The 101,740-nt window shown below is 70.6% G+C and carries 96 protein-coding genes, 13 tRNA genes, 1 other RNA gene and 3 pseudogenes; 56 read left to right on the top strand and 57 right to left on the bottom strand.

Features of this window, described 5'->3' with window-relative positions; translation table 11 throughout:
* Window positions 1–252: 252 nt before the first annotated feature.
* The 3 genes from ACZ7L7_RS32835 to ACZ7L7_RS32825 all read right to left on the bottom strand — a co-directional run bounded on the left by ACZ7L7_RS32835 (window position 253) and on the right by ACZ7L7_RS32825 (window position 2,107).
* Window positions 253–1,095 (bottom strand): protein kinase family protein, encoded by an 843-nt coding sequence (locus ACZ7L7_RS32835; protein WP_471432768.1) that lies wholly within the window; start codon window positions 1,093–1,095, stop codon window positions 253–255.
* Window positions 1,096–1,165: 70 nt separating this feature from the next.
* Window positions 1,166–1,609 carry a glycine-rich domain-containing protein gene (locus ACZ7L7_RS32830; protein WP_471432770.1) on the bottom strand — a complete coding sequence of 148 codons (444 nt, stop codon included), beginning with the start codon at window positions 1,607–1,609 and terminating at the stop codon, window positions 1,166–1,168.
* Between the two features lie 255 nt (window positions 1,610–1,864).
* Complete coding sequence (locus ACZ7L7_RS32825; protein ID WP_471432772.1) at window positions 1,865–2,107, bottom strand: hypothetical protein; 243 nt, start codon at window positions 2,105–2,107, stop codon at window positions 1,865–1,867.
* A 112-nt stretch (window positions 2,108–2,219) separates the two neighbouring features.
* Between ACZ7L7_RS32825 and ACZ7L7_RS32820 the strand changes: the two genes are divergently transcribed.
* A complete protein-coding gene (locus ACZ7L7_RS32820; RefSeq protein ID WP_471432774.1) occupies window positions 2,220–3,548 on the top strand; it encodes a hypothetical protein in 1,329 nt (442 codons plus the stop codon).
* Here the strand turns inward: ACZ7L7_RS32820 and ACZ7L7_RS32815 are convergent.
* Complete coding sequence (locus ACZ7L7_RS32815) at window positions 3,538–4,071, bottom strand: NUDIX hydrolase (protein WP_471432776.1); 534 nt, start codon at window positions 4,069–4,071, stop codon at window positions 3,538–3,540. The genes ACZ7L7_RS32820 and ACZ7L7_RS32815 overlap by 11 nt on opposite strands.
* A gap of 291 nt (window positions 4,072–4,362) precedes the next feature.
* On the opposite strand from ACZ7L7_RS32815, the gene ACZ7L7_RS32810 reads away from it, so the two are divergent.
* Window positions 4,363–4,451 (top strand) — tRNA-Ser (locus ACZ7L7_RS32810).
* Between the two features lie 150 nt (window positions 4,452–4,601).
* Here the strand turns inward: ACZ7L7_RS32810 and ACZ7L7_RS32805 are convergent.
* Both ACZ7L7_RS32805 and ACZ7L7_RS32800 read right to left on the bottom strand, forming a co-directional pair.
* Window positions 4,602–5,111, bottom strand: a complete 510-nt coding sequence (locus ACZ7L7_RS32805) for a hypothetical protein (RefSeq protein WP_472077804.1) — start codon at window positions 5,109–5,111, stop codon at window positions 4,602–4,604.
* A 383-nt stretch (window positions 5,112–5,494) separates the two neighbouring features.
* Complete coding sequence (locus ACZ7L7_RS32800; protein WP_472077803.1) at window positions 5,495–5,767, bottom strand: hypothetical protein; 273 nt, start codon at window positions 5,765–5,767, stop codon at window positions 5,495–5,497.
* Between the two features lie 296 nt (window positions 5,768–6,063).
* Here ACZ7L7_RS32800 and ACZ7L7_RS32795 point away from each other — a divergent pair, with 296 nt between their 5' ends.
* On the top strand, window positions 6,064–7,359 hold the full coding sequence (locus ACZ7L7_RS32795; protein ID WP_472077802.1) for a hypothetical protein: 1,296 nt from the start codon (window positions 6,064–6,066) through the stop codon (window positions 7,357–7,359).
* On the opposite strand, the gene ACZ7L7_RS32790 is transcribed toward ACZ7L7_RS32795, so the two are convergent.
* From ACZ7L7_RS32790 to ACZ7L7_RS32780, 3 genes are all read right to left on the bottom strand, one after another.
* Window positions 7,337–7,873: a DinB family protein gene (locus ACZ7L7_RS32790; protein ID WP_472077801.1), complete on the bottom strand. Its 537-nt coding sequence runs from the start codon at window positions 7,871–7,873 to the stop codon at window positions 7,337–7,339. The two genes, ACZ7L7_RS32795 and ACZ7L7_RS32790, sit on opposite strands and share 23 nt — an antisense overlap.
* Before the next feature lie 11 nt (window positions 7,874–7,884).
* The gene (locus tag ACZ7L7_RS32785) at window positions 7,885–8,322 is read right to left on the bottom strand and encodes a hypothetical protein (RefSeq protein ID WP_261718861.1); all 438 of its coding nucleotides are present in this window, start codon (window positions 8,320–8,322) and stop codon (window positions 7,885–7,887) included.
* 148 nt (window positions 8,323–8,470) lie between these two features.
* Window positions 8,471–9,340 (bottom strand): bifunctional DNA primase/polymerase, encoded by an 870-nt coding sequence (locus ACZ7L7_RS32780; RefSeq protein ID WP_472077800.1) that lies wholly within the window; start codon window positions 9,338–9,340, stop codon window positions 8,471–8,473.
* A gap of 359 nt (window positions 9,341–9,699) precedes the next feature.
* Between ACZ7L7_RS32780 and ACZ7L7_RS32775 the strand changes: the two genes are divergently transcribed.
* The 6 genes from ACZ7L7_RS32775 to ACZ7L7_RS32750 all read left to right on the top strand — a co-directional run bounded on the left by ACZ7L7_RS32775 (window position 9,700) and on the right by ACZ7L7_RS32750 (window position 15,197).
* Window positions 9,700–10,026, top strand: coding sequence for a hypothetical protein (locus ACZ7L7_RS32775; protein WP_285516460.1), 327 nt, complete (start codon window positions 9,700–9,702; stop codon window positions 10,024–10,026).
* Between the two features lie 188 nt (window positions 10,027–10,214).
* The gene (locus ACZ7L7_RS32770) at window positions 10,215–11,189 is read left to right on the top strand and encodes a bifunctional MaoC family dehydratase N-terminal/OB-fold nucleic acid binding domain-containing protein (protein WP_472077799.1); all 975 of its coding nucleotides are present in this window, start codon (window positions 10,215–10,217) and stop codon (window positions 11,187–11,189) included.
* Window positions 11,186–11,575, top strand: coding sequence for a MaoC family dehydratase (locus ACZ7L7_RS32765; protein ID WP_285516462.1), 390 nt, complete (start codon window positions 11,186–11,188; stop codon window positions 11,573–11,575). The genes ACZ7L7_RS32770 and ACZ7L7_RS32765 overlap by 4 nt, the downstream gene beginning before the upstream one ends.
* A complete protein-coding gene (locus tag ACZ7L7_RS32760; protein ID WP_285516463.1) occupies window positions 11,572–12,717 on the top strand; it encodes a lipid-transfer protein in 1,146 nt (381 codons plus the stop codon). Before ACZ7L7_RS32765 ends, ACZ7L7_RS32760 begins: the two co-directional genes overlap by 4 nt.
* A 146-nt stretch (window positions 12,718–12,863) precedes the next feature.
* Entirely contained in the window at window positions 12,864–13,424 is a 561-nt protein-coding gene (locus ACZ7L7_RS32755; protein WP_285516464.1) for a SigE family RNA polymerase sigma factor, read from the top strand.
* A 120-nt stretch (window positions 13,425–13,544) separates the two neighbouring features.
* Complete coding sequence (locus ACZ7L7_RS32750; protein WP_472077798.1) at window positions 13,545–15,197, top strand: long-chain fatty acid--CoA ligase; 1,653 nt, start codon at window positions 13,545–13,547, stop codon at window positions 15,195–15,197.
* Window positions 15,198–15,246: 49 nt separating this feature from the next.
* Here the strand turns inward: ACZ7L7_RS32750 and ACZ7L7_RS32745 are convergent, their stop codons facing one another.
* Both ACZ7L7_RS32745 and ACZ7L7_RS32740 read right to left on the bottom strand, forming a co-directional pair.
* A complete protein-coding gene (locus ACZ7L7_RS32745) occupies window positions 15,247–19,428 on the bottom strand; it encodes a hybrid sensor histidine kinase/response regulator (RefSeq protein WP_472077797.1) in 4,182 nt (1,393 codons plus the stop codon).
* 195 nt (window positions 19,429–19,623) lie between these two features.
* Entirely contained in the window at window positions 19,624–20,148 is a 525-nt protein-coding gene (locus ACZ7L7_RS32740; protein ID WP_472077796.1) for an SSI family serine proteinase inhibitor, read from the bottom strand.
* A 172-nt stretch (window positions 20,149–20,320) separates the two neighbouring features.
* Here ACZ7L7_RS32740 and ACZ7L7_RS32735 point away from each other — a divergent pair.
* From ACZ7L7_RS32735 to ACZ7L7_RS32725, 3 genes are all read left to right on the top strand, one after another.
* Window positions 20,321–20,411 (top strand) — tRNA-Ser (locus ACZ7L7_RS32735).
* Between the two features lie 217 nt (window positions 20,412–20,628).
* Window positions 20,629–21,798 (top strand): RCC1 domain-containing protein, encoded by a 1,170-nt coding sequence (locus ACZ7L7_RS32730; protein WP_472077795.1) that lies wholly within the window; start codon window positions 20,629–20,631, stop codon window positions 21,796–21,798.
* 133 nt (window positions 21,799–21,931) lie between these two features.
* A tRNA-Arg gene (locus ACZ7L7_RS32725) sits at window positions 21,932–22,004 on the top strand.
* Between the two features lie 77 nt (window positions 22,005–22,081).
* On the opposite strand, the pseudogene ACZ7L7_RS32720 reads toward ACZ7L7_RS32725, so the two are convergent.
* Window positions 22,082–22,867 (bottom strand): annotated as a pseudogene (locus ACZ7L7_RS32720) (site-specific integrase); the annotation flags it as partial.
* Window positions 22,868–23,303: 436 nt separating this feature from the next.
* On the opposite strand from ACZ7L7_RS32720, the gene ACZ7L7_RS32715 reads away from it, so the two are divergent.
* A complete protein-coding gene (locus ACZ7L7_RS32715) occupies window positions 23,304–23,846 on the top strand; it encodes a hypothetical protein (protein WP_285516467.1) in 543 nt (180 codons plus the stop codon).
* 19 nt (window positions 23,847–23,865) lie between these two features.
* A complete protein-coding gene (locus tag ACZ7L7_RS32710; protein ID WP_285516468.1) occupies window positions 23,866–24,246 on the top strand; it encodes a hypothetical protein in 381 nt (126 codons plus the stop codon).
* 294 nt (window positions 24,247–24,540) lie between these two features.
* Here the strand turns inward: ACZ7L7_RS32710 and ACZ7L7_RS32705 are convergent, their stop codons facing one another.
* From ACZ7L7_RS32705 to ACZ7L7_RS32695, 3 genes are all read right to left on the bottom strand, one after another.
* Window positions 24,541–25,038, bottom strand: coding sequence for a hypothetical protein (locus tag ACZ7L7_RS32705; protein ID WP_285516469.1), 498 nt, complete (start codon window positions 25,036–25,038; stop codon window positions 24,541–24,543).
* A 407-nt stretch (window positions 25,039–25,445) separates the two neighbouring features.
* Window positions 25,446–26,000 carry a GtrA domain-containing protein gene (locus tag ACZ7L7_RS32700; RefSeq protein WP_285516470.1) on the bottom strand — a complete coding sequence of 185 codons (555 nt, stop codon included), beginning with the start codon at window positions 25,998–26,000 and terminating at the stop codon, window positions 25,446–25,448.
* A gap of 157 nt (window positions 26,001–26,157) precedes the next feature.
* Window positions 26,158–26,988: an NAD(P)H-binding protein gene (locus ACZ7L7_RS32695; protein WP_093721061.1), complete on the bottom strand. Its 831-nt coding sequence runs from the start codon at window positions 26,986–26,988 to the stop codon at window positions 26,158–26,160.
* A gap of 84 nt (window positions 26,989–27,072) precedes the next feature.
* On the opposite strand from ACZ7L7_RS32695, the gene ACZ7L7_RS32690 reads away from it, so the two are divergent.
* On the top strand, window positions 27,073–27,483 hold the full coding sequence (locus ACZ7L7_RS32690) for a winged helix-turn-helix transcriptional regulator (protein ID WP_285516472.1): 411 nt from the start codon (window positions 27,073–27,075) through the stop codon (window positions 27,481–27,483).
* Between the two features lie 7 nt (window positions 27,484–27,490).
* Here the strand turns inward: ACZ7L7_RS32690 and ACZ7L7_RS32685 are convergent, their stop codons facing one another.
* Complete coding sequence (locus ACZ7L7_RS32685; RefSeq protein ID WP_453608393.1) at window positions 27,491–27,973, bottom strand: MarR family winged helix-turn-helix transcriptional regulator; 483 nt, start codon at window positions 27,971–27,973, stop codon at window positions 27,491–27,493.
* A gap of 89 nt (window positions 27,974–28,062) precedes the next feature.
* On the opposite strand from ACZ7L7_RS32685, the gene ACZ7L7_RS32680 reads away from it, so the two are divergent.
* The 8 genes and pseudogenes from ACZ7L7_RS32680 to ACZ7L7_RS32645 all read left to right on the top strand — a co-directional run bounded on the left by ACZ7L7_RS32680 (window position 28,063) and on the right by ACZ7L7_RS32645 (window position 37,842).
* On the top strand, window positions 28,063–28,437 hold the full coding sequence (locus tag ACZ7L7_RS32680; RefSeq protein WP_471432349.1) for an HGxxPAAW family protein: 375 nt from the start codon (window positions 28,063–28,065) through the stop codon (window positions 28,435–28,437).
* 90 nt (window positions 28,438–28,527) lie between these two features.
* The gene (locus ACZ7L7_RS32675) at window positions 28,528–29,466 is read left to right on the top strand and encodes a DUF2797 domain-containing protein (protein WP_472077794.1); all 939 of its coding nucleotides are present in this window, start codon (window positions 28,528–28,530) and stop codon (window positions 29,464–29,466) included.
* Window positions 29,467–29,581: 115 nt separating this feature from the next.
* Entirely contained in the window at window positions 29,582–30,322 is a 741-nt protein-coding gene (locus ACZ7L7_RS32670; RefSeq protein WP_250749107.1) for a response regulator transcription factor, read from the top strand.
* Window positions 30,319–31,905 (top strand): ATP-binding protein, encoded by a 1,587-nt coding sequence (locus ACZ7L7_RS32665; RefSeq protein ID WP_471432351.1) that lies wholly within the window; start codon window positions 30,319–30,321, stop codon window positions 31,903–31,905. The genes ACZ7L7_RS32670 and ACZ7L7_RS32665 overlap by 4 nt, the downstream gene beginning before the upstream one ends.
* A gap of 14 nt (window positions 31,906–31,919) precedes the next feature.
* Window positions 31,920–33,218 carry a bifunctional glycosyltransferase family 2/GtrA family protein gene (locus ACZ7L7_RS32660; RefSeq protein WP_472077793.1) on the top strand — a complete coding sequence of 433 codons (1,299 nt, stop codon included), beginning with the start codon at window positions 31,920–31,922 and terminating at the stop codon, window positions 33,216–33,218.
* On the top strand, window positions 33,215–35,377 hold the full coding sequence (locus ACZ7L7_RS32655; protein ID WP_472077792.1) for an ArnT family glycosyltransferase: 2,163 nt from the start codon (window positions 33,215–33,217) through the stop codon (window positions 35,375–35,377). The genes ACZ7L7_RS32660 and ACZ7L7_RS32655 overlap by 4 nt, the downstream gene beginning before the upstream one ends.
* Before the next feature lie 42 nt (window positions 35,378–35,419).
* Window positions 35,420–36,962, top strand: a pseudogene (locus ACZ7L7_RS32650) (MFS transporter).
* Window positions 36,963–37,080: 118 nt separating this feature from the next.
* Window positions 37,081–37,842, top strand: a complete 762-nt coding sequence (locus tag ACZ7L7_RS32645) for a TetR/AcrR family transcriptional regulator (protein WP_471432353.1) — start codon at window positions 37,081–37,083, stop codon at window positions 37,840–37,842.
* 33 nt (window positions 37,843–37,875) lie between these two features.
* Here ACZ7L7_RS32645 and ACZ7L7_RS32640 read toward each other — a convergent pair whose 3' ends face one another.
* From ACZ7L7_RS32640 to ACZ7L7_RS32630, 3 genes and pseudogenes are all read right to left on the bottom strand, one after another.
* The gene (locus ACZ7L7_RS32640; RefSeq protein WP_285516480.1) at window positions 37,876–38,346 is read right to left on the bottom strand and encodes a PPOX class F420-dependent oxidoreductase; all 471 of its coding nucleotides are present in this window, start codon (window positions 38,344–38,346) and stop codon (window positions 37,876–37,878) included.
* A 33-nt stretch (window positions 38,347–38,379) separates the two neighbouring features.
* Window positions 38,380–39,904 (bottom strand): annotated as a pseudogene (locus tag ACZ7L7_RS32635) (MDR family MFS transporter); the annotation flags it as partial.
* A 121-nt stretch (window positions 39,905–40,025) separates the two neighbouring features.
* On the bottom strand, window positions 40,026–40,505 hold the full coding sequence (locus tag ACZ7L7_RS32630) for a MarR family winged helix-turn-helix transcriptional regulator (protein ID WP_471432355.1): 480 nt from the start codon (window positions 40,503–40,505) through the stop codon (window positions 40,026–40,028).
* Window positions 40,506–40,720: 215 nt separating this feature from the next.
* On the opposite strand from ACZ7L7_RS32630, the gene ACZ7L7_RS32625 reads away from it, so the two are divergent.
* From ACZ7L7_RS32625 to ACZ7L7_RS32605, 5 genes are all read left to right on the top strand, one after another.
* Window positions 40,721–40,915 carry a hypothetical protein gene (locus tag ACZ7L7_RS32625; protein WP_285516483.1) on the top strand — a complete coding sequence of 65 codons (195 nt, stop codon included), beginning with the start codon at window positions 40,721–40,723 and terminating at the stop codon, window positions 40,913–40,915.
* A 1,054-nt stretch (window positions 40,916–41,969) separates the two neighbouring features.
* Window positions 41,970–43,223, top strand: coding sequence for a helix-turn-helix domain-containing protein (locus tag ACZ7L7_RS32620; protein ID WP_285516484.1), 1,254 nt, complete (start codon window positions 41,970–41,972; stop codon window positions 43,221–43,223).
* Window positions 43,224–43,348: 125 nt separating this feature from the next.
* Window positions 43,349–43,624 (top strand): hypothetical protein, encoded by a 276-nt coding sequence (locus tag ACZ7L7_RS32615; RefSeq protein WP_352230237.1) that lies wholly within the window; start codon window positions 43,349–43,351, stop codon window positions 43,622–43,624.
* Window positions 43,621–43,803, top strand: coding sequence for a hypothetical protein (locus ACZ7L7_RS32610; protein WP_472077791.1), 183 nt, complete (start codon window positions 43,621–43,623; stop codon window positions 43,801–43,803). The genes ACZ7L7_RS32615 and ACZ7L7_RS32610 overlap by 4 nt, the downstream gene beginning before the upstream one ends.
* 257 nt (window positions 43,804–44,060) lie before the next feature.
* A complete protein-coding gene (locus ACZ7L7_RS32605; protein ID WP_472077790.1) occupies window positions 44,061–44,519 on the top strand; it encodes a hypothetical protein in 459 nt (152 codons plus the stop codon).
* On the opposite strand, the gene ACZ7L7_RS32600 is transcribed toward ACZ7L7_RS32605, so the two are convergent.
* The 10 genes from ACZ7L7_RS32600 to ACZ7L7_RS32555 form a co-directional block, all read right to left on the bottom strand.
* Window positions 44,498–44,890 carry a hypothetical protein gene (locus ACZ7L7_RS32600; protein ID WP_472077789.1) on the bottom strand — a complete coding sequence of 131 codons (393 nt, stop codon included), beginning with the start codon at window positions 44,888–44,890 and terminating at the stop codon, window positions 44,498–44,500. The genes ACZ7L7_RS32605 and ACZ7L7_RS32600 overlap by 22 nt on opposite strands.
* A 104-nt stretch (window positions 44,891–44,994) precedes the next feature.
* Entirely contained in the window at window positions 44,995–45,468 is a 474-nt protein-coding gene (locus tag ACZ7L7_RS32595; RefSeq protein WP_472077788.1) for a hypothetical protein, read from the bottom strand.
* Window positions 45,469–45,804: 336 nt separating this feature from the next.
* Window positions 45,805–46,698: an RNA polymerase sigma factor SigF gene (locus tag ACZ7L7_RS32590; RefSeq protein WP_285516489.1), complete on the bottom strand. Its 894-nt coding sequence runs from the start codon at window positions 46,696–46,698 to the stop codon at window positions 45,805–45,807.
* A gap of 311 nt (window positions 46,699–47,009) precedes the next feature.
* Window positions 47,010–47,924, bottom strand: coding sequence for an RNA polymerase sigma factor SigF (locus tag ACZ7L7_RS32585; RefSeq protein ID WP_471593310.1), 915 nt, complete (start codon window positions 47,922–47,924; stop codon window positions 47,010–47,012).
* Window positions 47,925–48,091: 167 nt separating this feature from the next.
* Complete coding sequence (locus ACZ7L7_RS32580; RefSeq protein WP_285516491.1) at window positions 48,092–48,385, bottom strand: Dabb family protein; 294 nt, start codon at window positions 48,383–48,385, stop codon at window positions 48,092–48,094.
* Window positions 48,382–48,561 (bottom strand): hypothetical protein, encoded by a 180-nt coding sequence (locus ACZ7L7_RS32575; protein ID WP_093721081.1) that lies wholly within the window; start codon window positions 48,559–48,561, stop codon window positions 48,382–48,384. Before ACZ7L7_RS32575 ends, ACZ7L7_RS32580 begins: the two co-directional genes overlap by 4 nt.
* A gap of 133 nt (window positions 48,562–48,694) precedes the next feature.
* Window positions 48,695–48,779 (bottom strand) — tRNA-Ser (locus tag ACZ7L7_RS32570).
* 45 nt (window positions 48,780–48,824) lie between these two features.
* A complete protein-coding gene (gene tadA / locus ACZ7L7_RS32565) occupies window positions 48,825–49,256 on the bottom strand; it encodes a tRNA adenosine(34) deaminase TadA (protein ID WP_472077787.1) in 432 nt (143 codons plus the stop codon).
* A 56-nt stretch (window positions 49,257–49,312) separates the two neighbouring features.
* Window positions 49,313–49,840, bottom strand: coding sequence for a tRNA adenosine deaminase-associated protein (locus ACZ7L7_RS32560; RefSeq protein WP_285516512.1), 528 nt, complete (start codon window positions 49,838–49,840; stop codon window positions 49,313–49,315).
* Between the two features lie 242 nt (window positions 49,841–50,082).
* Window positions 50,083–50,268, bottom strand: coding sequence for a hypothetical protein (locus ACZ7L7_RS32555; RefSeq protein WP_285516506.1), 186 nt, complete (start codon window positions 50,266–50,268; stop codon window positions 50,083–50,085).
* Window positions 50,269–50,361: 93 nt separating this feature from the next.
* Here ACZ7L7_RS32555 and upp point away from each other — a divergent pair, with 93 nt between their 5' ends.
* Window positions 50,362–50,997, top strand: a complete 636-nt coding sequence (upp, locus tag ACZ7L7_RS32550; protein ID WP_186282696.1) for a uracil phosphoribosyltransferase — start codon at window positions 50,362–50,364, stop codon at window positions 50,995–50,997.
* Between the two features lie 125 nt (window positions 50,998–51,122).
* Here the strand turns inward: upp and ACZ7L7_RS32545 are convergent, their stop codons facing one another.
* Both ACZ7L7_RS32545 and ACZ7L7_RS32540 read right to left on the bottom strand, forming a co-directional pair.
* Window positions 51,123–51,743: a LytR C-terminal domain-containing protein gene (locus ACZ7L7_RS32545; protein WP_471432371.1), complete on the bottom strand. Its 621-nt coding sequence runs from the start codon at window positions 51,741–51,743 to the stop codon at window positions 51,123–51,125.
* Between the two features lie 137 nt (window positions 51,744–51,880).
* The gene (locus ACZ7L7_RS32540) at window positions 51,881–52,177 is read right to left on the bottom strand and encodes a type II toxin-antitoxin system VapB family antitoxin (protein ID WP_003999914.1); all 297 of its coding nucleotides are present in this window, start codon (window positions 52,175–52,177) and stop codon (window positions 51,881–51,883) included.
* A 104-nt stretch (window positions 52,178–52,281) separates the two neighbouring features.
* Between ACZ7L7_RS32540 and ACZ7L7_RS32535 the strand changes: the two genes are divergently transcribed.
* Window positions 52,282–53,880, top strand: coding sequence for a helicase HerA-like domain-containing protein (locus ACZ7L7_RS32535; RefSeq protein WP_471432369.1), 1,599 nt, complete (start codon window positions 52,282–52,284; stop codon window positions 53,878–53,880).
* Between the two features lie 33 nt (window positions 53,881–53,913).
* Here the strand turns inward: ACZ7L7_RS32535 and ACZ7L7_RS32530 are convergent, their stop codons facing one another.
* From ACZ7L7_RS32530 to ACZ7L7_RS32520, 3 genes are all read right to left on the bottom strand, one after another.
* Complete coding sequence (locus tag ACZ7L7_RS32530) at window positions 53,914–54,210, bottom strand: hypothetical protein (RefSeq protein ID WP_472077786.1); 297 nt, start codon at window positions 54,208–54,210, stop codon at window positions 53,914–53,916.
* Between the two features lie 175 nt (window positions 54,211–54,385).
* Entirely contained in the window at window positions 54,386–54,964 is a 579-nt protein-coding gene (locus ACZ7L7_RS32525; RefSeq protein WP_285516170.1) for an HhH-GPD-type base excision DNA repair protein, read from the bottom strand.
* 144 nt (window positions 54,965–55,108) lie between these two features.
* A complete protein-coding gene (locus ACZ7L7_RS32520) occupies window positions 55,109–55,819 on the bottom strand; it encodes a siderophore-interacting protein (RefSeq protein ID WP_285516171.1) in 711 nt (236 codons plus the stop codon).
* 86 nt (window positions 55,820–55,905) lie between these two features.
* On the opposite strand from ACZ7L7_RS32520, the gene ACZ7L7_RS32515 reads away from it, so the two are divergent.
* The 5 genes from ACZ7L7_RS32515 to ACZ7L7_RS32495 all read left to right on the top strand — a co-directional run bounded on the left by ACZ7L7_RS32515 (window position 55,906) and on the right by ACZ7L7_RS32495 (window position 61,598).
* Window positions 55,906–57,966, top strand: coding sequence for a penicillin acylase family protein (locus tag ACZ7L7_RS32515; RefSeq protein ID WP_285516172.1), 2,061 nt, complete (start codon window positions 55,906–55,908; stop codon window positions 57,964–57,966).
* A complete protein-coding gene (locus ACZ7L7_RS32510) occupies window positions 57,959–58,570 on the top strand; it encodes a GNAT family N-acetyltransferase (RefSeq protein ID WP_285516173.1) in 612 nt (203 codons plus the stop codon). The genes ACZ7L7_RS32515 and ACZ7L7_RS32510 overlap by 8 nt, the downstream gene beginning before the upstream one ends.
* A complete protein-coding gene (locus ACZ7L7_RS32505; protein ID WP_472077785.1) occupies window positions 58,567–59,046 on the top strand; it encodes a cupin domain-containing protein in 480 nt (159 codons plus the stop codon). Before ACZ7L7_RS32510 ends, ACZ7L7_RS32505 begins: the two co-directional genes overlap by 4 nt.
* Window positions 59,043–59,792 (top strand): SDR family NAD(P)-dependent oxidoreductase, encoded by a 750-nt coding sequence (locus ACZ7L7_RS32500; RefSeq protein WP_472077784.1) that lies wholly within the window; start codon window positions 59,043–59,045, stop codon window positions 59,790–59,792. The genes ACZ7L7_RS32505 and ACZ7L7_RS32500 overlap by 4 nt, the downstream gene beginning before the upstream one ends.
* 102 nt (window positions 59,793–59,894) lie before the next feature.
* On the top strand, window positions 59,895–61,598 hold the full coding sequence (locus ACZ7L7_RS32495; protein ID WP_472077783.1) for a copper resistance CopC/CopD family protein: 1,704 nt from the start codon (window positions 59,895–59,897) through the stop codon (window positions 61,596–61,598).
* Window positions 61,599–61,615: 17 nt separating this feature from the next.
* Here the strand turns inward: ACZ7L7_RS32495 and ACZ7L7_RS32490 are convergent, their stop codons facing one another.
* Complete coding sequence (locus ACZ7L7_RS32490; protein ID WP_453608953.1) at window positions 61,616–62,104, bottom strand: DUF4396 domain-containing protein; 489 nt, start codon at window positions 62,102–62,104, stop codon at window positions 61,616–61,618.
* Between the two features lie 154 nt (window positions 62,105–62,258).
* On the opposite strand from ACZ7L7_RS32490, the gene ACZ7L7_RS32485 reads away from it, so the two are divergent.
* Window positions 62,259–62,693 carry a VOC family protein gene (locus tag ACZ7L7_RS32485; protein WP_472077806.1) on the top strand — a complete coding sequence of 145 codons (435 nt, stop codon included), beginning with the start codon at window positions 62,259–62,261 and terminating at the stop codon, window positions 62,691–62,693.
* A 384-nt stretch (window positions 62,694–63,077) separates the two neighbouring features.
* Here ACZ7L7_RS32485 and ACZ7L7_RS32480 read toward each other — a convergent pair.
* Window positions 63,078–63,165: transfer RNA gene (locus ACZ7L7_RS32480), tRNA-Ser, on the bottom strand.
* Window positions 63,166–63,237: 72 nt separating this feature from the next.
* Between ACZ7L7_RS32480 and ffs the strand changes: the two genes are divergently transcribed.
* The 6 genes from ffs (at window position 63,238) to ACZ7L7_RS32450 (ending at window position 71,688) form a co-directional block, all read left to right on the top strand.
* Window positions 63,238–63,336: signal recognition particle sRNA small type (ffs, locus tag ACZ7L7_RS32475), an RNA gene on the top strand.
* Window positions 63,337–63,397: 61 nt separating this feature from the next.
* The gene (locus tag ACZ7L7_RS32470; RefSeq protein WP_472077782.1) at window positions 63,398–65,557 is read left to right on the top strand and encodes a DNA polymerase III subunit gamma and tau; all 2,160 of its coding nucleotides are present in this window, start codon (window positions 63,398–63,400) and stop codon (window positions 65,555–65,557) included.
* A gap of 127 nt (window positions 65,558–65,684) precedes the next feature.
* Entirely contained in the window at window positions 65,685–66,935 is a 1,251-nt protein-coding gene (purD, locus tag ACZ7L7_RS32465; RefSeq protein WP_472077781.1) for a phosphoribosylamine--glycine ligase, read from the top strand.
* A 335-nt stretch (window positions 66,936–67,270) separates the two neighbouring features.
* Window positions 67,271–68,980: a M48 family metalloprotease gene (locus ACZ7L7_RS32460; protein WP_285516230.1), complete on the top strand. Its 1,710-nt coding sequence runs from the start codon at window positions 67,271–67,273 to the stop codon at window positions 68,978–68,980.
* Between the two features lie 220 nt (window positions 68,981–69,200).
* A complete protein-coding gene (locus ACZ7L7_RS32455) occupies window positions 69,201–70,706 on the top strand; it encodes a N,N-dimethylformamidase beta subunit family domain-containing protein (protein WP_471432378.1) in 1,506 nt (501 codons plus the stop codon).
* 82 nt (window positions 70,707–70,788) lie between these two features.
* Window positions 70,789–71,688 carry a phosphoribosylaminoimidazolesuccinocarboxamide synthase gene (locus ACZ7L7_RS32450; protein ID WP_285516182.1) on the top strand — a complete coding sequence of 300 codons (900 nt, stop codon included), beginning with the start codon at window positions 70,789–70,791 and terminating at the stop codon, window positions 71,686–71,688.
* Between the two features lie 41 nt (window positions 71,689–71,729).
* Here the strand turns inward: ACZ7L7_RS32450 and ACZ7L7_RS32445 are convergent.
* The 8 genes from ACZ7L7_RS32445 to ACZ7L7_RS32410 all read right to left on the bottom strand — a co-directional run bounded on the left by ACZ7L7_RS32445 (window position 71,730) and on the right by ACZ7L7_RS32410 (window position 76,330).
* Window positions 71,730–71,802, bottom strand: a tRNA-Gly gene (locus tag ACZ7L7_RS32445).
* A gap of 22 nt (window positions 71,803–71,824) precedes the next feature.
* Window positions 71,825–72,439: a response regulator transcription factor gene (locus ACZ7L7_RS32440; RefSeq protein WP_285516183.1), complete on the bottom strand. Its 615-nt coding sequence runs from the start codon at window positions 72,437–72,439 to the stop codon at window positions 71,825–71,827.
* 112 nt (window positions 72,440–72,551) lie between these two features.
* Window positions 72,552–73,757 (bottom strand): sensor histidine kinase, encoded by a 1,206-nt coding sequence (locus ACZ7L7_RS32435; RefSeq protein WP_453606546.1) that lies wholly within the window; start codon window positions 73,755–73,757, stop codon window positions 72,552–72,554.
* Window positions 73,758–73,774: 17 nt separating this feature from the next.
* Window positions 73,775–74,551: an ABC transporter permease gene (locus ACZ7L7_RS32430; protein WP_471432384.1), complete on the bottom strand. Its 777-nt coding sequence runs from the start codon at window positions 74,549–74,551 to the stop codon at window positions 73,775–73,777.
* Window positions 74,548–75,519: an ABC transporter ATP-binding protein gene (locus tag ACZ7L7_RS32425; protein ID WP_285516186.1), complete on the bottom strand. Its 972-nt coding sequence runs from the start codon at window positions 75,517–75,519 to the stop codon at window positions 74,548–74,550. Before ACZ7L7_RS32425 ends, ACZ7L7_RS32430 begins: the two co-directional genes overlap by 4 nt.
* A 137-nt stretch (window positions 75,520–75,656) precedes the next feature.
* A tRNA-Gly gene (locus tag ACZ7L7_RS32420) sits at window positions 75,657–75,729 on the bottom strand.
* 80 nt (window positions 75,730–75,809) lie between these two features.
* A tRNA-Gly gene (locus ACZ7L7_RS32415) sits at window positions 75,810–75,881 on the bottom strand.
* A 131-nt stretch (window positions 75,882–76,012) separates the two neighbouring features.
* Window positions 76,013–76,330 carry a histone-like nucleoid-structuring protein Lsr2 gene (locus tag ACZ7L7_RS32410; protein ID WP_472077780.1) on the bottom strand — a complete coding sequence of 106 codons (318 nt, stop codon included), beginning with the start codon at window positions 76,328–76,330 and terminating at the stop codon, window positions 76,013–76,015.
* 279 nt (window positions 76,331–76,609) lie between these two features.
* Here ACZ7L7_RS32410 and purS point away from each other — a divergent pair, with 279 nt between their 5' ends.
* The 3 genes from purS to purL are packed head-to-tail and all read left to right on the top strand — an operon-like array spanning window position 76,610 to window position 79,805.
* Window positions 76,610–76,873, top strand: a complete 264-nt coding sequence (purS, locus tag ACZ7L7_RS32405) for a phosphoribosylformylglycinamidine synthase subunit PurS (RefSeq protein WP_015659417.1) — start codon at window positions 76,610–76,612, stop codon at window positions 76,871–76,873.
* Window positions 76,870–77,550 (top strand): phosphoribosylformylglycinamidine synthase subunit PurQ, encoded by a 681-nt coding sequence (gene purQ, locus ACZ7L7_RS32400; protein ID WP_285516187.1) that lies wholly within the window; start codon window positions 76,870–76,872, stop codon window positions 77,548–77,550. The genes purS and purQ overlap by 4 nt, the downstream gene beginning before the upstream one ends.
* Entirely contained in the window at window positions 77,547–79,805 is a 2,259-nt protein-coding gene (gene purL, locus ACZ7L7_RS32395; RefSeq protein WP_285516188.1) for a phosphoribosylformylglycinamidine synthase subunit PurL, read from the top strand. Before purQ ends, purL begins: the two co-directional genes overlap by 4 nt.
* Before the next feature lie 55 nt (window positions 79,806–79,860).
* Here purL and ACZ7L7_RS32390 read toward each other — a convergent pair whose 3' ends face one another.
* Window positions 79,861–80,031: a hypothetical protein gene (locus ACZ7L7_RS32390; RefSeq protein WP_453606558.1), complete on the bottom strand. Its 171-nt coding sequence runs from the start codon at window positions 80,029–80,031 to the stop codon at window positions 79,861–79,863.
* Window positions 80,032–80,059: 28 nt separating this feature from the next.
* Here ACZ7L7_RS32390 and ACZ7L7_RS32385 point away from each other — a divergent pair, with 28 nt between their 5' ends.
* The 5 genes from ACZ7L7_RS32385 to purM all read left to right on the top strand — a co-directional run bounded on the left by ACZ7L7_RS32385 (window position 80,060) and on the right by purM (window position 85,391).
* On the top strand, window positions 80,060–80,893 hold the full coding sequence (locus ACZ7L7_RS32385) for a M23 family metallopeptidase (protein ID WP_285516189.1): 834 nt from the start codon (window positions 80,060–80,062) through the stop codon (window positions 80,891–80,893).
* Between the two features lie 10 nt (window positions 80,894–80,903).
* On the top strand, window positions 80,904–81,701 hold the full coding sequence (locus tag ACZ7L7_RS32380) for a maleylpyruvate isomerase family mycothiol-dependent enzyme (RefSeq protein ID WP_472077779.1): 798 nt from the start codon (window positions 80,904–80,906) through the stop codon (window positions 81,699–81,701).
* Window positions 81,702–81,793: 92 nt separating this feature from the next.
* Window positions 81,794–82,702 (top strand): META domain-containing protein, encoded by a 909-nt coding sequence (locus ACZ7L7_RS32375; RefSeq protein ID WP_453606564.1) that lies wholly within the window; start codon window positions 81,794–81,796, stop codon window positions 82,700–82,702.
* Between the two features lie 57 nt (window positions 82,703–82,759).
* Window positions 82,760–84,286: an amidophosphoribosyltransferase gene (gene purF, locus ACZ7L7_RS32370; RefSeq protein ID WP_285516192.1), complete on the top strand. Its 1,527-nt coding sequence runs from the start codon at window positions 82,760–82,762 to the stop codon at window positions 84,284–84,286.
* 34 nt (window positions 84,287–84,320) lie between these two features.
* The gene (purM, locus tag ACZ7L7_RS32365; RefSeq protein ID WP_472077778.1) at window positions 84,321–85,391 is read left to right on the top strand and encodes a phosphoribosylformylglycinamidine cyclo-ligase; all 1,071 of its coding nucleotides are present in this window, start codon (window positions 84,321–84,323) and stop codon (window positions 85,389–85,391) included.
* A 75-nt stretch (window positions 85,392–85,466) separates the two neighbouring features.
* On the opposite strand, the gene ACZ7L7_RS32360 is transcribed toward purM, so the two are convergent.
* Together ACZ7L7_RS32360 and ACZ7L7_RS32355 are read right to left on the bottom strand one after the other, a co-directional pair.
* Window positions 85,467–85,715 carry a DUF3073 domain-containing protein gene (locus ACZ7L7_RS32360; RefSeq protein WP_285516194.1) on the bottom strand — a complete coding sequence of 83 codons (249 nt, stop codon included), beginning with the start codon at window positions 85,713–85,715 and terminating at the stop codon, window positions 85,467–85,469.
* A gap of 295 nt (window positions 85,716–86,010) precedes the next feature.
* Window positions 86,011–87,096 (bottom strand): Leu/Phe/Val dehydrogenase, encoded by a 1,086-nt coding sequence (locus ACZ7L7_RS32355; protein ID WP_453606575.1) that lies wholly within the window; start codon window positions 87,094–87,096, stop codon window positions 86,011–86,013.
* Between the two features lie 222 nt (window positions 87,097–87,318).
* Here ACZ7L7_RS32355 and ACZ7L7_RS32350 point away from each other — a divergent pair, with 222 nt between their 5' ends.
* A complete protein-coding gene (locus ACZ7L7_RS32350; protein ID WP_285516196.1) occupies window positions 87,319–88,161 on the top strand; it encodes a DUF8083 family protein in 843 nt (280 codons plus the stop codon).
* Window positions 88,162–88,739: 578 nt separating this feature from the next.
* Window positions 88,740–88,946 carry a developmental transcriptional regulator BldC gene (gene bldC, locus ACZ7L7_RS32345; RefSeq protein WP_020869672.1) on the top strand — a complete coding sequence of 69 codons (207 nt, stop codon included), beginning with the start codon at window positions 88,740–88,742 and terminating at the stop codon, window positions 88,944–88,946.
* A gap of 490 nt (window positions 88,947–89,436) precedes the next feature.
* On the opposite strand, the gene ACZ7L7_RS32340 is transcribed toward bldC, so the two are convergent.
* The 7 genes from ACZ7L7_RS32340 to ACZ7L7_RS32310 all read right to left on the bottom strand — a co-directional run bounded on the left by ACZ7L7_RS32340 (window position 89,437) and on the right by ACZ7L7_RS32310 (window position 96,015).
* Complete coding sequence (locus ACZ7L7_RS32340; RefSeq protein WP_093724233.1) at window positions 89,437–89,634, bottom strand: DUF6274 family protein; 198 nt, start codon at window positions 89,632–89,634, stop codon at window positions 89,437–89,439.
* Window positions 89,635–89,835: 201 nt separating this feature from the next.
* A tRNA-Asp gene (locus ACZ7L7_RS32335) sits at window positions 89,836–89,910 on the bottom strand.
* A gap of 95 nt (window positions 89,911–90,005) precedes the next feature.
* Entirely contained in the window at window positions 90,006–93,950 is a 3,945-nt protein-coding gene (gene hrpA / locus ACZ7L7_RS32330; protein ID WP_472077777.1) for an ATP-dependent RNA helicase HrpA, read from the bottom strand.
* A 146-nt stretch (window positions 93,951–94,096) separates the two neighbouring features.
* Window positions 94,097–94,170 (bottom strand) — tRNA-Phe (locus tag ACZ7L7_RS32325).
* 25 nt (window positions 94,171–94,195) lie between these two features.
* Window positions 94,196–94,270 (bottom strand) — tRNA-Asp (locus tag ACZ7L7_RS32320).
* A 41-nt stretch (window positions 94,271–94,311) separates the two neighbouring features.
* A tRNA-Glu gene (locus ACZ7L7_RS32315) sits at window positions 94,312–94,384 on the bottom strand.
* Window positions 94,385–94,464: 80 nt separating this feature from the next.
* Window positions 94,465–96,015, bottom strand: coding sequence for a metallophosphoesterase family protein (locus ACZ7L7_RS32310; RefSeq protein ID WP_472077805.1), 1,551 nt, complete (start codon window positions 96,013–96,015; stop codon window positions 94,465–94,467).
* Window positions 96,016–96,099: 84 nt separating this feature from the next.
* On the opposite strand from ACZ7L7_RS32310, the gene ACZ7L7_RS32305 reads away from it, so the two are divergent.
* From ACZ7L7_RS32305 to ACZ7L7_RS32290, 4 genes are all read left to right on the top strand, one after another.
* On the top strand, window positions 96,100–96,450 hold the full coding sequence (locus ACZ7L7_RS32305) for a metallopeptidase family protein (protein WP_472077776.1): 351 nt from the start codon (window positions 96,100–96,102) through the stop codon (window positions 96,448–96,450).
* A 109-nt stretch (window positions 96,451–96,559) separates the two neighbouring features.
* A complete protein-coding gene (locus tag ACZ7L7_RS32300; RefSeq protein ID WP_285516199.1) occupies window positions 96,560–97,108 on the top strand; it encodes a hypothetical protein in 549 nt (182 codons plus the stop codon).
* Between the two features lie 209 nt (window positions 97,109–97,317).
* Entirely contained in the window at window positions 97,318–99,405 is a 2,088-nt protein-coding gene (locus tag ACZ7L7_RS32295) for a DEAD/DEAH box helicase (protein ID WP_472077775.1), read from the top strand.
* A 206-nt stretch (window positions 99,406–99,611) separates the two neighbouring features.
* Window positions 99,612–99,684, top strand: a tRNA-Lys gene (locus ACZ7L7_RS32290).
* Between the two features lie 129 nt (window positions 99,685–99,813).
* On the opposite strand, the gene ACZ7L7_RS32285 is transcribed toward ACZ7L7_RS32290, so the two are convergent.
* From ACZ7L7_RS32285 to ACZ7L7_RS32275, 3 genes are all read right to left on the bottom strand, one after another.
* Entirely contained in the window at window positions 99,814–100,263 is a 450-nt protein-coding gene (locus ACZ7L7_RS32285) for a DUF6907 domain-containing protein (RefSeq protein ID WP_453606588.1), read from the bottom strand.
* A 61-nt stretch (window positions 100,264–100,324) separates the two neighbouring features.
* Complete coding sequence (locus ACZ7L7_RS32280; protein ID WP_453606591.1) at window positions 100,325–101,038, bottom strand: hypothetical protein; 714 nt, start codon at window positions 101,036–101,038, stop codon at window positions 100,325–100,327.
* A 45-nt stretch (window positions 101,039–101,083) separates the two neighbouring features.
* Window positions 101,084–101,380 (bottom strand): hypothetical protein, encoded by a 297-nt coding sequence (locus ACZ7L7_RS32275; RefSeq protein WP_453606594.1) that lies wholly within the window; start codon window positions 101,378–101,380, stop codon window positions 101,084–101,086.
* Window positions 101,381–101,740: the final 360 nt, after the last annotated feature.

The following is a 101,740-nucleotide window of genomic DNA, read 5'->3' as shown; positions in this document are numbered from 1 at the left end:
GGTACTTACGTGGTGCTGGCACTGCTCGTGGTTCTCCTTCGGGCCAGGATCATAAGCCTGGCTTCAGGGACTCCACGAATCCGGGGTCAGCTCACCCTCATTCGAGCACGCCGACCACCCCGGTACCATCGGCACCGGGGTCCTGATCAGGGATCCTGCGACCGGACCACCCGGAATGCTGTCCAGGCTGAGGGGTGGTCCGGTCTTTGGTTTTCGGCCTGCGCCACGCGAGCCAGACCAGATGAACGAGCGTCAGAGAGCGCTCAGGACCTTGCCCACTTCATAGATGGTGGGTCGGTCCTCCGGGACATGGCTGAGCATCTGGTCGATCAGCTCGCCCATCGGCCCCGGTACTCTCACCGGACGTCGCCTGCCATCCGCCACGGCTGCTCTCTGAACCGGGCGGGGAGCGTCATCCGGGTACTCGACGGCACGCCACCCAGTGGCGGAGATGAACAGGGAGGCGCCGAGGGCGTAGACGTCGGCTTCCGGCGTCGGCTCAGCCTTTCCGGTGTCGAGCACGCTGCGCGCGATCTCGGGAGCCTCGTAGTGGACGAGGCAGCCGCGGAACGGGAAGTCGTACCCCTCGGGAATGTGCCCGCCCTGGGCGAGCGCCAGGTCGATGAGGTGGGTCCGTTCCGGCCCGATGATGAAGTGGGCGGGCTGTACGTCACCGTGGGCCCAGCCCTTGCCGTGGAGTTCGGCCAGGGCCTCCACACACCCCAGAGCCACGCTCACATGGGGTTCCAGGGCCGACTCCGGCCGGCGGCAGGGCGCCCACAGGGCGTACAGGTCCGGCCCCTCGTGCCACGGCTGGAAGTTCCACGTTCCGTGCTCCCACTCGCCGTACGCGAAGTCGTCGAAGCCGAGGCGGTACAGCACGGCACCCTCCCGGGCTGGGGCGAGGGCCGTCCAAGGCTGGGCGGACCACTCAGGGGTGGCCTCGATCGGGTAGCCGACCTTCACGGCGTAGCGGCCACGGTCGCTTTCGACCTCCCAGACCATGGAGCCGCGACGGTTCACGACCAGGCGCTGAGTCGTGGGCATCAGCGCGTCGAGCACCACGATCGGCAATTCAGTGGAGGACCCGGACAACGTCTCTTCTCCTTCCGGGCGAGCGCGGCCGGCCCTGAGACGAGGCCGGCCGCGTCGCTGCTGTCGTGTGCTACGCCTGACCGTACGGGCGGCCGCAGTCCGAGTCGCACTGCGCGAGGTTCGTGCCGTCCACGGTCCACAGGTCGTCGAAGACCATGAACCCAGCCGCCTTCATGGCGCGCGCCGAGGCCGCGACCATCTCCGGGTCACGGGCGCCGCCGCCCGGCGCGGGGTTGTGGTGCAGGAAGCGGCCCGCGTGCCGCTCGCACAGGGCGGCGTACTCCTTCGTGTGCAGGATGAGCGCGTGCAGGCCGAGGTCCACGTCGTCCGACGGGACCATGGGGACGGTGGCGGTCGCAGCGGTGACCAGGAAGGCGACTGCCTGGTCCGCGATCCGCTCGGCCCGCTCGCGCGACTGCCCGTTGTGGACGACCACGAAGTGGGCGAGGCTATCGAACAGCTCCTCACCAGCCACCGCGCGTCCGGTCTTCTGGTCGTTTGCCGTTGCCGTCATGCGACTACTCCTTGTGTGTGGCGGTGCCAGGCACTTGCCGCCCGCGTCGGTCGCCGAGGTTGTGGCGCCAGAGCGATTAGAAGCGGGCTTGGGAGGCCACCCCAGGCGGGGAAGGGGGGGGGAGCGGGGAAACGGGCACCCGCCCGGGGCGGCCGGTCTACTGGCTGATACCGAGGGCCATGCCGATCACCAGGCCACAGGACCCGCTGATCATGATGATGAAGAGAACCCCCGCGTACCGGCCGATGGCGCGCATCACAGCCGTTCCCGACTGTTGCCGTTCCTGATGGCCAGGCGGGCGCTCAGTTCCTCCCGCGCGCTCAGGGGCCGCACCTTGTCCGGCACGGCGTCCCACTCCCGGCCACCACCGATCGGCCGTATCTGCACACGACCGCCGACAGCACCCATCACGACGCCGATTCGTCCACTGGCGGTGTCCTTTGCCAGGGCACCGATGTCCGGTCTGGTCTGCTGGTTGCTCGCCATGCAGAGGAGCATCGCGATCCGGGCACCCTCGCCAAAAGGTCAGGCTGATTACCCAACTTGGGTAATATCGCGGCAAGTAGAGACCCAGCGACGTTGCGTAGCCCTCGCAGTGGGGAGCCACCCAATGCCCGACGCCGAACAGCCGCAGGAACTGCCTGGAAGGCTGCTCACCGATCCGGAGATGATCGATGCGTGCCGGGTCCGCGACTTCTCCAAGGTCTTCCAGCTCGTGAAGACCAAGGCGGGCATCTACCCGTCGATGATCGCCCGGCGCTGCGACCTGACACCGAGCCGAGTCGGCGAAGTGATCGCCGGGCAGCGCAAGTTGCAGCACATGGACGTCATCGAGCGCATCGCGGACGGGTTGCGCATCCCGGGCCACATGCTGGGGCTCGCCCGCCGGTCGTGGGAGACGCCGCAGGCCCTGGCCGTCGTCGAACGAGAGACGCCCCAAGTGCCGCGAACGGAGCCGCAGGAGCCCGCGTCTCTGCCGGGGCCGGATGTCGACAGCATCCTTGCCCTGGCCACCCGCACGAGCCTGAGCGCGGCGACGCTCGAAGCGTTCCGCTCCTCGATCGAGGACTACTGGCGGCGGGACGATCAGCACGGCGGGGAAGCGCTACGGCCGGCCATCGTCGGGCAGCTCCGGTACGTCGTCGGTCTGCTGAAGGAAAACCGGCCGCCGTCGATTCAGAAGGGCCTGTACGGCATCGCGGCAGAGCTGGCGCGGCTCACCGGGTGGACCTACTTCGACGCCCGCCAGTACAACCAGGCCCGCGCGTACTTCACCGAGGCGCTTCAGCTGGCCAAGGAGATCGACGACCGGCAGTTCATGGCCAACGTCCTGGCGTGCATGAGCTTGCAGGCCACCTACCAGGACAAGCCCGCGGACTCACTGGCGCTGGTGACCGCCGCCCAGGATCAGGCCCGCTCGGCTGCCGGTACCACGCCGCGCGTGCTGTCGATGCTGTCCATGCGCGAGGCGTTCGCCCACGCGACCATCGGGAACCAGGCGGACACGCATCGGGCGATCGGGGAGGCCCACCGCCACTTCGAGCAGATCAAGTCGAGTGACCCCGATCCGTCATGGGTGACGTACTTCGACGAGCCGAAGCTCATCGTGGACACGGGTATCGCCCATGGCCGACTGGGCGAGGCAAAGACCGCTGAGCCCTTGATCGCGGACGCGCTACGGCGGGAGGACCGTACCAACCAGCGGGGGCGCGCCTTCCACTCGTTCTGGCTGGCGCGGACGCAGTTGGACCAGGGCAAGCTCGACCAGGCATGCCACACAGCCACACAAGCGCTCGAACCCGCGTCGGCGGTGGCGTCAGAGCGCGTGACGGGCCACCTGAGGGAGTTCTACGGCCAGTTGGCCCCTCATAGGCAGGAGCCCGTAGCCCTGGCCTTCGAGGCACGGCTACGGGAACTCCTCCCGCCGGTCAGCGGATAGCTTCATCCATGAGCAGGTAGAGCAGGCCCACCAGTGATCCACTGCTCACGATCTCGCGACGGTCGATCATGCCCCGGATCTCCGAGAGCGGTATCCACTCGATGCGGTCGGATTCGTTCTCCTCCGTGGGCGGCCCCGCGTACGTGGCGCCGTCCACCCGGAAGACGTGGTGCTGGGAGTCGGTGATCCCGTTGGCCGGCTCGGCGTAGATCAGGGGCTTGATGGGTCCGGGGCGCCAGCCGGTCTCCTCCAGGACTTCGCGGGCCGCCGCCTCCTCCGGGGTCTCGCCCTCTTCGACCAGGCCCATGGGCAGCTCCCAGGCCCACGAGTCCGTGATGAAGCGGTGTCGCCACATCATCAGGACCTCCCGCCGGTCATTGACCACGGCGGCCACTGCCAGATGCCGGAGGCGAACGACGTGGTACTCCCACCTCCGCCCGTCAGGCTGCTGGACGTCGACCAGACACAGATTCACCCACTTGTTGGTGTAGATCTGTCGCTCACCGTGGGTCTTCCACTCCATACCTGCGGCCCCTCTCGATCGGACTCCAGGATCTCAGACGACCGACGGACGCAAGGTAGGTTTCGCGTCATTGTGACGAGATGGTGCATGGATACGCACTACGACGCTCGCTGGGGGGTAGTAGCGCGCGAGGCTAGGTTCTGGAGCTTCAGCGCAGGGGTCGGCTGGCTCCAGAGGTTCGACACGGCAGTGGGTAGAAGCCGAGTCAGTGGACCCCGTGTGGACCAAGAGCCCCGCCCGAGGCTGGAGGCCGGTAGGCTGTAGCCGCTCCGCCCCAGGTGGGACGGGGCCGAGGTGGGTTGCCCGAGCGGCCTAAGGGAACGGTCTTGAAAACCGTCGTCGTGGCAACACGACCGTGGGTTCAAATCCCACCGCCTCCGCGCTGAGAACACTGAGGACGGCCCCTGACCTGGATCAAAGGTCGGGGGCCGCTCGCTTGCCCGGGCTCCGGGACTTCCCGCCAGGTCGCGTCCACTGAGGTCCGGCACCGAGGAGCTCTTCTACCTGGTCAGACACGCCAGGGGCAGGACTCATCCCGAGGACGGCAACGCGTGTGGAAGATCGCAAGCGTCCCCCTTTAGATGCAGACGGCGAAGCTCTCCCAGCTCCTTGCGGGGAAAGGGGTGCTGCATCCACTTTTTCCGGTACCCGTCCTCACCATGCAGTCGTAGGACGCCTTGCGCGGCTTCCACGACCACGTGCCCGAAAGCGCTGCGCGACTGAACCGAACTCCACAAGAGCTTGCCGTCGTCGTCCGGCAGATCGAAGCTCTTGAACATGTCAGGGAACCGGTAGATGCGGATCTCGACATCTGCCCCACGGCTGTTGAGAACCCACCTCACTTCAGCGGGCTCCAGGTCGAAGGAGAACCGCCGCGCAGCGTCAGGCCCGTACAGGCCTGCAACGCCAATGAGCAGGTCAGCGAGGGCATTGGTGCAGTAACTCGGACTGCACGTCTGCTCCGACTCACCATCCGCGACACGGTACGTAGCCCAACCTGCACCGGTCAGACTCCAACTGAACTGGAGATCACCCGACATTGACCCCTCCCCTGTGATCGTCTGCGGCGACGCTACAAGAGACGAGAGTGTGCGCCCCTGATACGCACTTACGCGCCCTTACATGGGCGCGTCGGCCAGTGCTGCAGTGGAGGCGGTACATCGCTCACCAGGCGCCAGGAGACTGCGATCATGCGCGATACGTTGCCCGGGAAGAGCGCGAAATGGCGGGTGATCGGCGTGATCCGGCGCTGATCCTCTGGGACTGCCATCTGAATCCCGATCAGCGGTGGAGGCTGGATGCCCGGCCGTATGTCTACGGCTTGACCGAAGTCGGGAACATCTGACGCGGGGCCGCCCCCGCCGACGCAGGCGACGGCTCCCACATGGCGTCCCTCTCAACGGGAGGGGCGTCCCTTTCCGCGTCAGAGCGCGTCGATCTCCCACGCGATCACGCCGGTTGACCCCTCGGCACCGTTCACGTCGATCCGGAGCGGGCCGTCCCCGTTGAGACGTTGCTGGACGACCGACTCGTCGCACGGGACCGAGGTCGGGGTGCCGGCCTTCTGCGGGACGAACTCCACGCGTGCGGTGCCGGTGCCTGCGCAGGCGAGGTTCAGGCGGTAGGTCTGGCCCTTGCGCAGTGTGGGTTCGGTGTGGATGCCGTCGCTCAGACGCTCCGCACCGGCTTCGTTCAATGTTCCGTTGCTGACGGCGGTGAGAGCCGCTTGTGCCCGCTCGGTGAGAGCCTTCTCCGACGGTCCGCTCGGTGTCGGTGATGCCGGGTGGGAGGCGTCGCTGTCGGACGGCGTGCAGGACGTGAGCAGGAGCGCCGACAGCACAGCGGCGAATCCTGCGAGTCTCCGGCGTGGATGGGTCATGGCGTGGTTCCCCCGTACTTCCAACTGGTCCGTTGCTTGATCAAGCCTCGCACCCCGCGTGCCGATCAAGAAGTATGGCCACTCAACGCCAAGCTGTCGTGATCGTGCACGGCATGGGCGAGCAGCGTCCGTTGGACGCGTTGACGAAGCTCATCCGGGCCGCCCTGCCGCCGCAGGAGGACGGGACCTGGAAGTTCCACTCGCTGCGGGACAACGCCTCCGAGTCCTTCGAGTCGCGGCGGTTTCTGGCACCGGCGGAGGGGGACCGGCCGCAGACGGAGTTCTTCGAGTACCACTGGGCCCATCTGATGCAGGGGAACCGGCTGTCGGACATGGTGCCGACGTTTCTGAAGCTGATGCGGCGGCTTCCGCCCAAGGGGCTCGGGTTCGCGTGGCTCGCCTGCTGGGTGCTGCTCGTCCTGGCGGGGTGGGGGATCTTTGCCCTCGGGCTGTCCTCCGAGGAACTGCTCAACGTGGTGTTCACCGTGGTCGGGTCGGGCGCCGTGGGCGTGTTTCTGCTCTTCGTCGCCACGCGGTTCGGACCCTCGTTCATCACCAACAGCTTTGTTGATGTGGTGCGTTATCTCGATACCTCGCCGCGGTCCTATGCGGTGCGGCGCGAGATTCGGAAAGGGATGGTGGATCTTCTTCGGGAACTGCATCAGGCCGAGATCTCCGGGGTGCCGCGGTACCAGCGGATCGTCGTCGTCGCGCACAGCCTCGGCGCATACATCGCCTACGACGGGATCAGCACCCTCTGGGGCACCATGCGCAGTCGCCTCGACCTCGACTCGGCGGCGTTGGCGGAGTTCGAGGAGGTGGCGGGCGCCATGCCCGGGAGGCGGGCGGGGGCGGCGCCCACAGGCGAGCAGACCGACGACTTTCGCGCGGCCCAGTGGGCGCTGTGGGCCGAGCTGCGCGCGGAAGGGAATCCGTGGCGGATCACCGACTTCGTCAGATGCGGCACACCCATGTGTTTCGCCGACCGGCTCTACACGAAGAACCCGGCGGATTTCGACCAGCGTGTCGACCGGCACGAGATCGTCACCTGCCCGCCCGTTCCGCAAGCCGATCTCGGCCCCGGGGATGGGCCCTACTCGTACCGCTGGTCCGGAAAAGCCGTACTCAACGACTGGTCGCCCTTTGCCGTCGTGCGGTGGACCAATCTCTGGTTCCCCTACATTCCGTCCTTCTTCGGGATTCTCGGGGACTGGTTCGGCGGCCCGCTGCGCCCACTGTTCGGCAGCGGAGTCCGTGACGTCCCCGTGCTGGGCAACAAGCCCTGGCGCTTCCTCCCCGCCTGGCCGCACGCCGCCTACTTCAGCTACCCCCGCGACCGGGAGGACGCGGACTCGGTCACCAAGCACCTCGCCGACGCCCTCGACCTCAGCGCGAAGCTGCCGGACTGACCCTCCCCGCCACTCGCAACAGCCTCAACTGCCCGATCTCCGCCACGTTCTTCATCAGCTCGGCGTTCACCCAGGCGATCATCTGCGCGAGGGAGTACGCCGGGTCGGGGAAGGCGGCAGGGGTGTCCAGATCCGCGTCCGACAGGGCGGACACCGCCGTCAGCCACTCCTCGCGGAGCGAGCGGAGCCAGGTCAGGGCGGGCTCGCCCGGACCCGGCCAGGTGATCTCCGTGCGGTCCCGCGGTGGAACGCCCCGTACATGTGACGTGGCCGTCTCCCACCACCAGCCGATGTGCCAGGTCAGCCAGGCGATCGTCGGCATCGGGACCGGGTCCGGCTCGGTGTCCGCCCAGTCCGGGACCCACCGCCCGTGCGCGTCCTCGCGGACCGTCCAGCAGTGGGCCACCGGTTCCCACCGGAAGTCGGCCTCCTCCAGGCGCTCCAGGTGGTACTCGAACAGCGCCCAGGTCAGGTCGAACTGTCCACGCAGCAGGCCGAGTCGGTCCGTGGTCATGGAGGGCCTCCTCAGAGTTCGTAGTCCTCTGCCAGTTCCTCCCACGCCAGTTCGCGCAGCGGATGGTCGTCGATCTCGCCCGACGGGGTCTGTGGTGTCGGCTGGTACCAGGCCACCGTCAGGTGGGACCGGTGCAGGACCGGGTCCCGCGCAGGGTCGATCACGGTCGAGCGGAAGACGCCCACGCACGCCACCGACGGAATCAGCTCCACCGGGCCGAACCCGCCCCCGCCCTCGCGCCCGTCGGGATACTCGCGCTCCGGCTCGATCAGGTGCACCGGTCCCGACGGCGAGACGCGCTCCGCGGCCTTCAGCAGGCGGGCGATCTCCATCCTGTTCACCAGGGAGCACGGGTAGCCCTCCAGCATCCCGCCGTACGTCGAGGACAGGTGGAGGTCCATCAGGTCCACCGGGCGGCCGGAGGGGAGCACTACGCGCGTCAGAGGCATGATCGGCACCCTAGGGAACAAACCCCGGTCGGGCTCCTGATTTTCAAGACCCCGGACAGGCCCTTGATTTCAGGACCCCGGACAGGACCTTGATTTCAGGACCCCGGACAGGACCTTGATTTCAAGACCCCGGACAGGTGCCAGAATCTCAGCCCCGGTGCCCCGTCAGCCGCGCCGCCGACGAAATCGTCGCCCGCGCCTCCCGCTCGGTCAGCCCCGTGTTCAGCGCCGCCTCCACCAGCGGCTCGATCAGCGCGGGGCCGATGCCGTCCTCGTAGGCCCGGCAGGCGGCCCAGAACAGGCGGGTGTTGCGCTGCCCCTCGTGCGCGGCGAGGACGAACTGCACCAGGCCCTTCCCGTGGTCCCCCGCCGACGGCGGCACCGGCGACTGCGGCACCCGGGGCGGTGGCAGCAGCAGCCGGAGCAGCGCGGGCGGGCAGGCCGCGGGGGCGAGGTGCGCGGTGCCCGGGACCGTGCTGTACACCCCGTGGTCGGTGCGGGAGCCGGGGCCGACGAGGTAGCCGCCGGCGCCGCGGATGTCGATGCCGGGGGCCAGGCGGCCGGCCGAGTTGGGGACGACCACGTCCGGCGGGCCGCTGAGCCAGAGGTGGCGTCCGCCGCTCGGGGTCAGCACGACCACCGTGTCGGGGATCGTGAACAGGTGCCGCAGGGCCAGTTCGCGCAGGGCGGCCGAGGCGTCCGTACCGGTCTTGGTGTCGAGGTCGACGCCGATCAGGTAGTGCGGCGGGAGTCCGCACGCGATGCCGTACCCGGTCGCCCAGGGCGCCGCGGCGAAGAGTGAGCGGATGCGGTCGGGGTCGGTGGAGGCGTCGTACACGCCATGGCCGTAGCGGCCGCATGCGCCGTGGCAGGGGACGGGGTCGGGGGAGTCGCGGTGGGGGGAGCGCAGGGCCGGGAGCTTCGTCCGGGACAGGGGGATGACGGCCAGTCCGCGTTCGGCGGCTGACAGGGCGTGTGCGAGGGCCAGCGTCGTGGCCTGCCGGTCGGTGGTGGCCATACCTCTATGTTCGTACGTGTGTTCGAGAAAGGGAAGGGGAGTTCGGGTGCGGCACGCCGGGTGGGGCGGAATGGCCGGAAACGTGCCGGAACCATTCACCTCTTGTCCTGCTTGGGGCGAGCCGCCCCACCTGTTCCGAGTCGTGGCCTCTGTGCGTGCAAAGGGGTTTATCGACTTGTCATCACGCTTGAGGGCGAATCGTCGCTTCCGAGGTGGTTCGCCGGGGATTCGGTGGGCAACTCTGGTCTCGCGACGTCGTGATCATCACCCGGGTGGTCGGCCAACTGCCCAGGTCAAAGCCGTAGTTCAGGCACTCGGAAGCGCCTGACGGGCCTAGCGAACCTTTCTGGAGGAACAACATGGCAAGCATCCGTACCGCCCGCGTCATCGCCGCCGTCTCCGCCCTCCCGCTCGCCGCCGCCCTGTTCAGCGGTGTCGCGTCGGCGGACAACGGCGCCATCGCGGACGACGGATCGAGCGCGGCCGTCACCAACGCCTGGCAGGGCATCATCGGCAGCGGCGTGGGCGGCAACAACAACGGCAACTCGTCCACGACCCAGCAGCAGGCCATCGGCTCCGGTGCCTCGAACCAGAGCAATACCGCCCAGGTCGACGGGTCCGCGTTCACCGCCATCAACCAGGGCAACGACAACGTGGCGGTCAGCTTCACCCCGCTGTGGTGGTGAGCTGACCGCGGCCGGTGACCGGCACCGGCCGACGGTCCTTCGTGTGGTGTGCTCTTGGGGGTCAACACGTCTGCGCGGCGGTGCCACAGCGGCATCGCCGCGCAGACGTTTTCCGGGCCGGGCGCACCCGCTCTTGACTCCCCGCAGTATCTGACACACAGTCAGAAACCTTGAGAGGGGAGGGAGTCGTGAACCGCGAGGAGCAACTCGACGAGCAACTCACCGCGCAGCTCAAGGCCTTCGAGGGCCGCCCCGCCGCCACCCGCGCCACCGGCAAGGACCCCGTCAACCTGCCCATGATCCGCCACTGGTGCGAGGCCATGGGCGACACCAACCCCGCCTACACCGGCCCCGACGCCGTCGCCCCGCCCACCATGCTCCAGGTGTGGACGATGGCCGGCCTCTCCGGCCACCAGGGACTCTCCGGCCAGGGCCGCTCCCCCCACCAGGGCCGCTCCCCCCACCAGGGCCCCTCCCGCCACCAGGTCCGCTCCGCCGCCTACGACGAACTGCTCGCCCTGCTCGACGCGGCGGGCTGCACCTCCGTCGTCGCCACCGACTGCGAGCAGGAGTATCTGCGCCCCCTGCGCCCCGGCGACGAGGTCACCTTCGACACGGTCATCGAGTCGGTCTCCGCCCGCAAGACCACCAAGCTCGGCACCGGCCACTTCGTCACCACCCGCACCGACCTCCGCGTCGGCCCCGACCTCGTCGGCACCCACCGCTTCCGCATCCTCAAGTACGCCCCCGCGCGCAAGAAGCACACCCCGCCCCGCCCCCGCCCCGTCGTCAACCGCGACAACGCCGGTTTCTGGGAGGGCGTGAGCCGCCACGAACTGCTCCTCCAGCGCTGCACCGGCTGCGCGGCCCTCCGCCACCCCTGGCTCCCCGGCTGCAACACCTGCGGCTGCCTCGACTGGGACACCGTGCGGGCGAGCGGCGAGGGCACGGTGTACTCGTACGTCGTCATGCACCACCCGCCCTTCCCGGCCTTCGACCCGCCCTACGCGGTCGCCCTGGTCGAGCTGGCGGAGGGCGTGCGCATGCTCGGGAACGTGGTCGGGGTGCCGTACGACAAGGTGCGGATCGGGCTTTTGGTGCGCGCCGAGTTCCGGGCGTACGACGACGAACTGACCCTCCCCGTCTGGCGGGTGGCCGGATGAGGCCCGGAGACGAACTGCCCCCGCTGACGGTGCCGGTCACCCGCACCCTGATCGTGGCCGGCGCCCTCGCCTCCCGCGACTACCAGGACGTGCACCACGACCCCGAACTCGCCCGCGAGAAGGGCTCACCGGACATCTTCATGAACATCCTCACCACCAACGGCCTGGTCGGCCGCTACCTGACCGACCACTTCGGCCCGACCGCCGTCCTCCGCTCCCTCTCCATCCGCCTGGGTGCCCCCAACTACCCAGGCGACACCATGGTGCTGACCGGCCGCATCGAGGCCCTCGACGGCGCCACGGCGACCGTCCGCGTCACCGGCACCAACCGCCTCGGCGCCCATGTCACCGGCACCGCGAGGATCACCCTGGGAGGCGCCTCGTGAACCGCCGTACGGCGATCGTCGGCATCGGGGCCACCGAGTTCTCCAAGGACTCCGGGCGCAGCGAGCTGCGGCTGGCCGTGGAGGCGGTCCGGGCCGCCCTCGACGACGCGGGCCTGGCGCCCGCCGACGTGGACGGCATGGTCACCTTCACCATGGACACCAGCCCGGAGATCACCGTCGCCCAGGCGGCCGGGATCGGCGAGCTGTCCTTCTTCTCCCGCGTCCACTACGGCGGCGGCGCGGCCTGCGCGACCGTCCAGCAGGCGGCGCTCGCGGTGGCGTCGGGGGCGGCGGAGGCCGTGGTCTGCTACCGCGCGTTCAACGAGCGTTCGGGCCGCCGCTTCGGCTCCGGCGTGCAGCACCGCGAGCCGTCCGCGGAGGGCGCCGCGCTCGGCTGGGTACTGCCGTTCGGGCTGCTCACCCCGGCGTCCTGGGTGGCGATGGCCGCCCAGCGCTACCTGCACACCTACGGGCTGACCCCGGAGGAGGCGTTCGGCCCGGTCGCGGTCACGGCCCGCCGGTACGCGGCCACCAACCCCGCCGCCTACTTCCACGGCCGCCCCATCACCCTCGCCGACCACGCCGCCTCCCGCTGGATCGCCGAGCCGCTCAGGCTGCTGGACTGCTGCCAGGAGACCGACGGCGGCCAGGCGCTCGTCGTCACCTCCCTGGACCGCGCCCGCGACCTCCCCCGGCCCCCGGCGGTGATCGCGGCCGCCGCGCAGGGCGCCGGACGCGGCCAGGAGCAGATGACCGGCTTCCACACCGGCGACCTCACCGGCCTGCCGGAGTCGGCGGTGGTGGCCCGGCAGCTGTGGCGCACGACGGGACTGACGCCGGCCGACATCGACGTGGGCATCGTCTACGACCACTTCACCCCCTTCGTGCTGATGCAACTGGAGGAGTACGGCTTCTGCGACAGGGGCGAGGCCGCCGGCTTCGTGGCCGCGGACGAGCTGCCTCTGAACACCCACGGCGGACAGCTCGGCGAGGCGTACCTCCATGGGATGAACGGCATCGCGGAGGGCGTACGCCAGATCAGGGGGACGGCGGTCAACCAGGTGCCGGGGGCGGGGCGAGTCCTGGTCACGGCAGGGACAGGAGTGCCGACCTCGGGTCTCGTCCTGACTGCGGACGGATGACCCGCAGGGGTAAACCCGCAGTAGCCCGCAGCTCCTCGTCCACCCTCAGGAGGTGGAGCCAACCCCACCCCTACAACCTGAGGCGGACGCGGCTTCGGGACCTCCGGGCGATGAGCGGGGAGGGTGTCCGCTCCTAGCGTTGAGCCATGACCACACCCGTCTGCACCAGCGCTTCGCAGCCCGCCGCACCGAGGGCGCGCACGCTGCCGTACCCGTCGTTCTCGTCGTACGTCCGGGCCCGCCAGCCGGTGCTGCTGCGTACCGCCAGATCACTGACCTCGAACCCGTGCGACGCGGAGGACCTGCTGCAGACCGCGCTGGCCAAGACGTATGTCGCCTGGGAGCGGATCGAGGACCACCGCGCGCTGGACGGCTATGTGCGCCGGGCGCTGGTGAACACCCGCACCTCGCAGTGGCGCAAGCGCCGGGTCGACGAGTTCACCACCGACGAACTGCCCGAGCCCTCGGTGACCTGCTCGACCGGCGCCGACCCGGCCGAGCAGCAGGCGCTGCGCGACGCGATGTGGCGGGCGATCATGAAACTCCCGGCGCGGCAGCGGGCGATGGTCGTCCTCAGGTACTACGAGGACCTCAGCGAGGCCCAGACCGCCGAGGTGCTCGGCGTCTCGGTCGGCACGGTGAAGTCCGCGGTGTCCAGGGCGCTCGGCAAGCTCCGCGAGGACCCGGAACTGATGACCGGACGCTGACCCCCCCCGTCAACGTGATGTGATCGATCGCACTTCCCTAGTGACATACCGCGCGGTATGCGCGCAGAATCTGCGCAACCCTTACCACCGCGTAGGCAATGTCGCCCCGGGAGGACCGCCGTGCTGAGCACCATGCAGGACGTACCGCTGCTGATCTCCAGGATCCTGGCCCACGGGTCCACGATCCACGGCACATCACAGGTGACCACCTGGACCGGTGACGCACCGCACCGCCGCTCCTACGCCGAGATCGGCGCCCGCGCCGCCCAGCTCGCGCACGCCCTCCACGACGACCTGGGCGTGACCGGCGACGAGCGGGTCGCGACCCTGATGTGGAACAACGCCGAGCACGTCGAGGCCTACTTCGCGATCCCCTCCATGGGCGCGGTCCTGCACACCCTCAACCTCCGGCTGCCCCCCGAGCAGCTCGCCTGGATCATCAACCACGCCGCCGACCGCGTCGTCATCGTCAACGGCTCCCTGCTGCCGCTGCTGGTCCCGCTGCTCCCGCACCTGAAGACGGTCGAGCACGTCGTCGTCTCCGGCCCCGGCGACCGCGCCGCGCTCGCCGAGACGTCCGTGAGCGTGCACGAGTACGAGGACCTGATCGCGGGCAAGCCGACCGGCTACGACTGGCCCGAGCTGGACGAGCGCTCCGCCGCCGCCATGTGCTACACCTCCGGCACCACCGGAGACCCCAAGGGCGTGGTCTACAGCCACCGTTCCATCTACCTGCACTCCATGCAGGTCAACATGACCCAGTCGATGGGCCTGACCGACCAGGACACCTCCCTGGTCGTGGTGCCGCAGTTCCACGTCAACGCCTGGGGCCTGCCGCACGCCACCTTCATGACCGGCGTCAACATGCTGATGCCGGACCGCTTCCTGCAGCCCGCCCCGCTCGCCGAGATGATCGAGAGCGAGAAGCCGACGCACGCGGCGGCCGTCCCGACCATCTGGCAGGGCCTGCTCGGCGAGCTGACCGCCAAGCCCCGCGACGTCTCCTCCCTCACCCAGGTCACCATCGGCGGCTCGGCCTGTCCGCCCTCGCTGATGAAGGCCTTCGACGAGCTGGGCATGCGGGTCTGCCACGCCTGGGGCATGACGGAGACCTCGCCGCTCGGCACCATCGCCCGTCCCCCGGCCCACGCGGTCGGCACCGACGAGGAGTTCGGCTACCGCCTCACCCAGGGCCGCTTCCCCGCCTCCGTCGAGGCCCGCCTGACTGGCCCCGGCGGCGAGCGCCTGCCCTGGGACGGCGAGTCGGCGGGCGAGCTGGAGGTACGCGGCTCGTGGATCGCGGGCGCCTACTACAACGGCCCCGACGCCGAACCCCTGCGCCCCGCCGACAAGTTCAGCGAGGACGGCTGGCTGAAGACCGGCGACGTCGGCACCATCAGCCCGGACGGCTTCCTCACCCTCACCGACCGCGCCAAGGACGTCATCAAGTCCGGCGGCGAGTGGATCTCCTCGGTGGAGCTGGAGAACGCGCTGATGTCCCACCCCGAGGTCGCCGAGGCCGCCGTCGTCGCCGTCCCCGACGACAAGTGGGGCGAGCGCCCGCTGGCCACGGTGGTCCTCAAGGAGGGCGCCACCGCCGACTTCGCCGCCCTGCGCATCTTCCTCGCCGACCAGGCCGGCATCGCCAAGTGGCAGCTCCCGGAGCGCTGGACGGTCATCGAGGCGGTGCCGAAGACCAGCGTCGGCAAGTTCGACAAGAAGGTGCTGCGCAGGCAGTACGCGGAAGGCACGCTGGACGTGACGAAGATCTGACGCGCCGCGCGCAGAAGAGCCCCCGGCACCGGCCGGGGGCTCTTGGTGTTCAGTTGGTCCCGATCCGCGCCAGCAGATCCACGATCCGGGTCTGTACCTCGGGGCTCGTCGAGCGCTCCGCGAGGAACAGTACGGTCTCCCCCGACGCCAGCCGCGGCAGATCCGCCTGGTCGACGGCGGCCGTGTAGACCACCAGCGGGGTGCGGTTGAGCTGCCCGTTGGCGCGCAGCCAGTCCACGATCCCGGCCTGCCGGCGGTGCACCTGCAGCAGGTCCATCACCACCAGGTTCGGCCGGAACTGCCCGGCGAGGGTCACCGCGTCCGTGTCGCTCGCGGCCCGCGCCACCTGCATACCGCGCCGCTCCAGCGTCGCCGTCAGCGCCAGCGCGATCTCCGCGTGCTCCTCGATCAGCAGCACCCGCGGAGGATGCTGCTCGCTGTCCCGGGGTGCCAGCGCCTTCAGCAGTACGGCGGGGTCGGCACCGTACGCCGCCTCCCGCGACGCCTGTCCGAGCCCCGCCGTCACCATCACCGGCACCTCGGCGGCCACCGCGGCCTGCCGCAGCGACTGCAGCGCGGTCCGGGTGATCGGCCCGGTCAGCGGGTCCACGAACAGCGCGGCCGGGAAGGCGGCGATCTGCGCGTCGACCTCCTCGCGGGAGTTGACGATGACGGGCCGGTAGCCGCGGTCGCTCAGCGCCTGCTGCGTGGTGACGTCCGGCGCGGGCCACACCAGCAGCCTGCGCGGGTTGTCCAGCGGCTCCGGCGGCAGCTCGTCGTCCATCGGCTGCGGCCGCGGCGGGTCCGCGACCTCGACCGCACCGCCCGGACCGTCCAGCGGCTCCGGGCCCTCGGCGGCGTTCTCGTCCGGCGCGCCTATGGCGTACGAGCGTCCCGTGCCCTCGGTGGCCTGCGCGGCCGGCCGGGGCTGTCCGGCCAGCGACGGCTGCGGCTGCGGCTGGGCCTGCGGCTGGGGCTTCGGCGGTTCGGGCTGAGGGTGCGGGCGCGCCGACTGCTCCGGCTGCGCGGCCGTCGGCTCCGGCTCCTGGCGCGTGCCGAGCTTACGGCGCCGGCCGCCGCCGTTGGTCTGGTGCGGGGGAGGCGTCGGCGTCGGCTGCTGCACCTGCGCGGCCTGCCGGGTGAACGGCACGCCCTGCCCCAGGGTCCGCACACTGATCGCCCGCCCCTGCGTGGAGTTCGGGTCCACGGGCGCGGCGGCCTCGGCGGGCAACGGCTGCGCGGCGCGCGGCGTGCCCGCCTCCGGGGGGAGGGGGGTGCCGGGGGCGGGGGTGCCCTGCGCGGCCGGGACACCCTGCGCCGGGGTGGTGGCCACGGCGGGGGGTGCTTCGGCGGGGAGGGGGGCGGCGGCAGCGGCGGGCGGCTGCGGGGCCGGGGCCGGTGCTTGTGCCGGTGCCTGCGCGACCGGGGCCTGCCGGGCCGGGATCTGCTGGGCCTGGGCCTCGACGGGCTGCGGTTGCGGCTGGGGCTGCGGTTCCGACTGGGCGGGCCGGTCGGTCGGGGGCACGACCCGGCGCCTGCGCCCGGTCGGCGCGCTGGTCGGATGCGGCTGCGGCGGCGTGTGGTCCTCGGCCTGGTCGTGGGGTACGGCGTCATGCCGGCCCTCGTCGGCGACGGGGACCTCAACGGGGGGAACCTCAGCGGGGGGAGCCGGGACCTGGGCGGGCACCTGGGCCTGGGCGGGCTGCATCTGCGCGGGCTGCATCGCGGCGGGTTGCATCTGCGCGGGCTGCATGGTGGAGGGCTGCGCCGGAACGGGCTGGGGCTGCACGGGCGGTACGGGAGCCGTCGGCACCGGTGCGGCCTGGGCCTGCCCGGTCTGCTCCGCCCGGTCGGCGTCGGCCGGCGGCAGGGCGAACACCGTACGCGGACCCGCCTCCTGCGCCGCCGCCCGCTCGTTGGCCGCCGCCAGCGCCCGCCGACGGCGCCCCGTGGGCTGCGGGTTCTCGTCCGTGCCCGCCTGGGCCGGAACCGGCCCCGAGGCGACCGCGGGCAGCGCGGGAGCCAGCGCGGGCTGCTGCTCGTTGGTGTCCCGCCGGGCACGCCGTCCGCCCGACGCCGGGACGCCCTGCGGCGGCACGGTGCCGCCCAGCCCGTTGCCCGCCGCGGCAGTGCCCGCCGCGTGCTCGGCGGCCGTGACGACGGCACCCTCGGCGACCTGGTCACCGCCACCGGCCAGGGCGAGCTCGGCCCCGGGGCCCGCGACGGCGACCTCGGCGCCCGCGACGGCGACCTCGGCGCCCTCGGCCGGACGCCCGCGCCGCCGCCCGGTACCGCTGGGCAGCTCGGCCGGGGCAGGTGCCGGAGCCTGTGCCTGGGCCGGAACCGGCGCCGGTGCCTCCGCCTGCTCGGCCGCGCGCCGCCTGCGCCGCCCGGTGGGCGTGGCGGGGGCCGCCTCGTCGGCGCCGGACGGCTGCCCGGGCACCTCGCTCTCCAGGAAGGCGTCCACGGAGGACCGCCGCGCCCGGCGCCGCCCACCGGCGGAGGTCTGCTCGGCGGGAGCCGGCGCCTCCTCCGCTGGAGCGGGCGTCTCGGGGGCCGCGACCGCTCCGGCCCCGGCGCCGATCGGCACCTCCAGCACGAAGGCGCTGCCACTCATGCCGGGCACCTCGTGGGTCTGCAGCACACCGCCGTGGGCGCGCACGATGCCGCGCACGATCGGCTCGTGCACCGGGTCGCCCCCGGCGTACGGGCCGCGCACCTCGATGCGTACGACCTCACCGCGCTGCGCCGCCGCCACGACGACCGTGTTGTCCATGTAGCCGCCCGCCGAGACGGGCGAGTTGCCGGTGGCGTCGACGCCCGCGACATCGGCGACCAGATGTGCCAGAGCGGTCGACAGCAGCCTGCTGTCGACCTCGGCCTCGATCGGCGGCGCGTGCACCGCGAACTGCACCCGCCCCGGGCCGATCAGCTCGACGGCGCCGTCCACACCGGCCGCGACGACCGCGTCGAGCATCACCTTCGTACGGGCGATGCCCTCGCCGCCCGCGTCCAGCCGCTGGTAGCCGAGGACGTTGTCGATGAGGGTGGTGATCCGGGAGTACCCGGCGGAGAGGTGGTGCAGCACCTGGTTGGCCTCGGGCCACAGCTGCCCGGCGTCGTCCGCGGCCAGCGCGGCGAGTTCCCGGCGCAGTTCGTCCAGGGGCCCGCGCAGCGAGGTCCCGAGCAGGGTGAGGAGCTGCTCGTGCCGCCCGGCGAGCGCCTCGTACCGGTCCTTCTCCCGCTCCCCGAGCGCCGCGTACCGCTCCTCGCCCGCGGCCAGTTCCTCCGCGTGCCGCTCCTGGAGCTCCTCGACCTCGGTGACGTGCTTCTGGCGCAGCGCGGTCAGCTCGGAGGCGTGCTCCTCGGCGAGCCGCTCCAGCTCCTCCTCGTGCGCCTTCTCGGCGTCGGCCTTCTCCTCGGCGAGGGCGTCGTAGGGCCGCCGGTCGGTGAAGGTCATCACGGCGCCGACGAGCTGGTCGCCGTCGCGCACCGGCGCGGTGGTCAGGTCGACCGGCACCCGCTCGCCGCTCTTGGCGAACAGCACCTGCCCGCGCACCCGGTGCTTGCGCCCGGAGCGCAGGGTGTCGGCGAGCGGGGACTCCTCGTACGGGAAGGGCGAGCCGTCGGGGCGGGAGTGCAGGACGAGGGTGTGCAGCTCGCGTCCGCCGAGGTCGCTGGCGCGGTAGCCGAGTATCTGGGCGGCGGCCGGGTTGACGAGCACGATCCGCCCGTCGGTGTCGGTGCCGACGACACCTTCGGAGGCCGCCCGCAGGATCATCTCGGTCTGCCGCTGCGAACGGGCCAGCTCGGCCTCGGTGTCGATGGTCCCGGACAGGTCCCGCACGACCAGCATCAGCAGCTCGTCGCTGGCGTAGCCGTAACCGTCGTAGGCCTGCTGGCCGTTCTCCAGGTTCGCGGATGTGACCTCGACCGGGAACTCGCTGCCGTCGGTGCGCCGGGCCATCATCCGGGTCGGCTTGGTCCGCCCGGCCGGGTCCATGTGGTCGGGGCGGCGCATGGAACCGGGGATCAGCTTGGAGTCGAACTGCGGCAGCAGATCGAGCAGCCCCCGCCCCACCAGCGCCGTGCCGGGCGCCTCGAAGGTCTCCAGGGCGATGGTGTTGGCGTTGACGACCGTCCCATTGGCGTTGACCAGCACCAACGCGTCGGGAAGCGCGTCGAGTATGGCTGCGAGGCGAGCAGCGCCTCGGGATGGCCTGCTGCTCACGAGACGCTTCCCTTCTGTTACCGCACCTTGCCGACCGCTCGGGCCATCTTGCCAACCGGCCCGCGACGTGTCACGCGAGGGAGTCTAAGGGCTGGGGCTGTGCCGGAGGCGCCGGATGAGAGGGAGGTCGCACGACGAAGTGACCCAGAACGTATGACCGTGTCCGATGACCTCGACGAGACCTCCCCAGCCCCTTCACCCGCCCGCGCCCCGCCACTGCCTCACTCCGGGCAGCAGGGGTACGAGCCGGTCCCACCGAGCGATCTCGCACCCGTTCCCCCGTCCGAACCGCGCGTCCACGGGCCGCCCGGCCCAGGTTCCGGTGACATGCGCGGTGGTGGGCCCGCCGTACTGCATGGTGCACAGACTCCCGTCGGGAACGGGCGCGAAGAGGTCCCGCCCGTAGACGGTCTCCCGGTCCAGAAGCTCACAGGCCTCGGAGACCCGGGGATGGTTCCCCCCGTCGGGATGGCAACTGAGCACATACCGCCCGTCGACCCCACCCCCGGCCTTCTCCACGACAACCGTGAGGTGATCACCAAAGCGAACGGGAGTGGGCTGAGCGGAGGCCGGGGCAGTGGAGCCGACGAGAACCACCCCGGCCGCGAGGACGAGCACCCGTCCGATCTGCCGCTGCCGGCCGGCACGGTCACGGAAGGGACGACGGGACGAACGACGGGGCGCACGATGACTGCCCGAAGGGCGCGAGACCTGCAACATGACCTGACTAACGCCCCGCGCGCCGGGACGTTGCGACCACGGCCCCTCACCAGCGCCAAGGCCTTTGCCCCACACCCCGCCTGCCTAGTACCGTAGGGGGCGATTGGTGACACCCCGCTCGTCTGTGTCATCATCGGCACGCACCACTCGCGCTCGCGCGAGCGGCTGTGCTGGAGGCGTCGCCTAGTCCGGTCTATGGCGCCGCACTGCTAATGCGGTTTGGGCCTTAAAGCCCATCGAGGGTTCAAATCCCTCCGCCTCCGCCGTCAGGACTGAGGGAGTCCGGCCGATCTCGGCCGGACTCCCTCAGTCATTTCCGGAACACCTGAGCCCACGTACTCAGACGCACTGCGCACAAGACCCCCGGATCCTGAGCAGTCGCGCGCTACTTGGGCCGGGGCGGAGCCGTGAGAGTGAGGGGCGGGCGGATGACCGCCCACCCTGTCGCACGACGGGGCATCGGCTGACGGGGGTGTCACGGTGAAGACGAAATCCTGGCTCCGTTTTCTGCTCGCGGGCGCCGCTGTACTCACGCTCGCCGGGTGCAGCAAGGCGGACCGCGCGGTGATGTTCGCGCCGGGGTGCCCCGATGGCCCCGCGGCCCGACCGACGCAGCGGGAGCTGCCGGCGGGCACGGTCTGGGCATGGAAGACGCCCTACGGAGTCCAGGAGGGCACCTTCCGCCCGGGCCCGGTGCCGGGCCTGACGGACGTGGTCTCGCTCGCCGACAGCGGCCACACCACGGTGGCGGTACGGGCGGACGGCACGGTGTGGTCGTGGGGCACGAATGTCAGCGGCTCCCTCGGCCACGGCTCCCACGAGCGGATCCACGAGTCCCGGCCGCGCCAGGTCAAGGGCATAACCCGGGCCCACGCGGTGTACAGCAGCGGGCCCACCTTCTACGTCGTCCTGCGGGACGGCACCGTGACGGCCTGGGGCTCGGACCGCTTCCTGGTCAAGGGGGGCAAGCGGGAGGGCTACGACGGGGTGGCCGTCCCCGAGCGGGTGTCCGGCGTCGAGCACGTGGCCGCGATGGGCCCGGGCGCCCTGAACGCCTTCGCACTCCGCACGGACGGCAAGGTCGTCGGCTGGGGCATCAACCTCACCGACGTCCTGGGCGACCGCGACGACACCACCATCGCCACGATCCCCGACGTAAAGGGGGTGGTGGACGTGTCGTCCGCGGACGAGGCGGTGGTCGCGGTCAAGGCCGACGGAACGGTGTGCGCGTGGGGGAACAACGCACACGGCCTGCTGGGCGTGGAACCGACCGGCGGCCAGACGGCGAACCCGGTCCGGGTGGGCGGCCTGAAGAACATCGTCCAGGTGGCCGGCGGCAAGGAGGTGGCGTACGCCCTGGACCGCGACGGCACGGTGTGGGCATGGGGCAGGGGCGCGGGCGGCGCCCTGGGCGACGGCGACATCTCGGACCACGTGGTGGCGAAGCCGGTACGGGTGACGGGCCTGCCCAAGATCCGCCGCGTGTCCGCCTTCGGCCTCATGGGCCACGCCATCGACACCGAGGGCCGCTTGTGGGCCTGGGGCTCAGGCGCCCCCGCCGACGGGACCCCCGGCCACCCGGTCCGCATCCCCCTCCCGGCCCCCGCGCTGGACGTCTCGGGCCACCACGCCCTGCTCCTCCCGAACTAGCGCCTCACACCCGTTTCCGCAGGTCACAAGGGGTACGCCTAATGGATTTCACATGGCGGCGGCAGTCATGTAATGTTCTTCCTGTCGCCGCGAGCGGGCCGAAAGGGCCGAGAGCGGCGAAACAACAGAACAAGCACTCGTAGCTTAACGGATAGAGCATCTGACTACGGATCAGAAGGTTGCAGGTTCGAATCCTGCCGAGTGCACACAGGTGAGAGGCCCCGGAGAGATCCGGGGCCTCTTGCGTTGCAGTGCCGTACAGCAGCGAAGTACAGCAACCGCCTCAGCCGCTACCGCCCATGGCGTCGGACAGCCTGGCGATCGCGGTGCGCACCTCTTCCTCGCTCGCTTCGGCGTAGACCTCCATCGTCATGGTGATCTGCGAGTGCCTAAGGATGCGCTGCGCCACCTTCGGATGCACCTTCAGGGCCACCAGGAGCGAACTGCACGTGTGCCGCGTGTTCCGCAGCGGGATCACCCGGAGTCCGGCACGACGAGCCCGCAGGGCGAACATGCGCGTGAGGTTGCCCGGCTCGATCGGGGTTCCGTACTTCGTGGTGAAGACCAGGTCGTGACTGTTCTGCCAGAGTTCCCCGGCAGCCTTCCGATCCCCGATCTGCTGAGCACGGCGCATCCGTAGAGCCTTGAGGCAGAGTGCCGGCAGAGGAAGGAAGTCGTCGGACTCCTCGGTCTTGGTCTCCCGGTGCAGGATCTGACGCCCGGCCCGCTGGATCTGGTGGTCGACGTACAGCTCGCCCCGCTCGAAGTCGACGGACTTCCACGTCAATCCCAGGACCTCACCGCGCCGCAGGCCGAGGCAGAGCACCAGGACCCAGGCGGCGAAGAGGTGATCGTCGCGTGCGGCGGCGTCGGTCAGGAACTGACTTGTCTCCGCGACAGACCAGGGCTTGATTCGGCGACGCCGAGGCTTGGGCACCTTCACCAGCGAAGCGACGTTCTTGGCGATCAGCTCCTCGGAGACCGCGTGCGTCAGAGCCGCCCGCAGGGCATCACGGGCAGCCTGAACCACGCGGCGGGACGCGTAGGACTCGCAGCACGCCCCGATCGCACGGGTGTCGGAGGGCGGGCAGGGCGGCGGGCCCGACGATGGGACGGAGTGATCTAGTAACTGCGCGGCGGGCCGGGGCGTTTCATAGACCGGCGCCGGAGGTCGCTGCCGAAGGCAGACCGGACCGTTGCTGTACAGCAGCGAAGTACAGCAACCACAGCGACCGGCCCCGGCAAGCAAGGTTCGCTGGGAACCGTTGGGTTCGAATCCTGCCGAGTGCACAGCAGATCAGAGGCCCCGTGGAGCAATCCACGGGGCCCCTGGCTTTGGTGGAGGGTTGTACGTGCCGTCCCTCAGTTGTTCCTCAAATGTCTTGCTCCGCCCCAATCGGGCGCTTGATGATCACATGCGTGCCGCAGCCCCCCAATGACCAGGGGAGGTGCTGCGGCACGTCCAGTGGTGACCAGCTGGACGTAAGACCAAAGAGGGGAACACCTTGAAGTTCAAGAGACTGACTGCTGCCACCGCTGCGATAACCGCAGCCGCGATCCTGGGCACGGGTCTCAGCCAGGCTGCTGTGGCTGCCGACCAAGGCACCACGGCCGGTTCGGCGGTTGTCGCTGCCGACAAGCCCATGACTGCCGCGGAGGAGTTGGCGTCGCCCGAAGGGCAGAAGCTTCTCGCCATGCTGAAGGTAATCGACGAGATGCCTGCCAGCGTGGAGCAGCAAGGAGAGGCTGCGGTCCAGGCTTATCTGGACGAGCACCTTGCCGGAACGAATCGGGGGGTTCGTGGTTGGTGGCAGACTACGAAGTGCGTGGGCTCCATCACGGCTGCCATTGCCGGCGGCGCGGTCCCCGTGGCGAAGATCCTCAAGTTGAAGGCGTTCATCAAGAAGGTCGGTTCCGTGAAGGAAGCCGCCTACCTCCTGATCCGCGTCGCCAAGGGTGAGGAGAAGATCAGCGAACTGGGTGCCACGCTCGGTGGCCTTGCCTCGGTGGTCCTCGGTATCGACGGGATCAAGAGGAACTGCAAGTGATGGGGAGTGCTGGAGCGTAATGACGAGCACCAAGGCACGTACGACGGCACTGATCACGCCCATCGAGCAGGAAGCGCAGAACGAGGCGAAAGCGCTGGCTGGTGAAGGGCGCACCGCCAAAGCCATCCGGCGGCTGCGCAAGGAGTCGGGCCTCGGTCTGGCCACTGCCCCAGTGGCACTGGACCTGCTCACTCAGGGCCACACATTGCCCACCACCTACGGCGAGGCGCTTGATGCCCTACGGCAACTCGATGCCGCACTGGTCGCCGAGATGACTGATCTGCTCAACGGCGGGCACCGTGACTCCGCGATCAAGCTGCTCAGGGAGCGGACCGACATGGATCTTGCCGGGGGCTACCACCTTGTCACGGAGCTGAGCGCTCGGCTGGATACGCAGTAGTCGTTTGCGGCAGGCCGCCGCCGCGCACAGTGAGAGGCCCCGGCGAGACCCGGGGCCTCTTGCGCTGTGGGCGGGTCCCCGGCGGCCTCCTCCGGCCTGTTCCAGCGTGCACGTTGGGTGTGGGGCGTGACAGAGAGCTGCGACGCCGATCGTCACCGGCATAAGCACGATCTGTGTCTTCCAGACCAGTTGCTTTCCCCGATAGGCGCCCCACAACGCGACCACGGCGAATGCGCCGACGGTCATGAACGCGATGGGGGTGAGGTGGTTCGCGGAGGCGTGTTGCCCGTTCCCTCAGCTGTACGTCCACCGCCACGCGTTCGAGCTGTACACGCACTTGATCGCCGCGCCGCTGGCCGTCGTAGTCGTGGCGCCGTGGTCGCTGTTGCGGCAGAACTGGCCCGCTGAGTAGCAGTTTCCGGCGTTGGAGCGGATGGAGCAGGTGCCGGTCGAGTCCTGGGCGGAACTGCTGCCGCTGCCGGTGTCGGCGGCCCTGGCGGTGGTCGTCTTGGTGACGGTGACCGTGGGGGCGGGCTTCGCCTTGGGCTTGACGGTCTCCGTGACCGTGGGGCCGGGTTCCGGGGTGGCCGTGACGGTCGCCGTGATCGTCGTCGTGGGTCTGGGCTTGGCCTCCACCGGCTGCTGCCCGTCGTCCCCGTTCGCGGAGCCGATCAGCGTGCCCGTCAGGAGCAGGGCCGTGCCGCCGACCCATACGAGGACGCGCTTGTGCAGTGGACGTGAGTCGGGCCCGCGTGGTGCCGGAGGTATGGGTGTGTTGTACGGGTTGGTCATACGGCCCCCAGGATGCTCGGGTGGGGTGACCGTATTCCTGAGACGGGGCATGTGTGGAGAGTGTGCGGGAGTAGTGGCCGTTCTGTGATTCGAGCCAAGTCGCGTTCCTCGGTCAGATGTTCCTGCCCCTACGGCAAGCCGAGCCCGGCACTCACGCCGCGTGACGGCGAAGTCCGGTGCTCAGCGGCACCGACCGTGGGTGCCCCCGACAGCGTCCTGACCTAGGGTGGTGCTCGCTTACGAGGGGGCAAGGTGAACGGCAATCCGATCTATCACTTGATCGCGCTGGGCGTGGCGACAGTACTGATGGTGCCGTTGCCCGTGGCGATGCTGGCCGGGTGGACTCCGCCGTGGTTGCGCGGGCAGCGGGGCGGGGTGCGGCTTCAGGCCTGCGGGGTGCTGGCCATCTACGCCATGGTGCTTGCCAACAGCCTGCCCCGCATCGCCGACGCCTCGTTCGAGACGGTCATGCTCTTCACGAGCATTGGGCTCGGCTTCAGCGTCGTGGCCGGAGTGCTGCTCCTGCTGTCCGCGCTCAGGAACGCGCGGCGCGCAGGGCGCTGATCGCCCCCGGCGGTCCCGAACACGCACAGGCGCAGGACCAGGAAGCGGCCCACCCCCGCGGCCCCCGACGCCGTCAAGTACACCGTCTGTTCCCAGAGCAGGGACGGGGACGGGTGCAGTGTGTGCAGGAGCAGGATCGCCGCTGACGTCACTCCGTACGCCACCGCCGCCGAGCCCCCGGACTGGAGGTGCCGGCGCAGCCCCGGGCGGTTGCCCGTCGTGAAGGTGAACAGGGCGTGCAGCTCCGTGCAGAGGAGCGTGGACGCCACCGTGATCAGGGCGTTGGCCAGCGCCCACGGCATCGTCGTCGCCAGCAGGGGCACCGTCGCTCCGGAGGCCAGGCCCACCCCGCCGCCGCACACCACGAACCGGGCGAAGGACGCGAGCGGCGAGGTCATGGGAGTTCCTTCCGGGAAGGAGCGGGGAGTTGTGCGGACGTGGCTTTGATCAGCCGCGTCCAACGATCCCGTTCTCCGCCGTCCCGTACGAGGTGGCACGCTCCCCGATCGGGGGTGGTGCCAGCCCCACCATGCGAGGGGGGCCGGCCAACCGCCCCTACTTGAACGCCCCCACGTACCGCGCCGCCCACTCTCCGTACGCCCGCGGCCGACGCCCCAGCAGCGCCTCCGTGTCCGGGCTCACCCGGCGCAGTGCCTCCGGCGGCGTGCCCAGCATGTCCAGCGTCGTCTCCACCACCGGCTCCGGCATGAAACGCACCATCCCGTCCCGCGCCTCAGACCGGGAAAGTTCCACGAAGCGCACCGGCTCCCCCAATACCTCCTGCAGCGCCGCCACTTGCTCGCGCGGGGTGATGGGCGCCGGGCCCGTCAGGTCGTACACCTTCCCCTCGTGGCCCCGCTCGCGCAGCACCCTCGCCGCCGCCTCCGCTATGTCCGCCGGGTCCACCGTCGGCAGGGCCACGTCGCCGAAGGGCGCCGCCGCTTCGCGGCGAGCACGGACCGACTCCGCCCACTGGAAGGTGTTGGAGTGGAAGCCCGCGGGGCGCAGCAGCGTCCAGTGCATGCCCGCTCCCTTGACCGCGTCCTCCAGCGTCGGCGGCAGGTGGCCCGTGCCCACGCCCTGCGAGGAGAGCAGCACCACCCGGTTCACGCCGGCCGTCCGCGCGGCCGTCAGCACCGGTCCCAGGTCACCGCCCGCGCCCAGGAACTCCCCCGAGGTCAGGAGGAAGAGGGCCTTGGCCCCGGTCAGGGCCGGTTCCAGGGTTTCGGGCGCCGCCAGGTCCGCCTGGTGGTGGCGGACCGTAGCCGGCAGGGCGCCGTCGGCCGGGGGGCGCCTCGACACCGCCGTCACCGACTCCCCCGCCTCCACCAGTGCCCGCACCAGCGGCTGTCCCACATTGCCCGTCGCTCCGGTCACCACGATCATCGTCGTACTCCGTTCTGAGATCTCGTCAACTTCCTGCTCAGGAACGGTACTTTTGAGAGGCAAGTAGGTACCTAGAGGAAAGTAATGGGAGAAGGAGCAGATGTGATCGAGGCCACAGTCAGCAGGAGTGAAGTCGCACCCGAGAATGCCTGTCCCATCGCACCCGTCGTCGACATCGTCTTCAGCCGCTGGACCACGCCGATCCTCTGGGCCCTGCACGAATACGGCACCCAGCGTTTCGTCGAGCTGGAGCGGCGGATCTCCACGATCACGCCGAAGGTGCTGACGCAGCGGCTGCGGCAGTTGGAGCGGGACGGGCTGGTCGTACGGACGTACTACCCCGAGGTGCCCCCGCGTGTGGAGTACGAGATCAGCGAGCTGGGGCGGAGTCTCGCCCCCCTCTTCGCCGCCCTGTCCGAGTGGTCGGTCAACCTGCCGCGCGTCGAGCAGGCCCGGATCGCCTACGACGCCCAGGACGGCAAGCAGCGGCGGTGAGAGTCGCTCAGGCGTCGCCCTCGCGGAGTTCGTCGATGTACCCCTGCGCCAGTCCCGTCGTCCGTGTGAACCAGTCCGTCAGTACCGCGATCTCGTCCGGCGAGTAGTCGGCGAACAGTTCCATCAGGCGGCCGTAGTACGGGCCGTACAGCGCCTCCACGCGCGTGACCGCGCCCGGTACCGCCGCCACGCGCACCCGGCGGCGGTCGGTCGGGTCGGCGACGCGGGTGATGTAGCCGGCGCGCTCCAGGCGGTTGAGGATGCCGGTCATCGCGCCGGTGGTGACGTGGGCGTGCTCGGCGAGGTCGCCCGCGCTGAGCAGGTTCTCGCCCGCCTTCAGGACGCAGCCGAAACAGAGCAGGTCGGTGATGTTCAGGCCCAGCCGCTGGGCCATCTCCTGCTGGCCGAGCAGATGGGCCGCGATGAGGGAGTCCATCGCCTCCAGTGCCTGGGCGGGGGTGGCGGCGGGGCGGCGCGGCTTGGCGTGCATGTGGTGCAGTTACCTCACTTCGTGAGAGGTTTCGGTGATAAATTCCTTAGGAAGTGAGAGACATTCTCGTTCCTGAGGGGGCATGGCCTGTGAGCGCACAGTACGACGAGGGGCACACGGTCGCGGGGTGGACCGGCACCGCGATCGCGACGGTGGGCGGTTCGGTGGCCGGGGCGGGGGTGTGTCTGGTGTCCCCGCTCGTCATCGGCGGCGGCCTCGGCATCTGCCTGCTGGCCCTGCTCGTCACCTGGGCTCTGCATCTGGCGGGGTGGGGGAAGGGGTCCGGGCCTCGGGCCCGGGAGCAGTGGCCCATGGGGGTCCGTGATCCGCAGGCCCGCTCGGGGCACCCGGAGTGCCTCGGTTGCCGACTGGCAGGGCGGGGGCGGGGGCGACGGAGGTCGGAAGCGCTTGCCGTCACCGACGTCTCCGACGAAGAAGCCGTACAGCTCGCCGCCGCCGAGTGAGTCGTACAACACGCCGTCGCCGAATGAGCCACGACCACCGGAACCTGAGTATCGGCATCGATGTCAGTGGCGGCGCCTACGCTCGACCTGATGGCACAGACATGGAAGTGCTCGGGGCTGCGCTGGGCGGCGGGCGGTCCCGAGCTGGGCTGGGAAGGCGGGCGGCGCACCGCGCTGACCTGGGGGAAGCGGGTGGCCTTCGCGGTCGAAGAGGAAATGTCCCGGACCTGCGTGGGGGCTCGGGGGCACGCCTGCCCGGTGCGCGCGGTCGTCTCGGGGCGTAGTACGGGCGCGCGCTGCGAGGAGTGCGCCCGCCTGGACCGCGCGCACTCCGTCGCCGCGGACACGCTCGCCGACGATCCGCGACCGTACCGCGTCTATCTGGCCTGGTTCGGGCCCGGCATGGTCAAGGTCGGCATCACCGCCGAGGAGCGGGGCCCCGCCCGCCTGCTGGAACAGGGCGCCGTCTGTTTCACCTGGCTCGGCACCGGGCCCCTGATGGCCGCCCGGCGCACCGAGGAACTGCTCCGCGCCGCACTCCGCGTCCCGGACCGCATCCCGTACGCCGACAAGCGAGCCGCACGCTCCGCGCTGCCCGCCACCGCGTCCGAGCGGGCCCGCGAGGTCGAGGAACTGCACGCCCGCGCCCGGGCCCTGCCCGGCTGGCCCGAGTCGCTGACCCCCGCCCCCTGCGCCCCCGTCGACCACGTGCCCGCCTTCGGCCTCGCCCAACTCCCGCCCGCTGTCGGTGAGGTGACCGAGCTGGTCGCGGGCGGCGCCCTCACCGGGACGCTGGTCGCCGCGGCCGGTCCGGATCTGCATCTGCGTACCGCCACCGGTGTCGTCGTACTCGACACCCGGCTGATGAGAGGGTGGGGGCTGGTCCCCGTCGGCGATGGCCACCACGGCGGCCACCCCGGCCACCCCGGCCACCCCGGCGGCCACCCCGGCGGCCACCCCGGCCACCGCGCCCTGCCCCTACGGCCGTTCAGGACCGCCACCCCGGCCGCCCAGGACGGACTGTTCTGACACGCGCGGCCGTTGAGGGCCCCACGGCCAGTTCCTAAGAGTCCCTGTGAATTTCTCAGGAAAATCACAGGTTGTAGAAAGCGTGTTCTCAGAGGGCCCCGACACAGTGGCCGCCATGACCACGACCTCGCCCCAGGGGCGCACCGAACTGCTGAGGCCGGACGGGAGCCCCGTCCGAGTGCTTGTGGTGGACGACGAGCAGTCGATCACCGAGTTGCTGTCCATGGCCCTGCGCTACGAGGGCTGGCAGATCCGCAGCGCCGGCGACGGCTCGGGTGCCGTACGGACCGCGCGCGAGTTCCGGCCCGACGCCGTCGTCCTCGACATGATGCTGCCCGACATGGACGGACTGGCCGTCCTCGGCCGGCTGCGGCGCGAACTGCCCGACGTGCCCGTCCTCTTCCTCACCGCCAAAGACGCGGTCGAGGACCGTATCGCCGGGCTCACCGCGGGCGGCGACGACTACGTGACCAAGCCGTTCAGCCTGGAGGAGGTCGTCGCGCGGCTGCGCGGGCTGATCCGCCGCTCCGGCGCCGCCGACCGCCGCTCCGACTCGGTGCTCGTCGTCGGTGACCTCACCCTCGACGAGGACAGCCACGAGGTCACCCGGGGCGGCGACTCCATCCACCTCACCGCCACCGAGTTCGAGCTGCTGCGCTTCCTGATGCGCAACCCGCGGCGCGTGCTCAGCAAGGCGCAGATCCTCGACCGGGTCTGGTCCTACGACTTCGGCGGCCAGGCCAACGTGGTCGAGCTGTACATCTCCTACCTGCGCCGCAAGATCGACGCCGGGCGCGAGCCCATGATCCACACCCGGCGCGGCGCCGGTTACCTGATCAAGCCCGCCGCGTCATGAGCGGACGGCGACGGACGCGTCCGCGGCGGAGGCGAGCGACCCTGCGGACGCGGCTCGTCGTCGCCTCCGTGGTGCTGATCGCCGTGGTCTGCGCGGTGATCGGCACGGTCACCACCCTGGCGCTGCGCTCGCACCTGTACGAGCAGCTCGACGACCGGCTCAGCGAGGTCGCCGGACGCGCGGCCGGTTTCGGCGCGCCCCCGGGCGGCGACCCCGGCCGGGAGAACGCGGTCACCAAGAGCGACCCCTTCACCCTCGCCGACTTCGTCACCCGCGGCCCCCAGCCCGAGGGCACGGTCGTCGCCGAGGTGGAGGGCGGCGCCATCACCGCGGCCAAGGTCGGCAAGAAGGACGACTCCAGCACCGACTTCAGCGGCATGGTCGCCGATGACCTGGACGACAGCCAGAAACTGGCCCTCGCCGCCGTGCCCCGCGACCTCGGCAAGCACACCGTCGACCTCGGCAGCCTCGGCGAGTACCGGGTCACGTACAAGACGGGCGCCAACGGCAGTTACTACGTCGCCGTGCCCACCGAGGAAGTCACCAGCACCCTCAACACGCTGATCCTCATCGAGATCAGCGTCACCGCGGCCGGCCTCATCGCCGCCTCCCTCGCCGGGACGGTCATCGTCGGCGTCGCCACCCGCCCGCTGCGCAAGGTCGCCGCCACCGCCACCCGGGTCTCCGAACTCCCGCTGCACAGCGGCGAGGTGAACCTCAACGAGCGGGTCCCGGAGTCCGAGTGCGACCCGCACACCGAGGTCGGCCGGGTCGGCGCCGCCCTGAACCGCATGCTGGACCACGTCCACGGCGCCCTGCACGCCCGCCAGCAGAGCGAGACCCGGGTACGGCAGTTCGTGGCCGACGCCAGCCACGAGCTGCGCACCCCGCTCGCCTCCATCCGCGGCTACGCCGAACTCACCAGACGCGGCAGGGAACAGATCGGCCCCGACACCCGGCACGCCCTCGGCCGTATCGAGTCCGAGGCCGGCCGGATGACCCTGCTCGTGGAGGACATGCTGCTGCTCGCCCGGCTCGACGCGGGACGGCCGCTGCAGTTCGAGCAGACCGACCTCGTCCCGCTGGTCGTGGACACCGTCAGCGACTCCCGCGCGGCCGGCATGGACCACAACTGGCGGCTCGACCTGCCCGACGAACCGGCCCTGGTGACGGCGGACGCGGCCCGTATCCAGCAGGTGCTGGTCAACCTGCTGGGCAACGCCCGCAAGCACACCCCGCCGGGCACGACCGTCACCGCGCGGGTGCGGCGGCAGGGCACATGGATGTGCGTGGACGTGGAGGACAACGGCCCCGGCATCCCGCCGGATCTGCTGCCGCACGTCTTCGAACGGTTCGCGCGCGGCGACACCTCGCGCTCGCGCGCCTCCGGCTCCACCGGTCTGGGCCTGGCCATCGTGCAGGCCGTGGCGGCCGCGCACGGCGGCGCCGTGACCGTGGACAGCGTGCCCGGGCGGACCGTGTTCACGGTCCATCTGCCCGCGCCCACGCGCCCCGACATGAACTGGCAACCGTACTCACAGGCACAGCACAGCTTGACCACACGGGTGGAACAGGGCGCCTGACCAGAGTCGTTCCCATGCGAACCGACTCTTCTCCCGGCACCCTGCCGGCGCGGGAGCACCTCCCGGCCGGAGACGCCGGTACGCCTGTTCTGGACGTAGTGATCCCCGTCTACAACGAGGAGAAGGACCTCCAACGGTGCGTGCTGAGACTGCACGAACACCTCAGCCGCACCTTCCCCTACGCCTTCCGCATCACCATCGCGGACAACGCCTCCACGGACACCACCCCGTACCTGTCCCGGCAGCTGGAGCAGTGGCTCCCCGAGGTACGGGCCGTGCGGCTGGAGCAGAAGGGCCGCGGACGCGCCCTGCGCACCGTCTGGTCCACGTCCAACGCCCCCGTCCTGGCCTACATGGACGTGGACCTGTCCACCGACCTCAACGCGCTGCTGCCGCTGGTGGCCCCGCTGATCTCGGGCCACTCCGACCTGGCGATCGGCTCCCGGCTGGCCCGCTCCTCGCGCGTGGTGCGCGGCCCGAAGCGGGAGTTCGTCAGCCGCACCTACAACCTCATCCTGCGCGGCTCGCTCCAGGCCCGGTTCTCCGACGCCCAGTGCGGGTTCAAGGCGATACGGCGTGACGTGGCCCAGGTGCTGCTGCCGCTGGTGGAGGACACCGGCTGGTTCTTCGACACCGAGATGCTGGTGCTCGCCGAGCGGGCCGGGCTGCGCATCCACGAGGTGCCGGTCGACTGGGTCGACGACCCCGACTCCACCGTGCACATCGTGCGGACGGCCACCGAGGACCTCAAGGGCGTCTGGCGGGTCGGCAGGGCCCTGGCCACCGGATCGCTGCCGCTGGACCGGCTCGCCCGCCCCTTCGGCGACGACCCCCGCGACCGCGGCATCAAGGACGTACCCAAGGGACTGGCCCGCCAGCTCCTCGGCTTCTGCGCGGTCGGCGCCCTGTCGACCCTGTTCTACCTGCTGCTCTACACCGGCTTCCGGCAGTTCACCGGCTCGCAGGTGGCCAACGCCCTCGCCCTGCTGGTCTCGGCCGTCGCCAACACGGCCGCCAACCGACGCCTGACCTTCGGCGTGCGGGGCGGCGCCGGCGCCGTCCGCCACCAGGCCCAGGGGCTGGTGGTGTTCGCCATCGGCCTGGCCCTGACCAGCGGCTCGCTGGCCGCCCTGAACGTGGCCAGCGCCGAGCCCGCGCACTCCACCGAACTGGCGGTCCTGATCGCCGCCAACCTCGCCGCGACCGTGCTGCGCTTCCTGCTGTTCCGGGTGTGGGTCTTCCCGGACCGTCGCGAGGAGCCGGCCGCCACGGCACCACTGCCCACCTACTCGCACCTGGGGGACCACCGATGACCGTCATTCCTACGAGTACGGCGGTACCCGAGCCGCCGACGGCCCCTCCGGTGGCCCCGGACACCACCGCCCCACCCGGCCGCCCCGCCGACCCGCGCTGGGTCCGCCCCGCCTTCCTCGGCCTGCTGCTCGCCACGGCCGTCCTCTACCTCTACAACCTCAGCGCCTCCGGCTACGCCAACTCCTTCTACTCCGCGGCCGTCCAGGCGGGCAGCGAGTCCTGGAAGGCGTTCTTCTTCGGCTCGCTGGACGCGGCCAACGCCATCACCGTCGACAAGCCCCCGGCCTCACTGTGGCCGATGGCCCTGTCGGTGCGGCTCTTCGGCCTGAACTCCTGGGCGATCATGGTCCCCGAGGTCCTGATGGGCGTCGGCACGGTCGCCGTCGTGTACGCGGCCGTCCGCCGCCGGTTCAGCCCCGCCGCCGGTCTGATCTCGGGCGCGGTGCTCGCGCTCACCCCGGTCGCGGCGCTGATGTTCCGGTTCAACAACCCGGACACGATGCTGGCCCTGCTGATGGCGGTGGCCTGCTACTTCGTCATCCGCGCCCTGGAGGACGGCCGCACCAAGTGGCTGCTGTGGGCCGGAGCGGCCATCGGCTTCGCCTTCCTCGCCAAGACCCTCCAGGCCTTCCTGATCCTGCCCCCGCTCGCGCTCGTCCACGGCGTCTGCGCGCCGGTCTCCGTGAAGAAGCGGATCGGACAGCTGGCCGCGGGCCTCGCCGCGATCGTGGTCAGCGGCGGCTGGTGGGTCGCCATCGTCGAACTGTGGCCCGCCTCCTCGCGCCCCTACATCGGCGGCTCCCAGAACAACTCCTTCCTGGAACTGACCTTCGGCTACAACGGCCTGGGCCGCCTCAACGGCGAGGAGACCGGCAGCGTCGGCGGCGGTGGCGGAAACGGCGGCGGCAACTGGGGCGAGACCGGCTGGGACCGGCTGTTCGCCTCGAACATCGGCGGCCAGATCTCCTGGCTGATCCCGGCCGCGCTGATCCTGCTGGTCGCGGCCCTGGTGGCGACCCGCAAGGCGAAGCGGACCTCGGTGACGCGCGGCTCGTTCCTCGTCTGGGGCGGCTCGCTGATCGTCACCATGCTGGTCTTCAGCTACATGCAGGGCATCTTCCACGAGTACTACACCGTCGCCCTCGCGCCCTACGTCGCCCCGCTCGTCGGCATGGGCTCGGTGCTGCTGTGGGAGCGGCGGGAGAAGGCCTGGGCCTCGCTCACCCTGGCAGGCGCCATGACGGCCACGGCGGGCTGGGGGTACGTGCTGCTCAACCGGTCCTCGGACTACCTGCCCTGGCTGAAGTGGCTGGTCCTGGTGGGCGGCCTGGCGGCGGCCCTCGGGCTGGTCTTCGTGAGCCGACTCGGGCGTCAGCTCGCCCTCGGCGTCGCGGGCCTGGGGCTCGTGGCGGCACTGGCCGGGCCGACGGCGTACACCCTCACGACGGTGAACGAGGGCCACTCCGGCTCGATCGTCACCGCGGGTCCGACGGTGCAGGGCGGACGGGGCGGCGGCCCCGGGGGCGGGGGCCCCGGCGGGGGTGGTCCCGGTGGGGGCTTCCCCGGGCAGCAGGGGAATCAGGGCCAGGGGCAGCAGGGCCAGGGCCAGGGTCAGCAGGGCGGTGGCATGGGCCAGCCGCCGACCGGTGGCAATGGCGGCAACGGCGGCAACGGCGGCTTCCCGGGCGGCGGGACCATGCCGGGCCAGCAAGGGAACCAGCCGGGCAACCAGCAGGGGAACCGGCAGAACGGCGACGGCGGAATGCCCGGCGGCGGTGGCGGTGGCGGCATGGGCGGCCTGCTCAACGGCGCCTCGGTCTCCGACGAGGCGCAGGCTCTCCTGGAGAAGGACGCCGGGGACTACACCTGGGCGGCCGCCGCGATCGGCGCCCAGAACGCCGCGAGCTACCAGCTCTCCACCGGCGAGCCCGTGATGGCGATCGGCGGCTTCAACGGCACCGACCCGTCCCCGACGCTGGCCGAGTTCAAGGAGTACGTGGCCGACGGCAAGATCCACTACTTCATCGCGAGCGGCTCAGGCGGCGGCATGGGCGGCGCCGCCAACGGTACATCCTCGCAGATCAGCGCGTGGGTCGAGGAGAACTTCGAGGCGGTGACGGTCGACGGCACCACCTTCTACGACCTGACGTCGGGGTAATCATCTTGTACGCCGTACAGGAACCGCTCTACGGTGTACAACATGTCGACGTCCTCACCGGAACACCCCCAGGCCGCCCCGCCGCAGCCCCAGCCGCCGCGGGGCGGCCACCCGCAACGCTGGCTGATCCTCGGCGTCCTGTGCCTCGCGGTGCTGACCGTGGTGCTGGACAACACCGTCCTGAACGTGGCCATCCCCTCGCTCACCCGGGAGCTGGGCGCGAGCACCTCCGACATCCAGTGGATGATCAACGCCTACTCACTCGTCCAGTCGGGCCTGCTGCTCACCGCGGGCAGCGCCGCCGACCTCCCCCACGCCTGAAGGGCGCGGGGGGACCCCCATCGGCCGCAAGAAGATGCTGGCCATCGGCCTCGCCCTGTTCGGCACCGGTTCGCTGGTGGCCGGACTGGCGGACACCACGGGCCAGTTGATTGCCGCCCGCGCCGGGATGGGCGTCGGCGGCGCGCTGCTGATGACGACCGTGCTGGCGGTGGCGATCCAGATCTTCACGCCCGAGGAGCAGCCGAGGGCGATCGGCATCTGGGCCGCCGTGAACTCCCTCGGCTTCGCCGCCGGCCCCCTCCTGGGCGGCTTCATGCTGGACCACTTCTGGTGGGGCGCGATCTTCCTGATCAACATCCCGGTCGCCGCGCTCGCCCTGGTCGCGGTCGTCCTGCTCGTCCCGGAGTCCAAGAACCCCCAGGGCGACCGCCCCGACCTGCTCGGCGCCGTCCTCTCCACGATCGGCATGGCCTCCCTGGTCTACGCGATCATCTCCGGCCCGGAGCACGGCTGGCTGTCGGCCCGGGTCCTGGCCACGGCGGCCGTCGCGCTCACGGTGCTGGCCGCCTTCGCGTACTGGGAGAGCCGTATCCCGTACCCGATGATCGACATGCACTTCTTCCGCGACCGCCGCTTCACCGGCGCGGTCTCGGGCGGTGTGCTGATCACCTTCGGCATGGGCGGCTCGCTCTTCCTGCTCACCCAGCACATGCAGTTCGTGCTCGGCTACGAGCCCCTGGAGGCCGGTCTGCGGACCGCACCGCTGGCCCTGATGATCGTGGCGCTGAACTTCAGCGGTGTGGCGGCCAAGTGCGCGGCCCGGCTGGGCACCCCGCTCGCCATCGGGCTCGGCATGGCGGTGATGGCGGCCGGGCTCGCCTCCATCGCGGTGGTCGACTCCGGCGGCTACGGCGGTACGTTCCTGGGCCTGGTCCTCATCGGCACCGGCGCGGCCGTGGCGAGCCCCGCGATGTCGCACGCCATCATGAGCGCGATCCCGCCCGAGAAGGCGGGCGTCGGCGGCGGCATCAACGGCACCGTGGCCGAGTTCGGCACCGGTCTCGGGGTCGCCGTGCTCGGCGCGCTGCTCAACTCGCGGTTCGCGGCGCTGGTTCCGGTGGCCGCGGCCTCCCTGCCGGCGGCGCTGGCGGCCGCCGGGCCGGCCGAGGAGCGGCAGCGGGTGACGGACGCGTTCTCCTCCGGGCTGCAGACGAGCCTGCTGGTGGGCTCGTTGGGCGTCCTGCTCGGCGGACTGGTCGCCGGGGCGTTGCTGCGGCGGGCGGAGAGGGCAGAGAAGGCCTGACAGGGCGGCGTACGGTGGGCGGGCGACTGCGGGCACCATGGTGCTGGTCACGCAGTTCCCCGCGCCCTCTTCGGGGCGTCCAGCGTGACCCGCGTGGTTGAGTCGAGGAAGGTGCGCCATGGGTAAGGCAGCCGAACGGCGGGCCAGTGTCTGGCTGGAGGACAGGACGCGCCGGGGCGGCAAGGGGAGCGGTCAGCCGTCCGGGCTGGACCGCGCGCGGATCACCGAGGCGACCGTACGCCTGCTGGACGCGGAGGGCCTCGCCAAGTTCTCCATGCGCCGTCTGGCCGCCGAGCTGAACGTCACCGCGATGTCCGTCTACTGGTACGTCGACACCAAGGACGACCTCCTCGAACTCGCCCTGGACTCCGTCCACGGCGAACTGCGGCTGCCCGACCCGGAGGCGGACGAGGACTGGCGCGACCAACTGCGCACGCTGGCCGGCGAGTACCGCGCGACGCTGGTCCGCCACCCCTGGATGTCCCCACTCGCCGGGACCTACCTCAACATCGGCCCCAACTCGCTGGCCTTCTCCCGGGTCGTGCAGCGCGTCATGGGCAGGACGGGGCTGCCCGCCGAGGGCATGACCGGCGCGATCTCCGCCGTCTTCCAGTTCGTCTACGGCTTCGGCACCGTCGAGGGGCACTTCTACACCCGCGCCCGCAGCACGGGCATGACCCCCGACGCCTACTACGAGCGTGCCGTGCGGGCGGTGACCGAGAGCCCCGTTGGGGCCCAGGTGATCGAGGAGGCGAAGGAGATCATGGAGGCCCGGGGCGGGGAGAACGTGGCGGACATGCTGGAGCGGGACTTCGTCTTCGCCCTGGACCTGCTGGTGGCCGGCATCGAGGCGATGGTGGCGCGGGGCCGCCGGGAGTGACCCGACAGCCCCCTCGGCGGCCCGACGAGCGTCTCAGTCCCCCTCGACGAGCCGCGCCGGGAACCCGCCCGTGGCCACCGGCCCCCACCGCTCCGGTGTGATCCGGATGATCGACTTGCCCTGCTTGACCATCGCCGCCCGGTACTCGTCCCAGTCCGGGTGCTCCCCGGCGATGTTCCGGTAGTACTCCACCAGCGGCTCCACCGAGTCCGGCGTGTCGATGACCTCGGCGGTGCCGTCCACCTGCACCCACGGACCGTTCCAGTCGTCGCTCAGCACGATGACGCTGACCCGGGGGTCCCGCTTGGCGTTGCGCGTCTTGGCCCGCTCGGGGTAGGTGGAGACCACGATCCGCCCCGAGTCGTCCACCCCGCACGTCAGCGGCGACCCCTGCGGGCTCCCGTCCGTCCGCCGCGTCAGCAGGATCGCCCGGTGACGCGGCCGTACGAAGTCGAGCAACTCGTCCAGGGAGACGGTGGTGTTGGTCGCGATGTTGGGTGCCATGGCGTCAGCCTAGGGCGGGTTCCTTCTCCGCGCCCGGAGCCTGCGCCTGCGCCAGCGCGCCGGTCGTGCGCAGCGGGACCTCCTTGATGAACAGGGTCACCAGGAAGGCGAGGAAGGCGATCGGGGCGACGTACAGGAAGATGTCGGCGATGCCGTGTCCGTAGGCGCTCTCCAGCCAGGTGCGGATCGGTCCGGGCAGGGCGTCCATGTCGGGGAGCTGTCCGGTGCCCATGGCCTTGCCGGCCGCGGCCTGCTCCTCGGGGCTGAGGGTGCCGATGGTGTCGGTGGCGTAGTGGCTGATCCGGGTCGTCATCACGGAGCCGAGCGCCGAGACGCCCATCGCTCCGCCGAGGGACCGGAAGAAGGTCACCACCGAGCTGGCGGCGCCGAGTTCGTGCGGGGCGACCTGGTTCTGCGTGGAGAGCACCAGGTTCTGCATCATCATGCCGACACCGAGACCCATCAGGCCCATGTAGACGGCGATGTGCCAGTACGGGGTGTCGTAGCGCATGGTGCCGAGCAGGCCGAGCCCCGCCGTGACCAGCACACCGCCCACGACCAGCCAGGACTTCCACTTGCCGGTCCGGGTGATGATCGCGCCGGAGACCGTGGACGACACGAACAGACCGGCGATCATCGGGATGGTCGCGACACCGGACATGGTGGGCGACATGTCGCGGGCCAGCTGGAAGTACTGGCTGAAGAACACGGTGCCCGCGAACATCGCGACACCGACCAGCAGGGATGCCAGCGAGGCCAGCGTGATGGTGCGGTTGCGGAACAGGCGCAGCGGGATGATCGGCTCGGCCGCCCTGCTCTCCACGAACAGGAAGACCAAGGTCAGCACGAGCGCCCCGCCGACCATGGCGTAGGTCTGTCCGGACAGCCAGGCGTACTTGTCGTCCGCGAAGGTGACCCAGATCAGCAGCAGGCTGACGGCGGCGGTGATGAAGAAGGCACCGGCCCAGTCGACCTTGACCTTGCGCCGGCTCTCCGGCAGGTGCAGCGTCTTCTGCAGGACGAACAGCGCGAACACCGCGAACGGGATTCCCACGTACAGGCACCAGCGCCAGCCCAGCCAGCTGGTGTCGGTGATGACACCGCCGACCAGCGGACCGCCGACGGTCGCGACCGCGAACGTCGCGCCGAGGTAGCCGGAGTAGCGGCCGCGCTCCCGCGGGGAGATCATCGCGGCCATGATGATCTGGGCGAGCGCGGTCAGACCGCCCGCGCCGAGACCCTGTACGACCCGGGCGCCGATCAGCATCCCGGAGTTCTGCGCGACGCCGGCGAACACCGAGCCGACGATGTAGATGACCAGGGCTATCTGGACCAGGGCCTTCTTGCTGACCAGGTCGGCCAGCTTGCCCCACAGCGGGGTCGACGCCGTCATCGCCAGCAGCGCGGCCGTCACCACCCAGGTGTACGCGCTCTGTCCGCCGCCGAGGTCCGTGATGATCTCGGGCAGGGCGTTGGAGACGATGGTGGAGGACAGGATGGCGGCGAACATGCCGAGCAGCAGCCCGGAGAGCGCCTCCATGATCTGCCGGTGCGTCATGGGAGCGTCGCCGGAGCCTCCTTCGTGCTCGGCCTGAGCCCGCACACCGTCGGGTGTGGTCGTTGCCATGGGCTTCCTTCTCTTGTGCGGTCTGCTGTTACGCGTCTTGGGCGGTCTGCTGTTACGCGGTGATCGCGTCCTGCGCGGTGATCGCGGGTGTACGGGGGGCGTGGGACTGCTCGTCGAAGCAGCGGCGCAGCCGGGCCATCAGCTCGGTGAGCCGGGCGACGTCCTCGTCGCTCCAGTCGCTCAGCCGGGCGGCCAGCAGCCGGGTGGTGCACCGGGCCAGCTCCTGCACCCGGTCCCGGCCGGCGGGCGTCAGGCGCAGGATGCGGCCGCGCTTGTCGGACGGGTCGGGGGAGCGGTCGATCCAGCCCCGCTCGGCGAGGTGGGCGACATGCCTGCTGGTGACCGACATGTCGACGGCGAGCAGCTCCGCGAGCCTGCTCATCCGCATGTCGCCGTGGCGTTCCAGCAGCGTCAGCGCCGCCGCGGACCCGCTCGGACAGTCCGCGGGCAGCGCCCGCCCCAGCTCCCGTTTCACGGCCCCGAAGGCGCTGAACTGCCGCACGAGCTCCTCGTAGAGCCCCTGCTCGGCCATCGGACCTCCCGGCTTTGTTGCTTAGGGCAACCATAAAAGTCATTGGTTGCTGCAGGCAAATAAAATGGGGGTGCCGGGCCTCAAAAGTTGGCAAAGGCAAGTATTGCGACCGTAAACACCCAGGTGGCGGCGGGTGCGGGCAACCGGTGCTCCCGGTGCCGCCGGTCCGGCCCCGCGCTTGGGCGCGCACCCCGGATTCGCTAGGGTTTCGGGCCATGGCTAACACCCAGGGCCCCCAGGGCAACTACGACCCCGCAGGCAGCACGCAGATGTTCCGCGCGTTCGTCGACGAGGCCCCTCAGGGGCAGCAGCAGGCGGCCGCTTCCTCCGGTCCCCGCATCGGCCTGATCGTCGGTGCCGTCGTCGCGATCGCGGTCGTCGTGGCGGTGGCCTGGCTCGCGCTGAAGTAGTCCGCGCGGCAGTAGCGGGCGCCGAGGTGGCAGGCGCCGAAGCGGTCCGTTCCGGAGCGCTCCGCGCGGCTCAGCGCCACCGGACGGACACGTCCCGCGTCTCGATGTGCATGCCCAGCGGTACGCGCCAGGCGTCGACCGCAACGAGGGAGGTCCGGTGAGCACCTTCACTCCACGAGAGGTGGCCTACGACCGCTACCGGGCCGCGGTCAACAGCTCCCGCAGCGTGCTCGGCCGGCACGCCGACGACGTGCGCACAGACCGCGCGCGACTCCTCCACCGCGCCGCGCACAGCATCGCCGCTGCACTCGACGGACCGGCACGCGTGCACCTGCCCGAGCCCGACGACGACGCCCTGCACTTGCGGGAATGCCGTCCCGTACGGCCCGTACTCGTGCCAACCCCCAACTACCGTTGTTTTTCCACCTCTTTCGGGAGGTTCCTGGCATGGGACGGCCGCGTAAGACGCCCGAGGGGAGCCGTACGACGCGGCTCGGTCACCGGGGCGAGCATCAGAAGCAGCGTGCCCGCCTGCTCGCCGAGCTGATGCCGGGCGAGCCGTGCGCGGTTTGCGGGGAGCCGGTGTTCCCCGAGCAGGACCTGGACGCCGACCACGAGCAGGCGCGCCCTCGGCGGCACGCGGGCCACGCGGCTGCCGCACGCGTCGTGCAACCGGCGGCTCGGCGCGCAGCTGGGCAACCGGCTCCGCTCCGGCCAGGGCGCGGTCGGCGCTCTGCCTCCGCCGAAGTCGGGGACGCCCTGCTACCGGTGCGGACGTGCCTTGATGCGGGCCCAGCAACTGCGCACCGCGGCGCGGCCGTGCGGAGATCAGACGTGGCAGCACGCGCGCTGCGGCACCGACGGCTGCTCGGTGCCCGAGGGCTTGCTGTAGCGCGGGGGCCGGGGGCCGTCTCGCGCGCGAACACGTGGCCTGCGGGTTAAGCCTGCGGGCCGCCGAACGGCCCGGAGACGGGCGCACAGCAAGACTCCTGACGCGAAAGCGGCCTCGCCCCATACCCTGACAGTGTCGAGCTGTTCAGAGAGGGGCAAGGCCGTGTCGCCTTCAGATGGTAGCCCGGACCCGTACGCCGAGCCGCTGGTGTTCGGCCAGCGTCTCCAGATCCTTCGCACCCGGAAGGGCATGACCCGCGAGCAACTCGGCGGGCTGCTCGGCAGGTCCGGATCGTGGGTCAAGGGAATCGAGACAGGGCGGCTCAAGACGCCCAAGCTCGAAGTGATCCTGCGCATCGCCGAGCTGTTGCGCGTCCGCGACCTCGCGGACCTGACCGGCGACCAGTCTGCGCACGTCGACCTGTTCGCCGGCCCCGGCCACCCGCGCCTCGCCGCGGTCAAGACCGCTGTCGACGCCTTCCCACTCACCACGCAGCGCGAGGCGCCCCCGGCCACTCACCTTCACGCGCGGCTCGCGCAGGCATGGAAGGCGCGACACTCCGCACCGAATCACCGCGAGGTGATCGGCACCCTGCTGCCGGACCTGATCCGTGACGCTCAACTCGCCGTGCGGCAGGCCGACACCGGGACGGACCGCAGAGCAGCTCAGGCCGTACTCGCCGAGGTCTACTCCCTGTGCCAGTTCTTCGTGGCATACCAGCCGGATCCCGCCCTGTTGTGGCGCGTCGCCGAGCGCGGGCTGATCGCCGCGCAGGAGTCCGAGGACCCGCATGCGATCGGTGTCGCCGCATGGCTTGCTGCGCAGGCACACCGTGATGCTGGCCCGGCGCACTTCGACGCCGCAGACGCGGTGAACCGCGAGACTCTCGCGTACCTCGAACCGCAGTTGCCGGACGCCTCGAACGACATCCTCGCCATCACGGGCGCGCTCACCTTCGAGGCCGGCTACACCGCAGCCCGACGCGGGGAGACGGGCACGGCATGGCGGCACTGGGACCAGGCCCGAGCCATGGCCGACCGGCTGCCGGAGGACTACTACCACCCGGTGACGTCGTTCTCCCGGGCCATCATGGGCGCGCACGCGGTCACCGTCGCCGTCGAGCTGCACCAGGGCGGCGAGTCCGTACGCCAGGCCGCCCGCGCCGACGCCGTCACCATCCCCTCAAGGCCGCGGAGGGCCCGGCACCGCATCGAAGAGGCTCGCGGCTTCCAACTCGACGGACAGCCTGACGTCGCCCTGGCCACGCTGGAGAAGGCACACGAAGCCGCTCCCGAGACGATCAAGTACAACGGGTACGCCAAGCGCATTGTGCTGGAGGAGGCCGAGGCGAAGGTTCCGGCCCGGCGTCGTCGAGCCTCCGAACTCGCGGTGAAGCTCGGCATGTTGGCCGCATGACGTAGGGGCACAATCTGTGCCCCTGCCTCTCCTTTGACGCTCCTACGGTCGAAGACCACGAAGACCCCGGCGACCGCGCGAACGGTCCCGGGGCGTGGTCGACGCTGCGAAGGAGCGCCAACACCGTGAACGCTACACACCGTTTGCCCCTCGGCGAAGAGCAGGACGGCGAAAGGCCGGCCGCCTACGAACCCCGGCTCGGCGACACCGTCGAGGACACCGAGAGGAACAAGTGCGGCAAGGTCGCGGGCTGCGTAGGCCCGTACATCCAGCTGCGCCCCATCGGGGGCGGCATCGAGTGGGATGCGCGGCCTGAGTGGCTGCAACCGGTCCCGGCTGGAGCGGCCCTGAGTGAGGGCGTCTCCGTGGCCAACGCGCGCTCGCGGGGCGAGTGCCCGTGACCGCGGCCGAGGCTCCGCCTCTGTCTCCGGAGTGCACGCTGGCCCGCGAGCCCGGCTACGGCGCCGCGCACGAGGAGTGCCGCCGGACCGACGACATCCCGCTGCCCCACGGCAGCGGAATCCTGCTGCAACGCCGCTGCGGGTGCGTCTGCCACTCGGAGGACGAAGAACAGCCGTGACCGGCTCTGTCCACGCCCTGGTGCCAGCGTGGACACTGCACTGACGCACCCCCACGGCGACCGCCGGGTCAGGGTCGCGAACCGCACAGACCCCCCTTCCTGCTGGGACCGCAAGCCCGGCGGGAAGGGGCCGAGCCTGCCCGCCGGGATTCCCGCAAGAGTCCCGGCGGGCGGGCGCACACACCGGCCCCCGTCCGTCTGACCCCCCTTTGCAGATGGGCGGGGGCCTCGCCGTGCCGAAGCGCTACACCGAGCCGATGATCCTCGACCTGATCGTGTCGAAGAACATGGCCCGCCGACAGCTCAGCCCAGGGCAGCGCGCGCTGATGGCCCTGGAGTACGAGCGGTACTACGCCGCGGCGCAGCACAAGGGGCGGCCTAAGGATGACGGTTCCGAGGCGGCGCGGTCACGGAAAGCAGAGGAAACGTGCGCAGATCTGCGCACGACCGGGGAACGGGTCGAACCGCAGGCCCGACGCGAGCAGCGCTCCGACGAACGCGCCGTGAGGGTGGTTGGTTCTTCCGGTCGAGCAGTCCAGCAGGCCAAGGCCGTGCAGCGTGACGCGCCCGACCCTGCCGACGAGGTGCGCCGCGGCGAACTCGCCCTCGACCGAGCCGAGCCCGGCGCGCGCCACGGGACAGCACTGCGCCGCCCGGACTCACGCAGGATGAGCCGGGCGGCACGGTTGTCTCGTCAGACGGCGTGCAGGCCGTGACGGTCCCGAGGCGCACCCCGGCCGCGCTCGGCCGACAGGCCGCCGTTGACGACCCGCAGTGCGGGCCGCTCCTGGATGGCTTCCGGCCGGTAGTCGTCGGCGGGCACGATTCCCGAGGCGACCGCCAGGGCGTGCGCGTCCCGCCTCACACGCTCCTGTCGCATCGCCGGTTCGCCTTTTACCGCGGTGTCGAGCTGCCGCAGGGCGCGGAACAGCATCAGCCGTGCGTCCTGCTCGCGCGCCAGAGCGTCGGCCAACTGCTGCTCGACGACCGCGAGGCGCTCTTCAGCGCTGGAGGCCGCCTCGGCGCGGGTGTCGTGGACGCTGGCCGGGCGCTGAGCGAGTAGCTGAATGGGGGTACGGTCCTGCATGGGCCTGGTTCCCTGTCACCGAGGGGTCTGGATCAAGGCGCCGTTCGGTGGTTGCCTCCACCGGCGGCGCCGCTGTGATCCGGAGGCTGTGCTGCCCCCGGCGGTTACCGCTTCTTCTCTCGCGTGTGAGAGATGAAGATCGGGTCTCCTCCGAGGTACGTCACCGTGACGTCGTGCTCCATGTGCGCGCCCAACAGAAAAGACCCCTCATAGAATCTGTCGACGCACACCGTCCAGGTCCGCTCCTTCCGCGCGCCGCCCCCGATCGGCGCCGGAAGCTCCTCCTGCGACTCCACGGTCCCCCAGTCGACCCCGAGCGCCCCGATGATGTGCGTCCCGAGGGTCACGGTGCCCGAACGCACGGGAGCGCCCCCGGAGTTGTGAAACCGGACGGTCACCTCCTCGCACCACCGCTGCTCACCCTCCGCCCGTTCCGGCTGGGACCAGGAGAGGTCGGCGGGGGACGGCTTGCCGGGGGTGGCGGTGGTCGTGCTGGGGGCCGCGGAGGTCGTACGGCCGACAGGGGCCGAACTCGCGCCCGTGCCGCCGGTCTTGGCGCCGCCCCCGCCCGACGGCACCGACCTCGCGCCGCCGCTCGTACGGCCGGTCGACCCCGCCGAAGTACCGCCCCCGGAAGCCGAGTTCGACGCTGCAGGGGCGCCCGGAGCCGCCGTGACCAGCGGAACCAGCGTCACCGTCCCCGTAGGCCCCGCCGTACGGGCCGTGGCCCCCGGCGCTCCCACGGCCCTATAGCCGTCGTCCCCGCCGCCGGAGCCCCCGCACGCGGCCAGCAGGCCGCCCAAACACACGACGGCCGCCGAGGCGCCGATTAGGGCGCCCTGGCGGCCATGTGTCCATGCCGTCGCCCGAAGCATCGCGCCATGGTGGCTGACGCTCCGTCAGAAGGGAAGGGGTCAGTCGGAGATGAGGCCCTCGCGCAGCTGCGCCAGCGTGCGGGTCAGCAGCCGGGAGACGTGCATCTGGGAGATGCCGACCTCCTCGCCGATCTGCGACTGGGTCATGTTGGCGAAGAACCGCAGCATGATGATCCGGCGCTCGCGCGGCGGGAGCTTGGCCAGCAGCGGCTTGAGGGACTCGCGGTACTCCACGCCCTCCAGCGCGGTGTCCTCGTAGCCGAGCCGGTCGGCCAGGGAGCCCTCGCCGCCGTCGTCCTCGGGGGCCGGGGAGTCCAGGGACGAGGCCGTGTAGGCGTTGCCGACCGCCAGGCCGTCGACCACGTCCTCCTCGGACACGCCCAGCACCGCGGCGAGTTCGGTGACCGTCGGGGAGCGGTCCAGCTTCTGGGAGAGCTCGTCGCTGGCCTTGGTCAGCGCCAGCCGCAGCTCCTGCAGCCGGCGCGGCACGCGCACCGACCACGAGGTGTCCCGGAAGAACCGCTTGATCTCGCCGACCACGGTCGGCATCGCGAACGTCGGGAACTCCACGCCCCGTTCGCAGTCGAACCGGTCGATCGCCTTGATCAGGCCGATCGTGCCGACCTGGACGATGTCCTCCATCGGCTCGTTGCGGGACCGGAACCGGGCCGCGGCGTACCTGACGAGCGGGAGGTTCAGCTCGATCAGGGTGTCACGGACGTACGCACGCTCGGGGCTGTTCTCGTCCAGCGCGGCGAGCCGCAGGAACAGGGAGCGGGACAGGGTGCGGGTGTCGATCGCCCCGGAGGTGGGGAGAGCCGGGGCCTGCTCGGCCTCGGCCTCGACAAGGGCCGTTACGTCGTCGTCGAGCGCGGGCGCAGCCTCGCTCTTGGTGAGCGTGAGCACCTTCGAGCTGCCCTGGTCTGCGGACATGCCACCCCCTTTGGGTCGCGGGACGGTCGCGGCGAACGCTCCCACTGGAGAACGCAGCCTTCACCTGAATACCGGAGCCGAAGCCACGGCAAACGCGCTTCCGGAAGAATGTCACATGTCGGCAACACGCTGTAGTGACATGTCGACATGTAAGACGCGAATCCGCCCTGGAAACAAGGGGTCTGACGCTATTTCGACAGGAAAATGTCGGCAACGGCGCAGGTGAGCGATTCACCCTCCCAGGTGATAGACCGCTCAGTCTTTCGAGTGGGACTCCGGGGAGTCTCCCCGGGGTCTCCCCGTCGTCTCCCTCAGGCGTCGATCCGGTTCGCCGACCGCAACCGCTGGAAGCTACGCGCGAGTAGCCGCGATACATGCATCTGGGAGACGCCGAGTTCGGCGCTGATCTGCGACTGGGTGAGGTTGCTGTAGTAGCGCAGCAGCAGAATTCGCTGTTCCCGCTCGGGGAGTTGGACCAGCAGATGCCGGACCAGGTCGCGGTGCTCCACGCCGTCCAGCGCGGGGTCCTCGTAGCCGAGCCGGTCCAGCAGTCCGGGCAGCCCGTCGCCCTCCTGGGCCGCCTCCAGCGAGGTGGCGTGGTACGACCGTCCCGCCTCGATGCAGGACAGCACCTCGTCCTCGCTGATGCGCAGCCGCTCGGCGATCTCGGCGGTGCTGGGGGAGCGCCCGAAGGCCGTGGTCAGGTCCTCCGTCGCGCTGTTGACCTGCACCCACAGCTCGTGCAGCCGGCGCGGTACGTGGACGGTGCGGACGTTGTCCCGGAAGTACCGCTTGATCTCGCCGACGACCGTGGGCATCGCGAAGGTCGGGAACTGCACCCCGCGGTCGGGGTCGAAGCGGTCGATGGCGTTGATCAGACCGATGGTGCCGACCTGGACCACGTCCTCCATCGGCTCGTTGCGGGAGCGGAAACGGGCGGCCGCGTAGCGCACGAGCGGGAGATTCGCCTCGATCAGCGCCCCGCGCACCCGGTTGTGCTCCGGCGTACCCGGCCGGAGCTGTTTGAGCTGGGCGAACAGCACCTGGGTGAGCGCGCGGGTGTCGGCACCGCGACTGCGCGGGGCGGGCTCGGGGGGTGAGGGCGGGGCGGCTTCAGAGGTCGCTTCCGGGATTGCTTCTGTGATCGCTTCCGTGATCGCTTCCGGGGTTGCTTCCTGAAGAGGCGCAGTACTGGCCGGCACGGTCAACTCCACCTCTTGATCCATCAACTCATCCGTCAAAAGCGGTCATAGCATCACAAGACATGTGCACTGTGTGCAAGCACCGCATAACACCGTGTTGAGGGATGACTATGAGCAAACATGTGCGAAGGCATGCAAAAGCCCTCCGCCGCAACGGCGGAGGGCTTGAGGACCGACTGCGATACGGCGGCTCAGTACTCGTAGTCCGCGATCACCCAGGTCGCGAACTCCTTCCACAGGGCCACGCCCGCCTGGTGCTCGGGGTGCTCGACGTACCGGCGCAGCGCGTCCACGTCGTCGAAGCCGGAGTTGATCGCGAAGTCGTAGGCGATGGGGCGGTCGCTGAGGTTCCAGCCCAGCTCCCAGAAACGGATCTCGGAGATCTTCCCCGGCAGCGCCCGGAACGCCTCCTCGCCCGCCACGACGCGGGGGTCGTCGCGCTTGACGCCCTCGTTGAGCTTGAACAGGACGAGGTGGCGGATCATGAGTCTCCTCCGTTGGCGATCCACGTCGCGAAGTCGCCGAGCGCCTTGGCGGCGTCCGATATGCCCTCGAACCCTATCTGGACATAGTCGGCGGCCTTGGCCGGGTCCGTGATGATCACATAGAGCACGAAGACCACGAGCACATAGACGGCGAGCTTCTTCGAATTCACCGCCACCGCGGCCTCCCTGCCCCTTGTCGCCCAAATCGGGCCCCCTGTTGACGGCGGTGAGTGTAACCGCCAACCCTCCCCGAACGATCAACCCCCGCAAGCACGAAGGGCCCCGTCTTACGACGGGGCCCTTCACAAGCGGTAGCGGAGGGATTTGAACCCTCGGTGACTTGCGCCACACTCGCTTTCGAGGCGAGCTCCTTCGGCCGCTCGGACACGCTACCGAGGGAGACCTTACAGCACGGGGGGCCGTGCTCAGAAATCGGTATTCATCGGTTCCGGAAGAAGTCCGTGAGCAGGGCGGCGCACTCGTCGGCGAGGACGCCTTCGATGACCTCGGGGCGGTGGTTGAGGCGGCGGTCGCGGATCACGTCCCACAGGGAGCCGGCCGCACCGGCCTTGTCGTCGCGGGCGCCGTAGACGACCCGGTCCACCCGGGACTGCACCAGCGCGCCCGCGCACATGGTGCACGGCTCCAGCGTGACGACCAGCGTGCAGCCCGTCAGCCGCCACTCGCCGAGCTTCGCGGCGGCCCGGCGGATCGCCAGCACCTCCGCGTGCGCGGTCGGGTCGCCGGTCGCCTCGCGCTCGTTGTGACCGGCCCCGAGCACCGTCGTACCGTCCGCGGACAGCACGACGGCGCCGACGGGCACGTCCCCGCCCCGGCCGGCCAGGGCGGCCTGGTCCAGGGCGAGGCGCATGGCGGCCCGCCAGCGGTCGCGTACCGGGTCGAAAGGACCCGCCGGGTCGGTCGGGGTCAGCGGACGGTCTCCAGGACCTCCGCGGCGCCCAGGGCCTCGGCGATGGCCCCCAGCGCGTCATCGGCGTCCAGGGCCTTCAGCTCCTTCTCGCTGACGCCCAGGTCGTCGAGGATCTCGCTGTCACCGACCGGAGCGTGCGGGACCGCCTCGGAGGCGGGGCCGTCCTCGTCGTCGGAGTCGCCGTCCGGCTCCTCCGTACCGTCGAGGTCGAGGGAGTCCAGGTCGGCGCCGTCGTCGCCGGGCTCCCTCCCGAGCAGCTCGTCGGTGAGCAGGATCTCGCCGTAACTGCTGCGGGCAGCGGCGGCGGCGTCCGAGACGTAGATACGAGGGTCGTCCTCGCCGTCGATCCGGACGACGCCGAACCAGGCGTCCTCCTGCTCGATCAGCACCAGCACCGTGTCGTCCTCGGGGGAGGCTTCACGGGCCAGGTCGGCCAGATCCGACAGGGTCTCCACATCGTCGAGCTCTGTGTCGCTCGCTTCCCACCCGTCTTCGGTGCGCGCGAGCAGTGCGGCGAAGTACACCGTGACTCTCCCACTGGTCATAGGCGTGCCGGTTGGGGGTCCCCCCGGCGGAGGTTGCGGGCGGGAGGAGCGGGCTCCGAGCCCCACCCACTCGGAATCGTGGCAGAAACAAGGCGTTCAGGGGACGTCTTCGGCTCCCTGTGTCCGCCCGTTTTGATCGTCCACCAGCGGGATCGTACGCGGCCCGCGCCGCCGTCCACGCACCAGGCGGCCCAACTGCGGGCGGAGCGGGGCCGGATGCCCTACCAGCGAAACGTGCGCATCCGCATGGCGTGGCGCAGCCGCGCGGCCTTGGCGCGCCGGGGCTGCACCCGTTCGCGCAGCTCCCTGGCCTCGGCCAGTTCCCGCAGGAACAGGGCGCGTCGGCGTCGGCGTTCCGCGTCGGTCTCCTGCGGCGCGGGGTCCTCCCGGAACTCACTGTCAGGCATATGCACACCCCCAGTACGTCCCTCCCACTTTCCCCCTGATGGGCGGTTTGATGCCAGCGCGAGGTGTGTCCCGGCACGGTTACTGTTAGGGACATGCGTCTCCACGTCGTCGACCACCCGCTGGTCGCCCACAAGCTCACCACGCTGCGCGACCAGCGCACCGACTCCGCGACGTTCCGGCGGCTGGCCGACGAGCTGGTCACCCTGCTCGCCTACGAGGCCACACGGGACGTGCGCACCGAACAGGTCGACATCCAGACCCCGGTCGAGCGGACCACCGGCGTCAAGCTGTCCCACCCCCGCCCGCTGGTCGTGCCGATCCTGCGGGCCGGGCTCGGGATGCTGGAGGGCATGGTCCGGCTGCTGCCCACAGCCGAGGTCGGCTTCATGGGCATGATCCGCAACGAGGAGACGCTCCAGGCATCCACCTACGCCACGCGGATGCCGGAGGACCTCTCCGGCCGCCAGGTCTACGTCCTGGACCCGATGCTGGCCACCGGCGGCACCCTGGTCGCGGCCATCCAGGAGCTGATCAAGCGCGGCGCGGACGACGTGACGGCCGTGGTGCTGCTCGCCGCGCCCGAGGGCGTGGAGGTCATGGAGCGGGAGCTGGCGGGCACGCCGGTCACCGTGGTCACGGCCTCGGTGGACGAGCGGCTCAACGAGCACGGCTACATCGTGCCGGGCCTCGGCGACGCGGGTGACCGGATGTACGGGGCGGCGGAGTAAGCCTCCCGGCAGGTTCCGGCATGCTTTCGGCGAGACCCCAATAAGGCCTCGGCAGGCCCTCGGCGAGACCCCAATAAGGCCTCGGCAGGCCCTCGGCGAGGCCCCAATAAGGCCTCAGCAGAACTTCAGCAGGACTTCTTCGACGCGGCGGGCGTCGGCTCGGGCCTGGCCAGTGCGGTCAGGGCCTTGTCGGCGTCCGCCTTCGTCGTGAGCTTCTTGAAGGCGCTGCCGATGATCAGGTCGACCTCCTTGCCCTTGCGGCCGGGGTCGGTACGGCGCTCGGCGCCGGTGAGCTGGGTGGCCAGCACCGGCAGCGAGGTGTCGAGGGCCGCGGGCGGGCCCAGCAGCACGCCGGTGCCCTTGACCTTCTTGTCGTACTCCTTGGTGGCGTTGCCCACCTCGCCGATCTTGAAGCCGCGCTTCTTCAGCTCGTCGGCGGTCTTCTTGGCGAGGCCGCTGACGGGCGTGGCGTTCAGGACGTTGACGGTGATCCGGCCGGGCTCGGGCAGGGCGGCGGCGCGCACCGTGGGCGAGGCGCTGACCTTGGTCCCGCAGTCCGCCTTGGGACCGGCCGCCGAGGCCTTGCCGCTGTCGCCCGTGAAGACGTCGATGAGCTGGAGCGTGCCCCAGCCGAGCACGCCGAGCACGGTCACGGAGGCCACCGTCATCAGCACGAGCCTGCCGCGCCGCCGGGGCCGGCGCATCCGCGGGTATTTGTCCCCCGTGATCCGGTACTGGCCGCCCATGCCGGGGGGAGTCAGCATGCTCATGGGCGCAGCGTAGTGCGCCGTGGCGATGATGCCTACTAGATGATCATTAGATACCGGCCAGGAGAACCCGAAAGGGCCAAACCTTCACCGGGAGAGCACCTGACGAGCCGGTTCTAGTCCAGCTCCAGCACGCGGGCGTGCAGCACCTGGCGCTGCTGGAGCGCCGCGCGGACCGCCCGGTGCAGACCGTCCTCCAGGTACAGATCGCCCTGCCACTTCACCACGTGGGCGAAGAGGTCGCCGTAGAACGTGGAGTCCTCGGCGAGGAGGGTTTCCAGGTCGAGCTGCCCCTTGGTCGTCACGAGCTGATCGAGGCGGACCGGGCGCGGTGCGACGTCCGCCCACTGCCGGGTGCTCTCCCGGCCGTGGTCGGGGTACGGCCGGCCGTTTCCGATGCGCTTGAAGATCACACGGAAAGCCTACCGGTCCTGACGTTCCGGGCGCAGCCATGGCGCCGGAGTGCGACGCTGGAAAAACGTCTGCATACCGGGTCGAATCGGAACAGGTGCCTGAGATGAGTGACCGCGAAACCATGCCCTCGGCCGCCGCTCCGGAGAAGCCCGGCAGCGCTCCGGCCCTCCCCGCGCCCGCCCTGGAGATCGCCTCCGGATACGCCTTCACCGGCCCCGCGCTGGACCTCGGCGCCCTGATGTGGGACGGGAAGTGCCTGGCCGACGCCCAGATCCGGGTACCGCTGCCGATGCTCAACCGGCACGGCCTGGTGGCGGGCGCCACCGGCACCGGCAAGACCAAGACGCTCCAGCTGATCGCCGAACAGCTCTCGGCGCAGGGCGTGCCGGTGTTCCTCGCCGACATCAAGGGCGACCTCTCCGGGATCTCGGCGCCGGGAAAGCCGGGCGAGAAGATCTCCGCGCGTGCCGCCGAGGTCCACCAGGAGTGGACGCCGACCGGCTTCCCCGCGGAGTTCTACGCCCTGGGCGGACTCGGCCACGGCATCCCGGTCCGCGCCACGATCACCAGCTTCGGCCCGGTGCTGCTGGCCAAGGTCCTCCAGCTCAACCAGACCCAGGAGCAGTCCCTCGGCCTGATCTTCCACTACGCCGACACCAAGGGCCTGGAGCTGGTCGACCTCAAGGACCTGCGCGCGGTGGTCGCCTTCCTCACCTCCGACGAGGGCAAGGCGGAACTGAAGAACATCGGCGGCCTGTCCACGGCGACGGCCGGCGTCATCCTGCGCTCCCTCACGGCCTTCGAGGCGCAGGGCATGGGCGACTTCTTCGGCGAGCCGGAGTTCGACACGGCGGAGTTCCTGCGGACGGCGCAGGACGGGCGGGGCGTGGTCTCGGTCCTGGAGCTGGCCGCGGTCCAGGACAAACCCCAGCTGTTCTCGACGTTCCTGATGTGGCTGCTCGCGGATCTCTTCCACGACCTGCCCGAGGTCGGCGACGCCGACAAGCCGAAGCTGGTCTTCTTCTTCGACGAGGCGCACCTGCTCTTCCACGACGCGTCCAAGGCGTTCCTGGACTCCATCACCCAGACCGTGCGCCTCATTCGCTCGAAAGGGGTCGGCGTCTTCTTCGTCACACAGACCCCGAAGGACGTACCCGCCGACGTCCTCGCCCAGCTCGGCAACCGGATCCAGCACGCCCTGCGTGCCTTCACCCCGGACGACCAGAAGGCCCTGAAGGCCACGGTGAAGACCTTCCCCAACTCCGGCTACGACCTGGAGGAACTCCTGACCGGCCTCGGCACCGGCGAGGCCGTGGTCACGGTCCTGAGCGAGAAGGGCGCCCCGACCCCGGTGGCGGCCACCCGCCTACGGGCCCCTGAGTCCCTGATGGCCCCCGTCGAGGCGACGGCCCTCCAGCAGGCGGTGACGTCGTCGCCCCTGTACGACCGTTACGCACAGGCTGTGGACAGGGAGTCGGCGTACGAGAAACTCCAGCGCCCGCAGGCGGGCAAGGGCCCGGACGAGGTCCGACCGGAGCCGAAGAAGGCCGAGCAGCGCCGCCCGAAGCAGAAGGAGGACCGCTCGATGGTGGAGCAGGTCGCGGGCAGCGGCATGTTCAAGTCCCTGGCCCGCTCCATCGGCACCCAGATCGGCCGCGAGATCACGCGCTCGGTCTTCGGCACGGCCCGGCGGAGGCGGTAGACCCGCCTCCGCCGGAAGGTTCTGCGGCTTCGCCTAGAAGAAGTCGCGCGGGTCGGCGCCCCCGGTGCAGATGAACTCCGATTCCGTGAACCCGTAGTGCCCGGTCGAGTTGCTGGAAAAGTGGCCCGACTTGATCGTCGCGGCTTGTAGCCAGAGCGAGCCCGAGTTCTCCCAGAGCACGGCCTTGAACGGGAGGTTGTTCCGGTAGGAGCTGATGCCGTTCCACGGGTCCGTGAGGCCGTATTCGATGAGCTTCCAGCAGTCGAAGGTCTTCGTGGTTTCGAGCGCGATGGTCCGGAAGTTCGTGCTGCGGGGAGCCGTCCTTTCCACGCTCTGGGAGTGCAGATATATGGGGCGTGGGGGAACTGCCCGACTCAGGCCGGGCCGACCCGCCCAGGTCGCGGGGCACTGCTCGTCGAACGCCGAGTGAACGTACCCGAGGGGCGCGCGGGGAACTACGCGCGCATGCCCGCACCGACCCGCACCCGACCACCAAGCCCCCGCTCTACTTGGCGGAGCGCTTCGCCTTCATCTCCTGCTTGTACGCCCGCACCTTCCCCAGTGACTCGGGCCCGGTGATGTCCGCGACCGACCGGTACGACCCGGCCTCGCCGTACCCGCCCGCCGCTTCCCGCCACCCCTTCGGGGTCACGCCGAGCTGCTTGCCCAGCAGCGCGAGGAAGATCTGGGCCTTCTGCTTGCCGAAGCCGGGGAGTTCCTCCAGGCGACGGAGCAGTTCCCTGCCGTCCGCCACGCCTTTCCAGACCAGCTCGGCGTTGCCGTCGTAGTGCTCGACCAGGTACTGGCACAGCTGCTGAATGCGCTTGGCCATGGACCCCGGGTAGCGGTGCACCGCCGGTTTGTCCGACAGCAGGGCCGCGAAGGCCTCCGGGTCCTGCGCGGCGATCTCGTGCGCGTCCAGATCCTCCGCGCCGAGCCGGTCCGCGATCGTCCGGGGACCCTTGAACGCCCACTCCATCGGAACCTGCTGGTCCAGCAGCATCCCGACCAGCGCGGCGAGCGGACTGCGCCCGAGCAGTTCGTCGGCCTCGGGCTCCTGGGCGAGGTGAAGGGTGACGTCCATGGGTCGATGATCCCGCGTACGGGCTCGGGTCGCGCGTCAGCACACTCGTGCGTCCCGGATCGGCTCGGGTCGCGCGTCAGCACACTCGTGCGTCCCGGATCGGCTCGGGCCGCGCGTCAGTACACCCGTACGTCCCGGATCGGCTCAGGACGCCCGCCAGTACCCCAGCGCGTGCATCCGGTCCTTGGCGACCCCCAGCTCCTTGCGGACGTAGGAGGACAGCGAACGGGTGGTCACCGTGTCGCAGGCGATCCAGACGTACGGGTGCTCCATGCCCTTCAGCAGGTCCGGCAGATCGGACCGGACCGCGTCGACGAGCCCATGCCGTACGACCTCGCGCACCTCGTGCCGGGACCGGTCGCCCCGGAACGGCAGCCCGTCGAGGCTCCCCTCGAACCAGATGGTCGCGGGGGCCGAGCCCAGCGCCTCCAGCAGGGAGTTCAGCGCGGGCAGGGACGCCGGGTCCGCCATGGCGTAGACGTGCGAGGGCTCGGGCCGCGGGTGCTGGAAGCCGGTGCCCTGGACGGTCGCCTCGACGGTGGCCCCGGCCTTCGCCGTACGGGCCCAGTCGCTGGCCACGCCCTCGTGCAGCGCGAACTCCAGGCTGAAGGTGCCCGCCTCGACGTCCGGGTCGACCAGCGTGTACGCCCGCTGGTGCGGCTTGCCGTCGCTCTCGAACCACAGCCGGACCCACATCGTCGGGTGGACCCCGGTGGCCGCGAGCATGCCGCCGTCGGTGAGGTGGAGCCGCCGGTAGTCGGGGGTGACGTCCTCCGCGCCGGTGACCGTGAACTCGAAGTCCTTGGCGCCCATCAGTTTCAGGACCGTGCCCTGCCAACCGTGCCCCTGCCCCATCGGCTCTTCACCCTTCGCGTACTATTCCGGCGTAAAAGTTAGGCAAGCCTAACCTAAAGCTCAGTGCCAGAACAGGAGGGCGACCGGTGACCGCAGCGATCTACCGCGACGCCTGGGGCATCCCCCATCTGCGCGCCGACGACGTGCGCGAACTCGCCCGCGCCCAGGGCCGTGTCACCGCCCTCGACCGGGCCTGGCAGCTGGAGGTGGAGCGGCGCCGCGCCGAGGGCACCTCGGCCGCCCTGCTCGGCCCGGACCACCTGCCCTGGGACCGCTTCGTCCGCCGCACCCGCCTCGACGACACCGCCCGCCGCTGCTGGAGCGAGCTGGAGCGCAAGGACCCGGAGACGGCCGACTGGGTGCGCGCCTATGTGGACGGCGTCAACGAGGGCCTGGCCGGGGCGAGTCTCCCGCTCGGCACTCCCGGCCGCTGGGAGCCCTGGACCCCGTTCGGCATCTGGCTCGGCATCCACATCCTCTTCGCGGGCTTCCCCGCCAAGCTCTGGCGCGAGCAGGCGGCCCGGCACCTCGGCGAGGAGGCCGTGGGGCTGTTCGCCACCGACGGCCCCGGCAGCTCCGGCAGCAACGGCTGGCTGGTCAGCGGCGAGCGCACCGTCACCGGCCGGCCGATCATCGCGGGCGACCCGCACCGGTTCATCGAGGACGCCGGCGTCTACCAGCAGATCCACCTGTCCTGCCCGGAGTTCGACGTCGTCGGCCTCGCCGTCCCCGGCATCCCCGGCATGGCCCACTTCGGCCACACCGGCTCCGTCGCCTGGGCCATCACCAACGCCATGTCCGACTACCAGGACCTGTTCCGCGAGCGCCTGCGCCGCACCGGAGCGGGCGTGGAGGCCCTCGGCCCGGACGGCGTGTGGCGGCGGGCCTCCCGGCACACCGAGACCATCGAGGTGGCCGGTTCCGGCGAGGAACCGGTCGAGGTCGAGATCATCGAGACCGACCGCGGCCCGGTGATCATCGGCGGCCCCGAAGGACTCGACGACGGCTCCGACGCCGACTGCGCCATCAGCCTGCGCTATCCGCCCCGCGTCACCGGCGACCTCGGCTTCAGCGCGCTGCTGCCGCTCCTTCGCGCACGCAGCACCGCCGACGTGGACCGTGCCCTGGACCACTGGGCCGAGCCGGTCAACGTCGTGCACGCAGCCGACACCGAGGGCGGCGTCCTCCACCGCGTCGCCGGAAAGGTCCCGCGCCGCGCCGACGCCAACCGCCTCCGCCCGGTCCCCGCCTGGGAGCCCGGCCACGCATGGCAGGGCTGGCACGAGACGCCGTACGGCGGCCTCACGGACGGCGTCGCCGTGATGGCCAACCAGCGCGGCCTCGCCGAACCGCTCGGCGTCGAGTTCGCCGCCCCGTACCGCGCCGACCGCATCACCGCCCTGCTGGGGACGTCGCAGCGCTGGTCCCCCGGCGACATGGCGACCGTCCACACCGACACCTACCTCGCCTCCGCGGCCCCCCTGCTGGACCACCTCACCGCCCTCGACGACCTCACCCCCGAGGCGGCCCGCCTGCGCGAGACCCTCCTCGCCTGGGACCGCCGCATGGACGCCGACAGCCACCCCGCCGCCCTCTACGCGGCCGTACGTTCCGCCCTCGTCCGCCGTCTGGCCGCCCACCCCGCCTTCGCCGCCCTGACCACCCCGCCCGCCTACCCCGAGGTCCTGCTCCCCTGGCTGGCCCTCGTCCCGCGCATCGCCTACGCCCTCGCACACCTGCTCAGCGCCGAGGAACTGTACGGCGTCGACCGCCCCGAGGAGGTGCGCGCCGCCCTGGAGGAGGTCGCCGCGAACCCGCCCACCGGCACCTGGGGCGACACCCACCGGCTCGCACCCTGGCGGGCGATCCCGGCCGAGTACGACGAGCCCGCGCTCTCCGGCGACCACGACTGCGTGCTGTGCACCTCCGCCGTCCCCGGCCTCACCGACCTCGCCGCCCGCGGCCCGGCCGCCCGCTACGTCTGGGACCTGGCCGACCGCGAACACAGCCTGTGGACCGTCCCGTTCGGCGCCTCCGGCGTACCCGGCACCCCCCACCACCGCGACCAACTGCCCCTGTGGACGCGGGGAGACCTGATCCCCGTGGTCACCGACTTCGAGCGACTGGAGAAGGAAACCGATGTCTGAGCCGCGCGAACAGTCCCGTGAGCCGGTGTTCGAGCAGCCGGTCGACGGATTCGGCACCGTGCGCGTCCTGCGCCTGGACCCGCGGGCGGACGCCGACATCGTGCACGCCTGGGTGAGCGAGGAACGCGCCTCCTTCTGGGGCATGAACGGCCTCACCCGCGACCGGGTCGCCGAGATCTACGCCCACCTGGACACCCTCGACACCCACCACGCCTTCCTCCTCCAGCGCGACGGCGTCCCCGCCGGACTCCTCCAGACCTACGAGCCCGAGGCCGACCGGGTCAGCGAGTGCTACGAGGCCGAGCCCGGCGACATCGGCGTCCACCTCCTGATCGCCCCCGCCGGCCCCGAGGGCGCCCGCCCCGGCTGGACGTCCGCGCTGCTCAAAGCCATCACGGCCTACGTCTTCCTGACCCTGGACCGCAAGCGGGTCGTCGTCGACCCCGACGCCGCCAACGACAAGGCCATCGCCCGCTTCCTGAAGCAGGGCTTCGAGGCGGGCCCGCTCGTCACGCTCCCCGAGATCGACCTCCCGGACGTGTACCTGCCCGAGAAGAAGGCCCAACTCGCCTTCCTGCGCCGGGAGGTAGCCTTCCCGGAATGACGCCGGAAGACTTAGTCGCCCACTACGGCCTGGAGCCCATACCGCGCGAGGGCGGCCTGTTCCGCCGTACCTGGGAAGGCCCCGCGCGCCCGGACGGACGCCCCTCGGGCACCGCGATCGTCGCCCTGCTCACCGCCGCGCCGGGCGACTTCTCCGCACTGCACCGCCTCACCGGCGACGAGGTCTGGCACTTCTACCTCGGCGACCCCCTGGAGATGCTGCTCCTCGCCCCCGACGGCACGTCCCGCACCCTCGCCCTGGGCCCGGACATACTGCACGGCCAGCAACCGCAGTTGACCGTCCCCGCGGGCACCTGGATGGGCGCCCGGGTCGTGGACGGGGGCGCGTGGACCTTCTTCGGCTGCACGATGGCGCCCGGCTTCACCTACGAGGACTACGAGCACGGCGACGCGGAGAGCCTGATCGCCCGCTATCCGCACGAGGCCGACCGGATCCTGCGACTGTGCCGCCCATGAAGCTGCTGGAAGGACAGGTCGCGCTGATCACGGGCGCGGGCGGTGGCATCGGCCGGGGTATCGCCCGGCGCTTCGCCGAACACGGAGCGGCGGTGGCCCTGCACTGCCGTACGTCGGAGGAGCAGGCCCGCGCGGTGGCCGCCGATATCGGCGACGCCGTCGTCCTGCGGGCCGATCTGACCGACGAGGAGGAGTGCCGCCGGGTCGTCCGGGAGGCCGCCGAGTGGGCCGGCGGCAGGCTGACGGCCCTGGTCAACAACGCGGGCGTGCAGCCGGTCCAGGACCTCCCCGGGATGACCGCGGCCGAGTGGCGGGCGGTGGTCGACACCAACCTGACCAGTGTCTTCGCCTGTACCCAGGCCGCGGCCGGGATCATGCGGGCCGGGGGCGGCGGCACGATCACCCACGTCGCCTCCGTCGAGGCCCGGATGCCCGCACCCGGGCACGCGCACTACGCCTCCGCCAAGTCCGCGGTCGTGATGCACGCCCGCGCGGCCGCCCTGGAGTACGGCCCGGACGGCATCCGCGTCAACACGGTCTCGCCCGGCCTGATCGAACGGGACGGCCTGACCGAGGCCTGGCCGGAGGGCGTACGGCGCTGGCGGCGCGCGGCGTCCGTGGGACGGCTCGGGCGCCCGGAGGACGTCGGGGACGCGTGCGTGTTCCTCGCCTGTCCGCTCGCCTCCTGGATCACCGGCCACGACCTGGTGGTCGACGGAGGGGCGTCCGCGCGGCCCACCTGGTGAGCGGGTGAGTGCCGAGCCGGTCGCGTACGTACGTATCCTCATGGCGCAGACCGGCGAAGACGGAGAGACGACGTGGTCCGACGGCGCGGAGTTCAAGGGCTGGTGCTGCTGGCAGCCGTGCTGGTCCTGCTCGTCCTCGGCGGCGCGGGACCGGCGTCGGCGCACGCCGCGCTCCGAGGCACCGACCCGGCGGACGGCTCCGTCCTCGGCGCCGCCCCCCGTCAGCTCACCCTGACCTTCACCGAGTCCGTCGGCCTGCTCGACGACTCGGTACGCGTCATCGGCCCCGACGGCCGGCGCCTGCGTGTGGGAACGGCCGAGCACGGCGGCGACTCCGACACCGCCCGCGTCGCCCTGCCCCGGAAGCTGGACGAGGGCACGTACACGGTGGCCTGGCGGGTGGTCTCCGAGGACAGCCACCCGGTCTCGGGCGCGTTCACCTTCTCGGTCGGCAAGCCGTCACCGACCCCGGCCGTGGTCGACGCGGGCCCCACGGAGGACCCGACGACGGCGGCCCTGCACAAGATGGCGCGCTATCTGGCGTACCTTTCGGTCTGCGTGCTGATCGGCACGGCGGTGTTCGTCGTGGTGTGCCGCCCGGGGGACACGGCTGTGCTGCGCCGCCCGTCGCTGATCGCCTGGTGGACGCTGACGGCGACGACCCTGGCGTTGTTCTTCCTCCGAGCCCCGTACGAATCGGGCGAGGGCCCGGAGTCGGCCTTCTCCCTGGACGCCCTGACCCGGACCGCCCAGGGCCGCCCGGGTGTGGCGCTGCTGGCGCGACTGGGGCTGCTGATGCTGGTGGCGGCGGGCTGGCTGCTGCACCGCCGCTTGAGGTACCTACCCGCACTGGGCGGGGCGACGGCGGTAGCCCTGGCCGCCACCTGGGCGGCGTCGGACCACGCCTCGGCGGGCATCCAGGTCCCGGTGGCGATGACGTCGGCGGTCCTGCACCTGCTGGCGACGGCGGTCTGGCTGGGCGGTCTGGCGGCGATGGCGCTGACCCTGCGCGGCAGGGCCCTGACCTCCGAGACGGTCACCCGCTTCTCCCGCCTGGCGTTCGCGTCGGTAGGGGTGCTGGTCGTGACGGGCGTCTACCAGTCCTGGCGGGGCCTGGGCTCCTGGAACGCGCTGACGGAGACGACGTACGGCCGTCTGCTCACGTTCAAGCTGGTGGCGGTGTTCCTGCTGCTGGGGGCCGCGGCCGTGTCCCGGAGCTGGACAAGGAGCCTGGCGAGGGCGCGGGCCACCCCGGTGGTCAGGGTTCCGGAACCCGCGGGCGGCCCGCCCCTGCCGGAGCCTGTGGCGCCCCCGGCCCCCGACTACAGCGCCCTGCGCCGCTCGGTCCTGGCCGAAGTGGCGGTGGGCGTGGTGGTCCTGGTGCTCACCACGGTGCTCACGGCGACCGTCCCCGGCAGGGCGGTGGCGGAGGCGGGCGCCGGAGCGGAAACCGCGCGCCCGACGGGCGGCACGGTCGCGGTCACCGTCCCCTTCGACGTCGGCACCCCCGGCGGCACCGGCACGGTGGAACTCACCCTCGACCCCGGCCGGGTGGGCGACAACTCCCTCCAGGCGGTGGTCTTCGCGTCGGACGGCGGCCTGGCGACGGTGCCGGAACTGAAGGTCTCCTTCACGAACACCGCCCAGGACATAGGCCCGCTGGACGCGGACCTGACGGACAAGGGCGGCTACTGGGCCAACAGCTTCGTGAACCTGCCGCTGGCCGGGACGTGGACGATGAAGGTGACGGTGCGGGTGTCGGAGGTGGACCAGGTGACGGTGGAGAGAAGGATAGAGATCACCTGATCCACCCGGCGTCCTGCTCAGTGATAGGCGTGCACGACGGCATGCCCCTTCCCCCGCCCGATCATCCACTTGTTGACGGGCGTGGTGATGACGAAGGCGACCGCGAACCCGCCGAGAAGGGCGCCCCAGAAGAGCCCGTCGTCGAGCTGGGCCTCCATGGCACCGGGCGTGAGGGCGATGATCGCGTTGTCCACGAACTCCATGACGGCGATGGAGACGGTGTCGGCGGCCAGGGCGACCTTGACGGCGGCCCGCAGATCGAGCCCGGCGCGGCGAACGGCGAAGAGCGTGAACGAGTACCCGAACACAAACGCCAGCCCGATCGCCAGCACCATGGTCGGCACGTTCCCCCACCCCAGGGCGGTCCCGATCACCATCCCGAGAATCTCACCGATGGCACACCCGGTGAGGCAGTGCAGGGTGGCCTTGACGGCCATGGCCCAACTGGCGCCGGAGTGCTGCCCGGAGTGATCACCGTGCTGACCGATGTGGTGGCCGTGGTCCATGGCGGAGCCCCCATTCCCCTGTAGACGTAGCCCGTGTCTCCCGGGCCACTGAGATCAACCATATACCCCCCAGGGGTATTTCCCAGGTATTCCACGAGGCCGGAAAAATCTGCGGCGAAGGCCCGGGAGGGCTCCGTATGGTGTCCGGATGCCGATGCCGATCAAGCAGTTCCAGGTCACCTTCGACTGCGCGAACCCCCCGGAACGCCTGGCCCGCTTCTGGTGCGAGCTCCTGGGCTACGAGATCCCAGCACCCCCCAAGGGCTTCGCGACCTGGCAGGACTACGACCGCTCCCTGCTCCCGGTCCACCAGGGAGAAGGCTTCGCCTGCCTGGACCCGACGGGCGTGGGCCCCCGCCTGTACTTCCAGCGGGTCCCGGAGGACAAGACCGTCAAGAACCGCGTCCACCTGGACGTCCGAGTGGCCACGGGCCTGACGGGCGAGGAACGCCTGGCGGCCCTGGAAGCGGAGTGCGCCCGCCTGACAGCGCTGGGCGCCACCCGCGTACGCCTCCTGCGCGCGGACGCCGACTACGAGTCGTGCATCGTGATGCGGGACATCGAGGGCAACGAGTTCTGCCTGGACTGAGGGGGGAACGGGGACTGGTCGGCAGGGGCTCGTTGCCGCAACCGACAACAAACACACAATGGATTCATAAATGCTCGGGCCGAATCCTGTGGCGCAGGCGGTGCCAGCCAGGGACGCGGTGCCGACGCCTCGAATTGCCTGACATGGTGCCGGCGGATGCCGCCAACGCCGCCACCGGTGCCGCGCGCGTCGAGGGTCCTGTGTACGGGACCCCCGTCACCCTGACGCTCGCCACGCCGCCGCGACCGTCGTGCTGATCCTCGGAGTCCCGGACGTCGTGATCGACGCGATCATGGGACGGGAGCCCAGGGGAGCCCCGGGAGGGCAACTGAGACGGGCGAACGCCAGAGGCCCGGACCTTGATCAAGGTCCGGGCCTCTGGGCTGGCGGAGGATACGAGATTCGAACTCGTGAGGGGTTGCCCCCAACACGCTTTCCAAGCGTGCGCCCTAGGCCTCTAGGCGAATCCTCCGCCGGAAACATTACATGACCGAGAAGGGTGCTCGCGAACTCGTTGGCACCTGCTGACGTCGGGTACTCTGTGCAGAGCCCCTCACGCGGCGCTATCTGACTGAACTCCCCCAGGGCCGGAAGGCAGCAAGGGTAGGTTGGCTCTGGCGGGTGCGTGGGGGGCGCTTGCGTTCCCGGGGCGGGTTCACTTCCCGTGGGTCGGGTTGTCAGTGGGCGCCTATAACCTCGTATGCGTGTCGTCTCTCGCGCTGTACCGCCGCTATCGCCCGGAGTCGTTCGCCGAGGTCATCGGGCAGGAGCATGTCACCGACCCGTTGCAGCAGGCGCTGCGGAACAACCGGGTCAATCACGCGTACCTGTTCAGCGGCCCCCGCGGTTGCGGCAAGACGACCAGTGCCCGGATCCTCGCCCGCTGTCTGAACTGTGAGCAAGGTCCCACCCCGACCCCCTGCGGGGAGTGCCAGTCGTGCCGGGATCTTGCCCGGAACGGGCCCGGTTCCATCGACGTCATCGAGATCGACGCCGCCTCCCACGGTGGTGTGGACGACGCCCGTGAGCTGCGGGAGAAGGCCTTCTTCGGGCCCGCCTCCAGCCGGTACAAGATCTACATCATCGACGAGGCCCACATGGTCACGTCGGCCGGCTTCAACGCGCTCCTCAAGGTCGTCGAGGAACCGCCCGAGCACCTGAAGTTCATCTTCGCCACCACCGAGCCCGAGAAGGTCATCGGGACCATCCGGTCCCGGACCCACCACTACCCCTTCCGGCTCGTCCCCCCCGGCACCCTCCGCGAATACCTCGCCGACGTCTGCGGGCGCGAGAAGATCCCCGTCGAGGACGGCGTCCTCCCTCTCGTCGTGCGCGCCGGCGCCGGTTCCGTGCGTGACTCCATGTCCGTCATGGACCAGCTGCTCGCCGGTGCGGGGGAGGAGGGTGTGACGTATGCCATGGCCACCTCGCTGCTCGGGTACACGGACGGGTCGCTGCTCGACTCCGTTGTCGAGGCCTTCGCCACGGGAGACGGGGCCGCCGCCTTCGAGGTCGTCGACCGGGTGATCGAGGGCGGTAATGATCCTCGTCGGTTCGTCGCCGATCTGCTGGAGCGGCTGCGTGACCTTGTGATCCTCGCCGCCGTTCCCGATGCCGCCGAGAAGGGGCTCATCGACGCGCCTGCCGATGTGCTTGAGCGCATGCAGGCCCAGGCCGGCACCTTCGGTGCCGCCGAGCTCAGCCGTGCCGCCGACCTCGTCAACGAGGGCCTCACCGAGATGCGGGGCGCCACCTCGCCCCGGCTCCAGCTCGAACTGATCTGCGCCCGCGTGCTCCTCCCCGCCGCCTACGGCGACGAGCGGTCCGTCATGGCCCGCCTCGACCGGCTGGAGCGCGGCGTCAACTTCTCGGGCGGCGGCACCGCTCCCGCCATGGGGTACGTGCCCGGGCCCGACGCGCATGCCGCCTCCGCACCGGCCGCCGCTGTTCCGCCCGGTGGCGGGCCCGCGGCCGCCCGTGCCGCCGTACGGGGAGCCGGGCCCACCGCGCCCGGGCCCACCGCGCCCGCGACCCCGGCTCCGCAGCCTCCGGCACCCGCTCCCGCACCCACCCCCGTCGCCGAACAGCCCCAGCAGCCGGCACCCCCGGCCCCCGCCCCCCAGCCCCCCGCCCCCGGCGCCTGGCCCACCGCCACCACCGCCGGCGGTGGCCGCCGCCCCGGAGGCTGGCCCACCGCCGCCCCCACGGGAGGCGCACCCGCGAGCCGACCCGCGCCCGCGCCCACCCCCGCCCCGGCGGCACCCCCCGCGACCCCGGCAGCCGCCCCGACCGGCGGCCTCGACCCCCGGACCCTCTGGCCCAACATCCTCGAAGCCGTCAAGAACCGCCGCCGCTTCACCTGGATCCTGCTCAGCCAGAACGCCCAGGTCACCGGCTTCGACGGCACCACCCTCCAGCTCGGCTTCGTCAATGCCGGTGCCCGCGACAACTTCGCCTCCAGCGGCAGCGAGGACGTCCTGCGCCAGGCGCTCGCCGAGCAGTTCGGTGTGCAGTGGAAGGTCGAGGCGATCGTCGACCCCTCGGGCGGCGGTTCCGCACCCCCGGCACCATCAGCACAGGGCGGGTACGGCGGCGGCTACGGCAGCGGTCCCTCCGGGCCCGCCCGCCCCGCATCCCCGCAGCCCGCCCCGTCCTCCGCCCCCGCTCCAGCGGCGCCCCAGGCCCCGGCGGCCCCCGCCCCCGCGGCCCGCCCCGCCGCCCCGGAGGCCCCCGCCCCCGTCGCCCCCGAGGACGACATCCCCGAGGACGACGACCCGGACCTCAACGAGTCGGCCCTCTCCGGCCACGAGCTGATCGTCCGCGAACTGGGCGCCACGGTCGTCGAGGAGTTCACCAACGAGTGACCGGGCAACGGGTGTGACAGCACAGCCCGCAGTCACTTCACTTCGTACGAAGACACAACCCCCCGCCGCACCCCCCTTCATCCACCCGCACAATCCCCCCACCCCCGCTCCGGATAGGCTGACCCCCGTGAAGGTCCTCGTCATCGGCAGCGGCGCCCGCGAACACGCCCTGTGCCGCTCCCTGTCCCTCGACCCCGACGTCACCGCGCTGCACTGCGCCCCCGGCAACGCCGGCATCGCCGAGGTCGCCGAGCTGCACAAGGTCGACGCCCTGGACGGCGCCGCCGTCGCCGCGCTCGCCACCGAGCTCGGTGCCGAGCTGGTCGTGGTCGGTCCGGAGGCGCCGCTCGTCGCCGGTGTCGCCGACGCCGTACGCGCCGCGGGCATCCCGGTCTTCGGCCCCTCCGAGGAGGCCGCGCAGATCGAGGGCTCCAAGGCGTTCGCCAAGGACGTCATGGCGGGCGCCGGGGTGCCGACCGCCCGGTCCTACGTCTGCACGACGCCCGAGGAGGTCGACGAGGCTCTCGACGCCTTCGGTGCCCCCTATGTCGTCAAGGACGACGGTCTCGCCGCCGGCAAGGGCGTCGTCGTGACCGCAGACCTGGAGGCCGCGCGGGCGCACGCCAACGCCTGTGAGCGCGTGGTCATCGAGGAGTTCCTGGACGGCCCCGAGGTCTCCCTCTTCGCCATCACCGACGGCGAGACGGTCCTGCCGCTGCAGCCCGCCCAGGACTTCAAGCGGGCCCTGGACGGCGACGAGGGCCCGAACACCGGCGGCATGGGCGCGTACTCCCCGTTGCCGTGGGCCGATCCGAAGCTGGTGGAGGAGGTCCTGCAGACCGTCCTCCAGCCCACCGTCGACGAGATGCGCCGGCGGGGCACGCCGTTCTCGGGGCTGCTGTACGCAGGGCTCGCGATCACCTCGCGGGGCGTGCGCGTGATCGAGTTCAACGCCCGGTTCGGCGACCCGGAGACCCAGGTCGTCCTCGCCCGCCTCAAGACGCCGCTCGCCGGTGTCCTGCTGGCCGCCGCCAAGGGCGACCTCGCCGACCTGGAGCCCCTGCGCTGGAGCTCCGACGCCGCCGTCACCGTGGTCGTCGCCAGCCACAACTACCCCGGCACCCCGCGCACCGGCGACCCGATCACCGGCCTCGACGAGATCGCCGCGCAGGACGCCCCGCACGCGTACGTGCTGCACGCGGGCACCAAGAAGGACGGGGACGCCGTGGTCAGCGCGGGCGGCCGCGTCCTGTCGGTCACCGCGACCGGCGCGAGCCTCACCGAGGCCCGTGAGCGCGCCTACCGCGCGGTCGGCCGGATCGGCCTCGACGGCTCCCAGCACCGCACCGACATCGCGGCGAAGGCGGCCGCCGAGTAGTCCGGAAACGGCCCGAAAAGAGCGAACCCACCAGGCCCCGGCTCCGTCTCAGGAACCGGGGCCTGATGCTTGCCGTTGGCCATGTAGCTGCCTGCCGTGTGCCCTACACCTTTCCCCATAGCCATTCCATCGAGTGACCGATGCGCCATCCGGCTGACGCAGCCCGGGGCCCCAACTATGGTGCCGCGCATGCGTTCCGGCACTTGGCCCACCGGCATTGCGATGTCGGCGGGTGGTGCCACAGTGGGGGAGTGACCAACACCAGGACAGGTGGGACAGGCGGCGCCGGATCGGCCCGCGCGACGGGGAGGGGGTGAGGTTCGGCCGTGACCGGTATGGGTGTGGAAGCGGGCGCGCAGGCCGCGCGTGCGCGTGCGCTGGCGGTGCTGCGGATCCGCAGCCGGGCACTGGCCGTCGCCCTGCTGCCCGCCGCGCTGGCCGTGGTGCTGCTGGTCGGCGGTTCCACCGGGCATCTGGTGGGTTCCGGCTGGGACGCCGCGCGCTGGGTCGTGACCTGTCTGGCCGTGCTCGTCCTGCCGGCCGCGGCGGCGATCGCGCTGGTCGTGGCCCGGTCCCGGCCCGCGGTCTCTCCCACGGTCGCGATACCGGAGGAGTCGGCCCCCGACCTGTACCGCATGGTGCGGGACCTGGCCGACCGGCTCGACGTGCCGGCCCCCTCCGCGATAGCCCTCACGCCGGACTGCGACAGCTGGCTGGAGGACCGTACGCACCCGGCGCACGGCCCGCCCCCGGCGGAGGACCGCGACGAGCTGACCAGCGGGGGGCGGCGCGGGCCGCACCGCCGGGCCGTGGCGGCCCCGGTGCTGGTCATCGGCTCGCCGTTCCTGTGGTGGATGCGGGTCGGCGAACTGCGCGCGGTCCTGGCGCCGGTCGTGGCCGGTACGGGTCCCTCCGCCCACCCCGACATAGCCGCCGCCCGCCGATTCGTACGGGGGCTGGACGCGGCGGTCGCGGTCGCCGCGGCGCCGAACCGGGGGCCGCTGGCCCGGACCGTGCTGGCCGGGGTCGGCCGGGTCGCGCGGCTGCTGCTGCGCAGTTGCCGGGAGCACGCGGCGGAGATGGAGCGGGGCGTGGCCGCCGCGGCGGCCGAGCGTGCACAGGCTGTGGATTACGGGCTGCGCATCGTCGCCCAGGAGCAGGTGGGCCTGGCGTACGCGGGCTGGGACCGGCTGCTGACCCGGGTGGCACTTCCGGCCTGGAGGATGGGCCGCTGGCCGTCCCGGCTGGACGCGGGCGTGGTGGCGGCCCTGACGGAACTGTCCCGCCGCGACCGGCTGGCCGAGGGTTTCGCCTCCCGGCTCGGCGAGCGGCCCGCCTGCGATCTGCTGGAGGAACCGGGCGCGGTGGACGAGGCGGCGTCCCTGCTGGCCGCCCGGCTCTTCCACGGCGGCCCCGCCGAAACCGGCCCCGACTGGTCCCCGGTGGACTGGCAGGAGTACCCGGAGGAGGTCGTGGACCGCAAGTGGCGCACCGACGCCGCCCGCCTGCACAAGGTCCTCGACTCCCTGGGCGTACGCACCCCGGACCCGCAGACCAACGGCCCCACCCTGTCCCGCGTACTGGACCACCTCTCCGCGCCGGACGAGGCGCCGAGCCGGAAGACGGAGTCCGACCCCGACGAGCCCGAGCGGGAGCGCTGCGCCACCCTCGCCGCGGGCCTGACCGCCGAGCTGGCCCGCGAGGAGGCGGCCGCCCCGGTCGCCGCCGCCCCCGCACCCGCCGACCCCACCGCCCTCTGGGACGACGCGACCCTCCCGCTCTTCCCGCTCCAGCCCCCGCGCTCGGCGCGCGAGCTGCTCGCCGACCACGTCACCGCGATGGTCTGCTGCGCGGCCATGGACACCGCGGGCGCCACCCCCGGCCTGGACTGGCTGGACGGCCCCACGCTGCTGCTCGGCGGAGAGCGCGCCGCCGATCTCGCGCCCCGCGTCCTCAGCCTCATCGAGGACGGCGACCCGGGCCCTCTGCGGGCCTGGCTGGTCGAGTCCGGGATACGGCCGGAGAAGCCGGTCCGCCTCGTCTGACGCGCGCCCACGGCACCGCCTCCGACCGGAGCCCCGCGTTCCACTTTCGGCCAATTCGCAACGAATAGTGACAGCATGCGTGCGCAATGTGATGTGCTGGGATCGTTCGCGCACATGGCAAGGGCTTGTGCCTACGACCGTCACGACCGCGCCATATGCCCAGGACCCATTCCGCACACCAGTACGCACACGACCACGGGGGCAAGGGAGGGGAGCGACCATGGGGTCGGAGCCGATCCGCCGCTGGGAGTCGGGAGCACTCGCGCACGCCGTCACGGACCCCTTCGGCCAGGGCCCCGTCCCCTGGCTCCGTGGCACCGAGACGTACTTCGGCGACACCGGCCAGATGGTCCCCTGGTACGTCGACGGCCCCCAGGACACCTCCACGGGCGGGCCCCGCATCCCGTCCCCCCGGGGCGCCCGCGCCCCGCGCCCCGAGGGCCCCCGCTCCGCCGACGACGTCAACCGCCAGATCAAGGGCTTCACCTCCACCGGCGCGGTCGCCCCCGGCGAGGCCGTCGACTTCCACATCACCGTCGACCCGCCCCAGGAATTCGCGGTGGACATCTACCGCATCGGCCACTACAGCGGGGACGGCGCCGCGAAGATCACCACCAGCCCGCGCCTGTCCGGCATCGTCCAGCCCCCGCCGCTCACCGCGGACCGCACGGTCTCCTGCCACCACTGGTGGCTGTCCTGGCGCCTGCAGATCCCGTCGTACTGGAACAACGGCGCCTACGTGGCCGTCCTGACCACCGCCGACGGCTACCGCTCCCACATCCCCTTCACCGTCCGCGACAAGAACCCGGCGGACCTCTTACTCCTCCTGCCGGACGTGACCTGGCAGGCCTACAACCTCTACCCGGAGGACGGCCGCACCGGCGCCAGCCTCTACCACGCCTGGGACGAGCGGGGCCGCCTCCTGGGCGAGGCCGACGCCGCCACCACCGTCTCCTTCGACCGCCCGTACGCGGGCGCCGGCCTGCCCCTGCACGTGGGCCACGCCTACGACTTCATCCGCTTCGCCGAGCGCTACGGCTACGACCTCGCCTACGCCGACGCCCGCGACCTGCACGGCGGCCACGTCGACCCCACCCGCTACCGGGGCCTGGTCTTCCCCGGCCACGACGAGTACTGGTCCCCGCAGATGCGCCGCACGGTCGAGCGGGCCCGGGAACACGGCACCTCGCTGGTCTTCCTCTCCGCCAACACCATGTACTGGCAGGTGGAGTTGGGCCCCTCCCCGTCCGGTTTCCCCGACCGCCTGCTGACCTGCCGCAAGCGCAAGGGTCCGGGCAAGCCGGTCCTGTGGCGCGAGATCGACCGCCCCGAGCAGCAGCTGGTCGGCATCCAGTACTTGGGCCGGGTCCCCGAACCCCACCCCCTGGTCGTGCGCAACGCCGACCACTGGCTGTGGGACGCCACCGGCGCCGAGGACGGCGCCGAACTCGCCGGAATGGTCGCGGGCGAGGCCGACCGCTACTTCCCGCGCACCGCGCTGCCCGAGCACGAGGAGCGCATCCTGCTGGCGCACTCCCCGTACACCGACGCCGACGGCGTCCTGCGCCACCAGGAGACGTCCCTGTACCGGGCCCCCTCCGGCGCCCTGGTCTTCGCCTCCGGCACCTTCGCCTGGTCCCCCGCCCTGGACCGGCCGGGCCACACGGACGCCCGCGTCCAGCGCGCCACCGCCAACCTCCTGGACCGCATCTGCAAGCGTGACTGAACGGGCTCGCCGGACCCGAGGTCCAAGGTCACCGGCCGATACGGGACAATCAACCCGTTGGACAGAACCACGGGGAGGAACCGTGTCCGGATTCGTAGAAAAGCCCGAGCCGATTCAGGTTCCGGGCCTGGTGCACTTGCACACCGGAAAGGTGCGCGAGCTGTACCAGAACGAGGCGGGCGACCTCGTGATGGTCGCCAGCGACCGCATCTCGGCGTACGACTGGGTGCTCCCGACCGAGATCCCCGACAAGGGCCGCGTGCTGACCCAGCTGTCCCTGTGGTGGTTCGAGCAGCTCGTCGACCTGGTCCCCAACCACGTCCTGAGCACCGAGCTCCCCGAGGGCGCCCCCGCCGACTGGGCGGGCCGCACCCTGGTGTGCAAGTCGCTGCGGATGGTCCCGGTGGAGTGCGTGGCCCGCGGCTACCTCACCGGCTCGGGCCTGCTGGAGTACAACGACTCCCGCACCGTCTGCGGCCTCGCCCTGCCCGAGGGCCTGGTCGACGGCAGCGAACTGCCCGCCCCGATTTTCACCCCGGCCACCAAGGCCGAGGTCGGCGAGCACGACGAGAACGTCTCCTACGAGGAGGTCGTCCGCCAGGTCGGCGCCGAGACCGCCGCGCAGCTGCGGCAGGCGACCCTCGCCGTGTACGGGCGCGCCCGGGACATCGCGCGCGAGCGCGGCATCATCCTCGCCGACACCAAGTTCGAGTTCGGCTTCGACGGAAACACCCTGGTCATCGCCGACGAGGTGCTCACCCCGGACTCCTCCCGCTTCTGGCCGGTGGACCAGTGGGAGCCGGGCCGCGCACAGCCCTCGTTCGACAAGCAGTTCGTACGCGACTGGCTGACCTCGGCGGAGTCCGGCTGGGACCGCAGGAGCGAGCAGCCGCCGCCGGCGCTGCCGCAGGACGTGGTGGACGCCACCCGCGCCAAGTACATCGAGGCGTACGAGCGTCTGACCGGCACGCGTTGGGCGTAACGGAAGAAGCCCCCGGTGAGAACCGGGGGCTTCCTTCTCTGAGCGAACGACGAGGTTCGAACTCGCGACCTCAACCTTGGCAAGGTTGCGCTCTACCAACTGAGCTACGTTCGCAAGCGCCGTGGCGCGGGACCCACTATACCCAACCTCGTTCGCGTGCGAGACGCACTGCGGCGTGACGGTTGTCGGCGCCGAGTTTGGAGACGGCGGAGGAGAGGTAGTTCCGCACGGTTCCCTGGGACAGCGCGGCGCGCTCCGCGATCTCCGCCACGGGGGCTCCGTCGGCGGCCAGTTCCAGTACCTCGGCCTCCCGCGCGGTCAGCGGGGAGTCCCCGGCGGCGATCGCGTCGGCGGCCAACTCCGGGTCCACGTAACGGTTTCCGGCGTGGACGGTACGGATGATCTCGGCGAGCCGCTGGGCGCTGACGGTCTTCGGGACGAACCCGCGCACACCGGCCGCAAGCGCCCGCTTCAGGTGTCCGGGGCGGCCGTGCCCGGTCACGATCATGACCTGGCAGTCCGGCAGTTCGGCGCGCAGGGATGTGGCGACCTTCACACCGTCCGCCCCGGGCATCTGCAGATCCAGTACGGCCACATCGGGCCGATGCGCCCGGGCCATCGCCAGCGCCTCCGGCCCGGAAGCCGCCTCGGCGACGACCACGAGATCGTCCTCCAGGGACAGCAGGGCGGCCAGCGCCCCCCGGATCAGATGCTCGTCATCGGCGAGCAGTACCCGCACGCGCTCACTCACGGCCCCACCACTGTCGTTCGTCACACGACCACCCCCGTCACCGACACTTCCGCCACGCCCCGGGGCGCCCTTCGCCCGGCTCGCGCCGCGACCCGCCCCCGTACCCCGCTCATCACACCGCCACCGCCACCGGCACCTCCGCCACCACCCGGAACACCCCTTCCTCGGCCCCCGCCTCCAGCGTCCCCGCCACGGCGGCGAGGCGTTCGCGCAGGCCCGCGAGCCCGGAGCCGCCGGAGTCCGCCGGGACGTCGCTCACGCCGTCGTTCTCCACCGTGAGGATCACGCGGCCCGCCCGCTGCCGCACCGTCACCGTGCAGCGCTCGGCGTTGCCGTGGCGCAGCACGTTGGTGGTGGCCTCGCGGACGACCCAGCCGAGGGCCGACTGGACCTCGTCGGGGAGACCGGCGACGGGGCCGCTGACCTCGCAGGAGATACCGGCGGCCGCCAGTACGCCCTGCGCACCGGCGAGTTCGGCGCCGAGGTCGGCCTCGCGGTAGCCGCGGACGACCTCGCGGACCTCGCGCTGGGACTCCTGGGCGATGCGCTGGACCTCGATCATCTGCTCCTCGGCCTCGGGGCGCCCGCGCCGGGCGAGCTGGACGGCCAGCTCGCTCTTGAGCGCGATGACCGCGAGGTTGCGGCCCAGCACGTCGTGCAGGTCCCGCCCGAACCGCAGGCGTTCCTCGGCGACGGCGAGCCGGGCGCGGGTCTCACGGGCCTCGTCGAGTTCGTAGACGGCCCTCAGCAGCCAGACGGAGAAGACGGCCGTGAAGGCGAGGAAACCGCTGCCGCCCAGCACGATCAACCCGACGACCAGCGCCATCAGGACGCTCTCGCCCGTCGCGAGCAGGAGGAGAGCCGTACCCGCGGCGAAGCCCGTGACGACGGCGTACACATGCCGCCGTTCACGCAGCCCGAGCGCGATGTTGCCCACCCCGAAGATCATGACGACGCCGAAGACACTGCCCGCCGCGGAGTCGACCGACTCGCCCCCCGGCCCGTACTCGGAGACGGCCAGCGCCGTGGCGCAGACCGCCGCGGTGAGCGCGCCGAGCGTGACGAGGAGCCGTACGGGCTGCTCGCGCCGGCCGCGCACCCAGTCCACCGAGCGGGAGACGGTGAGCGCGCAGACCGCCGCGTGGGCGCAGACCAGGAGCAGCAGCGTCACGCCGAGCGCGCCCCCGATCTCGGCGAGGGTCGGCAACCCGGCCACGGCGATCTCGGTCACCACGAAGAAGTGGAACGACCCCCGGGTGTACGTCTCCACCTTCGCCGGGGTGCTCTTGCCCCGCCACCAACTGCCCGGCCCGCGCATGCGCCGTTCCCCTCACCTCAACGCCGGGGTTCCCACCGGAACCACCGCCGTACAGCAAACACGCCGACCGCCGTCCAGGCCAGCGCGGTGACCAGGGCGCCCGTGGCCTCGTACACCGACAGCTCACCCGTCCAGCCGCCCCGCACGAGGGTCATCACCGGGGTGAGCGGCAGCAGTTCGCAGACCGTGGCCGCCGTGTCGGGCAGGACCTCCAGCGGGAAGGTCATTCCGGAGCCGAGCATCGACACCAGCACCAGGGGCAGCGTGGTGACCTGGGCGGTCTCGGTGGTACGGGTGAAGGCGGAGGTGAGCGCGGCGAGCGCGGCGCACATCGCCAGGCCCAGCAGCAGCCCCAGGACGGCCAGGTGCGGGGCGCGCGGCGCGGGCATGTCGAGCAGGACCGCGCAGCCGGTCACCAGCAGCAGGGACTGGCCGAGGCCGGTGGCGACGGCGGGCAGCGCGGACCCGGCGAGGATCTCGGGGTCCCGCAGTTCTCCGGTGCGCAGCCGCTTGAGCACGAGTTCCTCGCGCCGCGAGGTGAAGACGGCGACGAGTGCCGTGTACACCGCGAACAGCAGCGCGAACCCGACGGCGGCGGGCAGGATGACGGCGCCCGGGGTGAGCCCCATCTCGTCCAGGTCCATGTCCTGGGTCATCGAGTACACGCTGAAGGGAAGGACGAGCGGTACGAACAGGGCGGCGACGAGGGCTCCCCGGTTCCGCCCGAACAGGGTCAGCTCGGCCCGCGCCAGCGCCGCCATCCGGCTCGCCGGGGTGGTGACGGTGCTGCTCATGCGGCGAACTCCTGCTGCTCGGTGGACTTCTTGCCAGCCGCGGACGCCTCCCGCGCGATCCCCAGGAACGCCTCCTCCAGCGAGGCCGACCGCACATCCAGCCCGCGCAGTTCCACACCCGCGTCCTCGGCCCACACCAGCAGCCGGGTGGCCGCCTTCTGGAGCTGCCGGGTGCGCAGCCGTACGACACGGCCGTCCGTCCCGTGCCCGGAGATGCCCAGTTCGCCGAGGGGCGGCAGGTCGCCGAGGAAGTAGCCCTCGGGCAGTTCGAAGGTGATCCGCGAGGGCTGGGCCGCGGTCACCTCGGCCGGGGTCCCGGCGGCGGCGATGCGTCCGTCGTGCAGGATGGCCAGCCGGTCGGCGAGGCCCTCGGCCTCCTCCAGGTAGTGCGTGGTCAGCAGCACGGTCGTGCCCGCGTCACGCAGTCCGCGCACCAGTTCCCAGGTGTCCCGGCGGCCCTCGGCGTCGAGCCCGGTCGTCGGCTCGTCCAGGAACAGCACCTCGGGGTCGCCGAGCAGCGCGAGCGCCAGGTCCAGGCGGCGCCGCTCACCCCCGGAGAGCTGCTTGACCCGTACGCCGGTCTTCCCGGCGAGTCCGACCCGCTCCAGCACCTCGGTCGGCGGCCGGGCCCCGCTCACGCACCCGGCCCACATCCGCGCGGTCTCCGCGACGGTCAGTTCGGACGGGAAGCCGCCCTCCTGGAGCATGACCCCGGTGCGCGGCCGTACGGCGTCGCGTTCGGCGCAGGGGTCGTGCCCGAGCACCCGCACCCGGCCCGAGGCCGGCCGGGCGAGCCCTTCCAGCAGCTCGACGGTGGAGGTCTTGCCCGCGCCATTGGTGCCGAGCAGTGCGAAGACCTCGCCGCGGGCCACCGAGAAGGTGATTCCGCGTACCGCCTCGAACCCGCCCCCGTACACACGCCGCAGGTCGGTGACCTCAATCACGTGTTCGTGTTCGTTCCTGTCCATGACTTCAGCCTCCCGGCCTTCCGGGCGGCTCGGCAGTGCGCGCTGTCATCACCGGACATGACAAATGTCAGAGGGAAGTCAGCTGGAGTGGGAAACACGAAAAGACCCCGGTCCAGTGGACCGGGGTCTCATTCCCGAGCGGACGACGAGGCTCGAACTCGCGACCTCAACCTTGGCAAGGTTGCGCTCTACCAACTGAGCTACGTCCGCATTGCCTCCGACCGGCTCTCACCGATCGGCGCGAGCACCAGCCTACCTGATCCACAGGGATGCTCGGTACGGCGGTGCAGAGCGGGTGACAGGAATTGCACACTGCGCCTTCCCCCTGGAAGGGGGATGTTCTACTACTGAACTACACCCGCACGCCTCCGTGAGCCGGGCTTTGCGGCCCCGCCCTCGGCGTGCTCCAGACTTTAGCTGATCGGGAGGGGTGCAGCGCAAGTCGGTTGTCCTCAGGGACCGCTGACGGCCCCGAGGACGGGGACCGACCGCCTCACCGCGCGGCGGCGAAGGCCTCGTAGACCTTCTTGGGGATCCGGCCGCGCGCCGGCACGTCTATCTTGTTGGCCTGCGCCCAGGCCCGTACCGCGGCCGGGTCCGGGGCTACCTCGGTCTGCCGGTAGGCCTTGCCCGAGCGGGACCGCTTGCGGCCGGCCTCCACGTAGGGCTCAAGCGCCTTACGCAGTTTCTCGGCATTCGCTTCATTCAGGTCGATCTCGTACGACTTGCCGTCGAGTCCGAAGGCGATCGTTTCCGCCGCTTCCGAGCCGTCGATGTCGTCAAAGAGGGTGACCACGACCTTCTGCGCCACGAATTCGTCCCTTCGTACGGCACCGCTGACAATTCATTTGTACAGTGCCCGACAATGCATTGGGAAGCCTGACTAAATCTCGTTGCGTGTCTCAGCGCAATAGGTTTCGGGTGACGATCCAGGATCTTTCTCAGAACTTTTGCACGGGGCCCTTCTGATCGCCTGTTCGTGACTGCCGTCACGTAGTTTCCTACAAGTCGACGCGCGTAGAAATTTTGTGCGGGTAGTCTGAAACCACCTTGCAGGAACCTGCTCAGCACCACACCACCGGGAGTGCACGTGGCACGCGTCGTAGTCGACGTCATGCTCAAGCCGGAGATCCTCGACCCCCAGGGCCAGGCGGTGCAGCGCGCACTGCCGCGACTGGGTTTCGAAGGCATCTCCGACGTACGTCAGGGAAAGCGATTCGAACTGGAAGTTGACGGACCGGTCGACGAGGCCGCGCTCGCCCGCATCCACGATCTTGCGGAATCCTTCCTCGCCAACACCGTGATCGAGGACTTCACCGTCAAGGTGGAGGAAGTCGCGGAGGCCGCGAAGTGACCGCTCGTATTGGCGTCGTCACTTTCCCCGGCAGCCTCGACGACCGGGACACCCAGCGCGCGATCCGCCTCGCGGGCGCCGAACCGGTCGCCCTCTGGCACAAGGACAAGAACCTCCACCAGGTCGACGCGGTCGTCCTCCCCGGCGGCTTCTCCTACGGCGACTATCTGCGGGCCGGCGCCATCTCCCGCTTCTCGCCCGTGATGGAGACCGTCATCGAGCAGGCGAAGGCCGGACTGCCGGTCCTCGGCATCTGCAACGGCTTCCAGATCCTCACCGAGGCCCACCTGCTGCCCGGCGGCATGCTCGGCAACAACCACCTGCACTTCATCTGCCGCGACCAGAAGCTGCGGGTGGAGAACGCCGGGACCGCCTGGACCAGCGACTACGAGAGCGGGCAGGAGATCCACATCCCGCTCAAGAACATGGACGGCCGCTATGTGGCCGACCAGTACACGCTGGACAAGCTGGAGGCCGAGGGCCGTGTCGCCTTCCGGTACCTCGACTTCAACCCCAACGGCTCGCTCAACGACATCGCCGGCATCACCAACGAGGCGGGCAATGTCGTCGGCCTGATGCCGCACCCCGAGCACGCCGTGGAGCCGCTGATCGGTACGGGCCGTACCGACGGGCTGCCGTTCTTCACCTCGATCCTCAAGAAGCTGGTCAACGCATGAGCCGGACGCCTCTGGACACGGTCGAGCACGCGGCCGCGACCCCCGACGTCGAGCTGCCCTGGGCCGAACTCGGCCTGAAGAAGGACGAGTACGAGCGGATCGTGGAGATCCTCGGCCGCCGCCCCACCGGCGCGGAGCTGGCCATGTACTCCGTCATGTGGTCCGAGCACTGCTCGTACAAGTCCTCCAAGGTGCACCTCCGCCAGTTCGGCGAGAAGGCCCCGCAGTCCGACGCCCTCCTCGTCGGCATCGGCGAGAACGCCGGTGTCGTCGACGTCGGCCAGGGCTACGCGGTCACCTTCAAGGTGGAGTCGCACAACCACCCCTCCTACGTCGAGCCCTACCAGGGCGCGGCCACCGGCGTCGGCGGCATCGTCCGCGACATCATCGCGATGGGCGCCCGCCCGGTCGCGGTCGTGGACCCGCTGCGCTTCGGCGCCGCCGACCACCCCGACACCAAGCGCGTCCTGCCCGGCGTGGTCGCCGGCATCGGCGGCTACGGCAACTGCCTGGGCCTGCCCAACATCGGCGGCGAGGTCGTCTTCGACGCCTGCTACCAGGGCAACCCGCTGGTCAACGCCGGTGCCATCGGCGTGATGCGACACGAGGACATCCACCTCGCCAAGGCCTCCGGCGCGGGCAACAAGGTCATCCTCTACGGGGCCCGGACCGGCGGCGACGGCATCGGCGGCGCGTCGATCCTGGCGAGCGAGACCTTCGACGACGCCAAGCCGTCGAAGCGCCCGGCCGTGCAGGTCGGCGACCCCTTCCAGGAGAAGCTCCTCATCGAGTGCACCCTGGAGGCGTTCCAGGAGAAGCTGGTCGTCGGCATCCAGGACCTCGGTGCGGCGGGCCTGTCCTGCGCCACGAGCGAGCTGGCGTCGAACGGCTCCGGCGGCATGCGCGTCACCCTGGACGACGTCCCGCTGCGCGACTCCACGCTCTCGCCCGAGGAAATCCTCATGAGCGAGTCGCAGGAGCGCATGTGCGCGGTCGTCGAGCCCGACAAGGTCGACCGCTTCCTGGAGATCTGCGACAAGTGGGACGTCATCGCCACCGTCATCGGTGAGGTGACCGACGGCGACCGCCTGGAGATCTTCTGGCACGGCGGCAAGATCGTCGACGTCGACCCGCGCACCGTCGCCCACGACGGCCCGGTCTACGAGCGCCCCTACGCCCGCCCCTCCTGGCAGGACGAGCTGCAGGCCGACGACGCGGGCAAGCTGCCCCGCCCGCAGACGAGCGAGGAGCTGAAGGACCAGGTCCTGAAGCTGGTCGGCTCCCCGAACCAGGCGTCCAAGAAGTGGATCACCTCGCAGTACGACCACTTCGTGCAGGGCAACACCGTGCTGGCGCAGCCGGAGGACTCCGGCATGATCCGCGTCGACGAGGAGTCCGGCCTCGGCGTCGCCATCGCCACCGACGGCAACGGCCGCTACGCCAAGCTCGACCCGTACACGGGCGCGCAGCTGGCGCTGGCGGAGGCGTACCGGAACGTGGCGACCACGGGCGCCAAGCCCCTGGCCGTCTCCGACTGCCTGAACTTCGGCTCGCCCGAGGACCCGGCGGTCATGTGGCAGTTCGCGGAGGCCGTACGCGGTCTGGCGGACGGCTGCCAGCAGCTCGGCACCCCGGTGACCGGCGGCAACGTCTCCCTGTACAACCAGACCGGCGAGGCCGCCATCCACCCGACCCCGGTCGTGGCGGTCCTCGGCGTCATCGACGACGTCGCCCGCCGCACCCCGGTCGCCTTCCAGGAAGAGGGCCAGCTCCTCTACCTGCTCGGCGACACGCGCGAGGAGTTCGGCGGCTCGGCCTGGTCCCAGGTGATCCACGACCACCTCGGCGGCCTGCCCCCGAAGGTCGACCTGGAGCGCGAGCGGCTGCTCGCCGAGATCCTGATCTCCGCCTCCCGCGACGGCATGATCGACTCGGCGCACGACCTGTCCGACGGCGGCCTCATCCAGGCGGTCGTGGAGTCGGCGCTGCTCGGCGGCAAGGGCGCGCGTCTGGTCGTCCCGGACGGCCTGGACGCCTTCACCTTCCTCTTCTCGGAGTCGGCGGGCCGCGCGGTCGTCGCCGTGCCCCGCTCGGAGGAGGTCCGCTTCAACGACATGTGCGGCGCCCGGGGCCTCCCGGTCACCCGCATCGGCGTCGTCGACGGCGACACGGTGGACGTCCAGGGCGAGTTCGCGATCTCCCTGACCGAACTCCGCGAGCTGCACGAGTCGACGATTCCGGCGCTGCTGGCATAGTCGGCGGCAAGGCGACGAAGGTCCCGTCCGGTCGAACGGACGGGACCTTCCGCGTTCAGCGCACGTAGTTCTTGAGGACCTCGGTGTCGAGTTCGATGCCCATCGGCTCGGGGAGGACCACCTTCTCGCCGAACTTCGCGGTCCGGGCGTTCCGGTAGCCACCGATCTGCCGGTCCGGCCCGCTGTGCCCCCGGCGCTCCCGGATGATGTTCCTGGTACGACACACGTACGAGTGACCTGGCACTGGGGGAACCATGTCCGCACGCAAACTCGCCATGCTCGGCTACCGACTTCTGCTGGCCGCCTTCTTCGGGCTGGTGATCGCCGACGTCTGGGTCGACCTCGGCTATCCGCACTGGTGGAACTTCCTCCTCCTCGTGCCGACCTTCGCCCTCGTCGCTGCCGCCAACCGGCGCCCGCGCACCCCGGAAGGGCACCCGGAGCAGCGCGAGCCCGTCGAGGTCGAGCCGCCCGTCACCGGCCGCTGGTCGGCGCTGAACAGCCCGGCCGACCGCACCCCGAGCCACGGCACGCACGCCTACGGCCAGACCTACGCCATCGACGTCGTCGCCGAGCCCGAACCGGGCCGCCGCCCCGGCTTCCGCGCCCTGTGGCCCCTCGCCCGGCGCAGCACCGCCTACCCGGCCTACGGCGCCCCGCTACTGGCCGTGGCGGACGGCACCGTCGTACGGGCCGACGACCGCCAGCGCGACCATCTCAGCCGTTCCTCGCTGCCGGGCCTGCTGTACCTGATGCTGGCCGAGGCCACGGTGCGGGAGATCGCGGGCGTCAGGCGCATCGTCGGCAACCACCTCGTCCTCGACCTGGGTGACGGCACCCACGCCCTCTACGCCCACCTCAAGCGCGGCTCGCTGACCGTGGCGGAGGGCGAGAAGGTGCGCGCCGGCCAGGTGGTCGCCCGGTGCGGGAACTCGGGCAACTCCAGTGAGCCGCACGTCCACTTCCAGCTGATGGACGGCCCCGACCCGGTCACCGCCCAAGGCATCCCCTTCCGCTGGCGGGGCATAGGCGTCCCGGCCAACGGCGAGGTCTTCGAAGCCCCCGCGCCCGCCGCGCACTCTGCCTAGGGTTGAGGCCATGCCACCCGCCAAGAAGCGCGCCCGCGCCTACGACCCCGCCAAGACCCGCACCGCCGTGTTCGCCCAGCTCGGGCACGTCCAGGACGCCGTGCGGCGGCTGACGCCCGAGCAGTTCGCGCTGCCCACCCGGCTCGGCGCGTGGACGGTACGGGAGCTGGTCGCGCACATCGGGATGGCGCTGACGGGCATCGGACGCTCCCTGGACCTGCCGGAGCCGCCGAAGCAGGACGCCGTACTGGTGGAGTGGCCGTTCGCCACCTCCGCGAGCTCTTCGGCGATCGACGAGTTCACGCGGACGCTCGTCCGGGACCACCCCGACCTCGGCGCCTACCTCGCCGACAGCGCCCGCGCCCTCGCACAGCAGCTGGACACCCACCCGGGCACCCGGCTGCTCGACACCAACGCCGGGGCCCTGCCGCTCGCCGACTACCTCGTCACCCGCGCCGTGGAACTCGTCGTCCACACCGACGACCTGAACGCCGCGGTGCCGGGCCTGGACGTGCCGTACGACCGGCAGGCGCTCGCCGCCACCACCCGGCTGCTCGCCGACGCCCTCGCGGTGAAGGCGCCCGGCGGCTCGACGGAGGTGCGGATCCCGCCGTACGCCGTCGTGCAGTGCGTGGAGGGTCCCCGGCACACCCGGGGCACCCCGCCCAATGTCGTCGAGACCGATCCGCTGACCTGGCTGCGGCTGGCGACCGGGCGCCTGGGCTGGACGGAGGCGCTCGGCGAGGCGAAGGTCAGCGCCGGCGGCGAGCGCGCCGACCTCGGCGGGCTGCTGCCCCTGATGAGCTGATCCGGAGCCTTCCCGGACCCACGGGACGGAGCGCGACACAACGGACTGATAACGACCCCGAACCCAACACGTGCCTCGTACGTCGAAGAGACATGAAGCGGACAACACGCGTGAAGTACGCCGCCGCGGCCCTGGCCGGCACCGCCGTCCTGGCCGCCTGCGGCACCGACTCCGGCAAGGGCGGCGCCGGCAGCGGCTCGGTCTCCGACGGCGAGAAGACCTCCAAGGCCGGCGACGTCATCGCGGACACCCGCTGGGTGCCACGGAAGGTGACTGTCGACGGCAAGGAGTACACGCTGCCGACCGAGGACACGAAGTTCCCGGTCGATGAGGCGTACATCACGTTCAAACCCGGTACGGCCAAGCCCGACGAGGGCGGCGGGCAGTCCGGGGGCACGGTCGGCTGCAACCACATCGGCGCCGATGTCGAGATCGACGGCGACACCGTGAAGGTCGGCGACCTCGCCATGACGCAGATGGCCTGCCAGGGCCCGGTCCAGGAGTTCGAGAACCAGTTCGTCGCTCTCTTCGAAGGCACCCTGAAGGCCGCCGTCAAGGAGCGCGACGGCGTCAGGACCCTCACCCTGACCAGGAACGACGGCGATTCGATCACCTTGGTGGAGAACACCGTGAAGGACAAGGACAAGCCCGCCCTGAAGGGCACCAAGTGGACCGTGGAGAGCCTGCTCTCCGGCAAGGGTGACGACGGCACCGCCCGCTCCCTGCCCAAGGGCGCCAAGGCCCATCTCACCTTCGCCGAGGACGGCACCGTCAGCGGCAACCTCGGCTGCAACAACATCCGCGGCAAGGCCGCCGTCAAGGACGGCACCATCGAGTTCGGGCCCCTGTCGACCACACGCATGCTCTGCGAGGGTCCGGTCATGAAGGCCGAGCGGGAGATGATCGACATCCTCGCCGGCAAGGTGTCCTACCAGCAGAAAGACCAGGAACTGACCCTCACCGCGAAGTCCGGGGACGGCCTGGTCGCCCGGGCGGAGTAAGAAAGCCCACTCCCAGCGAATTCGGACCAGTGGTCGATCTCGCCTACACTCGGAGCCGTGCCACGTGGTGACGGTCGACTCAATCACGATCTGCTCCCCGGCGAGAAAGGCCCCCAGGACGCGTGTGGCGTCTTCGGTGTCTGGGCTCCGGGCGAAGAGGTCGCAAAGCTCACGTACTTCGGGCTCTACGCCCTCCAGCATCGGGGCCAGGAATCCGCGGGAATCGCGGTCAGCAACGGCTCCCAGATCCTCGTCTTCAAGGACATGGGCCTGGTGTCCCAGGTCTTCGACGAGACCTCTCTCGGTTCGCTCCAGGGTCATATCGCGGTCGGTCACGCCCGCTACTCGACCACCGGTGCCTCCGTGTGGGAGAACGCCCAGCCGACGTTCCGCGCCACCGCGCACGGTTCCATCGCGCTCGGCCACAACGGCAACCTCGTCAACACCGCCCAGCTCGCCGAGATGGTCGCCGACCTGCCCAAGCAGGAGGGCCGCAGCCCCCGGGTGGCGGCGACCAACGACACCGATCTGCTGACCGCGCTGCTCGCGGCCCAGACGGACGACGAGGGCAAGCCGCTGACCATCGAGGACGCCGCCCACCGGGTGCTTCCCCAGGTCAAGGGCGCCTTCTCGCTGGTCTTCATGGACGAGCACACCCTCTACGCCGGCCGCGACCCGCAGGGCATCCGCCCGCTGGTCCTCGGCCGTCTGGAGCGCGGCTGGGTCGTCGCCTCCGAGTCCGCCGCCCTGGACATCTGCGGCGCCAGCTTCGTCCGCGAGATCGAGCCGGGCGAGTTCATCGCCATCGACGAGAACGGCCTGCGCACCTCCCGATTCGCGGAAGCGAAGCCCAAGGGGTGTGTCTTCGAGTACGTGTACCTGGCCCGCCCGGACACCGACATCGCCGGCCGGAACGTGTACCTCTCCCGCGTGGAGATGGGCCGCCGCCTGGCGAAGGAGGCCCCGGTCGAGGCCGACCTGGTCATAGCGACCCCGGAGTCCGGCACCCCGGCCGCCATCGGTTACGCGGAGGCCTCCGGCATCCCCTTCGGCGCGGGCCTGGTCAAGAACGCCTACGTCGGCCGGACCTTCATCCAGCCCTCGCAGACCATCCGCCAGCTCGGTATCCGCCTGAAGCTGAACCCGCTGAAGGAAGTCATCAAGGGCAAGCGCCTGGTCGTCGTCGACGACTCCATCGTGCGCGGCAACACCCAGCGCGCCCTGGTCCGCATGCTCCGCGAGGCGGGCGCCGCCGAGGTCCACATCCGGATCTCCTCGCCGCCCGTGAAGTGGCCCTGCTTCTTCGGCATCGACTTCGCCACCCGCGCCGAGCTCATCGCCAACGGCATGACCATCGACGAGATCGGCACCTCCCTGGGCGCCGACTCCCTGGCCTACATCTCCATCGACGGCATGATCGAGGCGACCACCATCGCCAAGCCGAACCTGTGCCGCGCCTGCTTCGACGGCGAGTACCCGATGGAGCTGCCCGACCCGGAACTGCTCGGCAAGCAGCTCCTGGAGACCGAGCTGGCGGCCGGCCCGGCCGCCACGGCCGCGGCCGACGCGATCCGTCGCCCGTAAGCCCCCGTAGTACGACACGAAAGTTCTCAAGGTCATGTCTGCAGAGACCACTGGTGCCAGCTACGCAGCCGCGGGCGTCGACATCGAGGCGGGAGACCGCGCCGTCGAGCTGATGAAGGAGTGGGTGAAGAAGACCCAGCGCCCCGAGGTCCTCGGCGGCCTCGGCGGATTCGCCGGCCTCTTCGACGCCTCCGCCCTCAAGCGCTACGAGCGCCCGCTGCTGGCCTCCGCCACCGACGGCGTCGGCACCAAGGTCGACATCGCGCGCCAGCTGGGCGTCTACGACACCATCGGCCACGACCTGGTGGCGATGGTCATGGACGACATCGTGGTGTGCGGCGCCGAGCCGCTGTTCATGACCGACTACATCTGTGTCGGCAAGGTGCACCCCGAGCGCGTCGCCGCGATCGTCAAGGGCATCGCGGAGGGCTGTGTGCTGGCCGGCTGCGCCCTGGTGGGCGGCGAGACGGCCGAGCACCCCGGCCTGCTGGGTCCGGACGACTTCGACGTCGCGGGCGCCGGTACGGGCGTGGTGGAGGCCGACCGGCTGCTCGGCGCGGATCGTATCCGCAAGGGTGACACCGTGATCGCCATGGCGGCCTCCGGTCTTCACTCGAACGGGTACTCACTGGTCCGGCACGTGCTGCTGAACCAGGCCGGGCTCGCCCTGGACGCGCGGATCGAGGAGTTCGGCCGCACCCTCGGCGAGGAACTGCTGGAACCCACCAAGATCTACTCGCTGGACTGCCTGGCACTGACCCGGACCACCGAGGTGCACGCCTTCAGCCACGTCACCGGTGGTGGTCTCGCCGCCAACCTGGCCCGCGTGATCCCCGACGCACTGCACGCCGTCGTCGACCGCGGTACCTGGACCCCCGCCCCGGTCTTCGACCTGGTCGGCAAGACCGGTCAGATCGACAGGCTGGAGCTGGAGAAGACCCTGAACATGGGCGTCGGCATGATCGCGATCGTGCCGGAGGAGTCCACGGACGTGGCCCTGACCACCCTGGCGGACCGCGGTGTCGAGGCATGGGTCGCCGGCGAGATCACCGACCGGGGCGACCACGCCACGGGCGCGGAACTGGTGGGTGACTACGCCGCCTGACGTTCGCGAATGCAGCGCAAAACCCGGTCCGGCGGCGGGAACCCGCCTCGGACCGGGTAGAGCACAGCTAAGACGTCAAGCGCCGCGGCGTTGAGACGACGGACCGGACTCCTCGTCCTCGTCATCGTCGTCGTCGTTGTACAGATCCGCGTACTGGGCGTACGGGTCGTCTTCGTCGTCCTCGAACGGCTCGCCGTTCGGCGGCTGGCTCGAAGTCGATGCGCCCAGCTCGCTGGCCAGACGCGACAGGTCAGTCCCGCCGCTGTTGTACTTCAGCTGGCGGGCGACCTTTGTCTGCTTGGCCTTGGCCCGGCCGCGCCCCATGGCTCGACCCCCTCGGTGACGGGGCTCGACGGCCCCAGAGTCTTGACACGCGTTCATGATCCGGAACGGACTCTCCTCGGAGAGACCGGCCCGTAGGGCTTCCACGGTACCTGAGCCCACGCGCATACGGTACGTCGCCCGCACCACGTGCCTGCTCCCAGGACCCTCGGGCCGCCCCGTACCCGCTGGTCAGGCCCGATTTTAACGAGTTCTGCACAGGCGACCCGCCGACGAACGTGAGAGTTGTCTCTAAGTGCCCGTCGGCGGGTACCGGAGGGTGTACCGGACGTCTTCGTCAGCCCGCGCGGCGGGCCTCGGCCATCCGCTGCTCGGCGATCCGGTCGGCGGCAGCGGCCGGAGGAATACCGTCCGCCTTCGCACGCGCGAAGATTGCGAGCGTGGTGTCGTAGATCTTCGCCGCCTTCGCCTTGCACCGCTCGAAGTCGAAGCCGTGCAGCTCGTCGGCGACCTGGATCACACCGCCCGCGTTCACCACGTAGTCCGGCGCGTAGAGGATCCCGCGGTCGGCGAGGTCCTTCTCCACACCCGGGTGGGCGAGCTGGTTGTTGGCGGCGCCGCAGACCACCTTCGCGGTCAGCACCGGCACGGAGTCGTCGTTCAGGGCTCCGCCGAGCGCGCAGGGCGCGTAGATGTCCAGGTTCTCGACGCGGATCAGCGCCTCGGTGTCGGCGACCGCGCCGACGCCCGGGTGCCGCTCGGTGATCCGGCGCACGGCGTCCTCGCGGACGTCGGTGACGAAGACCTCGGCGCCCTCGGAGACCAGGTGCTCCACCAGGTGGTGGCCGACCTTGCCGACCCCGGCGATGCCGACGCGGCGGCCGCGCAGCGAGGGGTCGCCCCACAGGTGCTGGGCGGAGGCCCGCATGCCCTGGTAGACGCCGAACGCGGTGAGCACCGAGGAGTCGCCGGCGCCGCCTTTCTCCGGGGAGCGGCCGGTGGTCCAGCGGCACTCGCGGGCCACGACGTCCATGTCGGCGACATACGTGCCGACGTCGCAGGCGGTGACGTAACGGCCGCCCAGGGAGGCCACGAAGCGGCCGTAGGCGAGAAGCAGTTCCTCGGTCTTGTCCCGGTCCGGGTCGCCGATGATCACGGCCTTGCCGCCGCCGTGGTCGAGACCGGCCATGGCGTTCTTGTACGACATCCCGCGCGCGAGGTTCAGGGCGTCGGCGACGGCCTCTTCCTCGGTCGCGTAGGGGTAGAAGCGCGTGCCGCCGAGGGCGGGGCCCAGCGCGGTGGAGTGGATGGCGATGACGGCCTTGAGGCCGCTGGCGCGGTCCTGACAGAGCACGACTTGCTCATGACCCCCCTGCTCCGACTGGAACAGGGTGTGCAGGACGCCGTCGGTTACGTCGGTCACTGTGGTGACTCCTGGGTAAGTAGCGGCGGTTGGGAACAGGTCCCGTGCGGGTGGCGGGAACCGTGTGCCATGAGATTAGAGCCTGTGGCGCCCCACCACCTCGACGTGCTCAGGATCACCTACTCCCGGGGTACCCCCGTGCGACGATTTGCATAGATTTCCCGCCGCTTTGTGAGCGGGTTTCGAAGGTTTTCCTGGCAGACGGCGGGGGAGGGAGCAGGCGTGCCCAAGGTGTCCTCCCTGATCGTCCCGTACGCGACCTACCTCCGCGTCTACGAGCCGCTGGCCGCCTTCCCCGAACCCGAGCGCACCCACTGGGCGCGCTACGCCCGCCGCCCGGACCGCCCGTCCTACCAGGACGAACTGCTCAGCGCCCTCACCGACTTGCTGCCCACACCGCCGGTCCCGGTCCCGGTGCACGAGAGCCGGGAGGCGTTCGTGCTGGAGGCGGACGGCGTGGTGTGCGTCTGCCCCTGGCGCACCCGGCTGCGCGGCTGGCAGGCCCTCGGCGACCTCGCCGAGGAGCTTCCGGCCCCGGTCCTGGACGCGGTCCTGCCCCCGGTCCTGCGGCGGCAGGCCGCGCAGGACTACGAGCGCTGGCTGGAGGGCAACCCCGACGCCCGGCCCTGGATCCGCACCTCGACCTGGCACGTGCCGCTGCACTGGTTCGTGCTCGTCTCCGACGAGGAGCGGCGCTACGACAAGGGCACCGCCGAGGTGCCGCCCCTGCTGCGCTACCGCACACCGATGGTGCAGGCGCGGCGCCGGGTGGCGCGGGCGCTGCGCACGCTGAAGGAGACCATCGACGAAGGGCCGCTGATGGACGGCCTGCTGGACGTGGGCCGCTGGCTGGAGGAGTTCCATCCGCGGTCCCTGGTCGAACTCGACTACGGCGGACTGGTGCACGTCCTGCCGGCCGGTGAGCTGGAGGACGACCACTCCGCGGCGGACGTGGCCGAGGGCATCGCCGCGCTGCGCGCCGGGGACGGCGCGGCGGCGGGGGCGGTGTACGGGCGGCTGGTGGAGCGGTGGCGTTCGGTACGGGAGCGCCGGTCCGCCAACTGAGAGGGTCTGCCAGCTGAGGCGGGTCCGCCAACTCAGGTGGGAGCGCTGCCACGTGTGGCGCAGGTCACGAACTGACGTTTGACCAGGCGCCCGTTTTGGGGTTTCGTCCTCCTTCGCGCGTCCCGAGTTGCTGAAGTCTCGTCAACAACGGACGTAGGTACCGATCCGGGCGTTAACCCCAAGGCGTGGCAAGCGTGACGGACCGCACTTACGCGGCCCTTGCGCCTCTTGCCCTCCCTCATGCCAAAATAGGACAAGGAGTCCGGGGAGGACTCTGCTCGCATTGCACGCTTTGGGGGGTCTGGTGACTCCTGATCGTCCTGTGACTGATCGTCACAGTGGCGTGACTGTCCGCTATGGCATGGTCCATCGGCTTCCGTCGCTGATGAACACCTGGAGGGGCAATTCCATCGGTTTGGCCGACGCGGCTGGACAGATGGTGTAGTTGTAGTGCCGAGGACAAGCCGTTCGTCCTATAACCGACTCGACTCGCGTCCGCCATTTCGGGCAACGCGGGTCAAGGTGCAGAATTTAGAGGAAAGAACCGAGAAGGTTCGGTTCTCCCGAGGAGGCCGCTCATGACCGCTCGCACCCCTGATGCCGAGCCGCTGCTGACCCCGGCTGAGGTCGCCACCATGTTCCGCGTCGACCCCAAGACGGTCACGCGGTGGGCGAAGGCCGGAAAGCTCACGTCCATTCGCACGCTCGGCGGGCACCGCCGGTACCGCGAGGCAGAGGTTCGCGCCCTGCTCGCGGGTATCCCGCAGCAGCGCAGCGAGGGCTGAACAACTTCATAACCGGGCAATTCGGCAGGTCCCCCAACGTGCCGAGGCGTCCGGAACCCCTAGCTCCAAGCGACGCGGGTACTGCCCCAACAGAACCCACGCCCAAGGCATCAGGCAACTGAACAGGGTGCGTCGTAGATCGCGCTGGACTCCGCCGGGTCCAGCGCGATCTTTTTTGTGCGCTCGGGCTGCGCTCGGGCTGCGCTCGGACAGGGTCGCGCAGGGGCGCACGGGAAGCTGTGTGTGGGCTTGTCGGAGCCTGGGGAGGGCTGTCGCATCTGCTGTGGACCGAGCCTCCAGGGTGGTGCAATTGCACATATTAAATTGACCAGTTGTAGGACGGGTGTAAGTACCGCCGTTCCGGAAACTCATGCGGTGACACCCGTCACATGACAGGGAGCTTGTTGCCTGTGGCGTATGTGCGCTAGAGGAGGCTCACGTTCCACCTACCCGCAGCGGGGCGGGTGTTGAGGGTCTGTGGATCCGGGAGTCAGGCAGGTGAGGGGCTCTCGTCCTCGGCCGGCTCCTCGTGGGAGCGGTCGGCGGACGCGGGCTGCGGCGCGTCCATGGCGAGCCGCAGGAGCTGATGGCAGATCGGACAGTGCCGGGTCAGGTGCCGGTAGGAGGACGCGGCCGACAGGTGCGCGCGGAGTAGAGCCCGCGTCTCGTGCCTAGCCGAAGCCGCCATACGCCACCTCCAGGGGCGGTACGGAGAAGAGGCCCTGGTTTCTGGGTACCGAGCGAATGTGACGCCGTCAAGACGCACCGAGAGCCCGCCGGCGGCCGGGATTTCGGGGGCCTGATACCGCTGGGGCGCCGGTGACGGGAGTGGCGGGACAACACGAAGAAGGCCCGCGGTCCCTCTCGGGCGCGGGCCTTCTTCCTACTGCGGTCCTGACGGGATTTGAACCCGCGGCCTCCACCTTGACAGGGTGGCGAGCACTCCAAACTGCTCCACAGGACCAGGTTTCGCGGCGCTTACTGCTGCGTTGCGCTGCGAGAAGAGACTGTACAGGAGGGTGGGTGCCCTGGTCGAACTCACCCTCTGTACAGGAACCGTCACGGCGCCAACGCGTCGATCGTCTTCACGATCCGCTTGTCCGAGACGGGGTAAGCCGTACCGAGCGCGTGGGCGAAGTAGCTCACCCGCAGCTCCTCGATCATCCAGCGGACGTCCAGAACCTGCTGCGGCACCGGACGGCCCTGCGGCATCTGCTCCAGCAGCCAGGCGTACTCGTCCTGCATCTCATGGACCTTCTCCATGCGGGTCGTGTCCCGCTGGACGTTCGTCGCCATCTGCTGCAGCCGCCGGTCCGCCGCCAACAGATACCGCATCAGGTCCGGCAGCCGCCGGATCCCCACGGACGTCACGAAGCCGGGCTTGATCAGCGCGTTGAGCTGCTTACGGACGTCCGTCAGGTTCGCCAGCAGCGCCGGGCTCTGAACGGCCTTCAGACGGCGCTCACAGGCCTGCCAGGCCGCCAGCACCTGCTGCACCTGCCCGACCGTACGCACCGTCGTGTCCACGATCTCCGCACGGACCTTGTCGTACAGCTTCCGGTACGACTCCTCGTCCCACACCGGGCCCCCGAAGTCCGCGATGAGCTTGTCCGCCGCCGCCATCGCGCAGTCGTCGAACAGCGCCTGCACCGAACCGTGCGGATTCGCCGACAGGGCCAGCTTCTGGGCGTTGGTGAGCTTGTCCAGGGCGAACTTCGCCGGGTTCACCGGGATATTGCGCAGGATCAGCCGACGCGTGCCCTTCCACATCGCCTCCGCCTGCTCGGCCTCCGTGTCGAAGAGCCGTACCGAGACCGTGTCGCCGTCATCCACCAACGCCGGGTACGCCTTCACCGGCTGCCCCGCCCGGCGCGTCTCGAAGACCCGGGTCAGCGTGCCGATCGACCAGTCCGTGAGCCCCTTGCGCTCCAGCGACTCCCCGCCCTGGCGGGACGCCGTCGCCGCGGCCGCCTGCGACAGCGCCTTGCGCGCCTTCGGCCGCAGCCGCAGCTTCAGCGCCTCCAGATCCTTGTCCTCGGCCAGCTTCCGCCGCCGCTCGTCCACGATCCGGAACGTGATCCGCAGATGATCCGGCACCTTCGACCAGTCGAAGTCCTCCGCCTCGAACGGCACCCCGACCATCCGCTTCAGCTCACGCGCCATCGTGACCGTCAACGGCTCCTGCGACGGCGCCGCCGTCTGGAGGAACCGCTTGGCGAAGTTCGGCGCCGGCACGTAATTGCGCCGGATCGGCTTCGGCAGGGAACGGATCAACTCCGTGACCAGCTCCTCCCGCAACCCCGGGATCTGCCAGTCGAAGCCCTCGTCCGTGACCTGGTTGAGCACCTGCAGCGGGATGTGGACCGTCACACCGTCCGCGTCCGCGCCCGGCTCGAACTGGTACGTCACCCGGAACTTCAGCTGCCCCTGCCGCCAGGAGTCCGGATAGTCCGCCTTGGTGACCGCCTCCGCCGACTCCCGGATGAGCATCTCCCGCTCGAAGTCCAGGAAATCCGGCTGCTCATGACGCTTCCGCTTCCACCAGGAGTCGAAGTGCGCCCCGGAGACGACATGCTCCGGCACCCGCTGGTCGTAGAAGTCGAACAGCGTCTCGTCGTCGACCACGATGTCCCGGCGCCGCGCCCGGTGCTCCAGCTCCTCGACCTCGCTGAGGAGCTTGCGGTTGTGCGCGAAGAACTTGTGATGCGTACGCCAGTCACCCTCGACCAGGGCATTGCGAATGAAAAGCTCGCGGGACAGCTCCGGATCGATCCGGCCGTAGTTCACCTTCCGCTGGGCGACGATCGGCACGCCGTACAGCGTGACCTTCTCGTACGCCATCACCGCCGCCTGGTCCTTCTCCCAGTGCGGCTCGGAATACGTCCGCTTCAGCAGGTGCCCGGCCAGCGGCTCGACCCACTCCGGCTCGATCTTGGCGTTGACCCGCGCCCACAGCCGCGACGTCTCCACCAGCTCCGCCGACATCACGAACCGCGGCTGCTTCTTGAACAGCGCCGAACCCGGGAAGATCGCGAACTTGGCGTTGCGCGCGCCCAGATACTCGTTCTTGTTGCCGTCCTTGACGTCCTTCATCCCGATGTGGGACAGCAGACCGGCCAGCAGCGAGACATGGACACTCTGCTCGGGCGCGTCCTCCTCGTTGAGGTGAATGCCCATCTGCTTGGCGACGGTTCGCAACTGCGTGTAAATGTCCTGCCATTCGCGAATGCGCAGGAAGTTCAGATACTCCTGCTTGCACATCCGTCGGAACGAACTGGAACCGCGCTCCTTCTGCTGCTCACGGATGTACCGCCACAGATTGAGATAGGCCAGGAAATCGCTGGTCTCGTCCTTGAAACGGGCGTGCAGCTGATCGGCCTGGGCCTGCTTGTCGGCCGGGCGCTCGCGCGGGTCCTGGATGGACAGCGCGGCGGCTATCACCATCACCTCGCGGACGCAGCCGTTCTTGTCGGCCTCCAGCACCATACGGGCGAGACGCGGGTCGACCGGCAGCTGGGCGAGCTTGCGGCCCGTCTCCGTCAGCCGCTTGCGAACGTCCTTCTGCTGGGGATCCAACGCACCCAGCTCCTGGAGCAGTTGGACACCGTCGCGGATGTTGCGGTGGTCCGGCGGATCGATGAAGGGGAACTTCTCGATGTCGCCGAGCCCGGCGGCGGTCATCTGCAGGATGACGGAGGCCAGGTTCGTACGCAGGATCTCGGCGTCCGTGAACTCCGGGCGGGCGTTGAAGTCCTCCTCCGAGTACAGCCGGATGCAGATGCCGTCGGACGTACGGCCGCACCGGCCCTTGCGCTGATTCGCGCTCGCCTGCGAGATCGGCTCGATGGGCAGCCGCTGCACCTTGGTGCGATGGCTGTAACGACTGATACGGGCGAAGCCCGGGTCGATGACGTACTTGATGCCCGGGACCGTCAGCGACGTCTCGGCGACATTGGTCGCCAGAACGATCCTGCGGCCGGAATGCGACTGGAAGACACGGTGCTGCTCGGCGTGCGAGAGCCGGGCATAGAGGGGGAGGACTTCGGTGAAGCGGTACCTCTTCTTCTCCAGCGCGTCCGCGGTGTCCCGGATCTCCCGCTCACCGGAGAGGAAGACGAGGATGTCACCGGGCCCCTCGCCCTGCAGCTCCTCCACCGCATCGCAAATGGCGGTGATCTGATCCCGGTCGGCGTCCTCGGAGTCCTCCTCCAGAAGCGGCCGGTACCGCACCTCCACCGGATACGTCCGCCCACTGACCTCGATGATCGGCGCGTCCCCGAAATGCCGGGAGAACCGCTCGGGATCGATGGTGGCCGAGGTGATGACGACCTTGAGATCGGGCCGGCGGGGCAGCAACTGCGCCAGGTACCCGAGCAGGAAGTCGATATTCAGAGACCGCTCATGGGCCTCGTCGATGATGATCGTGTCGTAGGCGCGCAGCTCGCGGTCGGTCTGGATCTCCGCGAGCAGGATGCCGTCCGTCATCAGCTTGATGTAGGTCTGGTCCTGGTTCACCTGATCGGTGAACCGCACCTTCCAGCCGACGGCCTCCCCGAGCGGCGTCCGCATCTCCTCGGCGACCCGCTCGGCGACGGTGCGCGCGGCGATACGACGGGGCTGGGTATGCCCGATCATCCCGCGCACGCCCCGGCCCAGCTCCAGACAGATCTTCGGAATCTGCGTGGTCTTGCCGGACCCGGTCTCACCGGCGACGATCACGACCTGATGATCGCGAATGGCCTCGGCGATCGCGTCCTTCTTCTGGCTGACCGGAAGCTGCTCGGGATACGAGACGGCCGGCACCCTGGCCCGCCGCGCGCTCATCCGCTCCTCGGCCCGGGTGACCTCGGCCTCGATCTCGGCGAGCACCGCGGCCCGCGCCTCCGGCTTGCGAATCTTGCGCGCACCTTCGAGCCGCCGCCCGAGCCGGTGCGCATCGCGCAACGACAACTCGGTCAGACGGGAGGCGAGGGCGCCGAGAACGGGGGCAGGCTGCGTAGACATACGCGATCCAGGATCTCATCCCGGCCAATTCCGTGGCGAACGCTTTTGCTCGGTGGACGGGTGGGACGCGACCGGACCGGCTGAACCTCGCCAAAAAACGCAGGACATACAACAAGGCCCCAATCCGAGGATTGGGGCCTTTCCTGTGGCTGGGGCCGGGGTCGAACCGGCGACCTATCGCTTTTCAGGCGATCGCTCGTACCAACTGAGCTACCCAGCCGTCAAGGCTTTTTGCAAAGCCTTTGCGGTCCTGACGGGATTTGAACCCGCGGCCTCCACCTTGACAGGGTGGCGAGCACTCCAAACTGCTCCACAGGACCAAGCTGTGTGGGCGACCACCAGTGTCGCACACGGTAATGCGTGCCCCCAACGGGATTCGAACCCGTGCTACCGCCTTGAAAGGGCGGCGTCCTAGGCCGCTAGACGATGAGGGCTATCGGCCCGCCTGGGCGCTTCTCAGCGCGTCGGGGACGTGAGAAGCATATGGGATGGGGGGAGGGATCGCCAAAACGGTTTACGGGGTGGGGGTGGTGGTGGGTGTGCCGCCGGGGTGGTTCTCCTCCGGAAGGTGGCGGCTGACCTCGGCTGTCGTGAGACCCAGGCCGCCCAGTTCGATCTCGTCCCAGGCCTGGAGGCGGTGGGTGTCCCGGTCGAAGTAGAGGATCGAGGCCTCGATGGGGTCCGGGTAGTCGCCCTCCACCGCGCGCAGGCCGCTGCCGCCTGTTGAGCCTTCGATGCGCAAGCGGGTGCCCTGGTCGAGGATTTCCATCTCGTCGTGGTGGAGGTGGCCGGCCAGGACGAGGGGGACCTCGCCGTCGACCTCGCGTGCCGCCGACGGTTCGTGGGCCATGGCCACGTCCACCGGCTTGCCCGCGGCCCGGTGGTCGCGCAGGGCGGAGGCGAGGCGGGCGCCGGCGAGTTCCTGGGACTGTTCGGCGCCGGGCTTGTTGGTGCGGTCGGGGGTGAACTGGGGGTCCCCGATGCCGGCGAAGCGCAGGCCCGCGATGGTCTTGGCGCGGCCCTCGTCGAGGACGTGGACGTTCTTCAGGTCCTGCAGGTAGCGCTGGGTGAGCATCGAGTCGTGGTTGCCGCGGACCCAGACGTAGGGGGCGCCGAGGTCCTCGATGGGGTCGAGGAAGCCGTTCTCGGCGGCGGTGCCGTGGTCCATGGTGTCGCCGGTGTCGGCGATGACGTTCACCTGGTACTGCTCGACCAGTGAGGCGATGATCTTCCAGCTCGCGGGGTTGAGGTGGATGTCGGAGACGTGCAGGACGCGGATGGTGGTGGGGTCGGGCTGGTAGGCGGGGAGGGTGGAGGTGGCGTCGTAGAGCTTGGTCACGTTGGTGACCAGGCGGGCCAACTCCTTCTGGTAGACGTCGAATTCGGTGACGATGCTGCGGGCGTCGCCGACCAGGGAGGGTGCGGAGGAGAGCAGTCCGGAGAACTTCGGTTCCAGGATGGATTTCGAGTTCCAGGTGAGGGCGGCGGTGGCGCCGGACGCGGCCAGGAGCGACAGAGCCAGGCCGCCTGCTGCGAGGGCGCGGCGGGGGCGGCGGTAGACGGCGAGGCCGAGGGCGGTGGCTCCGGCGACTACGGCGACGCAAGACCGCAGGGCGAGGTCGCGGGTGCCGTGGGCGACGTCGTGGGCGACTTCGTCCTGGAGTCCGGAGAGCCGTTCGGGGTGGTCGACGAGGGCTTGGGAGCGTGCGGGGTCGAGCTGGTCGACGTTGACGTCGAGGCGTACCGGGGCGACGTGGCTGTCGAGGCGGAGTGCGCCGAGCGGGGAGACGTTGATCTTTGTGCCGCCGCTGAGGGAGGGGCGCAGGGTCATGGTGGTGTCCATGGGCCCTACGGGGACGCGGACGTTTCCCACGATCAGCAGGCCGAGCCAGGCGCCGACGAGGACGACGGTGACGAGGCCGAGGGCGCGGGCCCAGGGGTGCGGCTGGGGGACGAGCTGGACGGCGCTGGGCGCCTGGCGGGCGCGGTAGTGGCGGGTGAGGGCGCGCGGTGCTCTGCGGACACGACCTGCTGAGGTCACGACTGCGGCGATGACGCGGGCCATTGGTCCCATATGCCCAGTTGTGCGGGCGGGTATGCCGGGTGGCGACGGCTCTCGTCCGGCCGTGTCGTGCCGGACAATGGGCCTGTGCTGGAGATGACGCGCGAGGAGTTCGAGGAACTGGTTGCCGAGGCGCTGGACCGGATCCCGCCGGAGCTGACGCGGCTGATGGACAACGTCGCGGTGTTCGTGGAGGACGAGCCGCCGGCGGACGATCCCGAGTTGCTCGGGCTGTACGAGGGGACGCCGCTGACCGAGCGTGGGGAGTGGTACGCGGGGGTGCTGCCGGACCGGATCACGATCTACCGGGGGCCGACGCTGCGGATGTGCGCGTCGCGCGAGGACGTGGTCGCGGAGACCGAGGTGACGGTGGTGCATGAGATCGCGCATCACTTCGGCATCGACGACGACCGGCTGCACGCGCTCGGGTACGGCTGAGCCTGCCGGGGTGTCGCTGGGCGCCGGTGGGTGCGGGGCGCGTGTCCTCTTGTGGGCGGGGGGAGTTGGGCAGTGCGACTCCTTCATCCTCCATCGGAGGTGGCTGCCCGTGCGCCCCTTGTCCGTTCCTGTCCGTCTGGCCGCCACGGTGGTGGCCGTCGCCGCTGCCGCCGGTTGTATGAGCGTGGGTGACGACGGCGCGGGCAAGGACGCGAAGCCGTCGCACTCCGCGGGGCAGCGGGGTGGTGCGAAGCCGGACGGTGGTTCCGCGGTGTCGGGGGGTGGTGCGGCCTGGGCTCCGGACGATCCGGACGGCAGGCGCGGCGGGGGCAAGAGCGGGCGGAAGAAGAAGGGCGAGGGCAAGGGCGGGGACGGGGAGTCGGCGTCGCCGTCGGCCTCGGTGTCGGCGGAGCCGAGCAAGGGTGCCGAGAAGCCGGGCAAGCCCGGGAAGACCGAGCGTCCGGGGCAGAACCCGGAGCCTTCGAAGGAGCCGCCGGCTCCGACTCGTCCGGAGGAGCCGACGCCGACTCCGCAGGAGCCGGAGCCGACGCTCACCCCGGAGCCGACGGTCGCCGAGCCGTCGTCCTCGGCGCACGGGGAGGCCAGTCCGCTGATGGTGGAGCGGGAGCCCGCCCCGGAGGCCGGGGCGCCGGTGTGACGCAGCTCTACCCCGCTCGGTTTGCCTTGGGGGGTAGGGGGTGCGTATGGTGGTAGATCGTTTGATCCCATTTGCCCGGCGCCAACGCAGAGCGCGCCGTGTGGCGCGTACTCTCCCTTGCCGTGGCTGACCGCATAGAGGCGGTCGTATTGCGAATCACGGAGTTGACGGGCGCGTGCCGACGAGACTCCGGAAGGTTTCGCATACGCATGTCCATTTCCAGTTCTGATCACATCGTCCTGCCCGAGAACGAGGCCACGGAGGCCGCGGCGGACGCTCCCGAGGTCACCTTCGCGGACCTCGGTCTCCCCGAGGGCGTCGTGCGCAAGCTGGCGCAGAACGGTGTGACCACCCCCTTCCCGATCCAGGCCGCGACCATCCCGGACGCCCTGGCCGGCAAGGACATCCTCGGCCGCGGCCGTACGGGCTCCGGCAAGACGCTGTCGTTCGGTCTGCCGACGCTGGCGCGTCTGTCCGGCGGCCGTACCGAGAAGCACAAGCCGCGCGCCGTCATCCTCACCCCGACCCGTGAGCTCGCGATGCAGGTCGCGGACGCCCTCCAGCCGTACGGCGACCAGCTCGGCCTGAAGATGAAGGTCGTCTGCGGCGGTACGTCGATGGGCAACCAGATCTACGCCCTGGAGCGCGGCGTGGACGTGCTGGTGGCCACTCCGGGCCGGCTGCGCGACATCATCAACCGCGGCGCCTGCTCCCTGGAGCACGTCGAGGTCGCCGTTCTGGACGAGGCCGACCAGATGTCCGACCTGGGCTTCCTGCCCGAGGTCACCGAGCTGCTGGACCAGGTTCCGTCCGGCGGTCAGCGGATGCTGTTCTCCGCGACGATGGAGAACGAGATCAAGACCCTCGTCGACCGGTACCTGAACGACCCGGTCAGCCACGAGGTGGACGCCGCCCAGGGCGCGGTGACGACCATGTCGCACCACATCCTGATCGTGAAGCCCAAGGACAAGGCACCGGTCACCGCGGCCATCGCCTCCCGCAAGGGCCGCACCATCATCTTCGTGCGCACCCAGCTCGGCGCCGACCGTGTCGCCGAGCAGCTGCGCGACGCGGGCGTGAAGGCGGACGCGCTGCACGGCGGTATGACCCAGGGCGCCCGGACCCGGACCCTGGCGGACTTCAAGGACGGGTACGTCAACGTCCTGGTCGCCACCGATGTCGCCGCACGCGGTATCCACGTCGACGGCATCGACCTGGTGCTGAACGTGGACCCGGCCGGCGACCACAAGGACTACCTGCACCGCGCGGGCCGTACGGCGCGTGCCGGCCGTACCGGCACCGTCGTCTCCCTGTCCCTGCCGCACCAGCGGCGTCAGATCTTCCGCCTGATGGAGGACGCGGGCGTGGACGCCTCGCGCCACATCATCCAGGGCGGTGCCGCCTTCGACCCGGAGGTCGCCGAGATCACCGGTGCCCGGTCGATGACCGAGGTGCAGGCGGAGTCTGCGGGCAACGCCGCGCAGCAGGCCGAGCTTGAGGTCGCCCACCTGACCAAGCAGCTGGAGCGTGCGCAGCGGCGTGCGGCCGAGCTGCGCGAGGAGGCGGACCGGCTGGTCGCCCGGGTCGCCCGTGAGCGCGGCGAGGACCCGGAGGCGGCGGTCGCCGAGGCGCAGGCGGCGGTGGCCGCGGCCGAGGTCGCGGTGCCGGAGCAGCCGGCGGCGCAGGACGTGGAGCGGGTCGAGCGGCCGGAGCGGACCGAGGGCTCGTACGAGCGCCGGGACGGGTTCCGTCGGGACGACCGTGGCGGCCGTTCCTTCGAGCGTCGGGACGGTGACCGTGGTGGTTTCCGCCGGGACAACGACCGTGGCGAGCGTCGTGACGGTGACCGCGGCGGTTTCCGCCGGGACAACGACCGTCGGGACGGCTTCCGTCGCGACGGTGAGCGCCGGGACGACCGGGGCGGGTTCCGTCGGGACAACGACCGTGGTGAGCGTTCGTACGAGCGTCGGGACGGTGACCGTGGTGGTTTCCGCCGGGACAACGACCGTCGGGACGGGTTCCGTCGGGACGACCGTGGTGGCCGTTCCTTCGAGCGCCGGGACGACCGTGGCGGGTTCCGACGCGACGACCGTGGTGCGGGGCGTTCCTTCGAGCGTCGGGACGAGCGCGGTGGGCACCGCGGCAGCGACCGTCCGTTCAACCGCGACCGCCAGGGCGACCGTCCGGGCTTCCGCTCCGGTGGCCACGAGCGTCCGTACGGCCGTCGTGACGACCACCGCGGCGGCGGTTCCTTCGGGCGCCGCGAGGACAAGCCGCGCTGGAAGCGCAACGGCTGAGGCGTAGCGCTTTAGGAGACTGCGGGGAGGCCCGTACGACCGTAACGGTCGTACGGGCCTTCTGCTTTGGTCACCTCTTGGGGACCTGTGACGCGGACCTGGGGTGCTGGTCCTGCCCGATCGAGGGCTCGGACACGGCCGTGTCCCCGATACCCGATCGGAGAGACGGCCAGGTCCGGCTATGCTCGTGGAGGCAACATCGCCTGGGGCCCTTAGCTCAATTGGCAGAGCAGTGGACTTTTAATCCATTGGTTGTGGGTTCGAGTCCCACAGGGCCTACCGAGGCCAGGGCCGATCCGTGGTTCTGACCAGCGGTTTCGTGGCCCCGACCAGTCTTCTTGGCCGGGGCCACGCCGTGTGCGACGTCCGTCTGCGTGAGCGGGTGTGCCGACAGGCGGCGCGGTGTGCTCAGCCGCCGCGTTGCTTCCCAGGACTCGTCTCCGCATGCATGCCCCCCTTTGTGCCCTCGAAGGTATTGGTGAGACCGTCGAGGCGGTCGGCAAGTTCCCGGAGCCGATCCGCGTGTGCCGTGAGGGTGTCCGAGAGGCGGCGCAAGTCGTCGGAGCTATGTGGATGCCAGTCGCCATCCATCTCGACGTTCACGAAGGGGACGTGACCGGGCGGGCGTTCGGTGAAGGGGCGCTGTTCGAAGCACGCACGTAGAACCACCGGCGTGCCACGACTCGTTGAGACTGTGAATTCGTAGTCAGGGCTCGCGTGCGTGATGTCGACGCGGTAGCCGCCGGGCTGATGCTCCGTTTCGCTTCCGGTACACCAGTCGGGCTCCCAGACGGTGACGGCCCCGTGGTCGCACGTGGGGACAGTCACTGTCCGGGACGAGTTGTCATGATCCGGCATGGGCGCGTTCCTTGGTTCGGTGGTCATCGGCCCAGGCCGGCATTTGGGTGAGGACTCCGGCTCAGTCTTCGTTCAGGAGTTCAGCCGCGGCTTTCGGATCCATGAGGGTCGACCAGGCTTGCTCGGCGGGAAGAAGGGAGCGGCTGGGGAGGGCGTATTCGGGGTACCAGGCTGCGGGATCGCAGCCTGGTACATGGCGCAGGATGACTGCGATGAGGTCGTCGGGTACGGAGCCGGTGATGCGCACCGCAGCATAGGTCTCATGGCCGTCGTCGGCGCGCACGAGGATGCCGAGGCGGAAAGCGGGAAAGTCGGCGGCGTGCTCATGCCCATCGTGCAGTGATCCACGAGCCAGCTCCCGGACAGCCGCAGCGAGATCGCGGACGAACCGGGCACCGGCCTCGAGTTGGTAGCGATCACGGTCGTTCTGGTCGGGGAGGAGATGCCCGACGTACGTTGTGGTGCTCAGGGGCTGGCGGTTGTTGGCGTTGTACTGGGCTCGTGCGGCCCTCGCGGTTGTCTCCAGGGCTGAGTAGAAGTCGTCCGGTGACCCGTCCTCGCGTTGCCCGGCAGCGATGAGCCAGGGCAGATCCTCGTCGGTCCAGACCGCTCCGCGCCAGCGTTGGACCTTGACTTTGAAGAGCACCTCATCATCGATCGAACGGATGCGCTCGTGCCCGGCCCCGTCGTCGGCGAAGTGTTCGCGGGCCTTGGCCAGGATCGGATGATCCAGCTCGTCGAGCGGTTCCCGGGCTGAGGGCAGCGGTAGTTTCAAGTCCTCGCAGAGTGCGCGGAGGGTGGGTCGAGCGGGTCGCACGGATCAGTCGTCCTCGCCCACTCCGCCGAGTTCCTTGATCCGCTCCGGTGACAGTCCGGTGAGCAGCGAGACGCTCGACTCCACGGATCCATCGAGCTTGCGCATCTTCTCCAGCATGCTGGCCCGAACCTCCTCGCGGCGGATCTCCAAGTAGGTTCGGACGGCCTCGGCGACCAGGTCCTTCTTCGTCATGCCCAGAAAATGGGCGCCGTCCGCGATCAGCTCGTCTATGGCCGCATCGACTTTCAGCGGTGCCGTCGTCCGGGTTGCCCGACTGCGGGCCTCTTCTGTGATCTTCATGCTCACATCCCCTATGGTACCAAAGGATACTCTTACCCTTCTCTACTCGCGATCGGCAAGTGGGCAGCGAAGCGCCGCTAGACCTCCGTGTTCTGGGGTGGAGAGGAGCCATGTGTGGAGGGGGATTCGCAGGAGAGCCCGCCGCTGCACGGTCACTGCCAGTAAGGTGCGATGGGTGCAAGGTGGAGATCACGGGGCGTGGGAAATGAGCAAGACCGTACGGCTGGAGCTGATAGGGCTTCCAGATACCGACGATGACGAACTCCTGAGGGGCCTCACGTTTTCCGGACAGGCTTCTGACCGTCTATTTCATGCGGCGATTCGCAACTTCTCGTACTCGGCGTGGACTTCGCGCGGAGG

This window comes from Streptomyces sp. NPDC110618 (assembly GCF_055657065.1).
Note: the sequence above shows the minus strand (reverse complement) of the source record. Positions and strands in the feature narration are given on the sequence as shown.

Bases quoted from the DNA above. Each gene is read 5' to 3' on its own strand.
- ACZ7L7_RS32830 (WP_471432770.1), bottom strand. From the start codon at position 1,609: ATGACGGCAACGGCAAACGACCAGAAGACCGGACGCGCGGTGGCTGGT.
- ACZ7L7_RS32825 (WP_471432772.1), bottom strand. From the start codon at position 2,107: ATGCTCCTCTGCATGGCGAGCAACCAGCAGACCAGACCGGACATCGGT.
- ACZ7L7_RS32820 (WP_471432774.1), top strand. From the start codon at position 2,220: ATGCCCGACGCCGAACAGCCGCAGGAACTGCCTGGAAGGCTGCTCACC.
- ACZ7L7_RS32815 (WP_471432776.1), bottom strand. From the start codon at position 4,071: ATGGAGTGGAAGACCCACGGTGAGCGACAGATCTACACCAACAAGTGG.
- ACZ7L7_RS32805 (WP_472077804.1), bottom strand. From the start codon at position 5,111: ATGTCGGGTGATCTCCAGTTCAGTTGGAGTCTGACCGGTGCAGGTTGG.
- ACZ7L7_RS32795 (WP_472077802.1), top strand. From the start codon at position 6,064: ATGGGCGAGCAGCGTCCGTTGGACGCGTTGACGAAGCTCATCCGGGCC.
- ACZ7L7_RS32790 (WP_472077801.1), bottom strand. From the start codon at position 7,873: ATGACCACGGACCGACTCGGCCTGCTGCGTGGACAGTTCGACCTGACC.
- ACZ7L7_RS32785 (WP_261718861.1), bottom strand. From the start codon at position 8,322: ATGCCTCTGACGCGCGTAGTGCTCCCCTCCGGCCGCCCGGTGGACCTG.
- ACZ7L7_RS32780 (WP_472077800.1), bottom strand. From the start codon at position 9,340: ATGGCCACCACCGACCGGCAGGCCACGACGCTGGCCCTCGCACACGCC.
- ACZ7L7_RS32775 (WP_285516460.1), top strand. From the start codon at position 9,700: ATGGCAAGCATCCGTACCGCCCGCGTCATCGCCGCCGTCTCCGCCCTC.
- ACZ7L7_RS32765 (WP_285516462.1), top strand. From the start codon at position 11,186: ATGAGGCCCGGAGACGAACTGCCCCCGCTGACGGTGCCGGTCACCCGC.
- ACZ7L7_RS32755 (WP_285516464.1), top strand. From the start codon at position 12,864: ATGACCACACCCGTCTGCACCAGCGCTTCGCAGCCCGCCGCACCGAGG.
- ACZ7L7_RS32740 (WP_472077796.1), bottom strand. From the start codon at position 20,148: ATGTTGCAGGTCTCGCGCCCTTCGGGCAGTCATCGTGCGCCCCGTCGT.
- ACZ7L7_RS32710 (WP_285516468.1), top strand. From the start codon at position 23,866: ATGACGAGCACCAAGGCACGTACGACGGCACTGATCACGCCCATCGAG.
- ACZ7L7_RS32705 (WP_285516469.1), bottom strand. From the start codon at position 25,038: ATGACCAACCCGTACAACACACCCATACCTCCGGCACCACGCGGGCCC.
- ACZ7L7_RS32700 (WP_285516470.1), bottom strand. From the start codon at position 26,000: ATGACCTCGCCGCTCGCGTCCTTCGCCCGGTTCGTGGTGTGCGGCGGC.
- ACZ7L7_RS32695 (WP_093721061.1), bottom strand. From the start codon at position 26,988: ATGATCGTGGTGACCGGAGCGACGGGCAATGTGGGACAGCCGCTGGTG.
- ACZ7L7_RS32690 (WP_285516472.1), top strand. From the start codon at position 27,073: ATGGGAGAAGGAGCAGATGTGATCGAGGCCACAGTCAGCAGGAGTGAA.
- ACZ7L7_RS32685 (WP_453608393.1), bottom strand. From the start codon at position 27,973: ATGCACGCCAAGCCGCGCCGCCCCGCCGCCACCCCCGCCCAGGCACTG.
- ACZ7L7_RS32675 (WP_472077794.1), top strand. From the start codon at position 28,528: ATGGCACAGACATGGAAGTGCTCGGGGCTGCGCTGGGCGGCGGGCGGT.
- ACZ7L7_RS32670 (WP_250749107.1), top strand. From the start codon at position 29,582: ATGACCACGACCTCGCCCCAGGGGCGCACCGAACTGCTGAGGCCGGAC.
- ACZ7L7_RS32665 (WP_471432351.1), top strand. From the start codon at position 30,319: ATGAGCGGACGGCGACGGACGCGTCCGCGGCGGAGGCGAGCGACCCTG.
- ACZ7L7_RS32660 (WP_472077793.1), top strand. From the start codon at position 31,920: ATGCGAACCGACTCTTCTCCCGGCACCCTGCCGGCGCGGGAGCACCTC.
- ACZ7L7_RS32655 (WP_472077792.1), top strand. From the start codon at position 33,215: ATGACCGTCATTCCTACGAGTACGGCGGTACCCGAGCCGCCGACGGCC.
- ACZ7L7_RS32645 (WP_471432353.1), top strand. From the start codon at position 37,081: ATGGGTAAGGCAGCCGAACGGCGGGCCAGTGTCTGGCTGGAGGACAGG.
- ACZ7L7_RS32640 (WP_285516480.1), bottom strand. From the start codon at position 38,346: ATGGCACCCAACATCGCGACCAACACCACCGTCTCCCTGGACGAGTTG.
- ACZ7L7_RS32630 (WP_471432355.1), bottom strand. From the start codon at position 40,505: ATGGCCGAGCAGGGGCTCTACGAGGAGCTCGTGCGGCAGTTCAGCGCC.
- ACZ7L7_RS32625 (WP_285516483.1), top strand. From the start codon at position 40,721: ATGGCTAACACCCAGGGCCCCCAGGGCAACTACGACCCCGCAGGCAGC.
- ACZ7L7_RS32605 (WP_472077790.1), top strand. From the start codon at position 44,061: ATGATCCTCGACCTGATCGTGTCGAAGAACATGGCCCGCCGACAGCTC.
- ACZ7L7_RS32600 (WP_472077789.1), bottom strand. From the start codon at position 44,890: ATGCAGGACCGTACCCCCATTCAGCTACTCGCTCAGCGCCCGGCCAGC.
- ACZ7L7_RS32590 (WP_285516489.1), bottom strand. From the start codon at position 46,698: ATGTCCGCAGACCAGGGCAGCTCGAAGGTGCTCACGCTCACCAAGAGC.
- ACZ7L7_RS32585 (WP_471593310.1), bottom strand. From the start codon at position 47,924: ATGGATCAAGAGGTGGAGTTGACCGTGCCGGCCAGTACTGCGCCTCTT.
- ACZ7L7_RS32580 (WP_285516491.1), bottom strand. From the start codon at position 48,385: ATGATCCGCCACCTCGTCCTGTTCAAGCTCAACGAGGGCGTCAAGCGC.
- tadA (WP_472077787.1), bottom strand. From the start codon at position 49,256: ATGCGCCTCGCCCTGGACCAGGCCGCCCTGGCCGGCCGGGGCGGGGAC.
- ACZ7L7_RS32555 (WP_285516506.1), bottom strand. From the start codon at position 50,268: ATGCCTGACAGTGAGTTCCGGGAGGACCCCGCGCCGCAGGAGACCGAC.
- upp (WP_186282696.1), top strand. From the start codon at position 50,362: ATGCGTCTCCACGTCGTCGACCACCCGCTGGTCGCCCACAAGCTCACC.
- ACZ7L7_RS32545 (WP_471432371.1), bottom strand. From the start codon at position 51,743: ATGGGCGGCCAGTACCGGATCACGGGGGACAAATACCCGCGGATGCGC.
- ACZ7L7_RS32535 (WP_471432369.1), top strand. From the start codon at position 52,282: ATGAGTGACCGCGAAACCATGCCCTCGGCCGCCGCTCCGGAGAAGCCC.
- ACZ7L7_RS32525 (WP_285516170.1), bottom strand. From the start codon at position 54,964: ATGGACGTCACCCTTCACCTCGCCCAGGAGCCCGAGGCCGACGAACTG.
- ACZ7L7_RS32520 (WP_285516171.1), bottom strand. From the start codon at position 55,819: ATGGGGCAGGGGCACGGTTGGCAGGGCACGGTCCTGAAACTGATGGGC.
- ACZ7L7_RS32510 (WP_285516173.1), top strand. From the start codon at position 57,959: ATGTCTGAGCCGCGCGAACAGTCCCGTGAGCCGGTGTTCGAGCAGCCG.
- ACZ7L7_RS32505 (WP_472077785.1), top strand. From the start codon at position 58,567: ATGACGCCGGAAGACTTAGTCGCCCACTACGGCCTGGAGCCCATACCG.
- ACZ7L7_RS32500 (WP_472077784.1), top strand. From the start codon at position 59,043: ATGAAGCTGCTGGAAGGACAGGTCGCGCTGATCACGGGCGCGGGCGGT.
- ACZ7L7_RS32490 (WP_453608953.1), bottom strand. From the start codon at position 62,104: ATGGACCACGGCCACCACATCGGTCAGCACGGTGATCACTCCGGGCAG.
- ACZ7L7_RS32485 (WP_472077806.1), top strand. From the start codon at position 62,259: ATGCCGATCAAGCAGTTCCAGGTCACCTTCGACTGCGCGAACCCCCCG.
- ACZ7L7_RS32460 (WP_285516230.1), top strand. From the start codon at position 67,271: ATGGGTGTGGAAGCGGGCGCGCAGGCCGCGCGTGCGCGTGCGCTGGCG.
- ACZ7L7_RS32455 (WP_471432378.1), top strand. From the start codon at position 69,201: ATGGGGTCGGAGCCGATCCGCCGCTGGGAGTCGGGAGCACTCGCGCAC.
- ACZ7L7_RS32435 (WP_453606546.1), bottom strand. From the start codon at position 73,757: ATGCGCGGGCCGGGCAGTTGGTGGCGGGGCAAGAGCACCCCGGCGAAG.
- ACZ7L7_RS32430 (WP_471432384.1), bottom strand. From the start codon at position 74,551: ATGAGCAGCACCGTCACCACCCCGGCGAGCCGGATGGCGGCGCTGGCG.
- ACZ7L7_RS32425 (WP_285516186.1), bottom strand. From the start codon at position 75,519: ATGGACAGGAACGAACACGAACACGTGATTGAGGTCACCGACCTGCGG.
- purL (WP_285516188.1), top strand. From the start codon at position 77,547: ATGAGCCGGACGCCTCTGGACACGGTCGAGCACGCGGCCGCGACCCCC.
- ACZ7L7_RS32385 (WP_285516189.1), top strand. From the start codon at position 80,060: ATGTCCGCACGCAAACTCGCCATGCTCGGCTACCGACTTCTGCTGGCC.
- ACZ7L7_RS32380 (WP_472077779.1), top strand. From the start codon at position 80,904: ATGCCACCCGCCAAGAAGCGCGCCCGCGCCTACGACCCCGCCAAGACC.
- ACZ7L7_RS32375 (WP_453606564.1), top strand. From the start codon at position 81,794: ATGAAGCGGACAACACGCGTGAAGTACGCCGCCGCGGCCCTGGCCGGC.
- purM (WP_472077778.1), top strand. From the start codon at position 84,321: ATGTCTGCAGAGACCACTGGTGCCAGCTACGCAGCCGCGGGCGTCGAC.
- ACZ7L7_RS32360 (WP_285516194.1), bottom strand. From the start codon at position 85,715: ATGGGGCGCGGCCGGGCCAAGGCCAAGCAGACAAAGGTCGCCCGCCAG.
- bldC (WP_020869672.1), top strand. From the start codon at position 88,740: ATGACCGCTCGCACCCCTGATGCCGAGCCGCTGCTGACCCCGGCTGAG.
- ACZ7L7_RS32340 (WP_093724233.1), bottom strand. From the start codon at position 89,634: ATGGCGGCTTCGGCTAGGCACGAGACGCGGGCTCTACTCCGCGCGCAC.
- hrpA (WP_472077777.1), bottom strand. From the start codon at position 93,950: ATGTCTACGCAGCCTGCCCCCGTTCTCGGCGCCCTCGCCTCCCGTCTG.
- ACZ7L7_RS32310 (WP_472077805.1), bottom strand. From the start codon at position 96,015: ATGGCCCGCGTCATCGCCGCAGTCGTGACCTCAGCAGGTCGTGTCCGC.
- ACZ7L7_RS32295 (WP_472077775.1), top strand. From the start codon at position 97,318: ATGTCCATTTCCAGTTCTGATCACATCGTCCTGCCCGAGAACGAGGCC.
- ACZ7L7_RS32285 (WP_453606588.1), bottom strand. From the start codon at position 100,263: ATGCCGGATCATGACAACTCGTCCCGGACAGTGACTGTCCCCACGTGC.
- ACZ7L7_RS32275 (WP_453606594.1), bottom strand. From the start codon at position 101,380: ATGAAGATCACAGAAGAGGCCCGCAGTCGGGCAACCCGGACGACGGCA.